Consider the following 108,706-nt stretch of genomic DNA (forward strand, 5'->3'; position numbering starts at 1 on the left):
CGCCGCTCGCCGCCCAGAAACGCACCCGAAGGATTGTAACTGTCGCTGCCGCTCGACTTGCATGTGTTAGGCCTGCCGCCAGCGTTCAATCTGAGCCATGATCAAACTCTTCAATTTAAGATTTTGTCGGCTCAATGAATACTGAATTCATATCTAACGATATGTGAATTGACTGTGCCGGTATTTCTACCGATTGGTCACTCAGTTCATTGAAACCTAATTTGATACCGAAGTATCGAATTGGATTATCATCAACGAGTGCCCACACAGATTGATAGGTTTATATTTTTAAAGAGCATTGCTTTGAACTTCATCTCAAAGCGGACGGTCATTCTAGCCAAATAAATCTTAGTGTCAAACACTTTTTTGAATTTATTTTTTGAAGCTATCTAATTAACTTCAATGACCTTTTGTCTTCTCGCTTAACCGTTTGGTTTTACGTGACAACGGAGGCGCATTATAGAGATTGTTCGAAGCTTGGCAATAGCCAATTTCAAAAAAAATCAGCAAAACCATCCGTTCGGACAAATAGCGAACAATACGTGCAAAAAAAGACCGAAAACATAGGCTTTCGGTCTTTTTATTAGTGCTGGGGTTAATTATTTTTGCGTTGCAACGATATGTTGGTCCTTAACCGATAACTCAATAGGTCTATCCGGGACGATTTGTCCGCCAAGGATAGCTTTCGCTAAAGGATTCTCTACCGTCTGTTGGATCGCCCTCTTAAGTGGGCGCGCGCCATAGACAGGATCGAAACCTACCTGAGCAATAAAATCGAGTGCTTCATCACTGGTATCGAGTAAGTAGCCTTTTTCTTCCATTCGTTTGGCAAGGCGACGTAACTGGATTTGTGCAATCGACTTGATGTGTTGCTGCCCAAGTGGATGGAATACCACACTCTCATCGACTCGATTAAGAAACTCCGGTCTAAAGTGACTACCAACCACTTCCATTACCGCACTCTTGATGCCCTCATAATCTAATTGAGCAAAGTTCTCTTGGATTCGGTTTGAGCCTAGGTTCGATGTCATGATAACGACCGTATTTCTAAAGTCGACCGTTCGCCCCTGTCCATCGGTGAGTCGCCCATCATCGAGAACCTGCAGGAGAATGTTAAACACATCGGGATGCGCCTTCTCTACTTCATCTAACAAGATCACTGAATAGGGCTTGCGTCTAACCGCTTCCGTCAGGTAACCACCCTCTTCGTAGCCTACATAACCCGGAGGAGCACCAACCAATCGTGCAACCGAGTGTTTCTCCATAAACTCCGACATATCGATGCGCACCATGGCATCTTCACTATCGAACATAAAGTTCGCCAGTGTTTTGCACAGCTCGGTTTTACCGACTCCAGTTGGCCCTAAGAATAGGAATGAACCAATCGGCTTATTGGGATCCGACAGGCCTGCACGGCTACGACGAATGGCATTGGCCACCACATCGACGGCTTCTTTTTGTCCAATCACGCGCTTATGCAGAACCTCTTCCATGCGCAATAGCTTTTCTCGCTCAGCCTCAAGCATCTTCGACACAGGAATGCCGGTCGCTTTTGACAACACTTCGGCGATCTCGCTATCGGTCACCTTGTTACGCAACAGCGTCATTTCTTGCATTTCAGCTTGGGTGGCTAAGTCGAGTTGCTTCTCAAGCTCTGGGATGCGTCCATACTGAAGCTCAGACATACGGTTAAGGTCACCCGCACGACGAGCAAAGTCCATATCCATCCGGGCCTGCTCAAGCTCTGCCTTGATGTGTTGCGTACCAGACAGCGCCGCCTTTTCCGCGTTCCACACCTCTTCAAGCTCAGCAAACTCACGCTCTTTCTCGACTAGTTCAGAATTGAGCGAGTTAAGGCGCTTTTCACTAGCATCGTCTTGCTCGTTCACTAGAGCCTGCTGCTCAATCTTAAGCTGAATGATCTTACGCTCGAGCTTATCAAGCGACTCAGGCTTCGAGTCCATCTGCATACGAATGCTTGAGGCTGCCTCATCAATCAAGTCAATCGCCTTATCCGGCAACTGGCGATCAGAAACATAGCGATGAGATAAGCTTGCCGCTGCGACAATAGCGGGGTCGGTGATCTCAACGTGGTGGTGTAGCTCGTAGCGCTCTTTAAGGCCACGTAATATAGCAACGGTATCTTCTACAGTCGGCTCATCCACCAGCACTTTCTGGAAACGACGCTCGAGCGCAGGGTCTTTTTCAATGTACTGTCGATACTCATCCAGCGTCGTTGCGCCAACACAGTGTAACTCACCTCTCGCTAGGGCTGGTTTGAGCATGTTACCAGCATCCATCGAGCCTTCACCTTTACCCGCGCCAACCATAGTGTGCAGCTCATCGATAAAGAGGATGATGTTACCCTCTTCTTTGGATAGCTCATTGAGCACCGACTTGAGGCGCTCCTCAAATTCCCCGCGATATTTGGCACCGGCGACTAACGCCCCCATATCCAGAGCAAGCACGCGCCGACCACGTAGCCCCTCTGGTACCTCATCGTTGATAATACGCTGCGCCAAACCCTCAACAATTGCCGTCTTACCAACCCCAGGCTCACCGATGATCACTGGGTTGTTTTTAGTGCGGCGCTGAAGCACCTGAATGGTACGACGGATTTCATCATCACGCCCTATAACCGGGTCGAGTTTGCCCTGTTCTGCGCGCTCGGTAAGGTCAATGGTGAACTTTTCCAGTGCTTGGCGCATCTCCTCAGCATTCGGGTCATCGACCTTTTGGCCACCTCTGATCTTTTCGATCGCTTCAGTCACTTTTTGCTCGTTTAGACCGAGTTTTTTCAACAGGGCGCCTAGCGGGCCTTTATCTTCGAGTGCTGCTAGTAAAAAGATCTCTGACGAGATGTAACTGTCTTGGCGTTTTTGCGCAACCTTATCGCATAGGTTGAACATGTTGCCCATATTGCCGGACAACTGCACATCACCACCAATGCCGCTGACCTTGGGCAGCTTATCGAGTAGTTCGCTCAGTTTAGAGCGCAGGTGAGTGATGTCGACTCCAAGCATAGTCAACAATGGGCGGATAGGACTGCCATTCTGATCAAGCAAGGCCACCATCAAGTGTACCGGTTCGATATACTGGTGATCTCGACCTAGAGCCAGAGATTGGGCATCAGAAATAGCAACTTGAAATTTGCTCGTAAAACGATCTAGACGCATAACTGCCTCCATTTATTGATATAACCACAACCCGGTTAGCAGACCTGTGTGGTGTCATAAACGCTGCGCGCTAAGTGTCGCGCTTCATATATCAATAGATGGATATTTAGTGGGGATTTTTCAAGGGGAATTTTTAAAGCGAGGCTTTCAAGGTAAGAGTGATAGTTGGTAAGGCGCGGCGCTAGGGGCGCTACGCCTCAATCCAGATACAGGTCACTTGCCTTCCGGTAACGCCATCACGACGATATGAAAACAGCGATTCTTTTTCTGCGTGGGTGCACAACTCACTACGGTACACCTCATCAACACCAAACCGGTTGAGCACTATTGTCGCTAGTAGGTGCATGTTGGCAAAATACTTACCACTCTCAACTGAGCTCGGTTTGAATGCCGCTTGCGCTTGACTATTTTGCCCAACAAAGGCATCAAACACATCTTGGCCAACCTCAAAGGCGTCAGGGCCAATCGCTGGCCCCAACCAAGCGATAATATCGCTTGGAGATTCAACCGCAAACTTAGCTAAGGCGTTGTCGACAATCCCATTGGCCAAACCACGCCAACCGGCATGCACCGCCGCTACCTGCGTCCCCGCTTTATCGGTGAGTAGGACAGGAAGGCAATCCGCCGTCATCGCCGCGCATACCACGCCTTGCACGTTGGTGAAGGTGGCATCCGCATCAATCACCTCGGCAGTGGGCTGCACCAGCTCATGAACATAGTTGGAGTGAGTCTGATTTAGCCATACTGGATTCGAAGGCATCTGGGCCGCGAACACCAAGCGCTGCCGATTGAGTTCCACTGTACTGTTGATGTCCCCAACGTGCATGCCGACATTGAGTGAATCGTATGGGGCAAGCGAGGCCCCGCCTTTTCTTAGCGAAGATATCGCCTTGATATTCGCTGGCGCAGGCCAGTTAGGGACAATTATCATAATTAGAACTCGTCTGCTAGACCGTGGATCTGTGTGTCTTCACGCAGCGCTTCCGTAATGGCTACCATGTCATCTGGGATTGGGGCGTGGAACTCAACCTCTTCACGGGTCACTGGGTGCTCAAACTTGAGCATTGCCGCATGCAGCGCCTGACGGTCAAACTGGCGAATATGCTCAGTCAGCTCCTCAGAGGCACCATTAGGAATACGTGCGCGACCACCGTATGCCGTATCACCTAACAGTGGGTGCTGAAGGTACGACATATGCACACGGATCTGGTGAGTACGGCCTGTCTCTAGGCGCAGACGAATGCGCGTGTGCTCACGGAAATGCTCCGCAACGCGGTAATGGGTTACCGCAGGCTTACCCATTGGACTGACAGCCATCAAGGTACGCTTGGTTGAGTGACGACCAATTGGCTGCTCAACGCGGCCACCAGCGGTCATACGACCAATCGCAATCGCCTCATATTCACGGGTGATGTTGCGTTTTTGCAGTGCGCGAACCAGGCGTGTTTGTGCCGGAACGGTTTTCGCTACCACCATCAAACCTGTGGTGTCTTTATCCAGACGGTGAACAATCCCGGCACGTGGCACTTCTGCCACCTGTGGGCAGTGGTGCAGCAATGCGTTGAGTACGGTGCCATCGGGTGTACCCGCGCCTGGGTGAACAACAAAATCACGAGGTTTGTTGATTACCAAGATATCATCGTCTTCGTAGACAATGTCCAACGGAATGTCTTGTGCTTCCCAGCGCTCTTCGTCCTCAAGCTCTGCTTGCAGCACGATTACCTCGCCACCCATCACCTTGGTGCGCGGCTTAGTGACAACTTGACCATCCACTGATACCTTGCCTGACAATAGCCACTCCTTGAGTCGCGAGCGGGAGAAATCAGAGAACAATTCAGCGATTGCCTGATCCAGACGCTGACCTAGTTGGCTATCTTGTACGGTTTGTGTTAACTCAATCTGTTGTGCCATATCGAACTTTTTTAAAAACTGTGAGACTAATGACCACTACTGTGGAAGAATAGGCGCTATTGTATCTGTTACAGTGTAGAAAGTAACGGAAGCGCAGAAAATATTTAATTATGGATTGAACACCTGACATGAAATACCGCACTTTATCAGGCCTACTCGCAACTGCACTTCTTTTCGGCTGTTCGAGCACCGAAGAAATTGTCCCTGACGTACCACCTTCAGAGCTTTACGCTGAGGCGCAAACTGCCTTGCAGGGCGGCAATTGGATAACGGCTATTGAACAACTTGAGGCTCTGGACTCTCGCTACCCATTTGGCGCTTACTCTGAGCAGGTACAATTAGATCTGATCTATGCCTACTACAAGAACGATGACCTGCCACTTGGCCTCGCCACGATTGAGCGTTTTATGCGCCTTAATCCAACCCATGAAAAAATCGATTGGGTGTTGTACATGCGTGGCTTGACGCATATGGCGCAAGACCGCAACTTTATGCACGACATCTTTAATGTCGATCGTAGCGATCGTGACCCTGAGCCGGTTAAGGCTGCTTTCGCTGATTTCAAGCGACTGCTAGAGCGTTACCCGAACAGCCAGTATGGCAATGATGCACGTCAACGTATGTTGGCCCTAACCAATCGCCTAGCCGAGTACGATCTGGCGACCGCTGACTTTTATCTGCGTCGTGAGGCCTGGATTGCGGCCATCAATCGTGCCCAAGAGCTACAGCGTACCTACCCGGACACGAAAGCGGCTCGCAAATCTTTACGCATTCAACTTCAAGCTTACGAACAGCTTGGCCTGCAAGAGCCTGCGCAGCGTACCCGAGAATTAATCGAACTCAATCCGCTGTAATCTCGCTATTTTCCCTTTGAGCGGCTACCTTTTAGGTAGCCGTTTTTATTTGCTCCCCTGCTCGCTGATACGCCACTTTGCTACTAACCCCGAACAAACTTCTCTTTAGTGCGTGAGGTTTACTATGCAGTTATTCCGCTACCTGATGGTGTTATGCACCTGCCTTTCCCTCAATGCCTGGGGGCTGGCACTTGCCCCCCTACAAAAAGACCCTTATCTAGGAGACATGGATACTTTCATCGAAAAAGGGGTAGTGCGGGTATTGGTCTCAGCTGACCTTGGTTTTTACTACGTAGAATCTGGGCGACCGAAAGGCATCGTCGCCGAGTTGCTTTACAACTATGAGCAACAGCTAAAAAAACGCTCTGCCTATCTCAAGATTCAGGTGATTCCTGTCGCGCGTGATGACCTTATTCCGTCACTTACCAAGGGCTACGGTGATTTGGCGGTCGCTAACCTTACGATTACCCCTAAACGCTCCCTACAGGTTGATTTTAGCGACCCTCTAACCAATACGGTACGCGAACTTTTTATCACCGATAAGGCGCACTCCCCCATCACCAGCATCGAACAGTTGAGTGGTGAAGAGGTTTGGGTTCGTAGTAGCTCGAGCTATTTTGAGAGCCTGCAAAAGATCAATGCAGAGCTGCATGAGAGAGATCTTCCACCTATGTTGATCGAGTTTGTCGAGGAGACACTGCAAGACTATGAATTGTTGGAAATGATCAACCAAGGCCATATCAGTAAAACCGTGCTTGATGGCCATAAAGCCAAGCTTTGGCTCGATGTCGTCGACAACATCCAGATCCACGATACGCTCCCTCTGCGTGAAAATGGTCAGATAGCCTGGGCCATGCGTAAGCAGTCTCCACAGCTCAAGTCTTCGGTGAACAAGTTCATCAAAACCGCTAAGGCCGGTACCCTGCTTGGCAACGTGCTTTACGGCAAGTACATCCAAAACACTAGCTGGTTAAAGCAGATCCTCAACCCAACTAAGATCGAGCGCCTGGAATCCCTCTCGGGTATTTTCGAGACCTACTCAGAGCGCTATGGCTTTGACTCTCTAATGATCTCCGCGCAGAGCTTTCAAGAGTCTGGGCTTGATCAGAGTAAAGTCTCTCGGGCTGGCGCCGTTGGGATCATGCAGATCCTCCCCAGCACAGCCAAAGACCCGAATGTCAATATTCCCAATATTTATGAAGTGGAAAACAACATTCATGCCGGAGTAAAGTACATGCGCTTTATCAAAGACCGCTACTTTGATGACGACAGCATCACCGCGGACAATCAGGTCTACTTTGCACTCGCCGCCTATAACGCCGGACCTGGCAATATTCGCCGCATGCGTCGCCTTGCAGAGAAAAACGGCTATGACCCTAACCAATGGTTTCACAATGTGGAGATAGTGACGCGACGAAACATCAGTCGCGAGCCTGTGGAGTATGTGGCAAATATCAATCGGTATTACGTGATTTATAAGCAGCTCGAAGAGATCTATGAGCATGAAGAGAGCAGCAATGCAGCCACATTGACAACAAAACCGAGACTATCAGAAAGAAACCAACGGGAAGATTAACGCACTAGAGGAGAGACAATGATACTCGTCACACTTTTTGGTTGAGCAAAAAACCGACACCAACCAAGCTTAGGTTGTACAAAGCCCCTAAAAAACCGGGGATTTTTAGTAACGACTCTTACCAATCTAACCACTCAACGAGCTAACTCAAGTTTTTATGCCAATCTTTTTGCCAGTCTTTGTCAGCGATCACATTTGTGTTTGTCATCAAAATTACACCTCACAAGGGTGATCAGCATCACGTTATTTCACCACTAGAAACGTAATCTGGAGTTAACCCATGAGGGATGACACAGAGGAAACACACATATGAAAATAAACATGACTGGCAAGAACATCGAACTAACCTCTGCTATCCGCGCTCATATTGAGAGTAAATTCAAAAAGCTAGAAAAGTGGCAAGTTGACATTATTAGCTGCCAAGCTAGCATCAGTGAGGAACCAAACAAACAGAAAAAAATCGAAGCGATCATCACTGTACCAAAGGGCCAACTCATCGCTTCGGCAAGTGGAGAAGACCTCTACGCAGCAATTAATGAAGCTGAACAAAAACTCGAGCGCCAACTTAACAAACTGAGACACAAACCAGCAGCGCGCCGAGCTGAGAAACCTGAACTTGAGCCAATTGAAGAATAACCCACAACGAAAGTGAGATTAGCGCCCGCAAGGGCGCTTTTTTTTTGCTTGACGCTCATTGGGCGCTTGCTTATTGTAGAGGCAGATAGATTAAATTTTAGATACTTATGCAGACTTCACGATTTTTCTTTGGCCTCTTTTTTATCCGGTAATCCCTGGAGGCTAAGTGGTTCGTGTCGCAACATCAGATGAACAAAAGCCTCCCCCCAGGGAGGCTTTTTCGTAAGGACATCAATATGAGTGAAACCCAGTATTCGTTGGATAAAATCCGCCTGCGCCTCAATGAACTCGACGATCAGTTGCTTAAACTGCTCTCCGAGCGACGCCAAATGAGCATCGAGGTCGCAAAATCTAAGGTACAGACCTCTAAGCCAGTACGCGACGCGAGCCGCGAGCAAGAGTTGTTGGTTAAACTGATCAACAATGGCAAGTCTAAGTACCAGCTCGATGCTGAATACATCACTAAGTTGTTTCACACCATCATTGAAGACTCCGTCCTGCTCCAGCAAGCCTACCTGCAAGAGCTTGCCAATCCGGACCACCAAAAACCCCTCGCGCGTGTCGCCTTCCTTGGAGCCAAAGGCTCATATTCGCATCTGGCCAGCCGAGAGTTTTTCTCGAGAAAAAATATGGAGCTGGTTGAGCTCAACTGCGATGTGTTCAAAGAAGTTGCCAAAACTGTTGAGAGCGGTCACGCTGACTACGGGGTTTTGCCAATCGAAAACACCAGCTCTGGCTCAATCAACGAGGTCTATGATCTGCTACAGCACACGACCCTTTACATTGTTGGTGAGCTGACTTTGCCCATCGAGCACTGCCTCGTCGGTGTCAGCGATGTCCGTCTTGAGGAAATCACCACCCTGTACTCGCACCCACAGCCTCATCAGCAGTGCAGTGAGTTCCTGAGCCGCCTGAAGAACGTCAAGCTGAAAACCTGTGCCAGCACCGCGGATGCAATGAAAAAGGTTCAAGAGTTGAACCAGCCTGAAATTGCAGCTATCGGCAATGCTTCAAGCGGTAAACTGTATGGGTTGCAGCCTCTACAAGGCAATATCTCAAACCAAACTGAAAACCATACTCGTTTTATCGTGGTAGCGCGCAAACCGGTTGATGTTTCACCGCAGATCCCGGCCAAAAGCACCTTGATAATGTCGACATCACAGCAAGCTGGCTCTCTCGTTCAAACTCTGCTCGTGCTGCAGCGCTTTGGTATCAATATGACTAAGCTAGAGTCACGCCCAATTATGGGCAATCCGTGGGAGGAGATGTTCTACGTCGACCTCGAGGCACATCTGGACTCAGAGGACATGCAGCAAGCCCTTGAGCAGCTGACCAAGATTACCAAACACCTGAAAGTGCTTGGCTGTTACCCGAGTGAGAATGTAAAACCCACTCAGGTTAAATTGATATAATCGCTTTCCCCCGCAACCACCAAGGGCTTGTCGGGGGCTTTATCCAATGAAACTAAGGTCAACTACCAGCCCATGAAAACCGTCGTTATCGCCTCACTTAACCCCGCTAAAATCGATGCTGTAAAAGCTGCATTTAGTGCTGTATTCCCTGAGCAGAATTTTGATTATCAAGGGGTAAGTGTAGCCAGTGAGGTCGCGGATCAACCAATGTCGAATGCCGAGACCAAGCAAGGCGCACTTAACCGTGTGAGTAATGCTCGCCAGGCAGCAACAGATGGTGACTTTTATGTCGGCCTTGAGGCCGGAATTGAGGAGAGTTCCACCTTTGCCTGGATGATCATCGAGTCGGGAAACCTGCGCGGCGAGTCTCGCTCATCAAGCCTGCAACTGCCACCAGTTGTAATGAACAAAATCCGCCAAGGTAAAGAACTTGGTGATGTGATGGATGAAGTGTTCTCAACCGAGAATATCAAACAAAAAGGTGGGGCGATTGGTTTGCTAACGAACCACCTGCTCACTCGCAGCAGTGTTTACCAGCAGGCGCTTATTCTCGCGCTGATCCCATTTTCAAACCCCGACCACTTTTGATTTAGTCTGCGCGTGAGCGGTCTTTAAGGACTAGCTGCTCAATGATCGCTTTTTGCTCGCTTGTTTTTGATTTCAACTCTGCCGAGCCGCGCGTAATGGTCGCAACCCCCACGCCAAGTAGCTGACTAATTTGGCGCTGGGAAAGATCCCCCTTGAGTAGCTCACACACAATGTTCACCCGTGTCTGTATCGCCTCACGCTCATCGGGTGTCATCAACATCGTCAGCAGTAGCTCATGTTGACCCTGCTCAACCGATTCCTTGATCAGCGCGCTTATCTCTGCCCAATGATTATATTCTGGTTTTGATGACATGTGAGCGACCCTTAAACATACAACGAAACCCCAATATTACCGCCAGTGATGACAAAATCCTATCCCCTCCCTGAGGTTAATAGCGTTGAAGCAATTCCTGCTCGGTAAGAAACTGCGCCGGGAGTTCTAGGTTATCTCGATAGTAGGTTTCAAACATCAGGATATTCTGCACATAGTTGCGAGTCTCATAAAATGGGATCGCTTCGATAAAGGCAAAAACATCCAGTTGCGCATCGCTGCGCTCTCGCCACTGCCTAACACGGCCAGGGCCGGCATTATATGCAGCCAAAGCAAAAATCCGATTGTCATCATAACGATTCATCAAGCTCTTCAGGTACTGACTGCCAATCTCGATGTTCTTTTCCACCTGATATAATTGCTGACTACCGGAGTAACTAAGTCCAAATTTCCTCGCCGTGTCTTTTGCCGTAGCTGGCATGATCTGCATGATCCCTCTTGCTCCAACCGGTGAGCGCGCCTCAACATCAAGCGCACTCTCTTGCCGTGCCAACGAGAGCAGTGTGGTGAGGTTGAGGTCGTGACGCTTGGCGTAAAACTCAAACCACCAGCGGTGAGCAATCGGAAAGCGCAGCTCGATGTTATCCCACATCTGTGCCTCAATGGTGGCTGTGACAGTCAGGTTATACCAACGCTTGCTTGCGGCAAAACTGGCGAGCAGCTGTTTGTCTCCTTGCTCAACACGACTGAGCAAAAAGCGCCACTCGCTCTTCGCGGTGGTGATTTTGTCCCGTCGTATCAGCTCTTCTATCCGAGCGAGGCTTGATTGGTAAGCCGCCACCTGGCTTTGCTCAAAAGGCTGGCTGCTGGTGGGGTACTGATAGTCCTGCTCTAAAGCCGTCGCTGCTGCAACGCTGTAAAAATTACGCTCCCCAACCAGGCTTTGCAGTTGCAACTCACCACGCTCGGTATTGTCCAGCGCAAGATCCGCCCTCGCCTGCCAATAACTCCAGCGCTGGGATTGCAGCGCATCTGAACTAAGTAAGCTTAGCCACATCTCGACGCCCGCCCAATCCGCTTGTCCGATCGCCAATCGCACACGGCGCTCGATTAAGCTCTGATCACGGGTTCGCTCGATGACTGCATCGCGCCACGAGATTAAGCGCTGGCTGTCTGTGGTCATCAGTCGCCTTGCGGTATAGTCCGCGACTGACTGTAACTGCTCGGGCGTCAAAAAGTTGGGCTTTATCTGTTCTTGAGCCTTGATGGATTGCTCGGTATCACTACGAGCCAGTTTTTTCAAAGCCAACTCAACCAGCTTCTGGTTATAAGCATTTACTGACTGCTGACTTGTAAAGGTGACAACGGTATTTGGCTTGCGATTGAGCGCCAACACTTGCTCCGCCGTGCTCTGTGCTTGCTCAGATTTAGCCTGACGACTAAGGTAACTCATCAAACTGCTGTTACGCTGTTCAAACGCCAATAGCATTCGCTCGAGAATATCTTGATCGGTTTTGTGACCCGCTTTCGACCAAGCCCTAAAAAGTGGGTCACACGCATCACTGACGCTGCGGCCACTTTGCCATAGGGTTTTCGCACCTGCATAAGCAGCATCGGTATCCCCAGTCTCAAGCTTGGCGACATAGTACTGGCATCGATAACGCTCATCATTTGGCAGATTGGGCTGAAAGACCAGCCAATCACTCCAGCGACGTTTAGCCGCGAGGCCATCGAGATAGATCGCACGAATCGAGCGAGAAAAAGGCAAGGTGTTGTGGTCAGCGATAAACTGCTCAACCTCAGCGGGGCTGCGCTCAGCTAGATCAATCAAGAACACACGGTAGTCTAAATAAGGGGTAAGTGGGTATTGGGTGATTTGCGAGCGCAGAGCAGAAAAGCGCTCAATTTGACGCATCTCGACCAGTGCCTTGGCATCATCATACATCTTACGCTGCTCTTCAAGCGTGGCTCCCTTGGCCTTTGATAGCCAACTGCTACCAAGAGCCAACACCGCCGCGGCCGCACAGCATGCGGTTGCAATTTTCAACATCGAGTGTCCTTTTGATCAATACATCTTCGCCCAGCCACGCTTGTCCCTGCGCCGCTGTATGGCTGTTTATCAATTAAGTCTAGGATAAGCTCACCGTATACCCAAGTGACCCCAAGGTGCAGACTTCAGAACCAACATACTCGCACATATCAAGAACAATCACTGCAGACACGGCCCTTCTTTTACAGTCATTTGACGCGGCCCCGACCTGGAATTTGATTCTCTCAGGGCAAGTTTGCTCAGTTCGCGGAAACCGCTGCTTGAGGTTACTTGGCGACACGAGAATTTGGATTGTTTAAATTCCAAGGTTGGTAACATCTTGTAGGGAATTGGTATAAAATAGAGGATTGGATTTGCAATTATATTTTTAGGAACGATCGGCAATGGCTGAATACGTATATACCATGTCGCGGGTGAGCAAAATCGTGCCACCAAAGCGTCAAATTCTTAAAGACATTTCTCTAAGCTTCTTCCCAGGTGCAAAGATTGGTGTTCTCGGCCTAAATGGTGCGGGTAAATCGACCCTGCTGCGTATCATGGCTGGAATTGATACAGATATCGATGGTGAAGCGCGCCCACAACCGGGCCTGAACGTGGGTTACCTACCTCAGGAGCCAGTGCTGGATGAGTCGAAGACGGTCCGTGAAATCGTTGAAGAAGCGGTGTCTGATGTTGCTGGTGCGATGAAACGTCTTGATGAGGTATATGCCGCTTATGCAGAGCCGGATGCCGACTTTGATGCCCTAGCGAAAGAGCAAGGTGAGCTAGAAGCGCTGATCCAGGCAAAAGATGGCCATAACCTAGAGAACTCACTTGAGCGTGCCGCTGATGCGCTGCGTTTACCAGAGTGGGATGCGAAGATTGAACACCTTTCTGGTGGTGAGCGTCGCCGCGTCGCTATCTGTCGCCTTCTGCTTGAGAAGCCAGACATGCTGCTACTCGATGAGCCAACCAACCACTTGGATGCTGAATCAGTTGCATGGCTAGAGCGCTTCTTGGTTGATTACACGGGTACCGTTGTTGCGATTACCCACGACCGCTACTTCCTCGATAATGCAGCAGGCTGGATCCTAGAGCTTGACCGCGGTGAGGGTATCCCATGGGAAGGTAACTACACCTCTTGGCTTGAGCAAAAAGATGCGCGTCTACAACAAGAAGCCTCACAAGAGAAAGCTCGCCAAAAAACCATTGAGAAAGAGCTGGAATGGGTTCGTCAAAACCCGAAAGGTCGCCAAGCGAAATCTAAGGCGCGTATGGCACGCTTTGAAGAGCTACAAAGCGGCGATCACCAGAAGCGTAATGAAACCAACGAACTGTTTATCCCACCAGGTGAGCGTCTAGGTGACAAGGTTATCGACGTGCAGAATCTGACCAAGTCCTTTGACGGTCGTGTTCTGATTGATGATCTCTCATTCAGCATGCCAAAAGGCGCTATCGTCGGTATCATTGGTGCCAACGGTGCAGGTAAGTCGACCCTATTCAAGATGCTTAGCGGCACTGAGCAACCAGACTCAGGTACCATCGAGATGGGTGACACAGTGAAACTGGCATCGGTGGATCAGTTCCGTGACAGCATGGACGACAGCAAAACAGTATTCCAAGAGATCTCTGAAGGCGCTGATATCATCAAGATCAATAACTTTGAGATCCCAGCGCGTGCTTACTGCTCACGCTTTAACTTCAAAGGCTCAGATCAGCAGAAGATCATTGGTGAGCTATCTGGCGGTGAGCGCAACCGTGTTCACTTGGCGAAACTGCTTAAAGCCGGTGGTAACGTACTGCTACTCGATGAGCCAACCAACGACCTTGATGTAGAGACCCTACGTGCACTGGAAGAAGCGCTGCTTGAGTTCCCTGGCTGTGCCATGGTTATCTCGCACGACCGCTGGTTCCTAGACCGCATCGCAACCCACATCATCGACTACCGTGATGAGGGTCAGGTTAACTTCTACGAAGGTAACTACACCGAGTACATGGAGTGGTTGAAGAAGACCCTTGGTCCTGAGGCAGCAGAGCCACACCGCATTAAATACAAACGTATTGCTAAGTAACATTTACGCTTTAATTTTTTAGACAAAGCCGCTAGAGATAGCGGCTTTTGTGATCTTGATTCATAAAAACCACACACATCACGTGCTAAATTGATAGCTTTGTTCCAGTTATGGACTAGGGACCTTGACCAAACCTAACCTATCGCGAGTGCAGCGGCGGTTTTGGTAAGCGAGGCTTAACACTCCGCCCCAGAATAATAAGACAACGAGCTTATGCGGTGTGGCTTGAGGAAGATCCTAGTTTTTTACCCCAAACCAAGAAGCTATGTCTAAAAAAATAACAATACAGGTTCCAGCGGCAGCGGGAGAGCAGCACTTTGCTCTATCTCGAGTCGCTCTCAGTGGTTTATTATTCGTCGGTACGGTGTGTATTGGTGCAACCGCTGCCTATATCCACTCAAGCCAAACTCAGATCCAACAACTTCATCAAGCACTTTCAGCCTCGCAACAAGAGTCGATGCACTCGCGTCAACAACATCGGACACTGCTAAAGACTCAGCATGACTTAGAGATGTTGCTCGCTGAGCAAGAAGATGAAGTGCACCAACTCAATCAAGATCTCGCCAGTAAGCAACAAGAGATAAAGATTCTCGGTCAACGGGTTTATGACGTTGAGCATGTGCTTGGGTTAACAGATGAAACTGACCCGACGTATCAAGATCAGCTTGAGCAGCGCATCGATGCTGCCGCGCTCAACTCCGCAGTGAGAGCGACGCTGTTGCGCCTATTGCCCAATGACACACCCGTCAATTTCGGCCGAGTATCGTCCTCATTTGGCCGTCGCACCAACCCAATTACTGGCAAGGTTCATACCCATACCGGTATCGACCTCACCTGTCAGGTGGGTGAGCCTATCTATGCACCCGCCGATGGCGTGATCGAAACCGTGCGTCCAAGTGACAGTGGCTTTGGCAACTTCTTAACCGTGCGCCACGCCTATGGCTTTATGACGTCCTATGCACACCTACACCAGTTTAAGGCGCGCAGCGGTGCCTTTGTTGCCAAGGGCGATCAAATCGCCACTTGTGGCAACTCAGGCAACTCCACTGGGCCACACCTGCACTACGAAATCCGCTTTTTAGGTCGAGCCCTCAACCCGCAATACAGCATCGATTGGTCACCGGATAACTTTGATTATCTGTTTGAGAAAGAAAAGCGAGTCAACTGGCAACCCCTGCTGGAGCTCGTCGACAACTCAGTCAGAATGCAGGTCAACCTCACCAATGCTCCTTCTAGCAGTCCATCACTAAAGACGGCTAGCCATGAGGCGGATATTGACAGAGAGCTAAGCACCCAATAAATCGCACTCGCGCAAAAACACAAAAGGCGACCCTATGGTCGCCTTTCTTTCCCTGTGGGTTCGCTGTGGGTAAACAACTAGCCTCGATGAATACTGTCGTTTGCCTGCTTGAGTAGGTGCTGGCTTTCAGACATAAACTGCTGTGAGTAATCACCAAACCAGTCACTAACCTGCTCAAAGCTATCTACAAAATGACGTTTGTCTTTACCATCAAGCAGCGCCAGTGCCTCACCAAAGCAATGGTGGAAACGCTTAATCATATCGATGTTCTCTTGCGAGGAGAGAATAATGTCACCGTAAAGATTCGGGTCTTGCGCAAACAGACGCCCAACCATTGCCAGCTCCAAGCGATAAATTGGTGAGCTAAGCTGAAGCAACTTATCGATATTAGGGTTCTCACGACTCAGGTGTAGACCATAGGCAAACGAGGTAAAGTGGCGTAGCGCTTGGATTAACGTCATACCGTGATCGTGCTCCTGAGCATCGACCGAGCACAAGCTTGCTCCCCAGATAGAAAACTGCTCTAAGAGCCATTGGTAATGCTCAGGCATACGTCCATCACAGTAGACTATTACCTGCTTGGCTAGGCTGGCCACATCCGGTCCAAACATCGGGTGTAAGCCCACCACTGGGCCTGAGTGAACCTGTTTCATCGCCTCAAGAGGCTGTGATTTAATCGAAGTCAGGTCGCACAAGATACAATCTGGCGGCAGATTTCCAAGCCGTTCAATCACGCCCTTGGTTAAGTGAATCGGCACTGTTACAACCACTAATCCCGCATCAGTCAGCAATTCATCCGCGCGATGCCAATCTTGGCTGCCCAACACCTTCACCTGGTAGCCAGATAGAGTGAACATGCGTGCAAACAGGCCACCGAGCTGGCCACGACCGCCGATGATAACAACCGAACGCAGCTCAGGGTTGAGACATTTAAACCCAGAGTCTTTCTCACTCGCATAGGACTCACGCATGGTGCGACGCAGAATATCCTCGATCAATTGAGGCGGTACGCCCTTCTTCTCTGCCTCTTCGCGTCGGGAGGCCAGCATCGCGGCTTCTCGGTCTGGGGCATAGATAGGCAGGCCATGTTCACTTTTGACCTCGCCGACCTTCTCCACTAGCGCAAGGCGCTGGGCAAGAAGGTCTAAGATTTGCTTGTCGACTGCGTCAATTTGATCGCGTAATCCGTTCAGTTCAACTGCCATGGTGTTCCTTGTTCATTACTCGTTGTTTGGCAAGCGGTTTTCTAGGAAAGGTACCAGCTCTTTGTGTGCGTGACGTAATAGTGCCTCAGTCGAGTCCCAATTGATACACGCATCGGTGATCGAGACGCCATATTTCATTTCGCTAAATGGCAGATCGGATGACTGGTTCCCCTCATTGATATGACTCTCAATCATCACACCGATAATCGATTTGTTGCCTTCACGGATCTGATGGATAACATCCTCAGCGACCAGTGGCTGGCGACGGTAGTCTTTGCGCGAGTTCGCATGGCTACAGTCCACCATCAAGGATGCATCCAGCCCCACACCGGCCATCTCTTGCTCACACTCAGCCACCGATACCGAATCGTAGTTGGTTTGCTTTCCGCCACGTAGGATAACATGACCATTTGGGTTACCTTGCGTAGTCAGCAGTGCCACCTGTCCTTCGCGGTTGATCCCCATAAAGCGATGGCTTGATGAGGCTGCCTGCATTGCATTGATTGCCGTTGCTAGGCTGCCGTCGGTGCCATTTTTGAAACCAATCGGCATTGAAAGGCCGCTAGCCATCTCACGGTGAGTCTGTGACTCAGTGGTACGAGCACCAATCGCTGCCCAGCTAAAGGTATCGGCCAAGTATTGAGGACTGATTGGATCAAGGGCTTCTGTGGCGAGTGGAATTTCCATCTCAGCCAATTCGACCAGTAGTTGGCGTCCAACATGCAGGCCATGCTCGATATCAAATGTACCATCAAGATGTGGGTCATTAATCAAGCCTTTCCAACCGACTGTGGTGCGCGGCTTTTCGAAGTACACGCGCATGACTAGGTAGAGTTGGTCACTGAGCTGCTCAGAGAGTGCTTTCAAACGCTTGGCATAGTCTTTGGCAGCATCGATATCGTGAATTGAACAAGGGCCACACACCACCAATAGGCGATGGTCCTTCTTCTGAATGATGTTGGCAATCGTCTCACGAGACTCTTGGATAAAGCGACGCGCCTTGTCTGATAGCGGTAATTTCGCCTTTAACTCTTCTGGAGTGATCAGGACTTGCTCATCACTGATGTTAATATTGCTCAATTCACTTTTTTGCATAACCATACCTGTAAACTTAAAAGTACACCCAAACTCTTTCCATGCGGTGTAAATAACGAATTGGGTTTAACTTATCACTCCCAGCCAAGATTACAAGCGTAAATAATATAAAACATTATGTAAAAAATAATTTACATCCATATCCAGCTCACGTTGTTAACCATATTTCCTGCTTCACAAACAAAATAGCATTAAGCTAGGCCTGTTTTAGGGTTTGCGTGGAACGTTTATGGAACTGATACTCTCGTTATTACAGCAAATGTGCGTCTATCTTGTGCTTGCCTATATGCTAAGCAAGACACCGATCATTACGCCACTACTTTGCGTGTCGACGCGCTTATCTCATCGCGCCAGCGTTTACTTGGTCTTCTCCTCATTTTGCATTCTTGGCACCTATTTTGGGCTACAGATCAACGACGCCATCGCTAATACACGAGCAATTGGCGCGGTCATGGGGGGGCTATTTGGTGGCCCTGTGGTGGGCTTTCTTGTCGGCCTTACGGGTGGACTGCATCGGTACACACTCGGCGGATTTACCGACCTTGCCTGTGCGATCTCCACCACCGTAGAAGGCCTGATTGGCGGGCTTGTCCATCTCTATTTGGTTAGAAAAAACTGGGCCGAGGAAATTTTCAACCCTTTGATGGTGCTGTGCGTCACCTTGATTGCAGAGATCAGTCAGATGTTGATCATCCTTGCGGTCGCTGAACCCTTTGATAAAGCCTACGCCTTGGTTTCGGAGATCGCCGCACCGATGATCATTGCCAACTCAGTGGGCGCAGCATTATTTATTAGTATCTTGCACGATAGAAAAACCATTTTCGAAGAGTATTCTGCGATGTTCTCACGCCGGGCACTACGCATAGCTGAGCGCTCTGTCGGCGTTATCGCTTCAGGGTTTGAGACTGACAATGCCCGCCGCATCGCCAATATCGTCTATGAAGAGACCAGTGTCGGGGCGGTATCGATCACGGATAACAACCAAATTTTAGCCTTCGTTGGCATTGGTAACGACCACCACTTACCAGGCACCCCCATCTCTTCACCGAGCACACTCGAGGCAATACGAGACGACCGAATTATCTACCTCAATGGTGATGACAATCCTTACCAATGCTCAATATCAAAAAGTTGCAAGCTAGGTTCAGCCTTGATTATCCCACTCAAAGCAGGCGACCGAGTCGTGGGAACCATCAAGCTCTATGAGCCAAAGCGCAAGCTGTTTTCCAAGGTTAATATGTCGATGGCGCAAGGGATTGCTCAGCTACTCTCAAGCCAAATTCTTTATGGTGAGTATCAACAAAAGCAGCACCTGTTGTCTCAGGCTGAGATCAAACTGCTGCACGCCCAAATCAATCCCCACTTTCTGTTTAATGCCCTCAACACCATCAGTGCAGTGATCAGGAAAGACCCTAATATGGCCCGAAACCTGATCCAACACCTGAGTCAGTTTTTTCGTAGCAACCTAAAACAGAACATCGAATCTATCTCACTGCGCGAAGAGTTGGCGCACGTCAATGCTTACCTAACTATCGAACAAGCGCGCTTTGCTGATCGCCTGTCAGTAGACATCGCGATAGATCAGCAGTGGCTGGATTATAAACTGCCAAGCTTTACCCTTCAGCCTCTGGTTGAGAATGCCATCAAGCACGGCACCTCAAATCTGCTCGAGTCTGGCAAAATCCGTATCTATAGCGAGGCGGTCGAACAAGGGGTGCAAATCATAGTAGAGGACAATGCCGGTAGCTATCAGCCACCAGAGCATCACCATCAAGGGCTGGGCATGCAGATTGTCGATAAACGTCTCATTAATCAATTTGGCCCTGCGGCAAAATTAACTATCGATGTCGATACCCATCACTACACCCGAATGCAATTTATCATCCCTTGCACCACCATCCACTGAGGAGCTTTATGTTATCTGCCCTAGTCATTGATGATGAAATCCATGCCCGTGAGGAGCTCAGGGAGCTGCTTGAAGAGTCAAAACAGATCAAGGTTATTGCCGATGCCAATAACGCGATTGAGGGATTAAAAAAGATCCACCAGCTAAAACCTGACGTGGTCTTTCTCGATATTCAGATGCCGCAGATCACGGGGATCGAGCTGCTAGGTATGCTCGACCCTGAAACCATGCCCAACGTCGTGTTTGTCACCGCCTACGATCAGTTTGCCATTCAAGCCTTTGAGGAAAATGCCTTCGACTACCTGTTAAAACCTGTTGACCCACAGCGCTTAGCTAAAACCCTGTGCCGCCTTGGCAAGCAACAAGCGCCGACCAACCCCATTACCAAGCTGGCACCCGAGCAACTGATCCACGTCCCTTGTGTCGGGCTGAACCGGATCATGATCATCCCCACTGATGAGGTTCAATTTGCTTGGAGCGATATCAGTGGAGTACAGGTGCAGACCCACCAGCAAACCGCGACGAGTCAGTTGACACTCAAGGTCTTGGAGGAAAAAAACCCACTGGTGCGTTGTCATCGCCAGTACTTAGTCAATATCAATTCGATCAAAGAGATCAAGCTTTTGGAGAATGGACTAGCAGAGATTATCACTACCAGCCAGCACCAAGTGCCCGTGAGCCGACGCTACCTTAAATCACTCAAAGAGCGCCTCGGTTTCCACTAGTTTGGCAAAATACGCAGCAAGGCATCTTGGGCTTGGCGCCACTCTTGAGTGCGCTTTAGCTCGGTCAGATCAAAACTGTTTTGCTTGAGCAGTCGCATTGCCTGCGGTGATTCTATTTGCGGTAAGCTGTCAATCGCCGCAACTTGGGCATCGCGCTGATTGCACATCAATAACATATCACAGCCCGCTTCAAGGGCTTGTTGCGCGCGCTGCGCTGGCGTGCCCATCACGCTGGCCCCCTCCATGGTCAGGTCATCCGAGAAGATAATGCCATTAAAGCCAAGCTGCTGACGCAACACCTGCTTAAGCCAAAACGCAGAGCCGCTAGCCGGCTGCGAATCGAAATGTGGATAGATGACATGCGCGGGCATCATAGCATCCAGCAAGCCCGCCTCTATTTGCGCTTTAAATATCGCCATATCACCGGCGAGAATATCTTCACGTGGATCAAGAGGCGTCTCAACGTGGGAGTCAGCAAGCACGCCGCCGTGACCAGGAAAATGCTTACCTGTGGTGGCCATACCAATATCTTTCATGCCGCGCATAAATGCACTGCTGTGACGCACAATCGTGTCGCTGTCCTCGCCAAAAGCACGATTACCAATCGCCTTGCTCTCGTGGCCTTTGTCTAACACTGGTGCAAAACTGAGATCAATGCCATGTGCCATCACCTCGGCCGCCATCATCCAGCCGCCAAGCTTGGCAAGCTGTTCACCATGGGGGTGCGTGGCATAGGCTTGCGCCGGTGGGATGGGAGTAAAGCCTTCACGAAAGCGCTGTACTCGCCCACCTTCTTGGTCAACCCCAATCAAGATCGGACGCTTAGCCGCCTCGCGCATAGTGCGGGTCAGCTCACTCAGTTGCGCGCTGTCGTGGTAGTTGCGTGAGAAGAGAATCACCCCACCCACGGTCGGGTGTTCAATGACTTCACGATCTTCTACTGTCAGCTCATAGCCATCCACGTCGATCCACAATGGTCCCATTTTTTATCTCCCAGTCGGCAATTTTTCTCTGCTCAGTGAGACTATTCAGTTTAGGAATGCTTTACAATGGGTTTTTGCTTTCAGGTGGGGAAACCTTGTATGCGTGAACTCTATATCGGTCTGATGTCCGGCACTAGCCTTGACGGTATCGATGCCGCGGTAGTCGCGATTGATGACACCAGTATTGAGCTTGTGGCAAGCCACGAACATCCGATCCCGAACTCGATTCGCCAACAAGTGCTCGCTATGTGTACCGGACAGCCAACCTCACTGCCTGCCGTCGGTTTACTCGACCACCAACTTGGTCACTTGTATGCCGATGCCGTCAACGCTTTACTCACGCGCAGCGGGCTATGCGCTGAACAAATCACCGCGATCGGCAACCATGGGCAAACCGTCTACCATCAGCCTAGTGGCGAATACCCGTTCACCATTCAGCTTGGTGATGCCAATCTGATTGCCGCGATCACGGGGATCGATACCATCGCTGACTTTCGCCGCCTCGATATGGCACTCGGTGGTCAGGGAGCGCCTCTGGTGCCTGCCTTTCATCAGTTTCTATTTGGCCAACAAGACTCGACCAACATCGTGCTTAATATTGGCGGCATAGCCAATCTTTCGGTCTTACCCGCCAAAGGTGAGGTGATTGGCTTTGATACCGGGCCAGGTAATATGCTTATGGATGCTTGGTGCGAAAAGCATACCGGCGCCCCTTTTGACCAAGATGCCGCATTGGCAAAGCAAGGCAACCTCATCCCACGCTTGCTGCGTCAGTTACTGTCAGATCCATACCTGAGCATGCCAGCACCGAAAAGCACCGGTCGTGAGCATTACAACCTTGCTTGGCTCGAGACGCAGCTTGAGCCTGGTGATAGCGCTGCCGATGTGCAGCGCACCTTGTGTGAATTTACCGCTCAATCGATTGCTTTGCATGTCAGTCCCTATCAGCAAGGCCGTCAATGCAGACTCACTTTATGCGGTGGTGGCGCGCGCAATCCGTTATTAGTCGAACGACTGGCGGCGCTTCTTCCAGATTGGCAGCTCAAACTGACCTCTGATTTGGGGGTGGACGCCGACTTTATGGAGGCAATGGCCTTTGCTTGGCTAGCGCGGCAAAAAGTGCATAATCTACCCAGTAATCTACCCGCGGTCACCGGCGCTCGATGCCCGGCTTCGCTCGGGGTGATCTATCCCGCTATTAAGGATTGTTATGAGTCATAATCCCCTACTCAATACCCTCGCTAACCTAGTCTCTGAGGGACGCAACCCCGACACCATGAACCTTGATACCTTGAGTAGTCTTGAGCTGGTCAAAGCGATTAATCATCAAGATAAGTTGGTCCCCATCGCCGTTGAACAGCAGTTACCACAAATTGCACAAGCCGTGGATGTGATCAGCAGTGCCTTTCAATCTGGTGGCCGATTATTGTATGTCGGTGCCGGCACGAGTGGACGCCTAGGGATCCTCGATGCCTCTGAGTGCCCACCTACTTTTGGCGTGGATGAATCCATGGTAGTGGGGCTAATTGCCGGTGGTCATGAGGCCATTTTTCGCGCTCAAGAAGGGGCTGAGGATTCGGCTCAACTCGGTCAACAGGACCTAGTAGATAACCAGCTCAGCGCTGTCGATGTGGTTGTCGGTATCGCTGCCAGTGGTCGTACCCCATACGTGATTGGCGCCCTGGAGTACGCAAACCAGGTTGGCGCTGCTACTGTTGCGTTATCCTGCAATCCCGCATCACCGATTGCCACCTGTGCTGATATCGCCATCTCCCCGGTCGTCGGCCCTGAGGCGCTGACAGGCTCAACCAGAATGAAGTCTGGTACTGCACAAAAATTGGTTTTGAATATGCTGACCACCGCGAGCATGGTCAAGATAGGCAAGAGTTATCAGAATCTCATGGTCGATGTTAAGGCCACCAATAAGAAACTCGAAGCAAGAGCAGTGCGCATTGTTATGCAGGCAACGGAGTGTGCTGAGAATGACGCGGTTGCTGCACTAGAGATGAGTCAATACGAGGTTAAGCTGGCTATCTTGATCCAACTGACCGGTATGGGCGTTGAAGAGGCGAGGCAACGCCTGAACGAGAGTAACGGTTTTTTACGCACTGCAATCACTCCCGCTGATGACTAGCTCAAATTGTGTCCAAGCAATCTCGTGATACCAAATCAGCGAGATTTGCTTGGATATAAGACTGGGAGCATACGCAGCTCCCAGTACTAGCCTTAGTCGTGATCTGCCCAGCCCCGCTTCCATTCCAGCAGGAATTTCTGGCTATCTTCTCGGCCTTCACACACGCCGTGGTAATAGACACCCGAGAATCCAATCATATACGCCATTTCAGGTTTACAAAACTCTTCGTTGCCCTCAGAGTAGCCACGCTCATAGTCGGCGCGGTTTGCCTCGCTACCCAACTCATCTGCGTGTCTTACCAAACGCGAGACTTGGCCTCGCACCGCTTCTTCATAGCCGACTTGATACCAATTTTTCTTTGCGTTGAGACCATCAGCACCTTCACTGCAGCCTGCGAGCAAGACTACCAAACCTAGTCCTAGTCGTTTCATCGAATTTGTTACTCCTTGTCTACCTAGTGTTATCGTTTTCACACTGCAGTCAAACCTATCACTCCCCTGTGGCAAAAACCACTCAATTAGACCAATTACCGCTTAATTTGAGCTATTGCCACTAAAAAGGGCATGCAACCACTGAGCGAAGCTGTAGGCGAATCCTTAAGCAAGAGACTTTAGTATGGAACCAGTAAATCAATAACCTAAAGAAAGGATATAAGCTATGATGTGGTTTCTGACCTGTGTCGCTCTGCTAATTGGTGGCTATTTCTTCTATGGTGCCTTTGTTGAAAAGATCTTTGGCATCAATCAAGCTCGTCAAACCCCTGCCCACACCAATGCTGATGGCGTCGATTACGTGCCGATGTCGACCGGTAAGGTGTACCTGGTTCAACTGCTCAACATCGCCGGCGTTGGTCCAATTTTTGGCCCAATAATGGGTGCCCTCTACGGCCCAGCAGCCATGCTATGGATCGTGATCGGCTGTATCTTTGCCGGTGCGGTGCACGACTACTTCTCTGGCATGCTCTCGGTGCGTAACGGTGGTGCTTCTGTACCTTCAATTACCGGCCGTTACCTAGGCAATAGCGCTAAACACTTTATGAACATCTTTGCTATTGTCCTATTACTCTTAGTTGGGGTGGTCTTCGTTTCCGCACCTGCTGGTATGCTGACAAACTTGATCAATGAACAGACTAGCCTAAGCGTATCGATGGGCACCATGGTGATGATCATCTTTGGTTACTACATCATCGCGACCATAGTCCCGGTTGATAAGATCATTGGTCGTTTCTATCCACTGTTTGGTGCACTCCTGATCTTCATGTCAGTGGGCCTTATCAGCGCGATTGCTTTCTCTAGCGAGCACACCGTGATGGGTGGCTTTGAGGTAAGTGATATGTTCACCAACATGAATCCAAACAATCTACCTATCTGGCCTGCGCTGTTCATTACCATTGCTTGTGGTGCGATCTCAGGCTTCCATGCTACCCAGTCACCTTTGATGGCACGTTGTATGGAGAATGAGAAGAACGGTCGCTTTGTCTTCTACGGAGCAATGATTGGCGAGGGTATTATCGCTCTGATCTGGTGTGCTATCGCCCTCTCGTTCTTTGGCTCGATTGAACTGCTAAGTGAAGCAGTAGCAAATGGTGGCCCAGGTAACGTGGTGTATGGTGCTTCATTTGGACTGCTGGGCGTTGTCGGCGGTATCATCGCTTTCCTTGGTGTGGTTATCCTGCCTATTACTTCTGGTGATACGGCATTCCGCTCAAGCCGCTTGATCCTTGCCGAGTACTTCAACCTTGAGCAGCGCTCAATGCGCAATCGCCTAATGATGGCCATCCCACTGTTTGTTATCGGCGCAATTCTTACTCAAGTCGACTTTGGGGTTATCTGGCGTTACTTCGGCTTTGCCAACCAAACCACGGCGGTAATGATGTTATGGACAGCCTCGGCTTACTTGCTGCGTCACAACAAGCTGCACTGGATCACCACGGTACCAGCGATGTTTATGACTACTGTGGTCGTGACCTTTATCCTCAACAACAGCACACTGGGCTTTGGCCTGCCTATGGTGGTATCGACCATTGCTGGCTGTCTGTTCACTCTCACGGTGACTTACACAGTGATCAAGCGCTCTAAGGGCAAAGGTGAGGATGATCTTGCTGATGATGAGCAAGCTAAACCTGTGACCAAAACCGCCTAAATTTAGGTAAGCTGGTGTAAAGGCTCCCACTGGGAGCCTTTTTGCTACCGGAGACACGCAACTCACATCAGCAACGGCTAGACTTAAGATAGATTTCACATCCATCACTATGGAGGGGGAACTATGTATAAAGTGCTGTTTGTCTGCAAACACAATGCGGGGCGCAGCGTGATCGCTGAATCAGTGAGTATCAAACACCTGCCACGACACCGCTTTGAGGTTGCCAGTGGCGGGTCACACCCGACTGGCAAAATCAATCCTATGGTCAAGGCCTATTTAGAGGATCACGATCTCCCCATCCCACACAACTATGCCCACTCTTGGGACGAGCGCTCAGGGTTTGCGCCTGACATCGTCGTCGTTTTATGCGATAGCCTGCACAATGAACCCGCACCGGTATGGTTAGCCGATGGCTTAAGGGTCAATTGGCAGGTTGACGCCTTTCCCTCAGGCTATGAGGCGAATAAGGGCAGTCTCTACCAACATGCGCATAAGGTGCATCAATCGCTCGAACGACGGATCTTGAGAATGGATGACCTACTTAGGGATGGAATGCCGAGTGCCTTAGTCAGTGAGAGGATGCTGGAATTAAGCGAGATGTGACTGGCATAAAAAAGGGCAGCCAGTGCTGCCCTCAGAGTTAGTCGACTTGCTTCACTTGCAACTCGCGCGGTACCTCGAAAAACATGTTTTCTTCTCGGCCTTGTATCTCTTCGACCTTATCAGCACCAAGCTCTTGAATGCGGTTGAGGATCTTATTAACCAGCTCTTCTGGTGCGGAGGCCCCCGCCGTCACACCGATCTTTTGCTTGCCATTGAACCAGGCTTCCTGGACGTCCTCTGGACAATCAGTCAGATAGCTCTCGGTGCCAAGCTTTTCGGCCAGCTCCTTAAGGCGTGTTGAGTTTGAGGAGTTTTTCGAGCCAACAACCACCAGCAGATCTACCTTAGCAGCGATGTCACGCACCGCGTCTTGACGGTTTTGAGTCGCGTAGCAGATATCGTCTTTGCGTGGCCCTTGGATCTCAGGGAAGACTCGACGCAGAGCTTCAATCACATCGGCTGTCTCATCAACCGAGAGAGTCGTTTGGCTGACGTAGTGCAGGTTTGACGCGTCCTTAACAACACCAAGCAAACGCTCTACATCATTTGGTTTTTCAACCAGATACATTCCGCCTGTCTCGCTGTAATACTGACCCATAGTGCCTTCAACCTCTGGGTGACCAGCGTGACCAATCAGTACCACTTCCATATTCTTGCGGCTGGCGCGAGCCACCTCCATATGAACCTTAGTCACCAATGGGCAGGTGGCATCGAACACGGTCAATGCACGTGATTTTGCCTCTTTGCGCACCGCTTGTGATACGCCATGAGCCGAGAAGATCACGATATTATCGTCTGGCACTTCGCTCAACTCTTCAACGAAAATAGCGCCGCGCTGCTTAAGGCCTTCCACCACAAAACGGTTATGCACCACCTCGTGGCGGACATAGATTGGCGGCTGATACATTTCCAAGGCACGCTCGACAATGCTAATCGCACGATCAACACCGGCACAAAAGCCACGTGGGTTAGCTAATAGGATTTTCATGTTATTGCTCACGGAGGTTCTCTTACTAATGCTTATTCTACTGACAAAATTTCCACTTCAAAAGTCACATCTTGCCCAGCCAGAGGATGATTAAAATCGACCGTCACTGAGTCCCCTGCTATCTCAGTGATAATACCCGGAATCTCTACGCCATCGGCACCAGAAAAGGCCATGATACTACCCACCTCAATATCCACGTCACCAACAAATTTGTTGCGATCCATATGATGGATATTGTCTGGGTTGGGCATGCCAAAGGCATCCTCAGCGATGAGCGAGATGCTTCTTTGCTCACCGGAACTTAGCCCTAGCAAGCAACGCTCAAAGTTATCACTTAAGCTACCATCGCCAATGATGCACTTGGCTGGCTTACCCATATTGTGGGTACTATCAGCGACCGAGCCATCGGCCATCTTGATGGTAAAGTGCAGGGTGACTGCTGAGTCTTTCTTTATGATTGTCACGGAGTACTTCCTTGTCTGTTCTCGTTATATAAAAAAGCGCCGACCGAATCAACGGACAGCGCCTGTGGTTATTCCATGCCTGCGTGATCAGCTCGTGCTCTTATTATTACGAAAGCTGTCGAGAATGATCATTGCTGCACCAATACAAATGGTCGAGTCAGCAAGGTTAAACGCTGGCCAGTGATAGCTACCGACATAAAAGTCCAGATAGTCGACCACAAATCCATGCACTATTCGATCAAACACGTTGCCGATCGCACCACCAATGATCAGTGCATAAGCAATGTTGTTCCATTTTTCTTTCGCTGGTAGCTTGCTCATCCAGTAGCCGAGCGTCGTGGTCACACCAATGGCAATCGCAGTAAAGAACCAGCGCTGCCAACCAGATTGATCGCTCAAGAAACTAAACGCTGCGCCATGGTTATGAACATACAACAGATTAAAGAACGGCAGAACCTCTATCCGGTTTGACCAGCCATAACCCATGTTTTCCATGACCACAAACTTGATAGCAATGTCTGCCACAAAAATCACTGCCGCTAGCCAAAGCCAGCGGATACCTGAATTTTTCAACGTTAGCGCTTGTTCACTCATTATTCTTCCTAAAAACAACCCCAGTAAAAACTGGGGCTGTTACTCCATTCTAACCTAGTCGATTAAGCGAACTTACGTGCTTCGCCTTCACCATCAACGTTCGATACACAGCGACCACAGATCTTCTCGTGACCCTCGATAGTACCTACGTCTGGTGTGTGGTGCCAACAACGGTCACACTTCTCGTTTTCAGTCGCTTTCACTTCAACAAACAGACCTTCAATATCCGTCTCTTGGGCAGCTTCCGTCTTCTCGCTCAATGGCTTCACTGTCGCAGCAGAAGTCAGAAGGACAAAACGTAGCTCGTCTTCAAGCTTGTTGATCTTCGCTGCAAGTGCATCATCAGCAAACAGGGTCACTTCCGCTTGTAGCGCACCACCAATGGTTTTCTCAGTACGCGCCGCTTCAAGCAGCTTGTTCACTGCGCCACGAACTGCTTGCACTTCAGACCAGAACTCGTTGCTTAGCTCTTCGCCTTCCGCTAGGCCAAATAGACCCTCAAACCACTCACCGGTAAACACGAAGGTATCGCGCTCGCCTGGCATCTGGTTCCAGATTTCATCCGCAGTGAACGACATGATTGGGGCCATCCAGCGCACTAGTGCTTCGACGATGTAGTACAGTGCGGTCTGACAGCTGCGCTGAGCGTGGCCGCCTTTCTTCGCTGTATACTGACGGTCTTTGATCACGTCTAGGTAGAACGAGCCCATTTCAATCGAGCAGAACTGCATCAGTCGCTGAGTTACCGCGTGAGTATTGTACTCGCCGTAAGCTTTGACGATCTCTTCTTGAGCAGCTAACGCGCGGCCTACAGCCCAGCGATCCAGTGCCACCATCTCTTCTGCAGGAACGATGTCTGTCTCAGGGTTAAAGCCATTTAGGTTGGCTAGGAAGAAGCGCGCCGTGTTACGGATACGACGGTAAGCATCTGCCGAGCGCTTTAGGATCTCATCCGATACTGCAACTTCGCCGGTGTAGTCAGTTGACGCCACCCATAGGCGCAGAATGTCGGCACCTAGCTTGTTAGTCACATCTTTTGGCGCCACAACGTTACCGATTGATTTCGACATCTTGCGGCCTTGGCCATCAACAACGAAACCGTGGGTTAGCACTTGCTTGTATGGCGCTTCGTCTTTCATCGCAATCGATGAGATCAGAGAAGACTGGAACCAGCCGCGGTGTTGGTCAGAACCTTCTAGGTACAGATCCGCTGCATTGCCGTTGTATTCCTCACGTGAGTCAACCACAGAGAAGTGAGTCACACCTGAGTCAAACCATACGTCTAGCGTATCGAGGACTTTTTCGTAGTTGTCTGCGTCTGCGCCAAGAAGCTCAGCCGCATCCACATCCCACCACGCTTGAATGCCTTTCTCTTCGACTAGCTTGGCAACTTTTTCGATCAGCTCAAGCGTATCTGGGTGAAGCTCAGCGGTCTCTTTGTGGACAAACAGAGCGATTGGCACACCCCAAGTACGCTGACGAGAGATACACCACTCTGGGCGACCTTCAATCATGCCCTCAATGCGGCTCTCGCCCCACTCCGGCATCCACTCAACGTTCTTGATTGACTCAAGTGCTTTCGCGCGCAGACCCGCTTGATCCATCGATACAAACCACTGTGGTGTTGCACGGAAGATGATTGGCGTCTTATGGCGCCAGCAGTGTGGGTAGCTGTGCTCGTATGCGTGGTGATGCAACAGTGCGCCGCGCTCTTTTAGCACTTCGACTACCGCGTCGTTGGCTTTAAACACGTGCTGACCGGCAAATAGCTCAGTATCTGGCAGGTAAACACCGTTTGAACCTACAGGGTTCGCCACCTCTAGGCCGTATTTCTGGCCGACTGCGAAGTCTTCTTGACCGTGGCCAGGCGCCGTGTGAACCACACCGGTACCTGAGTCTGTCGTCACGTGATCGCCAAGGATCGCAGGGACAGTGAAATCGTAGAATGGGTGGTTAAACTGAGACAGCTCAAGGTCTGCACCTTTAGCAAAACCAAGGTTGTGGAAGTGCTCAATACCGGCGCGATCCATCACATCCTTCGCTAGCTCAGAAGCCACGATGATACGCTCAGGGTTATCGCCCTCAGTTTGGATCAGCACGTACTCAAGGTCGTCACGTAGACACACCGCACGGTTGGCAGGCAGCGTCCAAGGAGTTGTCGTCCAGATGATGATCGAGATATCGCCTTGACCTTGGTGATCGCCAGCGAGAGCAAACTTAGACAAAAGAGCCGCTTCATCTGCCGCTTTAAAGCGCACGTCGATAGACGGTGATACCTTGTCTTTGTACTCCACTTCTGCTTCAGCAAGCGCCGAGCCACAATCAGTACACCAGTGAACAGGTTTAAAGCCTTTTAGCAGGTGGCCGTTTGAGGCAATCTTGCCCAGCGCACGGATGATGTTCGCTTCGGTATCGAAGTCCATCGTGCGGTATGGCTTGTCCCACTCACCCATGATACCCAGGCGCTTGAAGCTCTCTTTTTGGCCCTCAACCTGGCCTGCCGCGTACTTGCGACACTCTTCACGGAACTCAGCCGCAGAGATCTTTTGACCTGGCTTGCCTTTCTTCTTTTCTACCATTAGTTCGATTGGTAGACCGTGACAGTCCCAACCAGGAATGTACGGCGCATCAAAACCAGAAAGTGTTTTGGATTTAATAATAATGTCTTTAAGAATCTTGTTTAGCGCGTGACCAATGTGGATGTCACCATTCGCGTATGGAGGACCATCGTGTAGAACGAAAGATTTCTTGCCTTTCTTCGCTTTACGGATCTCGCCGTAAAGGTCTTCTTTGTACCAACGCTTCAGCATCTCTGGCTCACGATTGGCCAGATTACCGCGCATTGGAAACCCTGTTTCAGGTAAGTTCAGGGTATCTTTATAATCACTCATCGATTCTTGATTCCGTTGTGTTGGGTGACAGTTAGACATTATGCCAAGCAGCGAACTAAACCACTTGGTCTTCAAGCTGACGCAGCCACACCCTTGCTGCCTCAGCATCCAATTCAATTTGTTGTTTGAGAAGGGCAAAAGATGCAAACTTTTGCTCATCTCTAAGCTTGTGTAGAAGCGACACCTCAAGCTGTTTCCCATACAGATTGGCATGGAAATCAAACAAGTGCACTTCTAATTGTTGGCGCACACCATTCACAGTCGGGCGTTGGCCGATATTGGCAACACCGCCGATAGGTGTGTCTGCTATCCCATGGACCTCAACCACAAACACCCCAGAGACTGGCGATACGCAGCGCTTGAGTGGGATATTTGCAGTAGGAAACCCTATGGTTCGTCCTAGCTTTCGCCCGTGGGCAACACGACCGCTGATACTGTAATCTCGACCCAGCATCTGCTTCGCCGCAGCGAGGTGGTTGCTCGCCAGTGCTTCACGGATAGCGGTACTACTTACGCGCTGCTCCTGAAGACAAAAACTCCGTGTGCTTACCACCTCAAACCCATACTCTTGTCCGGCCTGCTGGAGCATGGCAAAGTTGCCCTCCCGCCCCTTGCCAAAACAAAAGTCATCACCAACGACCAGGAACTTTACCCCCAATCGTTTGATCAGCAGCTCTTGGATAAACGCCTCTGCCGACAGGCTAGCAAAGTGGCGATTAAAGTTGACACACAGCAGCCGATCAATGTCCAACTTACTCAGTTGAACAAACTTATCACGCAATCGAGTCAGGCGTGCTGGCGCTTTATCGCGCGCAAACAGCTCCAAAGGTTGTGGCTCAAAGGTCATTACCGTTGATGGCAACCCCAGCAATTTTGCTTGCTGTGTTACTTGCTCGAGCACTTTTTGGTGCCCAAGATGTACGCCATCAAAGTTCCCTATCGTCAACACACTGCCGTGATGTTGCGGGGAAAGGTTATGAATACCACGAATTAATTCCATTGGAATCTACTATGACCTGTTAATCGCATTACGTGAAACTGCCGGATTATATACTAAACACCGCCGACCTGTCTTGTATCATTCAGTGATTGCCTTTAAATGATGCAATCGAACACCGAGTAAGCCCAATGAGACGAGGTAACTCACCGCGCCCATGGCAATGAGCAGACCCAATGAGAGTACTCGATGAGTCAACGACCACTCGAGCCACACCGTCATCTCTTCTAGTCGCCAAAGCAGCAATGCCACCATCACCGCACCTGCAATGACTAACTTAGCAACGAAGATTAGCGTCAGCTTGGTCAATTGGTAGATCTTATCACGATGCAGCCCCCAGTAGAGCAAGGTCATATTAACCAAGGCAGAAAGGGCTGTGGCGATCGCAAGGCCTACGTAGCCAAAGAACCAAGCAAAGATGGCATTAAACACCATGTTCGATGCCATGGCGATAATGCCAAACTTAACCGGCGTTTTAGTATCCTGGCGCGAATAGTAACCGGGAGCTAACACCTTGATAAGCATAAAGTTGAGCAGACCCGCCGCATAAGCGGTCAAAGACAAAGACGCCTGATGGACATCCTGCGGGCCGAATTCACCGCGCATAAACAGCACCATCAGCATTGGCTTAGCCAGCACAATCAAACCGAGCATCGCAGGAATACCGAGCAGCATTACCATTCTCACCCCCCAGTCCATGGTGTGAGCAAACCCCTCACCCTGCGCATCCACATGCTTGCGTGATAACGCAGGCAAGATAACCGTCGCAATGGCAATGCCAAATAGACCTAAAGGAAACTCAAGCAGGCGATCTGAATAGTACAGCCAGCTTATCGAGCCGGTCTGAAGGAAACTGGCAATAAAGGTATCAAACAGTAAGTTGATCTGACTGACCGAGACACCAAATAGAGCGGGGATCATCAGGGTGCGGATCTTAACCACACCAGGATCGCGCCACCCCCACTGAGGCTTGACCATCACACCCGCCTTGATCAAAAAGGGGATTTGAAACACAAACTGAGTCAGACCACCTAGGAAGACCCCAATGGCTAGGCCAATCTCTGGCTGGGCAAGTTGCGGCGCAATCAGCCAAGCACTAAGGATGATCATCACATTCAGAAAGACCGGAGTGAATGAGGAGACGGCAAATTTACCTAACGTATTGAGGATTGCCCCTGACAAAGCGACAAAGGTGATGAACCATAGGTAAGGGAAGGTGATCTTAAGCATAAAGCTCGCCAGTTCAAACTTACCCGCCGACGGACCATCATTGACCCAATCAAGAAACCAACCAAAGCCAAACAGCGCCGTGACCAAACCTGAACCCAGTACCCCTAACAGGGTAACAATAGAGACAATCACCCCCAGCGTGCCAGCAGCGCGGGCAATCAATTGGCGGGTTTTGTCCATATCGCCACTGGCGTGATATTCGGTTAATACCGGAACGAAGGCTTGTGAAAAGGCGCCCTCGGCAAATAAACGTCGCAGAAAGTTGGGGATTTTATTGGCGAAGAAGAACACATCCGCACTGGCTCCGGCGCCCATCAAGTTGGCCACTACGACATCGCGGACCAGACCCAAAACACGCGATATCAACGTCATGGCACTGACAATCATGCCTGACTTGAGAAGACGTTTACTCACTTTTACCTCTATTTATTAATAACTTTACCCAGCAACTCTTTCTATACTGACATGAATCTCCAGCGAAGAGCAGATAAGTATTAGCATTGGTGTAAAAATACTGATAGAATCCCCGCCATCTTAACCGTGAAGACCTTTTCTTACCAAAATTTGTTTGGTAGCGAGTGGTTTTTGCACAAATCATTTGACATTTAAGCGCGTATGAGGGATAGTCCCTGCCCTTAAATTGTCACCGAACTAAGTTTTTGGGAGTTAGACCCTTGGCAAATAGTAAATCTGCTAAGAAGCGCGCTATCCAAGCTGAGAAACGTCGCCAGCACAACGCTAGCCGTCGTTCTATGATGCGCACTTACATGAAGAAAACTGTTGCTGCTATCGAAGCAGGCGACAAAGAAGCTGCAACTGCTGCATTCGCTGCAGTTACACCTCTACTAGACCGCATGGCGACTAAAGGCCTTATTCACAAGAATAAAGCTGCTCGTCACAAGTCTCGTTTCGCTGCACAAATCAAAGCTCTTTAATAGAACTTCGATTTCCAGTGAAGAAAAAAACCGGCCTTGGCCGGTTTTTTTATATCTAAATTTTGTCCAACTTATACAGCTCTACTGACAGTAAAGCTGATGTAAGGTGGCGATAAGCGCTTTCACCTCGCCGCTGCTCAAGGTGTAGTAGACCGTTTGTGCCTCTTTACGTGTTGCCACCAAACCGTCGCGCCTTAGCCAGGCGAGATGTTGAGATAACGCGGATTGACTCAGCGCCATCTGCTGACAAAGCTGCCCTACCGACAGCTCTTGTTCATGCAGTAGACAAAGTATCTGCAAGCGGCGCTCATTGGCCATCGCCTTGAGTACCACTACCGCGGCGGCAGACTGCTGCTGCATCAGCTCGATATCCATCACTGCTCCTTACGCGCTTTACTGGAACAACGCCGAATAATCGGCATCACAGATATTCTTAACAGCTGGATGCTGAATCATACGTTCAGCGAAGATCACGTAGTATTCCTCACGGATCTCATCAAGATGTCCGACGATCTGCAGTGGCGTTTCTTTCTCTACCTCTGAGCGATAGACGGTCGGTGCCAGAAACAATGCGTCATTATGATAGGTCGCGAACGCTTTCATCAGCGCCGCATCGTCAAACTCACCCAAGATGTTTGGCGTCAGTCCTTGGCGGTCAAACCACTGGATCACCTTCCGTCCCATTGAGGTACGGCTGCCTGGAATAAGCAGTTTCTTCTCCTCCAAAATCGCCGGGAAGTTACTGATGTCGATCTCTCCGATCGAGAAGAAGCTCATCTTAGTCTCACCCAGCTTCTTACTAAACAGGCCAGGACTTTGGCTTGAGTCCACCGGACAGTCAGACAAAATCATATCCAACTTGTGCTGAGATAACTGCTCAAGCAACATCTCATGGGTTGACTCAAAACAGCGCAGGTGAATGCTGTTGTCATCAGGCACTGTCGACATCAAGATCTTACTCACCAGGCGCTTCGATAACGCATCCGCAACCCCCACATCAAACAGCAGGTTAGAGCGCTGACTGTAGTTGACGATATCCAGCATCTCATAGCTCAAGCCAAACATGCGATCAGCATACTTAAAGATCAGCTGGCCAAGCTCAGTCGGCTCAACGCTGCGGCCATTTCGCTTGGTCAACTTACCGTCTAGACGCTCTTCAAGCGCCTTGATTTGACCGGTGACCGTTTGTGGGGTCAAAAACAGTGCGTCGGCGGCTTTGGTAACGGAGCCTTGTTTGCAAACCATCCAAAAATAGTAGAGGTGATTGTAATTGAGGTGTGACATTTACTGCGAAGCCGCTCTGCTGGTCAAAAAGATAATCGACATTATACCTATCAACGAGAATTTATCAGCCAGCGATATAAAACATATCAATTTTACTGATACTTATGCTGTTTGTTTGAGCAGCCGAGTCGTATCTTTCATGTTTGCTTTTTGCTGAGTCATTTTACCTATTATCTATGTTACAGCCATAAATTCGTCAAAACCGAATCAAAGAGCCAAACGGAGTGTAAATACCGAAAAACAATAATAGAAGCTGTCATACTTCACAGATTTTTTTGGCAAAATTTCATCGTTACAAAACCACAAATAATCATTATAAAATAACAACTTACCCAACCAATTTGTTGCGCAACAAACTTAATCATCCCCTCACTTAATTCTGTCATATAAATGACATATTCATTGCCTAACATCGCCCTCAGATTAAACACACGGTCACAAACAAAGCACATTGGCCACACGGAGATAATTATGATTAACCAAGCGAACACGACAGCGGCACCAGTGTCAGCAAAGTCTAACCTGTTGCGCTGGGCAAACTTGGCATTCATGTTGTACTTGCTACTTGTATCGGTATCGATGGTAGGTAGCGGCTTCAAACTTGCAACTGGCGATCAGGCTAAGGCCCTGTTCGAATTTGCATCTCACCCAATTGCGGGCCTAATGATTGGCCTTGTGGCGACTGCTCTGACTCAGTCTTCAAGCACAGTGAGCTCAATCATTGTTGGTCTGGTTGCCGGCGGCTTGCCAGTACAAATCGCTATCCCAATGGTAATGGGTGCGAACATCGGTACCACGATGACCAATACGCTGGTGAGCCTTGGCCACGTTCGTTGTAATACCGAATTTAAGCGCGCATTCTCTAGTGCGACCATTCACGACATCTTCAACTTGGTAGCGGTACTGATCTTCCTACCACTTGAGATCATGTTCGGAATTCTGGATAAAATTTCTCATTGGTTGGTATCACCGTTTATGTCGACGGGCGATATCAGTATGAAAGGCCTAAACTTCATCGGCCCACTGACCAAGCCAGTTGTTTCTGCGGTACAAGCGCCACTTGCGGGTCTAGGTTCAACGACCGGTGGCATCGTACTGATTGCCTTGGGTATTGTGACCATCATCTGCGCCATTACCGTAATGGGTAAACTAATGAAGAAACTGATGGTTGGTCGTGCACGTGACATCCTAAAGAGCGCGATTGGTCGTGGCCCTGTTCACGGTATCGCATCAGGCACTGTGGTTACTGTTTTGGTTCAATCTTCTTCAACCACAACCAGCCTAATTGTTCCACTTGTTGGCTCAGGCGTACTTAAAGTGCGTGAGGTATATCCATTTACCGTAGGTGCAAACATCGGTACCTGTATCACAGCACTACTCGCAGCAACCGCGGTTACCGGTGAGTTCGCCGTCTTCGCCCTACAAATCGCTCTGGTTCATTTGGTGTTCAACGTATTAGCAACTTTGGTTATCTTCGTGATACCAGTACTACGTGAAATCCCAGTCAAAGGCGCAGATTACATCGCTGAACTCGCCGTGAAGAACAAACTGGTTGTAGCAGGCTACCTACTATCAATCTTTGTCCTTCTACCAGGTTTGATTCTCGCGCTAACAGCATAATCAAACACACGTATATTGAAGCCCACCTTACATATAAGGTGGGCTTTTTTTTCTTTTCGCTCGAGAAGCGAGAAAAATCTTCAGTTTGCTTCAAGAAGGTCAAGGACCTAGTCGCTCTTTATCCATGCTAATAGTCCCCTTCTCATTGCTATTCATTATTATCAACTTAAACCTTTCCCACGCGTCTTGGACCTAATTAGACTTTAGAGCCTCTTACTGAATACTAACTTAAGACTCTAGCAAGCAACGCTACGTCACGCCGAAAACCACTAGCGCTTTCCATTAGAAACTGGGATACCGCTGTGAATTCCCCTTTTGGCTGAACCTAAGCCCTACTAATAGCAAAATATGAACTCGACTCAGATCGGAAAAGGATAATCTCTTGTGAGGTTCCCCAACCAGCTTGCCGAGGCCCACGAGCTAGGAAGGTATCTTTATGGCAACACAAAGGCTCCCCGTATGCTGACATAAACATATTTGTGTGGTGCGGTAATTGGATATGAGGGAATGAAAGCGAAATGAATCCTCGCACCTCGGAACGAAGTGTAACCCGCCCCTTGCTCCTGAGCCCCTGAGCGGTTCTGAGCACGTCCCTTCATAGATAATAAAAAACCCGCTCATAAAGAGCGGGTTTGATTAGTCAGTCTTAAGTGACTTACGCTTTGTTCACCTGAGCGTGCAGCTCTTGAACAGAAGTCACTGACACTTTAGCGTCAGCCGTGTGAGCCATACAAGTTGCAAACGCCGCGTTTAGCGTTGTGGTGTAGTTCACTTTCTCAGCTAGAGCGCCACGACGAAGTACTTTTGAGTCTTCAATCGCTTGACGGCCAGCAGCCGTGTTAACGATGTAGGTGTACTCGTTGTTCTTGATACGGTCAAGAATGTGTGGACGACCTTCGTGTACCTTGTTCACTAGGCGTGGGTTGATACCCGCTTCGCCAAGGATAACTGCCGTGCCGTGCGTCGCATCTAGCTGGTAGCCAAGCTTAGTCAGCTTAGACGCTAGGTCTACAACGCGCTGCTTGTCGCCTTCACGAACAGACAGTAGTGCACGACCACCCTCAGGGTAAACATTACCACAACCAAGCTCTGCTTTTGCGTAGGCTTCAGCAAACGTTGCACCAACACCCATTACCTCACCAGTAGAGCGCATTTCAGGGCCGAGTAGTGGGTCAACACCTGGGAACTTGTTGAACGGTAGAACCACTTCTTTCACTGAGTAGTATGGTGGGATAATCTCTTTAGTAAAGCCTTGAGACTCTAGAGATTGACCTGCCATAACACGTGCAGCGATCTTCGCTAGTGGTGCGCCAGTCGCTTTTGATACGAACGGTACGGTACGTGCAGCACGAGGGTTAACCTCGATTAGGTAAACCTTGTCGTTCTTAACCGCGAACTGAGTATTCATAAGACCACGAACACCAAGCTCAAACGCCAGCTTCTCAACTTGCTCACGCATTACATCTTGGATCTCTTGGCTTAGCGTGTAAGCTGGAAGAGAACATGCCGAGTCACCTGAGTGAACACCCGCTTGCTCGATGTGCTCCATGATACCGCCGATAACAACGCGCTCGCCGTCACAGATAGCGTCGACGTCAACTTCTACCGCATCATCTAGGAAGCTATCAAGAAGAACTGGAGACTCGTTAGAAACACTTACTGCTTCGTTGAAGTAGCGACGTAGGTCTTGCTCATCGTAAACGATTTCCATCGCACGACCACCTAGTACGTAAGAAGGACGTACAACCAGTGGGAAGCCGATCTCACGCGACTTCTCAACCGCTTGGTCAAGCGTCGTTACTGTCGCGTTCTCTGGCTGTAGCAGACCTAGACGATCAACAGCTACTTGGAAGCGCTCACGGTCTTCTGCGCGGTCGATAGCATCTGGGCTAGTACCGATGATTGGCACGCCAGCCGCTTCTAGTGCACGAGCCAGTTTCAGTGGTGTCTGACCACCGTACTGAACAATAACGCCCTTTGGCTTCTCAACACGTGCGATTGATAGTACATCTTCCAGAGTAACTGGTTCGAAGTACAGACGATCTGAGGTGTCGTAGTCGGTAGAAACTGTCTCAGGGTTACAGTTGACCATGATGGTCTCATAGCCATCTTCACGCAGTGCGAGTGATGCGTGTACACAACAGTAGTCAAACTCGATACCTTGACCGATACGGTTTGGACCACCGCCAAGAACCATGATCTTGTCTTTATCAGTTGGCTGCGCTTCACACTCTTCATCGTAAGATGAGTACATGTAAGCCGTGTCTGAAGAGAACTCAGCCGCACAGGTATCAACGCGCTTGTATACTGGGTGAATATCGAACTGGTCGCGTAGACGACGAATTTCGCTCTCAGACACACCAAGGATTGACGATAGGCGTGCGTCAGAGAAGCCTTTGCGCTTCATCTTGCGTAGAACGTCTTGAGTCAGTCCAGCGAAACCACCTGCCTTCACTTCGTTCTCTAGGTTAACTAGCTCTTCAATTTGAACTAGGAACCAACGGTCGATAGCCGTTAGGTTGAACACGCCTTCTACAGACATGCCGGCACGGAATGCGTCCGCGATGTACCAGATACGATCAGCGCCTGCTTCTTTCAGCTCGTGACGAATCTTAGTCAGTGCGTCAGGGGCATCAAGGTCAACCATCTCGTCAAAGCCGTTCACGCCAACCTCTAGGCCGCGTAGTGCTTTTTGTAGTGACTCTTGTTGGTTACGACCAATAGCCATTACCTCGCCTACAGACTTCATCTGCGTAGTTAGACGATCGTTAGCGCCCGCGAACTTCTCGAAGTTAAAGCGAGGAATCTTAGTCACAACGTAGTCGATGGTTGGCTCAAATGAAGCTGGAGTCGCGCCACCTGTGATGTCGTTTTGTAGCTCGTCTAGGGTAAAGCCTACAGCTAGTTTCGCCGCAATTTTCGCGATTGGGAAACCAGTTGCTTTAGATGCTAGCGCTGAAGAGCGAGATACACGTGGGTTCATCTCGATGATAACCATACGGCCATCTTTCGGGTTGATACCAAACTGTACGTTTGAGCCACCAGTCTCTACACCGATTTCACGCAGTACTGCTAGCGATGCGTTACGCATTAGCTGGTACTCTTTATCAGTCAGAGTCTGTGCTGGCGCCACAGTGATTGAGTCACCCGTGTGGATACCCATTGGGTCGAAGTTCTCGATAGAACATACGATGATACAGTTGTCCGCTTTGTCGCGTACTACTTCCATCTCGTACTCTTTCCAACCGATCAGCGATTCGTCGATGAGAAGCTCGTTGGTTGGAGACAGATCTAGACCGCGGCGACAGATCTCTTCGAACTCTTCTTTGTTATACGCGATACCACCACCGGTACCACCCATGGTAAATGAAGGGCGAATGATACATGGGAAGCCGACCATATCGAGGACTTTGTAAGCCTCTTCCATGGTTTTCGCCGTATCAGCGCGAGGACACTCAAGGCCAATAGATTTCATCGCTTTATCAAAGCGAGAACGGTCTTCCGCTTTATCGATCGCGTCAGCAGTCGCACCGATCATCTCTACGCCGAACTCTTCCAGTACGCCGTGCTTCTCTAGGTCTAGAGCACAGTTAAGCGCAGTCTGACCACCCATGGTTGGTAGAACTGCATCTGGACGCTCTTTCTCAATGATCTTGCGCACAACTTCCCATTGGATTGGCTCGATGTAAGTTGCATCAGCCATATCTGGGTCAGTCATGATAGTCGCAGGGTTCGAGTTAACTAGAATTACTCGGTAACCTTCTTCGCGCAGTGCTTTACAAGCTTGAGCACCAGAGTAGTCAAACTCACATGCCTGGCCGATAACGATCGGGCCAGCACCTAGAATTAGAATACTTTTTAAGTCAGTACGTTTTGGCATTCTCTTACTACTCCAACTTACGCTTTATGTTCTTTGATGAGTTCAATGAAGTGGTCAAATAGCGGCGCTGCGTCATGTGGACCAGGGCTCGCTTCTGGGTGACCTTGGAAGCTAAATGCTGGCTTATCAGTGCGGTGGATACCCTGCAATGAGCCATCAAATAGCGATACGTGAGTCGCACGTAGGTTCTCAGGTAGGCTTGCTTCATCAGCCGCAAAGCCGTGGTTCTGAGAGGTGATCATCACTACGTTGCGGTCAAGATCTTTAACCGGGTGGTTAGCACCGTGGTGACCGAACTTCATCTTCACCGTTTTTGCACCAGACGCGAGTGCTAGGATTTGGTGACCTAGACAGATACCGAAGATTGGCAGGCCTTTTTCTAGGAACACCTTGGTCGCTTCAATCGCGTAAGTACATGGTTCTGGGTCACCAGGGCCGTTTGATAGGAACACGCCATCTGGGTTCAGTGCTAGCACCTCTTCTGCTGAGGTTTCAGCAGGTACTACCGTTAGGCGACAGCCGCGGTCAACCAGCATACGCAGGATGTTGCGCTTAGCACCGAAGTCGTAAGCCACAACGTGGAATGGCAGTTCGCTGTCATCTTTCGCTTCTGGCAGGCCGCCAGTCAGCGTCCATGAACCTTGCTTCCAAGGGTACGCTTCTTTAGTCGTCACAACTTTCGCCAAGTCCATGCCTTTCAGGCCTGGGAACTCTTTGGCTTTCGCTAGTGCCAGTGCTTCGTCGATGTTGTTACCAGCGACGATACAACCGTTCTGAGCACCCTTCTCACGTAGAATGCGCGTTAGTTTACGCGTGTCGATATCAGCGATACCAACAATGTTCTGTGACTTAAGGTAATCAGAAAGAGACTGTTCATTACGGAAGTTAGAAGCGATAAGAGGAAGATCGCGGATCACAAGGCCTTGGGCGTGGATTGAAGAAGATTCTTCGTCTTCGGAAGTAGTTCCGGTATTGCCAATGTGAGGGTAAGTAAGGGTAACGATTTGCTGAGAATAAGAAGGATCAGTGAGGATCTCTTGATACCCCGTCATTGAGGTATTAAAAACGACTTCACCAACGGACGAACCATCTGCGCCAATGGAAACTCCGTGGAACACTGTCCCATCTTCTAGGACCAACAGTGCTGACTTGCTCAAGACAACCTCCAGAATAAATATGCAAAGAAAATAGATTTAAATGCTAATCCGTCTTCGTTCTCGCGATAACGCATCAGAATCAGGTAATGCAGACAAATTGGCGGTATTCTAGTGACCGACCTCACACCTGTCAAGAAAAAGCCCAAATAAAAACCCCCATTTCATCGCTGATGAGACCAAATGCCTTATAGCCACTAAAAAAGACACTTTTAGACGATGAAAAAGTCAATTTCATGAATATTTGGTGAAGCGTGCTGCTGTTTATCGATCTACAAAGAGATATAGCAATCAAACCAGAATAGCAAACGTTGGCTTTAAAAGTTTATTTATAGTTTTGGGAGCTTAATGACAAAAACCCAACTAAAGCAACAAAATAGACATTAAGTGATGTAAAAATACGCAAAGGAAGGAGGAGTTTTGGCGAAAAATACACCAGGGAGAGGAATATGCGCCAACTGCTGTTAGCGCATAGTTATGTAATTATAGATTATTCAAATCTAACACATCAGTCATGGTGTAAAAGCCCGCAGGTTTGGCATCTAGCCATACTGCTGCTTTAACCGCACCGTTAGCAAAGGTCATACGGTCGGTCGCTTTGTGAGAAATCTCAACGCGCTCGCCAATGTCAGCGAACATTGCAGTATGCTCACCGACGATATCGCCAGCACGGATGGTGGCAAAGCCAATCTCGTCCTTAGTGCGCTCACCGGTAATACCTTCACGCGCATACACGGCGACATCACTCAGCTTATTACCCATTGCCTCAGCGATCGCCTCGCCCATACCGATCGCGGTTCCTGATGGGGCGTCGACTTTGTGTCTGTGGTGAGCCTCTACGATCTCGATGTCAGTGTAATCACCCATCACTTTCGCTGCCTTTTCAAGCAGCTTAAACACTAGGTTTACGCCAACACTGTAGTTCGGTGCCATCACCACTGGAATTTGCTCAGCGTATTGATCAATAAGCTGACGCTCTTGCTCACTAAAGCCCGTGGTGCCAATCACAATCTTCTTGCCGTGTTTCTTACACAGCTCAAGGTTAGCGAGTGTGCTCGCTGGTGTGGTAAAGTCGATAATCACATCAAAAGCGTCGACACTATTTTCTAGACTATCAACCAAAACGATATCCAGTTTACCCTCGCCACACAGTTCACCGACATCAACACCAATCAGTGATGATTCTGGACGCTCAGAGCCACTGCCCAAGCGCGCTTGTTGGTTACTCAAGGTTGCTTTAACCAAGTTTGTGCCCATGCGACCTGCAGCACCTGCAACTGCAATTTTTACCATTGCTTTTTCTCCATTCTTATCATCTACACCAGCTTAATCCATTGCTGAGTATTGTACGCCGATGGCCATGGCTATTCATGCCATCAATTCGTTCAGTCAACCAATTTCCATTTGGGGGATCCTGACGTGCCATCTAACCTAACAACAAATCTGTTGCCTGGCTAGTGGTGAGTTAGCTTTCAGGCGTGAATTGTTCTATTACCTGATGCAAAATGGGTACATTGGCCTCCGGAAAGGCGTAGTTGGTTAGCTCATTTATCCTCACCCACTGCCCCTCTTGCCCCTCTTTGCCGTATGGCTGACCTTCAAACTTTTCAACTGAGATAAAATCAAACATCAGTGACTTCTCGGGGTAGTCATATTCGAGATGCTGGAAATGGGTCTGTCCCGTCACGCGAATACCGATCTCTTCATCAAGTTCACGCGCAATGGCCTGCTCGATACTCTCACCGCTCTCGACCTTGCCGCCAGGAAACTCCCAAAAGCCTCCTTTGTGTTTGTCATCGGGTCGTTTGGTAATGTAAATCTCGGTTTTGTCCTGATTGAAAATAATCCCAGCCACAATATGAGTGCGTTTCATCATTTCTCCTGATACAAAAAGAGCCGCCTAGGCGACTCTTCACAATATGGACATCAAGTGTCAATTAGCTAATTTTGCCGTGACACTGTTTGTATTTCTTACCGCTACCGCATGGGCAAGGCTCATTACGCCCCACTTTTCGCTCTTCACGAACCATAGGTTGATTGCTGTCCGCTTGCTCTTGCTCACCGTCTGCCAGTTGGTTCTCAGCACTTGCGTGCTGGGCTTGGGCAAGGCGTGCTGCTGCTTCTGCTTGAGCACGGCGCTGAGCTTCCATACGCTCCACTTCATCTTGGCGCTGCACGCGAACACGAGATAGCACCTGAATAACATCCATCTTCAGCGTATCCAGCAGACCTTCAAACAGCTCAAACGACTCACGCTTGTACTCTTGCTTTGGATTCTTCTGCGCGTAACCACGCAGGTGAATGCCTTGACGTAGGTGATCCATTGCCGCAAGGTGCTCTTTCCACAGCGTATCTAGTGTCTGAAGCATGACTGACTTCTCAAAGTTACGCAGCACTTGCTCGCCAACCACGCTCTCTTTCTCTTTGTAAGCCTCAACCGCTGTCTCAAGGATCTTCTCGCGAAGTGCCTCTTCATACAGTTTGTCGTCATCATCGAGCCACTGCTTAACCGGCGCGTCGAGATCAAAGTCGTTCTTCAGGCGCTCTTGCAGCCCTTCAACGTCCCACATATCTTCAAGAGATTGCGGCGCAATGTACTCATCGATCACGCTGGTGATCACATCCTGACGGTTGTGCTCAATCATGTCACTGATGTCGTCAGCACTCATCAACTCATCACGCAGCTCGTAAACCACTTTACGTTGGTCGTTCGCCACGTCATCGAACTCAAGCAACTGCTTACGGATATCGAAGTTACGGCCTTCTACTTTACGCTGCGCCTTCTCGATTGAGCGAGATAGCATCTTACTCTCAATCGCTTCACCCTCGTCCATGCCGCTTTGGATCAAGCTTGCCATGCGATCAGAGGTGAAGATGCGTAGCAATGAATCTTCCATCGATAGGTAGAAGCGCGATGAACCTGCATCACCCTGACGGCCAGAACGTCCACGCAGCTGGTTATCAATACGACGAGACTCGTGACGCTCAGTACCGATGATGTGTAGACCACCGGACTCCAGGACTTGGTCATGAACGACTTTCCAATCAGCCTTAATCGTATCGATCTGCTCTTGCGATGGGTTATCGAGCTGATCAACTTTCGCCTGCCAGCTACCACCCAATACGATATCGGTACCACGACCGGCCATGTTGGTCGCAATCGTAACCGCACTTGGCATACCAGCTTCAGCAACGATTTCCGCTTCTTTCTCGTGGAATTTAGCGTTAAGAACGTTGTGTTTAATGCCCGCTTTTTTCAATGCGTTTGACAGTAGCTCCGATTTTTCAATCGATACTGTACCCACCAAAGACGGCTGACCTTTTTCAACACGCAGTTTGATGTCTTCGATGATCGCGGCAAATTTTTCTGCCTCAGTACGGTAGACCACATCCGCCATATCATCACGGATCATCGGCTTGTTGGTTGGGATCACCACGGTCTCCAGACCGTAGATAGATTGGAATTCGAACGCTTCAGTATCTGCGGTACCTGTCATGCCCGACAGTTTTTCGTACAGACGGAAGTAGTTCTGGAAGGTGATCGATGCCAGAGTCTGGTTTTCATTCTGGATCTTCACGCCTTCTTTGGCTTCGACTGCCTGGTGCAGACCTTCAGACCAGCGACGGCCCGGCATAGTACGACCTGTGTGCTCATCAACAATAACTACTTCACCCTCATCGGTGACAATGTAGTCAACGTTACGCTCAAACAGCACGTGGGCACGAAGCGCAGCATTTACGTGGTGAAGAAGGCTGATGTTAGCTGGCGAGTATAAGGTGTCACCCTCTTCCATCAGACCGTTTTTCATCAGTAGCTCTTCAACGAACTCCTGACCGGTTTCAGTTAAGTGAACCTGCTTGGATTTTTCGTCAACCGTGTAGTGGCCATCACCGCGGTACTCTTCTGAGTCCTCTTTGTCTTGCTTCTCAAGCGATGGGATCAACGTATTGATGCGCGTGTATAGCTCAGAGCTGTCTTCCGCTGGGCCTGAGATGATCAGCGGTGTACGCGCCTCATCGATCAGGATTGAGTCCACCTCATCGACAACCGCGAAGAAACGCTCGCGCTGCACGCGGTCTTCACTGCGAAACGCCATATTGTCACGCAGGTAGTCAAAACCAAACTCGTTGTTGGTACCGTAAAGAATATCGGCTAGGTAAGCCTCTTTCTTCTCTTGCGGCGCCATGTTTGGCACGTTCACGCCAACAGACATACCCAAGAATTCAAAAAGAGGACGGTTGGTCTCAGCATCACGCTTTGCAAGATAGTCGTTCACCGTTACGACGTGAACACCTTTGCCCGCAAGGGCATTAAGATAGGCTGGCAGCGTTGCAGTCAGCGTCTTACCTTCACCGGTGCGCATTTCTGCAATTTGACCTGCATTAAGCACCATACCACCAATCAGCTGCACGTCGAAATGACGCATACCGTAGACACGCTTTGATGCCTCACGTACCGTAGCAAATGCCTCAGGAAGAAGTTGATCCAGTGACTCGCCTTTTTCAATACGCTCACGGAACTCTACCGTTTTCGCTTTCAGCTCATCATCACTTAGGGCTTCAAAAGTCGGCTCGTAGTTATTGATCTCTTTTACAATTTTTCTTAAACGACGCAAGGTGCGATCGTTGCGGCTACCAATAACTTTGGTCAGTAACTTAGTTATCATTTTCTGTGAATCTCTCGTTGTCCAATCCCAATTGGATCGCTTAAAGCCTTGAGTCTCTGTCCGTTGTCGTCATTTCTCTATTCTCGCGTCACGAGCAATGCAAAACTAACAATACTGAGATATACCATATAACGACCATATGGTGACAAGGGGCATTATTTTCAAGGCATCAAATCAAAAAGTGATGACAGTTTAAGGAAATTTTGACTTAACGACCAATTCTGCGTGCATTTGTTTGACTCACAATTAGTTTTCAGCCGATAACTGCTGCGAATATAAACAGTGATTCCGGTTTGACGTGCCTGAAGCTAGTGGTTTTCGTGATTGTGGCGTAACATGACAGGGGTATCTAGTGACAAAGCAAAGGATAACTATGCGTGACCACCGCCCCACCTCGACCTCCGAGATCGCCAGTAGCGACACGCTAAAAAAGATCCAAGACAAGGCACAACAGATCTTAGCGGTTCAACAGATGATCAAAACGATCTTACCTAAGGGCGTGGAAGATCACTGCCGTGTTGCCAACATTGATGACAACGTTTTGATCATAGAAGCGGCCTCAGCCGCGGTGAAGATGCGACTCGACTACGACCGACTCAATATCCTCAATCAAGCCCGTCACTTAGGCTATGCGCGATTGATGGCTATCGAGGTTAAGATCAATCCAGAGATCTATCGCCAGCGTCACCAAGCACCGGTAGCGAAAAAGCGCGAGCCGATCTCAGAGAGCGCTGCCAATAATCTCATGCATATCGCAGCCAATGCACCGGATAAAGTCCGCATCCGCCTCGAACGGATCGCTCAACTGTCTAAGCGACGCAGTGACCAATAAGCTGGGTTAAACCATTCAATTATCGACGGTGGTGCAGAACTCTTCAAAACCAGCAGAAAAGTAAGTAGAGAAAAACAAGCAGAAAAGAAAAAACCAGGCTAACGCCTGGTTTTCAATAATTCTATTTTAGCTTGCTTATGCAAAGACCAAATTTGGCTCGCCGAAGGCGACAGGTGAACCCACCTCTTCTTCAAAGGTTGCCCACTCCCACGCTTCTTGGTCAGCAAGCACTGCGCGCAGTAGTTGGTTGTTCAAACCGTGACCTGATTTGTAGGCACGCAGCTCACCAACAATGGCGTGACCACACATGTACAGGTCACCGATCGCATCAAGCACCTTGTGAGTCACAAACTCGTTTTCAAAACGCAGACCTTCTTCGTTAAGAATGCGGTACTCATCCAACACGATCGCGTTGTCGAAGCTACCACCTAGGACTAGGTTTTGTGACTGTAGGTATTCGATGTCGCGCATAAAACCAAAGGTACGTGCGCGAGAGATCTCTTTAACAAAGCCCTGAGATGAGAAGTCAAACAACATACGTTGCTCATCGCTATCAATCGCCGGGTGGTCAAAATCGATCTCGAAATCCATACGAAAACCGTTGTAAGGCACAAGCTCAGCCCACTTATCCCCATCTTCGATGCGCACAGGCTTCTTGATGCGAATAAAGCGCTTAGCGATATTTTGTGTCTCAACACCGGCTTGCTGGATCAGGTACACAAACGGGCTCGCACTGCCATCCATGATTGGGATCTCAGGTGCGTCTACTTCGATAATAACGTTGTCGATACCCATACCCGCAAGCGCTGCATTTAAGTGCTCTACGGTTGAAATACGCACACCCTGGTCATTAACCAAAGCGGTACACAGCATGGTATCGCGAACAGATTCCGCATTTGCCGGAAAATCTACGGGTGGGTTCAGGTCAGTTCGACGGTAAACCACACCGGTATTGGCAGCGGCTGGACGTAGCGTAAGCGTGACTTTACGACCAGAGTGGAGACCCACACCGGTTGTTTTCACTATTTCTTTTAATGTACGTTGTCTAATCATCTGCTTGCCTCTACAACAATATTACAAACGGCGTTTGTGTCCGTTAGCAGCTAGTGATCGTACCAGCTTCTTGACCAAAGTCAAATTTTGACTCTGGCAAGAAGTTGACGTGGTTCAGTTAGTCTGCTTGGCGACGCAAGAAAGCCGGAATATCGAGGTAGCCATTTTCCTTCTCTTGCTTCGGCGCCGCAGCACTTTGGCTGCTGGCATTACCAACGCTTGGAGCTGCTGGTTGCGCTGCCGCTGGGTTTACCTCAGGGGCACTTGGCTGCACGCTTGGTTGCTGTAAATTAGGCGCAATTTTCTCTTCTTTCGCCGCAACGGTCTGCTGCTGAGCCGCAACAGGTGCCGCTTGTGGTGCTGCGGCCGCTTTCGCTTTACCGCCTGCAACCAGTGTGATGTCTGGTTTACGCTCATTACCGATGCCTGTAGCCACCACGGTTACACGGATCTCATCAGCCATATCTGGGTCCAGAGACGTACCGATAACCACAGTCGCGTTGTCAGAGGCAAAGGCTTTAACCGTGTTACCAACGATTTCAAACTCATCCAGACGCATATCTAGGCCTGCGGTGATGTTCACCAACACACCTCTGGCACCGGCTAGATCGATATCTTCTAGTAGTGGGCTTGAGATAGCCATTTCTGCGGCTTCTTCGGCACGGTCTTCGCCCTTGGCGATACCACTGCCCATCATTGCATGACCCATTTCTGACATCACAGTACGCACGTCAGCAAAGTCGACGTTGATCATACCAGGACGAGTGATCAGCTCAGCAATACCTTGAACCGCATTTTTCAATACGTCATTCGCACTCGCAAACGCTTCAAGTAGCGTAATGCCACGGCCAAGGACTTTGAGCAGCTTTTCGTTTGGAATTGTGATCAGAGAGTCAACGTGCTTTGATAGCTCGTCAATACCCTGCTCAGCAAATGCCAGACGTTTTTTACCTTCAAAGCTAAACGGCTTAGTTACGACAGCAACCGTCAGAATACCAAGCTCTTTGGCAACTTCTGCAATGACAGGCGCCGCACCGGTACCCGTGCCACCGCCCATACCAGCAGCGATAAATACCATATCAGAGCCAACCAGCTCTTCCTTGATACGCTCTTTATCTTCCAATGCCGCGTCACGACCCACCTGTGGGTTGGCACCAGCACCTAAGCCTTTAGTGATATCACCACCAATCTGGATAACACTATTTACAGTGGTCTTACGAAGAGCCTGAGCATCGGTGTTTACAGTCATGAACTGCACACCTTCAATAGACTCTCTCACCATGTGCTCAACAGCATTACCACCGCCGCCGCCAACACCTACGACTTTAATTACCGCATCGTCTGACATTTCATTCATCGGTTCAAACATTTGTTATCTCCGTTTTGTCCCTGTTGTTCAGGTTAAAACTCTTTTTGTATCCAATTACGCAAACGACCAAATAGATTCGAGACTGACTGACGTCTTGGCTCGCTGAACTCTACTTCGTCCCCTACTTGGCTATCCTTTGCATAATGAAGTAATCCAACTGCCGTCGAGTGGTACGGCTCTTTGACATAATCAGTCAGGCCGCTGACCTCTAGGGGTTTACCTACTCGGACTTGGTTGCGGAACACACGCTCCGCACACTCAACTAATCCCTCAATCTGCGCAGCACCGCCGGTGAGTACAACACCAGCGGCGAGGTGGTGTTTAATCCCCTCGTCACGCAGCTTAGCTTGAACTGAATCAATAGTTTGATTAACCAAACCCATCAACTCAGTGTAGCGTGGCTCTATCACTTCCGACAGCGTTTGTCGCTGTAAACTTCGAGAAGGACGTCCCCCAACGCTTGGGACATTAACCGTATCGTCTTTGCTAACTAATTCACTCAGCGCACAACCATACTTGACTTTAATTTCTTCGGCATCGCCAACGGGTGTGCCAAACGCAAAGGCGATGTCACTGGTCACGGCATTACCGGCATAGGTAAACACTTCGGTATGACGCAAAGCGCCACCTGTCCAGATGGAAATATCCATCGTGCCTGCACCAATATCGACCACACACACGCCCAATTCGCGTTCATCTTCGGTGATCACTGCATTGCTTGCGGCGTAGCCGGAATACACGAGGTGCTCAACTTTCAGTCCACAACGCTCAACGGCTTTGATGATATTTCGCGCCATGTCATTGTGACAACTGATGATATGGACACTGACCTCCATGCGCACGCCCGACAAACCAAGTGGGTTCTTGATCCCCTCTTGATAGTCGATGGTGAATTCCTGCGGAATGACATGCAAGATCCGTTGCTCTTCACCAATTTTAATCGATTTTGCGGTATGAATGGCGCGATCCATGTCATCTTGGGACACTTCTTCATCAGAAATAGTTCCCATCCCCTTCTCGATTCGACTCGCAATATGGCGACCAGAGAGAGAAAGGTATACTGAGCTAATCTGATGCTCAGACATCAACTCTGCTTGATCAATCGCACGCTGTACCGACTTAACCACGGATTCAAGATCATTCACACCGCCCTTGTCCATACCACGAGATGGACTTGTACCGGCACCGATAATATTGATCTGCCCATCAGGAAGCACTTCGCCCACCAGAGCAGATACTGTCGCTGTACCGATATCCAAACCAACAATGATGTTGTCGTCACTGGCCTTAGTCATTCGTAATCTCTTGTTCTATGTCCTGTGGTGGAAACCAACCTATCGCGGCTCCCGTATCATATCGAAGGTCGATGTAACTCACGCGCTGTGCCTGCTCGCCAAGCTGGTGATAAAGAGATACAAAGCGCGCTATGCGCTCATCGAGTGACTCTTTGCCAAGCTCAAGCCGCATACCATTATCCAGTATGATCTGCCATGCACGCCGCTCATTGAGCACCAGCGAGGTGATCTCTAAATCAAGCCTGGTGAAGACCTGCATCAAATGTCGCCAAGTCTCCATCACCTCTACCTGAGTATCCATCGGTCCGTATAACTTGACCTTGTCTTCTCTGAGTAAACCAATGTCACCATCAAACAGCTCCCCCTGCGGGTTCAGTAGCACCTGACCGTTCCAAATTGCCTCTGCACTGTGTTCAGTGAGAAAGACTTTGATCGTATCGGGCCACTGCTTGCGAATTGAGGCTTGAGCCACCCATGGCAGGGCTTGAACCGACTGCTGGATGACATCCACATCTTGAGACATAAACGTGCCAATATGATCAATATTCGACAGCGCTGTTTGGACGTCTTTCGCGGTCACGTAGTTCATCTCTCCCTGTAACAGGAGCTTTGACAGAGGGAGGCGATGCTCATCCCACATCCAGGAAACTACGGAGTGAAGTAGAAAGGAAAACAACAACAAAACCACCAGCAAAAACGTCAGCCCTGGGGCATGTTTTTTTACTAGTGATCTGTTTGTGTGGCTCTCTTCCGTTTGAAGGGTGTCTAGCAACACTCTGGCAATCCTTTCAAAGACGCCCCTTTTCTCAAGGGTTTATTCACTTGCTTTAACCTTGGGATTATACAAAGGCATGAAAAAGTAGCAAACAAAGATAGCAATAAATCACAATGGGATGTGATTTATGGCTCGATTCAATCACTAGCTGCCATTTTATTGACATTCAGCTCAAGTTTTGCCAATTTTTTCGCCACTTTACCGACATCTCCGGCACCCTGTGTCAATACTAGGTCACTGTCTTGAATGATATTTGCCAGCACACTTGGCAGAGAATCTTGCTCTGCAACAAAGATTGGGTCGATTCCACCGCGAGCGCGAATCGTTCGACACAAAGATCGACTGTCGGCACCCGCAATAGGTTGCTCGCCCGCAGAGTACACATCAAGCATGATCAGCACATCGACTTGAGACAGGACATTGGCAAAGTCATCATAGAGATCGCGAGTACGGCTATAGCGGTGCGGTTGGAAGATCATTACTAAGCGCTTATCCTCCCAGCCATTACGAGCCGCCTTGATGGTCACATCGACCTCGGTTGGGTGATGACCGTAATCATCTACCAGCATCGCCTCACCTTTACCAGTATCGAAGCTGCCTAAGTGCTCAAAGCGGCGCCCAGTGCCCTCAGTGCCCACCATCGCGGCTAAGATAGCCTGATCGGAGATATCATCCTCGGTGGCCACTGCAATGGCAGCCGCAGCATTAAGGGCGTTGTGGCGGCCAGGAATATTCAAGGTGATATCCAGGTCAGCGCAGCCGCGGCGCGTGACGGTAAACATACCTTGCTGACCTTGCTGGCGATAATTAGTGATCTTGACGTCCGCATCGTCGGAAAAACCATAGGTGATCACCTGGCGGCTCACCTGAGGGATCAGTTCGCGCACGACTTCGTCGTCAACACACATGATGGCTTGTCCATAGAATGGCAAGTTATGCAGGAAATCGATAAACGTCTGCTTGAGGGTCTGGAAATCACCACCGTAGGTGTCCATGTGATCCGCTTCAATATTGGTCACGATGCTGACCATTGGCTGAAGGTGCAAGAAGGAGGCATCACTCTCATCCGCCTCAGCAATCAAAATACGACTTGAGCCGAGACGTGCATTGGTACCGGCACTTTTTACCAGGCCGCCGTTAACGAATGTCGGATCAAGACCCGCCTCTGAATAAATCTGGGTAACCAATGCTGTTGTGGTAGTTTTACCGTGCGTACCCGCCACTGCGATACCATGGCGAAAGCGCATCAGCTCAGCCAGCATCTCTGCGCGACGAACGACGGGGATACGCGCCTCTCGAGCGGCAATAATTTCCGGGTTTTCTTCGTTAATTGCCGTCGAGACTACGACAACACTGGCCTTAGCCACATTACTACTCTGGTGGCCAATAAACACCTCGGCCCCTTTTTCAACCAAACCCTGAGTGACTGCATTCTCGGCGATATCTGAGCCTGTGATCTGATAACCCTCATTGAGCAGGACTTCGGCTATCCCGCTCATACCTGCGCCACCAATACCGATAAAGTGAATGCACTTCACCCGGCGCATCTCTGGCACCATGGCACGAATCTGAGCTAAATCTTGTTTATGTTTGATGGTCATCTATTTATCTCGTTGTTCAGTTATATCGACGATAGCCTTAGCCACAACCTCATCGGCATTAAGCAGAGCAGCTGCGCGTGCTTTTTGCGCCATATCAAGCAATGCCGAGCGATCAAGGTTGCGAATAGTATCAGCCATTTTGCCAACTGTTAAATCTGGCTGCTCAATCATGTACGCACCGCCCACTTCTACTAGGTGATCGGCATTGAGTGCCTGTTGACGATCTTTATGCATAAAGGGGACAAACACCGCGCCCACGCCGGCAGCAGACACCTCAGACACCGTCAGTGCACCTGAGCGACACACGACTAGATCGGCCCACTGATAAGCACCAGCAACGTCATCGATAAACTCACTCACGGTAAATTTCTCGACCTGAGATTGTTGATACTCCGCTTCCACTTGCGCCTGATTGCCTTTGCCTACTTGATGAAAGATTTCAAAGCCCTGACCGAGCTCCGCCATCACTTTCGGCAAGGTTTGGTTGAGTATCCTCGCGCCCTGACTGCCTCCCATCACTAGAATGCGAATATCGCCGTCCCGCTCAATCAATCGACTATCAGGATGGGTAATACTGGCCACATCGCTACGGACTGGATTTCCCACCACTTGTGCATCAGTAAACGCACCGTCAAAAGCCTGAAACACTCGCGTCGCAATCTTAGATAGCCACTTGTTAGTCAACCCAGCGACGGCATTTTGCTCATGCAGCACGACAGGCACCCCTGATAACCATGCCGCAACACCACCTGGTCCACTCACATAGCCCCCCATACCAAGCACAGCGTCAGGCTGCCAACGCTTGATGTAGCGGCGTGCTTGAAGAATCGCATTAGCGATCTGCCATGGTGCTTGGAGAAGCTTAAGCACGCCCTGACCGCGCAGGCCTTTGACCTTGATAAAATCAATCTCAATGCCGTACTTGGGCACCAAATCGGCTTCCATTCGGTCGGCGGTGCCAAGCCAGCGGATCTCCCAGCCTTGCTGTTGCAATTGCTTAGCGACAGCCAATCCAGGGAAAACGTGACCGCCGGTTCCACCAGCCATCACTAATAATCGTTTATTTTTTTTCATCATGTTGTTCTTTTTGTTGCTCTGTATCGCCAATCGCCGCCAAGCGACACTCGAAGTCGATTCTTAATAGGATTGCGACGGCGATGGCCATAATGATAAGACTTGAACCACCGTAACTGATAAGAGGCAGAGTTAACCCCTTGGTCGGTACCATCCCCGCTGCCGCGCCGACATTGATAAGGGTTTGAAACGCAAACCAGATGCCGATACCAAACCCTAAGTAGCCGCCAAAATTCTGCCCTTGCTCGAGTGCACGTTTACCGATAAACACCGCTTTTAACACCAAGCTAAAGATCAACATCAGGATCAGCACAACACCAATAAAGCCGAGCTCCTCGGCCAGCACGGCAAAAACGAAATCGGTATGTGCTTCGGGAAGATACTCTAACTTTTGAATTGAGTTACCCAAGCCTTGACCAGACCACTCACCGCGTCCAAACGCCATAAGTGATTGGGTGAGCTGATAGCCGCTACCAAATGGGTCTTGCCAAGGGTCGAGAAAGGAGGTGACGCGACTCATGCGATACGGCTCAATCCAGATCAACACACCAACGACAATCAAGCCAGCGAGCATTAAACCAATAAATTGAATCAGCTTGGCACCGGCGACAAACAGCATGCCAAACAGGGTCACTAACATTACAACAACCGTGCCTAAGTCAGGCTGCCTGAGCAGCAGTGCCGCAAGTAAGCCAAAGATAAAGATAGGTTTAAAGAAGCCGCCAAAAAACGTTTGCCGCACTTCACTGTGCTTTCTCACCAAATAGCCGGCCATGTAGATAAACAGCGCCAGCTTGGCCACCTCAGCAGGTTGGAGATTGAAAAGCCCCAGCGGGATCCAGCGAGAGGCACCATTGACCGACTTACCCACTAGCAGCACCACAAAAAGAAGTAAAAACGCCACCCATAGCAACCAGTGGCTATAGCGCATCCACCTGTCGAGCGGGATTTGCACCGTCACGGTTGAGACGCCCATGGCAAGTATTAGGAATATCGCGTGGCGAATCATAAAATGGAACGGTTGATCCGTAAGTCGGTAACTGACCGGAAAAGAGGCTGAGGTCACCATAACCAACCCGACAACCATTAAACTCAGTGCAATCCACACCAGTTGTCGGTCATAGAGGGGAGGTTGATTCTCAGAGGTAAACCAGGTCGTAACGCGCTCCATTCGTTCCTTCACAGCGAACTCCATTAGAAAGAGGTGTGCTCCAATGCCAGACGGGTAAACGCTTCTCCACGTGCAACAAAGTTGGCGTACTGATCAAAGCTCGCACACGCCGGTGAAAGCATCACGATATCACCCGGTTTGGTCAGCGGAGAGATTTTGCCTATAGCTTGCTCCATGGTCTCAAAAAGCTGTGCACTTGGGTGCAACGCCGTAAACTGCTCTGCATCTTGCCCATAGCAACACAAAGAGACATCCAGTTCACGCAGTGCCGGCTCTAGTGGCGAAAAGTCGGCGCCTTTGCCTACACCACCCACCAGCAAGTACAGGTGCCCATCACATTTTAGGCCGGAAAGCGCAGCCAGGGTACTGGCTACATTGGTCGCTTTGGAGTCATTAACCCAACGAACCCCCTGATGCTGTGCCACGACCTGACAGCGATGGCTTAATCCATTATAGCGCTGCAATGCCGCTTGATAAGCTTGGCGTTCAACCCCGACGCTGTCGAGTAATGCCACCACCGCCAAGACATTCGCAATATTATGTCGCCCCACCAACGCAAGGTGATCCACCGCAACAAACGGCTGCGCGTCGACAACGATCCACTCCATCCCATCGATGGCTTCCACGTGATAGTGGGCCTTGCTATCAGACAGAGAAAAGGTTTTTTGATTAAGACCTGAGCGCTCTGGCAGTGTCTGCGGATCATCAAGATTGACGATAGCACGCTCGGCATGACTATAGATGCGCTGCTTGGCTGCGAGATAATCCCCCATCCCCTGGTAGCGATCCATATGATCTTCGGTCAGATTGAGGAAAGCGGCGCCTTTGAGCTTTAAGCTCGATGTCGTTTCAAGCTGAAAGCTAGAAAGCTCAAGCACATACAAATCGACATCGGCAGCAATAAGATCCAACGCTGGCACACCGATGTTGCCACCCACCGCCACGTTCCAGCCAGCGGCTTTCGCCAGTACGCCGGTTAAATCGGTCACCGTACTCTTACCATTAGAGCCAGTGATCGCAAGCGTAGGCGCACTAACATGCCAAGCAAACAGCTCAATATCCCCTACCACTCTCACACCACAGGCGATCGCCTGCTGCAGTTCGAGCGTCGCTAGCGCAATGCCAGGGTTAGCCACAATCAGGTCGGCCTCGTTGAGCCATTGCTGTTGCCAACTGCCAGAGTGCAGGCGAGTCTGTGCATCGAGTTGGTCTGCATTCGGCGGCGTCTGGCGGGTATCAATCACGCGCACCGAGATGCTTGGATGATATTTCCTCAGGTAATTAACCACCGAGAGCCCGGTAATACCAAGCCCAACCACAACAACGTTCGAGATCCCCTGCCAGTGATTCATATTAACGCACCTTCAAGGTTGCAAGACCGATCAATACCAAGACGATAGAGATGATCCAAAAGCGCACAATCACGCGCGGCTCCGGCCAGCCTTTGAGTTCGTAGTGGTGGTGGATTGGTGCCATGCGGAAGATACGTTGACCACGTAGCTTGTAGGAGCCAACTTGGAGGATAACCGACAAGGTCTCCATAACGAACACGCCCCCCATGATCACCAAAACAAATTCCTGGCGAACCAATACCGCGATAGTGCCCAATGCGCCGCCAAGCGCTAGTGAGCCGACATCGCCCATAAACACTTGAGCTGGGTAGGTGTTGAACCACAAGAAACCCAGCCCGGCCCCGACGATCGCGGTGCAGACAACAACCAGCTCTGAGGCGTATGGGATGTAAGGAATGTTCAGGTAAGCCGCAAAGTTCACGTTACCGGTTGCCCAGGCAATAATGCCAAAACCGGATGCCACCAATACGGTTGGCATGATTGCTAATCCGTCGAGACCATCGGTCAGGTTGACCGCATTACTGGTGCCAACAATCACAAAATAAGTCAGGACGATATAAAACAGACCAAGCTGCGGCATAATGTCTTTAAAGAACGGCACCACAAGCTGAGTCGCCGCGGTGTCTTTGCCATGTGCGTACAGCGCAAAGGCAACAATCAATGCAATCAATGACTGCCAAAAATACTTCCAGCGAGCAATCAGGCCATCCGTGTTCTTGCGCACGACCTTGCGATAATCATCGACAAAACCCACGGCACCATAACCGCCAAGGACAAACAGCACCGCCCAGACATAAGGGTTAGATAGGTCAGACCAAAGCAATACCGTGACCACGATGGCGGTCAGGATCATCACCCCACCCATGGTCGGTGTGCCGCGTTTGCTAAAGTGCGACTCTGGACCTTCTTCACGCACCACCTGACCAATTTGCAGCATTTGCAAGCGCTTGATCAGGCGTGGTCCCATCCACAGTGAGATGGTCAGTGCGGTTAAAATACTGACAATCGCGCGAAACGATAGGTATTCAAACAGGCGAAAAAAGGAAAAATATGGCTGGAGTAACTCAGCAAGCCAAATAATCATGCAACTCTCTCCTTCAGAGCATTTGCTACCTTGAACATGCCAGCACTATTGGCCCCTTTGACAAGCAAGGTATGTTGTTCTGTTTTGTCTAATGACGATGAGAGCTCATGTCGAATAAACTCAATCATCTGCACGTGGGAATCAAAGTGGCGACCTTGGCACTCTTCGCTGATCACTCGTGCATCATCACCATACGTCAAAACGTAATCAAAATTGAATGGTGCAGCATGTTGTCCAAGTTGACGGTGAAGTTCAAGACTTTGTTGACCTAATTCCGCCATATTCCCCAAAATTAGCCAGCGTTTACCCTGCAGCTGGCCGAGTAAATCGATTGCGGCGCCCATCGCCGGAACGCTGGCATTGTAGCTGTCATCGATTAAACGAATGTGTTCAGTCAGCTCAATCGTCTCCACGCGACCTTTCACCGGCGCCAATTTAGTCAGTCCGCTGGCGATCTCGTCCAAACCAACACCAAATTGCATGCATAACGCACAGGCAGCCAGCGCATTAGCTACATTATGCTGACCAATCAAGTTAAGCGTCATCGCCGTGCAACCTTTTGGTGTGTGTAAGGTAAAGCTTGGGTAACCCTCGCTGTCGACTTGCACCGCACTGGCATACACATCCGCCTCTTGACTTGAAGCAGAGAAAGTCACCACGCGCTTGTTATCCAGCAGTGTTTTCCACAGCGCCCCGCCGTGGCTATCGAGATTAACAATCGCCACCTGATCGCCTACCAAGCCCTGGTAGATCTCACCTTTGGCCTGCTTTACGCCATCTAACGAGCCAAAGCCCTCCAAGTGCGCGGCGGCGACATTATTGACCAAGGCCACACTTGGCTTAACCAATTGAGTGGTATAGGCAATCTCACCGATATGGTTGGCGCCAAGCTCAATCACTGAGTAGTCGTGCTGATAGGTGGTGCGCAGCAAGGTCAGCGGTACGCCGATATCGTTGTTAAAGTTGCCGGCAGTAAACAGCACCTGGCCTTTTTGCTCCAAAATAGCGGCACACATCTCTTTTACTGTGGTCTTGCCACAGCTGCCGGTAATCGCCAACGTTTGGGTCTCACACTGCTGATGGACCCATGCAGCCAAGCGCCCTAGCGCCAACTTGGTATCTTGCACCACGACCTGAGTAACATCAGCGTCAATTGGACGCTCTACCAGCACCGCACTCGCCTTTTCGGCCAATGTGGCATCAATAAAGTCATGGGCGTCAAAGCGCTCACCAACCAAGGCAATGAACAAGCATTGTCCTTCAATGCTTCGTGAGTCGGTTGATACCGTGTCAACTTGCCCATCTTGTCCATACAAGCGGCCATCAACAATCTGAGCCACTTGGCTGAGGCTAACTTGGATCATAGAGTCACTCCGAGTAATTGCGCCGCGGTCTCGCGGTCTGAGTAGTGCACCTGACCATGAGCAAAGACTTGGTAGTCCTCATGACCTTTACCGGCAAGCAAGACGATATCTTGCGCCGTTGCATGTTCGAACGCATACTGCGCCGCCTGAAAACGGTCATGCTCAACCACCACCGATTGCGGCGCGCGCAAACCGGCACGCATATCTTCAATAATTAAGTGAGGGTCTTCGCTGCGGGGGTTATCGTCAGCCAAAATCACATGATCGGCAAGTCGCTCTGCTGCAGCTGCCATCATTGGACGCTTGCCTTTGTCTCGATCGCCACCACAGCCGACCACCACCCAAAGCTTGCCCTGGCAATGAACACGCAAGGCCGCAAGGGCTTTTTCTAGGGCATCGGGGGTGTGTGCATAGTCAACGACAAATTTGGCATGTTGAGGGTGACTGAACAACTCCATACGACCAAGCACAGGCGTTAAGTGAGGCGCGGTCTCAATCAAGGTATCGATATCAATGCCCAGGCTCAGTAAGGTAGTAAAGGCCAGGAGCACATTGCTGGCATTAAATTCACCAATCAAGGGCACAGAAAGCTGACCATTGCCAAACTGACCACTGAAGTTAATCTTAATGCCACTAGTCGCGTAATCTACCTGAGTGGCATACACCCCTTGCTGATTCGCCTCAGTGCAAGATAAAGACACCGGAATAGCATCGCTCAACTGGGCAGCCCACGCTTTGCCCACCGCATCATCAATATTGATCACCGCGCATCGACAATCATGCTCCGTAAACAGTTGCAACTTGGCTGCCGCATACTCTTGCATGGTGCCGTGATAATCAAGGTGATCACGGCTGAGGTTGGTAAAAACGCCAGCAGCAAATTCGAGTGCCTTTACTCGGCCTTGAACCAAGCCATGAGAAGAGATCTCTAACGCGGTGTACTCAGCCCCCTGCGCATCGAGTTCGGCTAAGGTTTTCTGGATCTCAATCGCACTGCCAGTGGTATTGATGGCTGGCTGCAATTGGTCAAGAAACCCATTACCTGTGGTACCCATGACCGCGGTCTTTTTTCCAATCAAGGTTAGCCACTGAGCGATCAATTGGCTGATCGTCGTCTTGCCGTTGGTACCCGTAATACCAATCAATTGCGTGCTCATATGGCGATAGAAGCGGCCGGATAATTCTGATAAGCAGTGTTGTAACCCATCGATATACACCACTAGAGCCTGCTGATGTTGCTCACAGCGGCCATGTTCCTCTTGGGAGGACGCTTGAGCCAAAACCAGTTTAGCCCCCGCAGCCAGTGCTTGCGGGATATAGTCTCGGCCATCCATGCTGTGGCCTTGGATTGCTACAAAGCAATCGCCAGGGCGAACCTGGCGACTGTCGAGATGCAAGTCACCAACTGTACGCTGTGCGTAAGGTGACTGCGAAAGATCTAACCATGGCGCAACGAGATACGCCAAATCTACAGATTGAGTTTGCACCTGAGATTACCTTTACTCGTTCTTAAAACGATTTTCATCTGGCGTCACATTAAGGATCTGCAACGCGCCTTTCATAATATCGGCAAACACCGGCCCTGCGACCGAGCCACCATAGTAGTTATCACCCTGTGGTTCATTGACCACCACCACGAGCGCGAGTCGTGGATCACTCGCCGGCGCAACACCGGCGGTGTAAGCAAAATATTCATCGGTATAACCACCGGCGGAGGCTTTACGAGAGGTACCAGTTTTTGCTGCGACTCGGTAGCCAGGAACGGCCGCTCTGGTCGCGGTACCACCAGGCTGAGTCACCGTTTCTAGCATGGTCAGGACATTCTTAGCATGGTTGGGATCCATCACCTGCTGCGACAGATCAAGCTGGTTATTTTCAATAATGTGAACCGGCTGATATAACCCATAATTGCCCAGTGTCGCATAAGCATGAGCGAGCTGCAGCGGCGTTATTGATAGACCGTAGCCAAAGGCGAGTGTCGCGATCTCAAACTGTGACCAGCGGCGACGGTTAGGGAAAATACCCGTGCTCTCACCAATCAGGTTGAGCCCCGAGGATTGGCCAAATCCGACCCCACTGTACATATCAAGTAGCGCCTCAAGTGGCATATCCAGTGCTAATTTGGCGACCCCGATATTACTCGACTTCTTCAAGATGGTGGTGAGATCAGCCTCGCCGACCTTGGAGATATCACGCACACGACTGCCACCAAGCTGCATAATGCCATTACCCGTATCGATAACGGTATCATAGTCGGCACTGCCATTTTCCAGCGCCGCAAGCACGACAAAGGGTTTGACGGTTGAGCCAGGCTCAAAGGCGTCTGTGATGACCCGGTTACGCATCTTAAAGCTTTGCAGGTCATTGCGGTTATTTGGGTTGTAGGAAGGGGCGTTGACCATGGCTAACACCGCGCCCGACTTGACATCAATCAACACGGCCGAGCCAGAGGTCGCTCGGTGATCCGCCACCGATTGCTTTATTGCACGATAGGCGATGGCTTGCAGACGCTGATCAATGGTTAGCGTCAGTGGCTTACCCTCTTCACGCTCTTCTAGCGCAATGTTTTCCACCACACGCCCGTAACGATCCTTGCGAATGATCCGCTTGCCCGCTTCACCTGACAGCCATTTATCGTAGCTGCGCTCAACCCCTTCAAGACCTGAGCCATCAATACCAGTTACACCAATCAGGTGAGCACTGACCTCTCCAGAGGGGTAGTAACGGCGAGACTCTGCTCGCAGACCAATACCCGAGAGCTTCAACTCACGCACATAGTTGGCCATCGCTGGGCTAACTTGGCGCTGCAGGTAGATAAAACGGCGACTCTTGTTATCACTGATGCGCTCGAGCATCCGTTCACGGTCAATACCCAAGACATCTGCCAATGCATGCCAGCGATCAAGATTGGCAAAGCCCCCCTCGCGAAAAATAACCACCGGGTCTGCGGTCACCGCCTGGACCGGGACACTCACCGCTAGGGGCTCATCATTGCGATCAGAGATAATACCGCGCGCAGAGTGCAGGGTTTTGGCACGGACCGAGCGCATATCACCCTGCTTGATAAGGTTATCCGGCTCAACAATCTGAATATAACCAATGCGTCCGACTAGGGCGATAAACACGACAAAAACAGCAACCAGCACAACGTAAAAGCGCCACTTGATCAATGGCGGCTCTTCTTTATTAACGACTTTTTTTTCAGCAACTTGTTTATTGGCGAGTTGCGACTTGGTCTTTTTGCTAGCGGTCGACTTGGACTTTGCGGTCATTTTAGTGATACCAGGACTTCCTTATCTGCGTCAGGTCGCCTCATCTCGAGCTCTTGAATAGCCAGTTGCTCAACTCGGCTGTGTTCAGCAAGGGCGGTTTCTTCAATCAACAAGCTGCGCCATTCGTTATCCAAGCGCTCACGCTCCATCAGGGCATGGTCTTTCTCACTGATTGCGCTCCGTGCCTGATGAGTCACAAACACCACCGCCATCGCACTGACCAAAATCGTCACGAGCAGCACCAGCGGAACACGTCCTGCAGTGAGCACATCAACAGCTATGATCTTGGCTAGGTTAGGGGTATTGTCACTCATCGCATTCAATTATTCAGTTAGAGTTTCTCGGCCAGTCTTAATACCGAACTGCGTGAGCGAGGGTTGATCTCGACTTCATGCGCAGAGGGTTTGATGGCCTTGCCGACCGCTTTCAGGTTGGCACTGCCAAGTGCTTTAATTTGTGCCTCCGTCATCGGAATGCCATGCGGTACCTGCGGCCCTTGGCTCTCCTTACGGATAAATCGCTTCACCATGCGATCTTCAAGCGAGTGAAAGCTGATCACAGATAAACGACCCTGTGGCGCCAGGATACTCGCCGCGCCCTTAAGCGCCGTGTCGATTTCTTCTAGCTCACTGTTGATATAGATACGAAATGCCTGGAACGCGCGCGTGGCTGGGTGCTTCTTCTCTTTGAAGCTCTTTGGTGCCGCCTCTGAGATCAACTGAGCAAGCTGTCCGGTGCGCGTCAGAGGCTCATTTTCCTCATTCTCACGATACGCCACAATCGCCTTGGCAATGCGGCGAGCGTGTTTATCTTCACCAAATTCGCGGATCACCCAGGTAATGTCATCCAGGTCTGCCTCGAGCAGCCACTGTGATACAGGGATCCCTGAGGTAGGATCCATCCGCATATCCAGCGGGCCATCCTTCATAAAGCTAAAGCCACGCTCTGCATCATCCAGCTGAGGTGAAGACACACCAAGGTCGAGCAAGACACCATCGACCTTACCCTCTAATCCATATTGCTTGGCATACTCTGCCATACCAGAAAAAGGCCCGTGAATAATGGTAAAGCGTGGGTCATCAATTTTATTTGCCTCTGCGATCGCTTGCGGATCGCGGTCAATACTATATAGACGACCATTTTCTCCTAACTTTGAAAGAATTGTGCGGCTGTGTCCACCACGACCAAAAGTTCCATCGATGTAGATACCGTCAGGCTTAATCGCGAGACCGTCAATCGACTCGTTAAGGAGAACTGAAATATGTTGGAAAGATTCGCTCATGGTTGTCTCATTGGCTAGTGCCTCGCCCTATCACAGGGAGATGCGGCAAATTTTTAATTAGTTGTCATCAGTGTACTGATTTAAGCCTATATCGCCACTATTAGCATTACCCAGGTCGTGATTTAACACTAAGTTTACGGCTTATCAGGATTTATTAGTCAGTAAAAAGCAAAAAACCCACCACAACTTGATGTCATGGTGGGTCTCGAATAGGTGGAGCCGACTATAAGCCGGGTTCTGTTCCGCTTGCGCGGTGGTAGCCATTCGTCTAGGCCAGCAATCGCTCACTGGCTCGAGCAACCTACCCGCCTCCTTACGCGAGCAACGCAATGTGGAGGCCTATTTGGTCTTGCTCCGGGTGGAGTTTACCCTGCAGCGAACTATTGCTAGTCGCCCGGTGCGCTCTTACCGCACCCTTTCACCCTTACCTGTGCCCTAAGGCCATCGGCGGTCTTCTCTCTGCTGCACTTGTCGTGGGCTTGCGCCCCCCAGGCGTTACCTGGCACCCTGCTCTATGGAGCCCGGACTTTCCTCCCCTCCATCAGTCTCCCCCACCACGTGGAAGAGGGACATCAATGAAGCAGCGACTACCCAGTCAACTCCGGTGGCGGATTGTATAGAGTTCTCGCTAGGGTGTCTAGGTAAATGTGACAATCTGCACCGTTTGCTGATTGATTGCTCAATCGAGCGTCTAATTGGCTAAGTTTTCTAAGCCCCACTTATACAGCGCATTTTTCTTCAGATTGTAGATCTCAGCACACAGCGCAGCGGCTTTTTTCAGCGGCAATTCCGTGACCAAAATACCTAAGGTCCGCGTCGCCTCGTCTGGCAAGGTATCACTCACCTCTTCACGATAGCCGTGCACCAAGAGTACCATTTCGCCTCGTTGCTGGTTTTCATCGCTTCGCACCCACTCAACCAACTCCCCCAAGGGCAGGTTTTGGATGGTTTCAAACGTCTTAGTCAACTCTCGCGCTAGAGCGACCTCACGCTCGGGGCCTAAAATCTCCAACATGTCATCGAGCGAATCTAGGATACGGTGCGGCGACTCATAAAAGATGCACGTGCGCTCCGCCTTGGCTATCTCTAAAAACTTATCTTTACGCCCTTTGCTCTTGGCAGGGAGGAAGCCTTCAAAACTGAAGCGATCCGATGGCAAGCCTGACGCGCTCAGCGCCGTGATCACCGCACACGCACCAGGTAATGGCACAACCCTTACATTGGCTTGACGACATTGATTGACAAGGTGATACCCTGGATCACTGATCAGTGGGGTACCCGCGTCAGAGACCAACGCAATAGACATACCCTGCTGCAATTTTTCGACTAAAACTTGCGCTTTTTGTTGCTCATTGTGATCATGAAGGGCATAAGTTTTGGTATTAATTGCGAAGTGAGACAATAATTTACCTGTATGGCGGGTATCTTCCGCCGCGATCAGATCCACAGAAGAGAGCACTTCGATAGCCCGTTGTGTGATATCCGCTAGATTACCAATTGGAGTTGGTACAATATAGAGCGTAGGAATGTCGTTAGGGATTGTTTTACTGTCGGTCATTTGTTTACCATCACATCAACGATTACTATAGAACTAATTTAACACGCACAAGAATAGAGCGCATGGCAAAAAAGAATCCTAAAAAATGGAGTGTACCACGCCTACTCACTCCTGTAGCACTCGCATTGACGATTGCCGCTTGTTCCACGACGCCACAAGCACCTGAAAGCGTCGATATTACCCAAGATCCGGTTCAAGACTCGCAAACCTATCTGATTCGTGCAGACAGCTCACAAGACAGCCTGCAGGTCGATTGGTTGATTATGGCGCTCAAGGCGGCAATTCAAGAGCAAGACGCTGATTTGGCCGAACGCTTGAGTACCCGTATCCAACGCCTTTCATTGACCGATATTCAGCAAGCCGAGTGGCGAATCACTCGCGCCGAGCAGGCGCTGTCACAGGGTCAATATAACTCCGCATTGCAAGTGCTCAGCTTCGAAAACAGCTGGTCTCTGCCTCCACAACAGTGGGAGGAGTATTTCCAATTGCGTGCGCAACTGCTTGAGCTTCAGGGACGCTTCTTCGATGCCAATCGCGAGTTGATTGCGATGAGCCGATTTGCGCCTACATCAAGCCAGTCATTGATTTCTGAACGTATCTGGAGCAACTTTGGTCAATATCAAGCAGCTCAGTTGCTAAGTCTACCAACGGAAGGCGAAGAGGAAGTCCTTGCTGGTTGGATTGAACTTGCTCAGCTCTATCAGCGCCAGCAGGCCAATATTCCGAGCCTCAAAGCATCTCTGGAGCAGTGGCTAGAGTTCAATAGCCAACACCCTGCCGCCTTTTATACCCCGCAGGTAATTAACGGTATCTTAGCTCTCGATATCAGCCTACCGACCAAAACCGCACTCTTGCTACCACTGTCGGGTAAATACCAACCTCAAGCCGAGCTGATCCGCGATGGTTTTCTGCTCGCTATGATGAACGATGAGGGCCGAGAGCCAGATAATCAATTGACCTTGATTGATACTACTGGCATCTCAGGTGAAGAGCTTGAAGACAAGATCGTTGCGCAGCAAGTCGACTTTATTGTGGGTCCTCTGACCAAGAGCAGTGTCGAGATGCTCCAAGATGTCCAAGACACCCTACCTAAACCGATCCCAACCTTGTCACTCAATATTCCCGAGGATATCGAGCCAGGCTTTGGCACCTGCTACCTAGCCCTGTCCCCAGAGCAAGAAGTTGCTCAAGCGGCGAAGTACTTCGCCGAGCAAGGTTATCAGTTCCCACTGCTCATCGCGCCGAACAACAATCTTGGTACGCGCGTCAGTGAGGCCTTCGAGGCCGAGTGGCAGGAGTATGCAACCACCCCAGCCGCAATCGACTTGTTTGATAATCGCAACCAGCTGCAGCGCAATATCAACAGTGTCTTGGGTCTGCAGGAGAGCCAGCAGCGCATCGCGCAAATGACGACGATCCTAGATAGCGAGCTGGAATCAGAGGCGCGCAGTCGTCGTGATGTCGACGCGGTCTATATCGTCGCGGACAGCGCTGACTTGACCCTGATCAAGCCGTTTATCGAGGTGGCGATTAACCCAGATACCACACCGCCTAAACTGTACTCTAGCTCGCGTAGTAACAGCAGCTCGAAACAGTATGAGGACTTAACTGGGGTTACCTTCAGTGATATTCCACTGCTTCTGCAACCAGAGGCAGAGCTCAAGGCGCAAATAGAAGAGTTGTGGCCAGAGAGTTCTAAATCGCAACAACGCCTGCAAGCCTTAGGTATGGATGCGTACCACCTCATGGTTGAACTGCCACAGATGAAGGTGACACCTGAGGCTCGTATTCAGGGTCAGACTGGCATACTCAGTATCGACGAAAACTGCGTAGTTGAGCGAGAAATCAGCTGGGCGGAGTATGGGACTTTTTAGTCGTCTCTCGCGTCGAGGCTCATCTCAGGCGGATTCTTCTCACGTGAATAATCCGCCACGGAGTATCGGCGAGCATTATGAGACCTTGGCACTCGAGCACTTGACTCGCCAAGGTCTTGCTCTTGTCGAGCGCAATTTTTCCACCAAGTGGGGAGAAATCGACCTAATTATGCGCCAAGGGGAGACATGGGTGTTTGTTGAGGTAAGATATCGCCACAAGGCTGACTTTGGTCACGCCGCAGAAACCGTAACGCGCACCAAAGCTCGCAAGATCATCAAGACGGCACAGATTTGGTTAGCGCGGCACAATCTACCACTGCACAGTACTGATATCCGCTTTGATGTCATCGCCTTACATCAGCAAGGAAAGCAACTAGAGTGGTACCTCAATGCAATTACAGAAAACTAATTAGGATCATAACCGATGCTCGAAAGCATTAATGACAGTTTTAAAGAAAGTATCCAGATTCAAATCGCTGCTGCAGAAGCCCTGCCTGATGCGATCACCCACGCCGCTCAAGCAATGGTGAGCAGCTTGCTCAACGGCAACAAGATCCTGTGTTGTGGTAATGGCGGCTCCTCCGCTAACGCGCAGCTTTTTACCTCATGCTTGGTCAACCGCTTTGAAACCGAGCGTCCAAGCCTACCTGCGATTGCCTTAACCGCAGACAACACCACCCTAACCGCGGTTGCAAACGACTACCACTATGAAGAGATATTTTCTAAGCAGGTGCGTGCCTTTGGCCAACCGGGAGACATACTGCTGGCTATCTCCACCAGTGGTAACAGCAAGAACATTATCAAGGCAATGGAGGCCGCGGTGACCCGCGATATGACCATCATCGCCTTTACCGGTAAAGATGGTGGCGAGATGGCCGGCCTGCTCGGCGAGAATGACGTCGAGATCCGCATCCCCTCTCATCGAACCGCTCGTATTCATGAGGTGCATATGGTGACGCTACACTGCCTATGTGACCTTGTTGATCAGGTACTTTTTCCAGCCCACGAAGAGTAAACAATGACGTTGACCAAGCTTCTTCTTACCCTAGCCGTAACAATCAACCTTGCAGGATGCGCCGGGCTGTTTGTTGCTGGCGCCGCGACCACTGCCAACATTGCGACCGATACCCGCTCTACCAGCGAGATCTGGCGTGACAATAATATAGAGTTTGAGGTGGCCTCGATCACCAATCAACAGCCTTATGTAGAGCGTGTGCGCGTGTCGAGCAGCTCACATCGAGGTACGGTGGTACTGATGGGACAATCGCAAGAAGAGGACTTGGTGGCCAACTTGATTGACGAAGTACAATCAATCGAGGGCGTGACGATGGTATACAATCAAATCCGCGATAAAGCGCCGCTGAGTGTCTCGGGGATCAGCCGAGATAGTTGGCTCACCACAAAAGTGAAATCTGCACTACTGACCGAGAAGAAGCTCAATGGAATCAAGGTCAAGGTGATCACCGAAGATGAAGAGGTCTTTCTGCTTGGCAGCGTCTCACATCAGCATGCCGATATCGCCACCGAGATCGCCCGCAACATCTCAGGTGTGAAAAAAGTCGTCAGAGCTTTTCAATACGCCGACTAACTCACAGAGGTTCGAGTTTCGGGGACGGGCTTTGCCCTACGAGAGGCGAGTAAAAGCTTGTCATAGATATGAGTATTCACGGCAAACTCAAAGCGTGCTGCATACTACTCGCACCTCGGAACGAAGTGAAACCCGAACCTCGAACCTAAAATAAAAAGCCAATGGCTTTCACCATTGGCTTCAATATACGATAACTAGAAACAAGCTCGATTATTTTACAACACGTAAGCTAGGTCGGCCCTTTGGTCTTGGCGCGGGTTCAGGCTCTTCTTCAGCCATTACCTCTTCCGTTGCAACCGACAGGTGCTCTTCAGTGGTATCTTGTTGCTCTTCTTCCTCGACGATGCCACCCATGTATGCCTCTTCAGGCTCAAACATAGTACCGGCACCATTCTCACGAGCATAAATCGCCTGCACGGCGTACAAGGGCACGATCACTGAGTGTGGGCGACCACTAAAGCGCGCATTAAACGTGATCGCTTCATTGCCCAGCTCTAGGTTACCGACTGCACGTGGTGCCACGTTTAAGATGATTTGACCATCTTGGACAAACTCCATCGGTACACGCACGCCCGCCATTGTCGCATCAACAACCAAGTGAGGGGTTAGATCATTATCCACCAGCCACTCATAAAACGCCCTAAGCAAATAAGGACGTCTTGGCGTCATATTTGAAGCATCCATCTGAAAGCCTATTAACGAGTAAGACGCATTTCACGTTCAGCTTCAGTCAAAGAAGCAAGGAATGAATCACGCTCAAACACGCGGTTCATGTAGACCTTGATCTCTTTTGATCCAGGACCGGTAAGCTCGATACCCATTGATGGTAGGCGCCACAACAATGGTGCTAGATAGCAGTCGATCAAGCTGAATTCTTCACTCATGAAGTACTCGTATTCACCAAAGATTGGGCCAAGTGTCAGCAGGTCATTACGCAGTTTGTTGCGTGCTGCTTCCGCTTCCTCTGGGCTACCTTTCGCTACTTTTTCAGCTAGAGAGTACCAGTTACGCTCGATACGGTAGATCATCAGACGGCTACTACCACGAGCCACTGGGTATACTGGCATCAGTGGTGGATGAGGAAAACGCTCATCGAGGTATTCCATGATAATTTTAGAATCGTACAGAGCCAATTCACGGTCCACGAGTGTCGGGACAGTTTTGTAAGGGTTTAGCTCGGCTAGCTCTGCAGGTAGATTAGTTTCATCAACCAGCTCGACTTCCACGCTGACACCTTTTTCAGCGAGAACAATACGAACCTGATGGCTATACAAATCAGATGCACTTGAAAATAGCGTCATCACAGAACGTTTATTGGCAGCTACAGCCATGGAGCCCTCCAGCACACTTAACTTAAGAAGAAAAATTCAAATAAAAAATAATGGAGGCTAAGCCTCCATTATTTATAATAATTCGGAAATTAGCACGGTATGATAGCACAATTAATGCACATCACGCCAATACTCTTTCTTCAACAGTACCACAATGATGGTAAACAGCACTAAGAAGCCCATCACCCACCAACCGAGTTTATGTCGCTCCAGTTTCACTGGATCGCCAGAGTACTCAAGGAAATTGACCAGATCACGGATGGCATCATCATACTCTTCCTGGTTGAGCTCCCCAGTCCCATCAGTACGCACAGCCACGACGACCTGCTGCTCTTCACCATCAACCACTCGCGTGCCATACACTGGCTCAGGGATCCCTTGCAGCTCCTCAAGCACATGAGGCATGCCGACGCTTGGGAACACGTAATTGTTAACACCAAAAGGACGTGAATCATCGGTATAGAATGCGCGCAAATAGGTGTAGAGCCAATCTGTGCCCCGTACTCGGGCAACGAGCGTCAAATCCGGTGGCGGCGCACCGAACCATTGTGCGGCTGCTCCCTGTGGAATCGCATTGACCATCAGATCACCGATCTTACTCTCCGGGTCAAACACCAAATTATCCATCATCAAGTCATGCGGAATGCCCAGATCATCAGCCACTCGTTCATAACGCTGATACTGCTGTGCGTGACAACCAAAGCAGTAGTTCATAAACAGCTTCGCACCATTTTGCAGCGAGGCGGTGTCAGACAGATCGTTATTGGCTTTATCGAGAGGGACACTCACACCCGCAGCGAAAACCAATGTTGGCAGCATTGCAAACAGAACTAAAATCCATTTTTTCATTTGAATGTTACCCTCTCTGGCAGTGGTTTTGTTGCCTCATGTTTGCTGTAGAAGAACAACAAGACAAAGAACATGAAGTAACCCAGACTGAAAATTCTCGCCATGATGGTGTATACGGGTGTCGCAGGCAGCGCACCAAGGATCCCTAAGGCGATAAAGCACACAGTAAATTGAGCAATATTGATCAGATGCCACTTGCTTCGGTAACGGTACGAACGCACCTTGCATCGATCTAACCAAGGCAGCAAGAACAGGACGACGATCGCAGCACCCATCGCGACAACACCTAACAGCTTATCGGGCACAGCACGCAAAATGGCGTAAAACGGCGTGAAATACCATACCGGTGCGATGTGATCGGGTGTCTTGAGTGGGTTTGCCGTCTCAAAGTTTGGTGGCTCAAGGAAATAGCCACCCATTTCTGGATTAAAGAACAGCACGTAACAGAACAAGAACAAGAACCCTGCCACACCGATGAGATCTTTCACCGTCCCGTACGGATGGAAAGGGATGGAGTCGATGATGTCATATTTCTTGGTGTAGTCATCGTGGAACTTAAACTGAGTCTTATAATCGGCACCCATGCTGCCTTTGGGTAGTTTAGTCTCGATCCCATCCGGATTGTTTGACCCTACCTCATGCAGCGCTAGCACATGCAATACCACCAGCAGCAGCAACACGATGGGTAAGGCAATAACGTGCAGTGCAAAGAAGCGATTCAGTGTTGCCCCAGAGATCACATAGTCGCCACGGATCCACAAGGTGAGATCATCACCGATAAACGGTATCGCGCCGAACAACGAGATGATCACCTGTGCCCCCCAGTAGGACATCTGTCCCCATGGAAGCAAATAGCCCATAAAAGCTTCTGCCATCAATACCAAAAAGATCAACATACCAAACAGCCACAATAGCTCTCGGGGTTTCTGGTATGAGCCGTAAATCAGACCGCGGAACATATGAAGATAGATGACAACAAAAAACGCCGAGGCCCCCGTTGAGTGCATGTAGCGTAATAGCCAGCCGTACTCAACATCACGCATGATGTACTCAATCGAGGCAAATGCGCCCTCACCTGACGGTACGTAGTTCATTGTCAACCAGATACCGGTAAGAATCTGATTGACCAGCACCAACATCGCAAGTGAGCCGAAGAGATACCAAAAGTTGAAGTTCTTTGGCATGGGGTATTCTGACAGGTGCTTGCGATACGCATTCATTGCGGGCATGCGCTTTTCTACCCAGTCTAGTAGTGCTTGCATTAGGCTTCCCCTTGTTCATCGACACCGACTAAAACCTTGGTGTCGCTAACATACATATGTGGTGGTACAACTAGGTTGTACGGTGCCGGCACCCCTTGGAACACCCGTCCTGCCATATCAAACTTAGAACCGTGACATGGGCAGAAAAAGCCAGATTTCACCCCTTGAACTTGTTCGCCAAAGGTATCGGGTAGGTAAGTTGGTGAGCAACCTAGATGGGTACAGATGCCGACCGCAACAAAGTACTCGGGTTTGATAGAACGATAGGTATTAACTGCGTACGTCGGTTGCTGCTCTTCCTGAGAGCCCGGATCTCGCAGCTGACCATCTAACTCAGACAGGCCATCGACAATGGCTTGAGCGCGGCGAACAATCCATACCGGCTTACCTCGCCATTCGACACGAACCATTTGCCCTTGCTCGAGCTTACCGATATCCACTTCAACCGGCGCGCCCGCAGCTTTCGCCTTGGCGCTCGGGTTCCACGATTTGATGAAAGGTACGGCGACAGCGACGGCCCCTAACCCACCCACAACAGCGGTTGTGGCGGTTAGAAAGCGTCTGCGGCCGTTATTTAGTGGCGCATTGCTCATCCAAACATTCTCCCTTTGACTCCTTTCGGGCTGGTGAGGTCCCTTATCAGAGCACGGCTAACAATTCCAATTTGTTTTGTCTCTAATTGTTATCAAATGATAAAGAAAAGCCTACTTTTTGACAAGGTAAAGCTACTTTTTTGTAACATACATCAAGGGATTTGTTTTAACCGAGTAAATTATCGATAAAACTGGCTAGATAAAGAGGGGGCGGAGTCTGGGAAGGAATGCTAAGTAATAAAAAAGCCTGGTAAAAACCAGGCTTTTGAAAATTTGCTCTTGCGAGCAAGTAAAACGATAACCGTAAGATTAACGTTTTGAGAACTGTGGACGACGACGTGCTTTACGTAGACCAACTTTCTTACGCTCAACGCGACGAGCATCACGAGTAACGTAACCCGCTGCACGTAGAGTTGGACGTAGAGACTCATCGTACTCCATAAGAGCACGAGTGATACCGTGACGGATAGCACCAGCTTGACCAGAGATACCACCACCTTTAACAGTGATGTATAGGTCAAGTTTCTCAGTCATTTCAACTAGCTCAAGAGGTTGCTTAACAACCATACGAGAAGTTGGACGACCGAAGTACTCGTCAAGGCTACGCTTGTTGATTACGATGTTGCCGCTGCCTGGTGTGATGAAAACACGTGCAGCTGAGCTTTTGCGACGGCCAGTGCCGTAGTATTTATTCTCTGCCATTTCCTAAATCCCCAATTAGATGTCTAGTACTTTTGGTTGTTGAGCAGTGTGGTTGTGCTCAGCGCCAGCGTAAACTTTAAGCTTACGGTACATAGCACGGCCTAGAGGACCACGTGGAAGCATGCCTTTAACAGCTAGTTCGATAACCATTTCTGGCTTACGATCGATTAGCTTGTCAAAAGTGATTGACTTAAGGCCACCTGGGAATTCAGTGTGACGGTAGTAAGTCTTAGCTGCAGCTTTGTTACCAGTTACAGTAACTTTCTCAGCGTTAACAACGATGATGTAATCACCAGTGTCAACGTGTGGAGTGTACTCAGCTTTGTGTTTGCCACGTAGGCGAGATGCAATTTCACTTGCTAGACGGCCAAGAGTTTTACCTTCAGCGTCTACAACGTACCAGTCGCGTTTTACAGTTTCTGGTTTAGCAACGAAAGTTTTCATGCTAATAATCCGATAATTTAGATTTACACTTAAAGGAGCATTGCTCCCACTGACTAAGAGCCCAGTCATCACCCCTTCGAGTGGATGGCACTCTCGACCTTTAGGTTCTTTGGAACAAGTCCGCAAAACAGGTCTGCAGTAACGGTGGGTCGCAGGATTATAGAGAAGTCAGTTGAAAAAATCACCTCTTTTTTCGGCAAAGTGTTATTTTTTTCTTAGGCTTGCTTATAGCCAGTGTCATTTGCGCCCATTCACCTAGCCTAAGTGCTCGCGCGCAAGGTAATCGTGGCTCTGCATTTCTATCAAACGTGACTGACAGCGAGCAAACTCAAAGCTCAGCCTGCCCTGAGTATAGAGAGCATCAATCACCACTTCAGCCGAGATTATCAAAGTCACATTGCGCTCATAAAACTCGTCGACCAGCGCGATAAAACGTCGTGCCGCATCATCATTATTAGCCCCCATCTGCGTGACACCCTTGAGCAGAACCGTGTGATAGAGACGGGACAGTTCAATATAGTCGTTTTGACTGCGAGCGGATAAGCATAGCTGCTCGAAAGTCGCGAACAACACTCCTTCACAACTGGCGACAACCTCAAGCTGGCGATGATTGACCTCGATAACCTGTTCATGTTCATCAGGCGTGCAGTGCACAGTCAACTCAGCAAAGTATCGCTCTAGGTTAATATCGGCCTGAGCATCAAGTGGGGCGTGGTAGATCTCTGCCTGCTCTAGAGTTCTGAGACGAAAGTCTGTGCCACTGTCTACATTGAGGATCTGACAATGAGCCTCTATCAATGCAATGGTCGGCAAAAACCGTGCACGCTGCAGACCATTACGATAAAGATCTTTCGGCGCAATATTGGACGTTGCCACTAAAATGATCCCTCGGGCAAATAAGGCATTAAACAGCCCAGCTAAGATCATTGCATCAGTAATGTCCGAGACATAAAACTCGTCAAAACAGATAATGTCGGTTTCACTGGCGATTTGATCGGCAACGATCTCAAGCGGATCCTCGACTTCACCAAGTGCTTTGAGATCATCGTGGACCCGATACATAAAGCGGTGAAAATGCACCCGAAGCTTGTTTGGATTGGTTAATGCATGAAAGAAGGTGTCCATCAGGTAGGTTTTGCCCCGTCCAACACCGCCCCAGAGGTAAAGACCTTGCGGGGCTGGCGGCGTCACGGGCGAGCGACCGAGCAACTTATCGATTAGGCTTTGAGGTTCGGGCGTATAGCTTATGTACTGCTGGTACTCAAAAAACAGTCGATCCAATGCCTTTATCGCCACTGACTGGGCCGCATCTTTGACAAAGCCGTTATGAGCGACATCATGTTGGTAACGCTCCTGCGGAGACTGCACGACCATACTCTTTCCCATCCTCAACTGAGCTATTTCACTTTATTGACTGGAAATCTCATAGTAACATGGGTTTGCACCCCGTTGTAACTTACTGGTTGCAAAAAGGTTAAATAATTACAAAGAGGAAATCTTATGCCTTGGATCTATGCAATTGTTGGCGTGTTAGTCGGTGCATTGGGCGGCTTCCTAGCTGCACGTTACACAGCACCAAACGAAAAGAAACAAAAGTCTCTACAAAAAGACCTTGATACTGCTCAGTTTACTTTGGAGCAACAACGTCAAGAACTCACTGATCATTTTGCTCAGACTGCTGCCCTACTCGATACGATTGGTAAAGACTATACCAAGCTCTACCAGCACATGGCAGAAACCTCACGTGAGTTGTTGCCCCAGCAACCCGAGCAAGACAACCCATTTACCAAGCTGATTGGTAGCAAAGAGCAATCCAGCGTTAGAAACCCGCAGAGTATCAACCCAGCAGTGGATACCAGTGAGTTAGAGCAAGCTCCGCGAGACTATTCAGATGAGGCGACCGGACTGCTTAAGGATGAAGAAAAAGAGATCATCCATGCACCTGAGATCCCTACTGCCAAGGCGTCCTAACACTTTTATGACAATTAATTAGGAACTTAGCTAAGGTTTTTGAGTCGAAACTCGCGATGGCACGATAGATTTCCCATTTGAAAGCGCCTAGGCTATACCGATGGGAACTAAGCGTATAATTACAGGAGTTATCGATGAAAAAACCTTTACTCGCACTCACGGCATTATCTCTTAGCTTAGGGATGATCCTGTCCCCGGTCACCGTACAAGCTGCCTTACCTCATTCCGTTCAGGGCGAATCACTGCCAAGCTTGGCGCCAATGCTAGAGAAAGTGACTCCAGCTGTGGTCAGTATCGCGGTTGAGGGTACTCAACCTGCGCGCCAGCAGGTTCCTGAACCGTTCCAATTTTTCTTTGGTCCCGATTTTCCCGGAGAGCAACTTAGAGAGCGTCCATTCCGCGGTCTTGGCTCTGGCGTGATCATTGATGCTAAGCAGGGTCATATCGTTACCAACTATCACGTTATTAGTGGCGCTGATAAGATCCGAATCAAGCTCCACGACGGGCGCGAGTACAATGCTGAGCTGATTGGTGGTGATGAAATGTCGGATATCGCCTTACTTAAAGTCGATAAGCCGCGTGACCTGACTGAGATTTCGGTTGCTGACTCTGACAAGCTTCGAGTCGGTGACTTTACCGTTGCGATTGGCAACCCGTTTGGGCTGGGCCAAACTGTCACGTCGGGAATTGTCTCAGCCCTTGGCCGAAGTGGTCTAAACCTTGAAAACTTTGAGAACTTTATTCAAACCGATGCGGCGATCAACAGCGGCAACTCGGGTGGTGCGCTGGTCAACCTCAACGGCGAACTGATCGGCATCAACACTGCGATTTTAGGTCCAAATGGCGGGAATATCGGTATTGGTTTCGCTATTCCAGCCAATATGATGACCAACCTCACCGACCAGATCCTCGAATACGGTGAGGTCAAACGCGGCATGCTCGGTGTTCAAGGTGGTGAAATCACCTCTGAGCTTGCCGAGGCACTCGGTTACGACTCAAGCAAAGGCGCTTTTGTCAGCCAAGTGGTTCCTGACAGCGCGGCAGACAAGGCCGGCGTTGAGGCCGGGGATATTATCGTCTCAATCAATGAACGCAGTATCAGCACTTTCAGTGAACTGCGCGCTAAAGTAGCCACCTTGGGCGCGGGTAAAAAAATTAAACTGGGCGTGGTTCGTGACGGCAAGCAGAGAAGCTTTGACGTGACATTGGGTGAACAGAACTCCGTCAAAACCTCCGCCGATAAACTTCACGAAGGGCTTACCGGCGCTGAGTTGACCAACACCACCGGACAAGATCCAGTTCAAGGGGTCAAGGTATCCAGCGTAGCGCAAGGCTCTCCTGCTGAGAGCTACCAGTTACAACAAGGTGATATCATCATCGGTGTCAACCGTCACCGCGTGGACAACCTTGCTGAGCTGCGTAGTATCATTGAAGAAACCGAGGGTGTGCTTGCTCTCAACGTGCAACGTGGTGATCGTACTCTCTACTTGGTTATTCGCTAACCCGCTAGCAGAGCAATAACTATTGATAAAAAAGACACACTTATGTGTGTCTTTTTTATTGTAAAAACAAATTGATATTATGGTTTGTCAGCACCCTCGGTGCTATTCTAAAGCGATCTTATCTTTTCATCGAACTCAGAGGCGAATGTCTGGTGCATATTGTTAGTTTTCTGCTGCGCTCAATTGGCTTAGGTTTAGCGACCGCGGCAATCCTGCTGCTCGCTATGCCATCTCTGCGCCAGCAGGTATTACCAAGCACCCATGTTTCTCACACTGAAAACATTGACCGATTGCAGATCTCATTCAAAGATGCTGTGCATCGGGCAGCACCTGCGGTAGTCAATATCTACAGTCGCAAGTACACCGAAAATTCCCGTACTCAGCTCTCAACCCAAGGCTTGGGCTCAGGCGTTATTGTCAGTGACAAGGGCTACATCATCACCAACTATCACGTAGTGGCTCAAGCTGATCAGATCATTGTTGCTCTACAAGACGGGCGCGTAGCTGCAGCCCAAGTCGTTGGTGTTGATCGTCGTACTGATATCGCTATCCTGCGAGTTGAGGGCGATAATTTACCCGTCATTCCACAAAATCCAGACTACAACGCTCAAGTCGGTGATATCGTGCTGGCGATTGGCAACCCGTATAACCTCGGTCAAACTACGACATTTGGTATTATCTCAGCCACAGGTCGCTCCTCTATCAGCGCCGATGGTCGTCAGGCCTTTATCCAAACCGATGCCGCCATCAATGATGGGAACTCTGGTGGGGCCTTGGTCAACAGTCGTGGTGAGTTGGTCGGGATCAACACCGCTTCTTTTCAACAGGCGACTGATCTTGAGACCTACGGCATCTCCTTTGCGATCCCCTTTCGCCTGGCCAACCAGATCATGGAAAAGATCATTGCCGACGGTCGCGTGATACGCGGCTACATCGGCATCGATGGACAAGATATCAACTCAGTCACCGCACGCCTGCTTGGCGACAACCACCCAGGCGGGATCGTAGTATTGGGCATCGACCCTAACGGCCCTGCCGCAGCCGCTGGCTTTAAAACCCAAGACATTATTCTGCGTATCGATGGGCAGAAAATTAATGGTAAACAAAGCGTAATGGACCAAGTCACCGACCTGCGCCCCGGCACGGATATCGATATCGTGATACTGCGTGAGGGACAAGAGATGACGTTAAGGGTCACTATTGCGGAGGACTCTAGGGTCTTTACCCCGCAATAGAAAAGGCTCGAGGAGCGGGGACGGGCATAGCCCTACGAGTTGCGAGGAGTTTAGTATATCACCCGCCCCTCGGAACGAAGTGTAACTCGCTCCCCGCCCCTAAAAAAAGCCCCATGCTTTTTGGGGCACAGGGCTTTTCTTTTCTTTCAAACTTCAGCTTATTCCGCCGGCTCTTCGCCGTCTATCTCAACTCGTGTGACGCGCTGTAGACCGCGTGGCAGTAGTCCGCCTCGGCGACCGCGTTCACCGCGGAAGTTATCTAGATCCGCAGGCTTGAGGCCTAGTTTGCGCTTACCCGCGTAAAGGGTCAGAGATGCCCCTTGTGGTATTGGCATTAGGTGGGAGACGAACTCCTCACGCTCTTTCGCTTTGGCCGCTGGAATATTGATGATCTTATTCCCTTTGCCCTTGCCAAGCTGAGGCAAATCGCGAATCGGGAACATCAGCATGCGACCTTGGTTAGTGATAGCCAAAATCTCATCACTATCGATGTTGTCGATCGCCAGCGGAGTCATCACCTGGGCGTTTTGCGGCAAGGTGACCAAGGCTTTACCACTGCGGTTTTTCGACAGCATATCGCTGCCCTTACACACAAACCCATAACCGGCATCTGAGCCCATCAGCCAAAGCGCCTCATCGTCACCCATCACTACTTGAGTCACATTGGTGCCCGCGGCAATATTCAAGCGACCGGTGATTGGCTCACCCTGGCTGCGCGCCGATGGCAATGTGTGCGACTCCAGCGAGTAACTGCGTCCATCATTGCCAAGGAAAACGGCCTGTTGATTGCTCTTACCACGTGCTGACGCAAGATACTTATCGCCGGACTTATAGTTCAAGCCCGTTGCATCGACCTCATGCCCCTTAGCGTGACGGATCCAGCCTTTCTCAGACAGAACAACAGTGATCGGCTCACTTGGTACAAGGTCACGCTCAGTAAGCGCCTTGGCCTCTGCACGCTCAACCAACGGCGAGCGGCGATCATCACCGTATTTCTCGGCATCGGCCTTGATCTCTTTCTTGAGCAGAGTGTTCATGCGACGCTCAGAGCCAAGTAGCTGTTCTAGCTTCTCACGCTCTTTCTCAAGCTCTTCTTGCTCACCACGGATCTTCATCTCTTCAAGCTTAGCCAGGTGGCGAAGCTTGGTATCTAGGATGGCGTCAGCCTGAATATCTGTGATACCAAAGCGCTCCATTAGCACCGCTTTTGGTTCATCTTCGGTACGGATGATCTCAATCACCTCATCGAGGTTAAGATAAGCTATCAACAAACCTTCTAAGATATGTAGGCGGGCGAGCACCTTGTCGAGGCGGAACTGAAGACGGCGACGCACGGTTTCACGGCGAAACTCGATCCACTCAGAGAGGATCTGCACCAAGCCTTTAACCTGTGGGCGATTATCTAAGCCGATCATATTCAGGTTAACGCGATAGTTGCGCTCAAGATCTGTCGAAGCGAACAAGTGATTCATCAACTGCTCGCTGTCAACGCGATTAGAGCGAGGCACAACCACGATGCGGGTTGGGTTTTCGTGGTCCGACTCGTCACGCAAGTCCTCAACCATTGGCAGCTTCTTGGCGCGCATCTGGTTGGCGATCTGCTCAAGCAGCTTGGCCCCTGACACTTGGTGCGGCAGCGAAGTGATCACAATCTCACTGCCCTCTTTATGCCATACCGCACGCATCTTCACACTGCCCTTACCAGTGCGATAGATCTTCTCCAGATCCGACGCTGGTGAGATAATCTCGGCCTCAGTCGGATAATCCGGCCCCTTGACGAACTGCATCACATCAGCCAGCTCAGCCTTAGGGTTATCAATCATGTGTACAGTAGCTTCGGCAATCTCACGCACGTTGTGTGGCGGGATATCGGTGGCCATACCAACTGCGATACCGGTGACACCGTTGAGCAGGATATGTGGCAGGCGTGCTGGCAGCATCTGCGGCTCTTTGATCGTGCCGTCAAAGTTTGGCTGCCACTCCACCGTGCCCTGTCCAAGCTCGCCCAACAGTACCTCAGCAAACTTCGATAGTTTGGCCTCGGTATAACGCATAGCAGCAAAGGATTTCGGGTCGTCCGGGGCACCCCAGTTACCCTGACCATCCACCAATGGGTAGCGGTAAGAGAATGGCTGCGCCATCAATACCATGGCTTCATAACACGCTGAATCACCGTGTGGGTGATACTTACCTAGTACATCACCAACCGTACGCGCCGACTTTTTGTATTTCGCGGCGGCCGACAGGCCCAGCTCTGACATCGCGTAGATGATACGGCGCTGAACCGGCTTCAAGCCGTCACCAATGTACGGCAGAGCACGATCCATGATCACGTACATCGAGTAGTTTAGATAAGCGTCTTCAGTGAACCTGCGCATCGGCAGCTGTTCAACGCCATCAAATGTAATTTCGTTAGACATCTCTATACCTCAGCCAAGTCACCGTTGTTTTGCAACCACGAGCGGCGATCATCGGCACGCTTTTTACCCAGCAGCATATCCATCATCTCCATCGTCGCATCAGCATCATCGATGGTCAGCTGGACAAGACGACGAGTATTCGGATCCATAGTGGTCTCACGCAGCTGCAGTGGGTTCATCTCACCCAGACCTTTGAATCGCTGCACGTTGATCTTGGCTTTCTTCTTCGACAGACGCTCAAGCACGCCCTCTTTCTCATCGTCATCCAGGGCGTAGTAAACCTCTTTACCACAGTCGATTCGATACAGAGGCGGCATGGCCACATAAATGTGTCCCGCTTCAACCAACGCACGGAAGTGGCGCGTGAACAGCGCGCACAACAACGTCGCAATATGCAGACCATCCGAGTCCGCATCGGCTAGGATACAGATTTTACCGTAGCGCAGACCGGATAAGTTATCGTTGTCGGGATCAATTCCCAGCGCCACAGAGATGTCGTGCACTTCTTGTGAAGCGAGAACCTGATCGGCTGACACTTCCCAAGTGTTGAGGATCTTACCGCGCAGTGGCATCACCGCCTGAAACTCTCGATCGCGCGCCTGCTTGGCCGAGCCCCCCGCCGAGTCACCCTCGACAAAGAAGATCTCAGTGCGATTTAAGTCTTGTACCGAGCAATCGGTCAGCTTACCAGGTAGCGCAGGGCCCGAGGCCACTTTCTTACGCACCACTTTTTTACTCGCGCGCATCCGGCGGTGAGCATTGGCAATACAGACCTCAGCCAGCTGTTCTGCGAGCTGCGGTTTTTCGTTCAACCACAGGCTGAACACATCTTTAACCACCCCAGAGACAAACGCAGCGGTTTGGCGTGAAGACAAGCGCTCTTTGGTTTGGCCAGCAAACTGCGGGTCTTGCATCTTAACCGAAAGGACATAAGAGCAGCGGTCGAAGACGTCATCACCGGTGAGTTTGACACCACGCGGCAGCAGGTTACGAAACTCACAGAATTCACGCATCGCATCCAAAAGGCCTTGGCGCAAGCCATTAACATGCGTGCCACCTTGTGCGGTTGGGATCAGGTTAACGTAGCTCTCAGTGATCATCTCACCGCCTTCCGGCTGCCAGATCACCGCCCAAGTCGCAGCTTCAGTTTCTGCAGAAAACTCGCCAGTAAATGGCTGCTCTGGAAGCACTGGATAGCCCTTCACACCCTCAGCAAGATAGTCTTTTAGGCCATCTTCATAGTGCCACTTGTACTCTTTGTTATTGACCTTATCACTGAAGGTGATCTCAAGCCCAGGACACAGCACCGCTTTGGCACGCAAGTTATTGACTAGGCGCGTGACAGAGAAGTTAGCCGAGTCGAAGTACTTAGCCTCAGGCCAAAAGTGAACACTGGTACCCTTGTTACGGCGACCACAGGTCCCCGTAACCGTCAAATCAGACACCTTATCACCGTGTTCAAAGGCGATTTCATACACCTGACCATCACGACGCACCGTGATCTCAACACGCTTGGACAGGGCATTCACTACCGAGATACCAACGCCGTGAAGACCACCAGAGAACTGGTAGTTCTTGTTTGAGAACTTACCACCTGCGTGCAGCTTACATAGGATAAGTTCAACACCCGAGACTTTCTCTTCTGGGTGAATATCAACCGGCATACCTCGGCCGTCATCAATCACCTCGAGTGATTGGTCGGCGTGCAGGATCACCTGCACCTTCGAGGCATGTCCCGCAAGCGCTTCATCGACACTGTTGTCGATCACTTCTTGACCCAAGTGGTTAGGTCGCGCTGTATCCGTATACATCCCTGGTCGGCGACGTACGGGCTCTAAACCATTAAGAACCTCAATGGCTCCAGCATTATATTGTTCTGTCATAGTACGGAATAATAATGTAGGTAAATAATAAGGTTACTTTGCAGGCATTATCGGACGGTTTTACTGACCTCCGTCAAAAGCATGGAAAGTGGGCGAGGTTTGTTCACCAAGCATTGCAAAGTATAGGGCCATCATAGTCTGACCCCAACCCCGTTATGTCAAGTGAGTTGACAGAGGATCGACAAAAAACATGACGCTTTCCGCAATGAGTGCGCGGATAGTGTTCATTTAAGGGGAAGTTGGCTGCTACAGGCCAAGAAATTCGAGGATGCCCTGCGGATAGCGTTCAAAGTCGACAAAGCTGTGATCGCCGCCTTGTTCAACGGTTTGTTTCGACTCAGTAAAACGGCTGACGGCTTGACGATAGTCGAGCACTTCATCGCCGGTTTGCTGCAGCAACCAGAAATCATCGGGCGTTTTTAGCGTCGGGACATCGAGCGCTTTAAGCTCATCGATGTGCTGCTCCTTGAGCGTATAGCGCTGCTTGGTGTAAGGGTTCTCCTGCTCACCAAGAAAATCCATTAGCAGCTCATAAGGTTTTACGGCCGGGTTAACCAGCACCGCCTTAAAACCATAACGTGCGTTAAGCCAAACAGATAAGTACCCACCGAGGGAGCTCCCTACCAGGCCAATACGATAGTCGTGGCGATACTGCTCCACCAGCTCAATCAACTGCTGCGCAGCTTGCTGTGGGTAGCACGCCATCTGCGGCGTGATCAGGCGAATATCTGGACGGTGTCGCTCACAATACTGGCGCATCAGCTCCGCCTTGAGCGACTGAGGGCTGCTGTTAAAACCATGGATATAGAGCAGTAAACTTGGCTTTGCGCTCATCAGTAACCACCAGAAGCAAAATCTGGCATAAAGCGAGTACTATCAAGGCGCTTAACACAAGTCTCAACCTGACCACTCGCTAGCAAGGTGATCTCACGCCAACCCGGGGCCTGGTTATCTAGGGCAAAATCACTCGAGGAGGGCTTAAACTGAACGCAAGTTGATGGGGTCGCCATTACTCGAACATCCCCACGCATCTGATCAAAATCTTGATGCACATGACCACACACCACTAGCTTGACATTATTGTGCTTGTCCACAATCTGCCAAAAATCTTCACTGTCTTTCAAATTGTGCTGATCAAGCCACTGGCTACCCACCAACAGTGGGTGGTGATGTAATAAGATCAATGTGTGGCGATCGGCATGCTCAATAAGCTTGCCGTCGAGCAGCTCAAGCTGTTGATCACTCAAACGGCCATGCGGCTTACCGACCACCTGAGAATCAAGTACAACGACCTGCCAATGCTCACCTAACAAGGCATGCTCTAGCGCGTGAACCTGACTCGATGGCAGGACCTGCCCCATGTTGGGCTGATAGTCATGGTTGCCTGGTAGCCAAATGCAGGGCTTGTCTAGCGGGGTAATACCGTCAATAAAGCGCTGATAAGAGTCCGCACTGTGATCTTGCGAGATATCACCAGTGGCAATGATCGCGTTAAAATCGATACCCTGGGAGTGGATCAGATCAATGACGGCGTGGAAGCTATCGCGTGTATTGACATTGAGTAGCGCCCCTTCCTCATCCGAGAAAAGGTGTGTATCGGTAATTTGTAAGAGCTTTACTGCATCTAAGCCTTCACTAAAAACGGGAGACACTTTCAAAATCAAAAACCTAAAACTTAACTAAAATAATGGACGACGGCTTATACCGTGCTTCAAACAAAACGTCAGCCAATCGCCGAGAAAGCGATTAATCTGCACTTTCTCATCTTTTTGCACCATTTTGGTGTTCGGGTAGTCGTAACGAGCCTGAAAACGCGATAGGTGTTCACATGACGTCACTTCCGCGACGCGTGCGTCGTGATATAGCCTGACAGACATTGAAGGTAATGGAAACACCCCAGCTTCATCACTCTGACATATCTCAACTAAAGTTGTGTACTTTGTGACTTCGACCACACGAAGTTGGTATGACATTTTCTGCACTTGATAGCAGCGAACATCCCCAACATTTGGCTGATGCGGTATCAAGGCATTTAATTTAGCGTAATTCATCTCATAGGTGCGCATCAAGTCCGCTAAATCAACATGATACGGCCTATTCATCGCTACGACAGCCATTGTGCTTGGAGTTGCTGACGGTTGAGCTCAAGCCACTGCAACGCAATGATACTGGCTCCATTTTCTATTTCGCCGTCCATGACCATTTGGTAGGCCTGCTGGCGCGAAACAACACGAACACGAATATCTTCATGCTCTGAGGCAAGGCCGTGCACACCGCTTGCCTGTGAGGCATCGACTTGGCCAACAAACACATCAATTTTTTCCGAGCTACCGCCTGCAGAGGGGTAGTAAGCGAGTAACTTGCGCACCTCGGTCACCTCAATACCCGCCTCCTCTTGTGCCTCTCGAATCACCACGTCATCGGCGATTTCGCCAGACTCAATGATGCCAGCGACGATCTCAATCTGCCAAGGCGACTGATGCTCTAGGGCACCCACTCGGATTTGCTCGACCAATACCACCTGATCGCGCACCGGATCATAAGGCAGTAAAGCGGCTGCGTGGCCACGCTCGAGCATCTCGCGCTCAACCACTTCGCTCCACCCCCCTTCAAACAGGCGATGCTTGAACTGATATTTGAACATCGAGAAGAACCCTTTGTGCAAGAGGTGTTTATCGATAATCTCAATGTCTTGGCTGGTAAATGAGTCCAATCTAAATCCCTTCTCTTTTCTGATGCTCTCTAACCCAAAACGGCGAATAACCTTATGTGCCAAGCCCTTATTGTATTCTTGATACGCAGGTTTGACCAATTTTACATTCAACTTTTTGCGTAAAAATTATTACTTTTGTTTTATAACGCCATAATACTGCTGCTTTTCCAAGCAAAATTCATCAATATCTATGTAAAAAAGTGCAAAGTTTTAAAGGAATTGCACACTTTTTGAGTTAGAATCTTTGCACACCCTAAACTATCTATGGCAGGAATTTAAATAATGAAGAAGCTGCTTCCACTGGTACTTAGTGCAGCACTTGGCTCTCTAAGCACATCTGCATTTGCCGATGACTTGGTCCAGATTTATAACCTAGCAAAGGACAATGATCCAACGCTACTCAGCTCAGCCGCAACGCGTGATGCTGCATTTGAAGCCATCACTTCTAGCCGCTCAACGCTACTGCCACAGATAAACCTGAATGCAGGCTTCAACGCAAACCGTAGTAACCTCGATCAACGTGAATCTGACACACTAACCGCTGGTGTCGGTCTGTCACAAGAGCTATACAATCGCTCAAGCTGGATCTCGCTCGATATCGCCGAGAAAAATGCCCGCGCACAGGACTCTATCTATGCAGCAAACCAGCAGGCCTTGATCCTACGTGTCTCACAAGCCTACTTTGAGGTTCTACGTGCACAGGACAACCTTGTGTTTGTTCGCGCAGAAAAAGCAGCCGTAGGTCGTCAACTAGAACAGACCAAACAGCGTTTTGAGGTAGGCCTGTCTGCAATTACTGACGTTCACGATGCCCAAGCTCAGTTCGATGCGGTATTGGCGGACGAAGTGCTGGCGGAAAACAACCTGGTCAACAGCTACGAAGCGCTTCGCGAAATCACTGGCCAAGAGCATTCAAACCTGAGCGTTCTTGACACTAACCGCTTCTCTGCAAGCAAAAGCTCACAACCCGTTGCTAGCCTAGTCACTGAAGCTGAAGAGAAGAACTTAAGCTTGCTGGCTGCACGCATCTCGCAAGATGTCGCGCGTGACAACATTTCACTGGCTGATTCTGGTCATTTGCCATCTATCTCCCTAAATGGCGGCTACAACTATGGCGATGATTTTAACAATTCATCGGTTGACGCTTACAACGACTTCAACATTGGCGTACGTCTAGACGTGCCTCTGTATACGGGTGGTCGTATCACCTCGCAAACCAAGCAGGCAGAGTTCAACTACGTGGCAGCAAGCCAAGACCTTGAGGCGACCTACCGTAGCGTAGTGAGAGACGTGCGTGCGTTCAACAACAACATCACCGCCTCTATCGGCGCACTGCGTGCATTTGAGCAGTCTGTGGTTTCTGCGCGCTCAGCGCTTGAAGCAACCGAAGCGGGCTTCGATGTAGGTACACGTACCATCGTTGATGTGCTCGATTCAACTCGTCGCTTGTACGACGCGAACCGTAACCTTTCTAATGCGCGTTACGACTACATCCTCAGCCAACTGCAGCTACGCCAAGCGGTTGGTAACTTGAGCGAGCAAGACATCCTGGATGTCAACGCCGGGCTTATGCCAGCTAAATAATAAAAAAAACCGCTTCGGCGGTTTTTTTTTAGGCGCGAGGTTCGAGTTACACTTCGCTCCGAGGTACGAGGCGTCTTTCACATGCATTGAAGTCCCGCTCCCCGTAGGGCAACGCCCGTCCCCGAGCCTCGCCCCTGTAACTTGAGTAAAACTCTGTAAATCCAATACCTCTTGTGCTCCCCCGCTTGGTATCCTCACCGAGACATTAATAAATAATTCAAGCATGGTGAACACACATATGAGCAAGGGAAAGGTTGCTGCCTCAGCGATATTGATTGCCGCACTATCTGGCGGATGGTTTGTCTTCCAACAATCAACTCAAAGCACGGAAACCTCGGCACATGCATTTCGCACCGAGCCAGTCTCAATTGGCAATATCGATAATCGTGTCAGTGCGACAGGCACGTTAACGGCCGTCAACGATGTGGTGGTAGGTGCTCAACTCTCAGGCCAGATCATCACAGTACATGCGGATTTCAATGACACTGTAGAGGAAGGTCAGCTACTTGCTGAGATTGATCCTGATTACTTTGCTGCCCGCGTGAGTCAGAATAAAGCACTTGCCGCAAAAAGCGCTGCCGATATTGACGCCCAGAAGATCGTCATCAAGCGAGCCCAGCTCAATTTTGAACGCGCAGAGCGAGAGCTTGCTCGCTCGAAAAAACTCTACACTAACAAGAGTATCTCTGAGGATACACTTGATACCATCGAAACCGCAGCCCAAATTGGTAAGCTTGACTGGCACCAGAGCCAATCACAGCTTGAGATCCTAAAGGCAACCCACCAAGCGAATATGGCCAGCCTTGAACAGGCCCAAATTGATCTTGATCGAACCCGTATTACCGCCCCTATTTCTGGCTTTGTCATCAACCGTACTATTGAGGCGGGACAAACGGTCGCCTCAAGTTACAACACCCCAGAGCTATTTACTCTAGCGCGTGACCTGTCTGAGATGGAAATTGAGGCGTATATCGACGAGTCGGATATTGGCTTGGTTGATGTTGGTCAGCAAGTGCGCTATTCGGTTGACGCTTATCCAAACCGTAATTTTAACGGCAAAGTGAGTCAGATCCGCAAAGCTCCTCAAGTCAATAGTGGGGTAATCAGCTATGTGGTGATCATCGAAACACAAAATGATGATAACAGCCTTCTTCCAGGAATGACGGCCAACTTGGATATTTCTATCGAGAGTGTACGTAACACCCAACGAGTCACCAACGCCGCTGTGCGCGTCGCCTCTCGTTACGTTAGCACCAACTCCGTAGCTAACGACCCATTGAGCCGTTTTCAACACCTGAATCTGAGTGCTGAACAGAAAAAGCAACTTCGTGAAATCATGCCACAGCGACAATCAAGCGGTTCATCGATGGCCCCTTCCCCAGGAAGCTCTTCGTCCGCTCAGCGACAGAGATCTCAACAAATGCAAAGCAAGCTAGCATCTATTTTGACACCTGAGCAGCAGCAGCTTAACCGGAAAGTCCGCCAGGGTGAGATCAGCGTCGGTCCACTACTGATTCTAAATAATGGCAAACTGGAGACCATATACGCTCAGTTTGGTGCTTCTGATGACAAATTTTCTGCTGTTATCAGCCCTGATCTGACAGGTATGAAGGTAGTCACTCAGGTAAGGGATAACTAATGAGCATCGCAATTGACTGTCGCCAACTCAACCATAGCTTCCCATTAGGTGATGAGAGCTTCCAAGTACTCAGTGATGTTTCCTTTACCATCAACCAAGGCGAGATGGTAGCGATTATCGGGCCGTCAGGGTCGGGAAAATCAACGCTGATGAACGTGATTGGATGCCTGATGACACCAGAAAGCGGCACGATAGAAATTCTAGGCAAAACAACCCAAGCAATGTCAAAAAATCAACTTTCTGAGGTAAGACAAAAGCATATTGGCTTTATATTTCAGCAATTTAATCTGCTAGCGCGCACCACTGCACTAGACAATGTCAAAATGCCATTGATGTATCGCAGTAACAAGGTTAACGATGCAGACAGCCGTGCTCAACACTGCCTAGAGTTAGTAGGGCTTGGAGACAAGCTAAAATCACACCCCAACCAACTCTCTGGCGGACAACAGCAGCGTGTAGCAATTGCACGCGCGCTGATCAATCAGCCGGATATATTGCTCGCCGATGAGCCGACAGGAGCACTCGATAGCAAAACCAGTGAGGATATTGTTCACCTTTTTCGCGATCTCAATAAACGTGGACAAACGGTTGTGATTATTACTCATGACAATGAAGTCGCTGCGCAGGCCGATCGTATTTTGCACATTCGAGATGGAAAACTGCATCTTGATCAAGATAATCGTGCCAATAAGGAGGTCGCATGATCACCCTTATAACTGCCCTGACCTCGTTGCGCACCCATCTTCTGCGCTCGATTTTGACCACCCTAGGGATCATTATCGGTATTAGTGCCGTGGTTATTATGTTTGCTTTGGGCGAGGGTGCTCAGCGCGAGGTTGAACAACAGATTGAGAGCCATGGTACCAACCTACTGATGGTACGAGCGGGGGCAATTCGCTCCTCTGGAGCGAATATGGCAGCGGGCGAAGCACGTCGCCTTACCATGTCTGATGTCAATCAAATCCGCGATGAAATACCCGAAATTGCAGCCGTCGGCGCTTATGTCAATGGTCAAGCACAAGTGGTGTGGAGCAACCAAAACTGGAATACGACTGTGCAGGGGATCAACACTGACTACCTGCAAGCCGGCAATTGGAACACTGCCCTTGGGCGTGCTTTTAGTGATACAGAAGTTAGAAGCAGTGCCAAAGTTGCCTTGATTGGTAATACCGTGGCCAAGGAGCTATTTGGTCGCGCAGAGTATGCGATTGATGAAGTCATTCGCATTAATAAAGTGCCACTAACCATCATTGGCGTCCTGGGCGAAAAAGGTCAAGATACTCGAGGTCAAGACCAAGATGACCTAGTCATGGTTCCGCTCACCACGGCCAACCGCAGGGTTATCGGTCGAAATGATGGGAACATTGATCGAGTCAACCGTATTTCCGTTTCTGTTGAACGAGCTGAGGACATGGACTACGTCGCCGAAGAAATTGAGCAGCTACTTAAACAAAAACATCGTATTGCTGCGCATGCTCCAAGCCCGTTCAGTATTATGAATATGACGGCAATGCTCAACACTCGAGCAGAGGCAAATCGAGTGTTCTCCATGCTACTCTCTGGAGTGGCTGCGGTCTCACTATTGGTGGGCGGTATTGGTGTGATGAACATTATGTTGGTCAGTGTGACAGAGCGTACCCGGGAAATCGGTCTTCGTATGGCCGTAGGGGCGAAGCCCCAGCATATACTCAACCAGTTTCTAATTGAGAGTGTGGTGCTGTGCCTACTCGGTGCTCTAATCGGTATCGGGCTTTCATTGGCAGCAGTATTTATTCTGCAAACTACTTTGGGCTGGCAGATGGTGGTGTCACCGCTGATCATCATTCTGAGCATCTCTGCCACTGCAGCGATTGGGGTCGGGTTTGGTTTCTACCCCGCTTTTAAGGCGTCTAGGCTTGATCCTATTGAGGCCTTGCGCCATGAATGAAAAAAGCCGCTAGATGCGGCTTTTCAGGGGCGAGGTTCGGGTTACACTTCGTTCCGAGGTGCGAGTAATCTGCCACGCGAGAAAAACTCCTCGCGCCTCGTTACTCGAACCTCGACTCCTTGGGTTTTAGCCTTTCCCACCCTTAATCGCATCAATAATCTCAGTGGTTGAGCAGCCGTCCTCGAAGTTGAGTACTTTTACCTGGCCGCCGTTGGCGATGACCTCTTTGCCGCCGGCAATCTCTTCTGGTTTGTAATCGCCGCCCTTAACTAGAAGATCAGGCAATACCTCAGAGATTAGGCGTTGTGGCGTGTCTTCTGCGAACGGGACAACCCAATCTACTGCGCCAAGGCCAGCCAGTACCGCCATGCGGCGATCGGTTGGGTTGACTGGTCGGCCTGGGCCTTTTAGGCGCTTAACCGATTCATCGGTGTTGACCGCAACAATCAAGCGATCGCCCAACGTCGCTGCATGGTTTAGGTAAGAGACATGGCCGGCATGAAGAATGTCGAAGCAACCATTGGTCATGACTACGCTCTCACCCTTGGCTTGCGCCTTTTTCACAGCAGCGATAAGTGCGCTCTCACTCGTTACACCAAAGTCAGTGTCTTGGCTGCCATGTACAGCCTCAGCGAGTTCAATCTCCGACAGAGTTGAGGTGCCGAGTTTGCCAACCACAACGCCAGCGGCTGCGTTAGCAAGCGCGCACGAGTCTTCAAACGACTTGCCTGCGGCATAAGAAGCCGCCAGTACCGAGATCACCGTATCGCCAGCACCGGTGACATCGTAAACCTCTTTCGCCTGAGTTGGCAGATGGAATGGGGCCTGACCGCGGCGCAGTAGTGTCATACCATGCTCGCTGCGAGTGACCAGTAGCGCCTCAAAATCAAACTCTTCAATCAGGGCATGGCCTTTTTCAACCAGGTCTTGATCGTCTTTTACCTTGCCAACCACCAGCTCAAACTCAGCCATGTTCGGCGTCAAAAGTGTCGCACCACGGTAGCGCTCAAAGTCCGCGCCTTTCGGATCGATAAACACTGGCTTGCCCGCCTTGCGCGCCAGTTGGATCAACTGCTGAGCATGCTCCAGCGCACCCTTGGCGTAATCAGAGAGCACCACGGCAGAGACCTTAGCCAAATTCTGCTCAACGCGACTGGCAATCAGGTTTGCATCGGTATTTTCAAACTTATCCTCAAAGTCCAAACGGATCAGTTGTTGACCACGACTGAGCACACGTAGCTTGGTGATGGTCGGATAGTTTGGCAAGGCAACAAAATCACAGGTGACATTTAATGATGACAGGGTTTCATTCAAGACCTTGGCAGGCTCATCAATGCCCGTCAGACCAACGATGTGCGCATGGCCGCCAAGTGAGGCAATATTCATTGCGACGTTGGCAGCACCACCTGGGCGCTCCTCGTTGTTCTCTACTTTCACTACAGGAACCGGCGCCTCTGGTGAAATGCGCCCGGTTGGGCCATACCAGTAGCGATCCAACATCACGTCGCCAATAATCAATACACCGGCATCACCATAGTTCGGTAGGATGGGTTTCATCGTTTTTCTCCAAATCATTTAACCTGCGGATTGTACCACAGCTGTTCGTTGCTATTGTGCGCTGAGTTAATTGTTGTGCACTGACTACTCGCCTAGCCATTGATTCCAAAGCCCAGTCACCTGCTCTCGCTCTTGGACAAAGCGATCCTCCGCCACATCGGCATCAAGATTGAGTAAATTGCGGTGATGAATTTGGTTACGCATCGTAGTGTACGCTCGGGTGATCGCTAGCGCCTGCGCTTCTTCCATCACGCCTTGCGCCATGAGCGACTCAAAGATACGCACGTTATCCGACCAACGAGTCAACTTAGGCTTATCGTGGCTCTCTTTGAGGATCAAGTATTGAGCCAAGAACTCGATGTCGGTGATCCCGCCCTGATCTTGCTTAAGCATAAATCGATTGGCTTTCTTGCCACCAAGGTGATCACGCATCTTGTGGCGCATCTGCACCACATCTTGCTTGAGTTTATCGCTATCACGCGTCAAACACAGGATGTTATGTCGGGTTTGGCCAAAAGCTTGCTCAAGCAGTGCGTCGCCATAAATCATCCGAGCGCGTACCAGCGCCTGATGCTCCCAGGTCCACGCTTCTTGGTGTTGATACTCATCAAAGGCGTCGGCAGGACTGACTAAAAGACCAGAGACACCCGAAGGCCTTAGTCTGGTATCCACCTCGTACAGGATGCCGGAGGCGGTGCGAGTTGAGAAGATATGAATGATACGCTGAGCCAAACGAAGATAGAACTGACGACCATCGATCTCTTTTTTGCCATCGGTATACACGTTCACCGGGCAGTCATGCATAAATACGATATCAAGGTCTGAGTTATACCCCAGCTCCCAGCCACCGACTTTACCGTAGCCAATCACCGCAAAACCTTTACCCTCTCGATCTTTGAGGTGACTAGGCTCGCCGTATTTTTCTGCGATCTGCTGCCAAGCCTGATGGACAACCGCCTCAACAATGGCCTCGGCCAAGTAGGTTAGGTGATCGCTGACTTTCATCACTGGCAAAACACCGGTGATATCCGCAGCGGCAATCTTGAGGATACAGATCTGTTTAAACTGGCGCAGCGCTTCCATCTGCTGCTCCATATCGTCTTCAGGAATGCGCGCCAGGTAATCACGCAATTCGCTGCGATAGGCATCAAGTTCAATCGGATTGTATAAGTGCGCAGGGTCGATAAGCTCATCGAGTAGGATCGGGTAGCGACTCAGCTGCTGGGAGATCATCGGACTTGCGGTGCACAGGCGCACCAGTTGGGTCAGTGCCGCTGGATGCTCGTCGAGCAACTCAAGATAGGTGGTCCGAGTGACAATACTGTGTAACAGATGCAGCACGCGCGCCAAACCGAACTCCGCCTCCGGATGATTGTAGATAGCCTCAAAGACTTTCGGCATCAGACGATTGAGCACCTCTCGGCCACGAGGGCCTAAGGTTTTCTTGGCTAAATCGCGCTTAAAGCGGCAGATCACCTCACCTTGAGTGCTTGGCTCTGCCACGTCAAGGTCATGACTCAAGATATTCTCAACCACATCCGCTTCATCGACCATATCCCACAGCTCGTGAAAGTGCTTAGCGATCGCCTCACCGTGTTCTTCTTCATCCTCACCAATCAAGGACTCAAACACCTGATGAACATTGTCCATGTGTTTGGCAGTGCATTGACGCAGCTCCTCCCAGTCTTGGTGGCCCATCGCAATTGATAGCTTGAGTTGGTCGACTTCGTTGTCTGGTAAGGTCTGAGTCTGCTTATCCGCCATGGCTTGAAGTAGGTTTTCTAGGCGGCGTAGATAGCGGTACGCCGAGCGCAACTGACCGACCTCGCCATCGGGCAACAGTCCTAGCTCATCAATCGCCGTGAGCGTCTCGAGCAATCCGCGGCCGCGCAAGCTGGGCTCTCGCCCGCCGCGGATCAACTGGAAGACCTGCGCGATAAACTCAACCTCTCGAATACCGCCGGGGCCGAGCTTAATATTGTTCGCCAGTCCACGTCGGCGCACCTCACTGGTGATCATCGATTTCATGCGGCGCAGCGCCTGGATCGCGCTAAAATCGATGTAGCGGCGGAAAACGAATGGACGCAGCATTTGGCGCAGCTCTTGGTACTGAGGATACATCTCACGCCCCATCACGCGCGCTTTCACCATCGCGTAGCGCTCCCAGTCACGCCCCTGCTCTTGGTAGTAGTCCTCCAAGGCAGCGTAGCTCATCACCAGAGGGCCACTCTCACCAAATGGACGCAGGCGCATATCAACACGGTAACAGAAGCCATCAAAGGTTTGTTGATCGAGCGCTTTAATGATGCGCTGACCCAGTCGGGTAAAGAACTGAGCATTGGCGATAGAGCGGCGTCCACCCTGAGTCTCGCCATTCTCTGGATAGGTAAAGATCAGATCGATATCCGAGGAAAAGTTCAGCTCGCCACCACCGAGTTTACCCATGCCGATGATCAGCATAGGTTGGGCCTCACCATTGGCATTGGTCGGAGTACCCCACTCGCGGCAACATATCGCATACTGCCAGCGGTAGGTCTCAAAGATCATCGCCTCAGCCAGTGTCGAAAGGTGCTCGAGACTCTCTTCTAACGTCCAGTCATTTAAAAAATCACGCCACGCGATGTACACCATCTCGCGATTGCGAAATCGGCGCAGCACTCGATGGCCAGAGGCTTCATCATGAGCGTCTGCCAAAAGAGCTGCCAAACGCTCGCGATAGTGACAAGCGCGGCAAGACTCCTCAAGCATGCTTGGCAAGCTGGTACCCAGTTCCGGGTCACGCGCGAGAGCTTCGACAATAAACTGGCTCAAGCCAGAGACGTAATGCAGTTGCTGCCTGCGTTCCTCTGACCAGGTCTCTAACCATGAATTATCATCAAGAGATTGCATTGAGGCGAGAGCTTGCGGCTCAAGTGAAGAAGGAAGTTGATATTGCGCTGGCAACGACATTGGGGATCCTTGTAACCAGTGAATGAGAACTCCCCATAGCTTAACAAAAGGAACGGGGTTCGGGTACGGGCAAAGCCCTTCGAGGTGCGAGGAGTTTTACGCACGTGAGAAGTACTCGCACCACATAACGCCCTGCAACCCGCGATGGTTCGCCTCACAAATATAATGAATCAGGCCTGCGAGTAAGCATAGCTATTGAGAAGCAAGGAGCTTTCCACGCGTGAGGAGTCCTCGCTCCTCGGAACGCAGTGAAACCCGCGCCCCGCTCCTGTTTTTTTAGACTTTGAACGAGCTGATCTTCGTATCGAGCTCTATCGCGTTGCGTTGCATGGTTTCGGAGCTTTCGAGTAGCTCGCCCATCACATTGACCGATGCCTCGACTAACTCTCGCACATTGGTCAGGTTCTGGTTCATCTCTTCGGCGACCGTGCTCTGCTGGCTGGCTGCGCTGGCGATTTGGAAGTTCATATCATTGATTTCACTGACCTGAGTGACGATGCCATCCAGCTCACCCCCTGCGTTGGTCACCAAATCAACGCTCTCTGCCGCTTCAACCACACTCTTCTCCATCAGCTCAACGGCGCTGTTGGCACTGTCTTGCAGTTGAGTGATCATGTCTTGGATCTCAATCGTGGCTTTTTGAGTGCTTTGCGCCAGATTACGCACCTCGTCTGCAACCACGGCAAAGCCTCGACCGGCCTCGCCTGCTCGCGCGGCTTCGATAGCGGCATTGAGTGCCAGTAAGTTGGTCTGCTCAGAGATACCTTGGATCGTGCCCACCACACTGCTGATCGCCGCGACGCGCTCTTCAACCTTATTCACCGCGCCTGCCGATTGGGTGATATCGCTCGATAGCTCACTGATTTTAGAGATAGTGCCACCGACAAACTCTTGCCCGCGCTTGGCCTGACCTGAGGCGCTCTCGGTTAAGCTAGAGGCCGTTTGTGCATGCTCAGCCACAGTCTGAACTGTTGAACTCATCTCACTCATTGCGGTCGCAAGCTGATCGATCTCTTGAAATTCTTCTTGTGCTGAGGCCTTGGTTTCCGACATGCTCATGGTCATCACCTCACTGAGGCTAGTCAGCTCTTGTGAGGCATTGATCTGCGCGCTGATCACATCTTGGAGTTGAAAACGGGTCTTTTCTAGCTCACGTGCGACATCGCCATACTCATCCTTACAGTCCATTGAAATGGTTTGCGACAGGTCTTTGGCTGCCATCATCTGGATTGATTGGCTAAGGTACTCAGTTTGGCGCAGCATCAGGCGCGCGACAAACAGCAGTAACGCGACAAAGATGATGATCATAGCCCCCGTTTGCCATGCCATTTGCACTAGGTATTGCTGATAGTGCTGCTCAGCCAGTTGGACATTCTGGGTCGCTTGCAGCAGCGACTGATAAAATGTGCTCGCATCGAATAGCTGCTTAGCGACCAATAACAAAGTACTGAACACCATTAGCATGATCATCTTCGGCACCAGACGCACATCCGTGACGATTTTTTCCCAGGGCTTAAATCTCAGTTTTTCCATTAACACGACTCCACAACCTGTTTACTGGCCCAACGACCAGTGATACAGCGATAACAGCAAAAAAATCAGCGTAAATAATCACCAGCTTGAATCTTTGTCATGCGACTCGAAATAGGTTTTATAGATACCAAGCAGACTTATTTTGCGCTGTTGAATAAACCAGCATATCAAATTCACAGTGGGATTTTGATCCAAGAAAGCGCCATTTTTTGACTCGGTTTGTGGTTCTGTGAGGCAGGGCAAAAACAGGGGCGAGATTCGAGGACCGAGTAGCGAGGAGATCTACGCGCGTGGAGGGTCAGCCGTAGATCGGACCGTATCCTTACTCGCTACTAGGGAACTAAGTTCGATGCTGCTAAATATACATGAGTAGAGAGGCAACAAGAGATAGTTGCGGAAAGTAAGGCGATTCTAGAGGGACTGAGTCACTATACGCGCGCAGGAAATTACTCGCTCCTCGGAACGCAGTGAAACCCGCCCCTCGAAACTAATAAAAAGGCTCCTGGAAAGGAGCCTGATTCGATTTAGTCTTGCCAATACGGTTTGGTGTCGACACTGATGCGGCGCGTTTGCTCCATGGCGTGCAAGATGGAGGTTTCTTGGCGCTGTAGCCAACGCTCCAGCTGGCTGAGCTCCTCGCCCTCCAGTTGAGTACGAAATACCTCAAGCTGTTTGAGCTTTTGCAGGTCATCAATGCCCTGCATTAGGTCGGCCCATGGCAAACGGAAGCGGTTACGCTCTTGGGTATCATAGAGGTTCGCAAAGCTCACGCCAGTATAGAGATTACGCATCAAGCGATACTGCTGATCGATGTACTCCTGGCGCGATAATACCTTCTCACTAGGGAATGCCTCAACCAGCTCCGCCCAAGTGCGATCCAGCTGCTTGGCTGAAAAGCCGCGCACGTCTTTCGCAATCTTCTCGCGCGCCTTGTCATCAAGGAACGGCTGCCAACCCCGTGTTAAGATCCAGCGGCTTAAATCCAACAATAGACCGGTGTAACGGGCCGAGGACAGTAATACCAGGTTTTCCTCTCGGGAAGGCAGCTGCGCCTCAACCTGTTTTAGCCCCTCGACAATAAACTTACGCGCATCAAGCTTGCGTAGCACGTGTCCCTTATCCTCAAGTAAGTCCTCAAGGTTATCGTAGACATCCAGCCATTCCAGCTCTTGCTCTAGCCATTTAAGCTCTTGACGCAACAAGGCGCTAGCCCTGCGCGGGACAATACCACCAAAGACGGTAAAGATTTGACGGATAAAACTGATCGCATGACGGATCTCATGCAATGCCTCGATGCAAGGGCGCTCAGTAAAGATCTGCTCGTGGTAGTGCCAATGAGATAGTGCGTGCTCAAGCGCATTGATCATGCAGGCTTCAACGCTGTCATCGGATTTGGTGTTAACCAGTGCCAGTGGCGCGACTTGGTCACCCTCATGCCCATGAGCAAGACGATAGCCACGTGCCGCTTTGCTCATATTACCTAGGCGCATTCCACCATCTTCAGACAGTGAGCGGGCCAGGGTAAACAGCGCCTCGGTTTGACCCGATTTCAGCTCTAGCTCGACCTCACAAATCGGCTCTTGTTCGCCACGAGCCTCAACCAGGCCTTGGTCAAAGGCGACCTCAATTTGGCTGCCGTCACTCATCCCCACCAGCCATTGCTCACGGGTAAAGTTGGTCGAAAACAGCGGTACCAACTGCGCCTGCACCTCATCGGTGGTACGCCCCTCTGGCCAAACTTCAGCCGGGTGAAGCGATAGGTCAGGTTTGTTTGAGTTGTGCTCAGCATTATATTCCGGACGCTGGTGCAATCCTGCCACAACACGTCCAGCGGTTTTGACGGTCTGTACAAACACCCCATCAATCTGACGAATACGCATGCCAATGTCATGTCTGCGCAACCAGTTATCCGCCGTATCGAAATACGTATTGCCTAGCTCTCGACAGCTGTGCTGAAGGACCTTAGCCCCACCTAACTTCTCACGCAATGTGTCAGAAAAACCAGGAGAAACAAAAAGCTTCAGCTCTATCTCGGTTTCCATATATCCACCTTTTAATCCAGATAGGCCAAGCATATTGCCAAAGCGAGAGATCGGCAAGAAGCAAATAGTGACAGAATGATGCATTAAAACAGTTTTAATGTTTCTTTTTATAAGTTAACATCCGCGCCTTTATAGCCATCGTTCAACATTTGACCTGATTATGGTGTATGTTTTTTTAAGGTTATAGTTATTAGGTTTAAAGACCATGCCAGTAAATACCATTATGGGGTTGTTCGCAAAGTCCCCGATTAAACCTTTGCAGCGTCATGCCGTGTGTGTAAACGAGTGCTGCTCGCACTTGATCAACTTCTTCGAGGTTAGCTCGCAAGAAGATTGGGAAAAAGCAGCAGAGATTCGTGGCCAGATTTCTCATCTCGAGAAAGAGGCTGACGTCCTTAAGCGTGAGATCCGTCTCAAGCTCCCGCGTGGGCTGTTCTTGCCTGTCGATCGTAGCGACATGCTTGAGCTGCTGACTCAGCAAGATAAGCTTGCCAACCTCGCCAAAGATATCGCTGGTCGAGTCTATGGTCGCCAACTTGTTATCCCAGCCTCTATGCAAGACAGCTTTTTAGCTTATGTAAAACGTTGTCTTGATGCAGCCAAACAGTCTCAAGACGTGATCAATGAATTTGATGAACTGCTCGAAACCGGCTTTAAAGGTCGCGAGGCGACGTTAGTGGCTGAGATGATCCATCAGCTTGATGTGATTGAAGATGACACCGACTCAATGCAGGTTGGTCTTCGCCAGCAACTCATGGCTGTCGAGGGCGATCTAAACCCGATTGATGTCATGTTCTTGTACAAAATTCTGGAGTGGGTTGGAGAGATCGCAGATCAAGCTCAGCGCGTTGGTGCGCGCCTTGAACTGATGCTTTCACGCTCATAATCCACTCTTATAATAATGAGTAATGAAGGGCACTTTGCTTAAACTTAGCACTACGACGGTGCTGAGCGTCGCACGCTGCGACGAAACCTGTCCCGCTCATTACGTAACAACTAGGTAATACAATGGATATCCTTGCTAACTACGGTACTATCCTAATTATTTGTGCAGCCGTATTCGGTTTTATGATGGCTGTAGGTATCGGTGCCAATGATGTCGCGAACGCGATGGGCACCTCGGTCGGCTCAAAGGCACTGACGGTCAAACAAGCCATCATCATTGCGATGATTTTTGAATTTGCTGGTGCTTATCTAGCGGGTGGCGAAGTAACTGACACCATTCGTCGCGGTGTTATTGATACCGCGCTGTTTGCTGACCAACCGGATGTACTGGTATTTGGTATGCTGTCAGCCCTGCTGGCTGCGGGCACATGGCTACTGCTTGCCTCATTTATGGGCTGGCCAGTCTCAACAACTCACTCAATTATCGGCGCCATCATTGGCTTTGCTTGTGTCTCTGTCGGTACTGAAGCAGTCGATTGGGGCAGTGTTAAAGGCATCGTAGGTAGCTGGATCGTCACGCCGGTGATCTCTGGTCTGTTCGCTTACGTTATCTTCGTTAGTGCTCAACGCCTGATCTTCGACACTGACCGCCCTTTGCTCAATGCTAAGCGCTTTGTACCTGTCTACATGTTTATTACCACCATCGTTATCGCGCTGGTTACCATCCAAAAAGGTCTTAAGCACATCGGTCTGCATCTGACGACGGGTGAGGCCTGGGTTGCCTCTGCGACTGTCTCTGCTTTTGTTATGTTCTGTGGCTTCATGTACATCAATAAGCGCTTTGCTAACCGCGAAGACGACCACAGCTTCTCTGGCGTTGAGGGTATCTTTAGCGTGCTGATGGTTGTGACTGCGTGTGCGATGGCCTTTGCCCATGGCTCAAACGATGTTGCCAATGCTATCGGTCCACTGTCTGCGGTTGTGTCAACCGTTGAACACATGGGTGAGATCACCGCCAAAAGCCGTATTGCTTGGTGGATCTTGCCACTCGGTGGTATCGGTATTGTTGTCGGCCTAGCCACCCTTGGCCACAAGGTAATGGCGACGGTAGGTACTGGCATCACTGAGCTGACCCCAAGTCGCGGTTTTGCGGCTCAGCTTGCGACAGCCTCAACCGTAGTGCTCGCCTCTGGTACAGGCCTGCCTATCTCGACCACACAAACCCTAGTTGGCGCCGTATTGGGCGTTGGCTTTGCACGCGGTATCGCGGCACTCAACCTTGGCGTGGTACGTAACATCGTCGCCTCATGGGTTGTCACGCTACCAGCTGGTGCGCTGCTTGCCGTGGTGTTCTATTACGGTTTAAGTGCTATGTTCGTCTAACAACTTAACTGTGCTGACAGGTGATAAAAGTCAGCGTTAAGTTAGAACAATGTCATTATTTACTTATATCCAAATTTAGGGAGGCTTTGCCTCCCTTCTTTGTTGCACACAAGCCAGAAACTTCTTACTATCAGCTTAGTTTTATTGTTCTGTCTTATTCAAAGTCCCTATTAGTTAACTACACAATAACTAGTGGACAGATAGCCTATATTGAAAGGATAACCCGTGAAAAAGCTGATCTACTTGGTTTTGCTCGCTGTAACGTCTGTTTCTACAGCTTTTGCCCAAGACCGCTATATCGCAGATAAACTATTTACCTACATGCACTCAGGCCCAGGCACTCAGTTTCGCATCATTGGTAGCGTGAACGCTGGCGATAAAGTCCAACTCCTGAACACAGACCAAGGTGCTGGTTACAGCGAAGTTGTTGACAGTCGTGGCCGTAAAGGTTGGGTCGAGAGCAAGTTTGTGACTACTCAGCAGAGCATGGCAATCCGCCTACCACAGGTTGAGAAAGAGCTGGCAGCAGCTAAAAAGTCTCTTGCTAACGCTCGCTCTTCAGCTGACAGTGAAATGGCAGGGCTGATTGAATCGCTAGAGACGCGCAACCAACAGCTCTCTGATTTGGAGCAGACCAATACAGAGCTGAATCGCCAAGTGTCTAGCGCACAAAGCGAGGTACGTGAACTGCGCGCTCGCCTGGATACGCAAAAAGAAGACCTACTACTAAAATACTTTATGTATGGCGGTGGTGTTGCCGGTCTTGGTCTCCTATTTGGCCTATTGCTGCCACATATCATCCCACGCCGCAAAAAATCACCAGCGGGTTGGAACTAAACGGATAGAATGAAAAAAGGTCGCTCAATGAGCGACCTTTTCTTTAGGGGCGGGGAGCGAGTTACACTTCGTTCCGAGGTGCGAGTCATCTGCCACGCGCGCTGAACTCCTCACACCTCTTAGGGCTCTGCCCGTCCCCGCACCTCGCGACTGTGTTTACCCTCGCCAATCGTACAAGGCAGGCACTCGGATGCGCTCGCCTTGGAAGCGGATCACGCACGCTTGTGGCTCTATTTCCTCAAGAATCAACTCGGCGCCGATGACCTCGCCCTGGCTGTACTCGACATCGTTGATCTTCACCCAGCGCTTATCTACAGCGCTCGAGTAGACATGGGTTTGGAAATTGAGTGCTGGCAGTCTTCCTAGGTAGTCGGCCGCATTTTGCTGCAATGCGATGGCATTGGAGCGTTCGGATGTGCGAGCTGAGGGTGCCTGCGTGCTAGGCGCAGTTATCGCTTGCTGGACCCGCTGGGCAAGCTCAGGTGACAGCTCACTCAAGTCTAGATCACCGAAAGGATTATCCGCATTGTTTGTAATGTTAGAGCTCACCTGAGGGGTGGCTTGGGGCGTCGTTGCAATTACATCATCGAAATTACTAGCATCACCGAAACCATTAGCATCGCCGAGACCACGACGAGGCACAGCCGGCAAGTTACTGCTTGGGCTGATACTGGTCAGCTGGTAATCCACATCGATATACTCAACCTGCGTTTCAACAACCAATTCCGGCTCTTGAGTCAACTCCGCACGATAAGCCTTGGCGATAAAGTAACTGCCGACGGTGAGGCTCGGCAGTAACGCCAATAACATCAGTTTACCCCATGATAGGGGCGCTGGCTGAGGTCGAACAACCATTGGTGCCCCGCCCATCATCGGTTGGCTTTGAGCATAATGTTGTTGCTCTGAGCTTTGCAACGCACTAAGCACTTTTGACATTATTGCACCTCCTGACGGGCGATTAGGGTTGGTGAACCTGTCTGAGTCATGTGCTCGAGACGCGTCAGTGTCTTGCGCCCGGCAATACCATCCACGGTCATTCCTTGCCAACGCTGGAATGCCTCAACACGCTGTTTGAGCTCAGAGTCAAAGGTGGTGGTTTCCACGCGGCTGTGACCAAGTACCTCGGCTAATTTGCTAGCAAGGATCCCTACCTGCTCACCCTGCATACCTTGACGCAAGGTTTGATCGAAGTGATTCTGCCATAGATAGCGATATTCCCCATTCCACAGCTGGTCAAGCCATGGAAGGGGAAGCTGTAACTGCTGGTCACCGTCATACAAGGTAAAGTACCCGTCTGACAGCGCGCTGATGACGGCATAACGGCGTTGCCCCTCGAACTCTAAGGTAGCGACAACCGGCAAGTTCAGGGCACGCAACTGCGCGATATCGCCCTGCTCAAAGCTGCAATCAAACAGACTTTCACCCCGGTCTAAACACAAGCTATCCAGCACAGAGGCAGAAAAGCCCCACAGCTGATAAAGGTCGCTCACCGCCCCTTCTAGGGTCAACCCTTGATGCAAAAAGGCCACCGCAGGCTCGGCAAGACGCGTTTGGGTCGTCACCTCCACTTGCACGATCTCTTGTGGCTCGGTTACCCATTGATCCATCACTTGCTGACTCAACCGTTCAATGTAGGGAGTGAGCGCGTAAGCGCTCGCACAGCCGATCAGCAGCGCTGACACATAAGCAAAGGCGTGGTTTTTCGGTGCGGCCTCTTCTACTGTTGCAGTAGGCATTTGATACGCCATCACCGCTTCACACGCCTGAGTGACTAGGGCTGGCGTCAAGCTCGAGGTGCCCAAATTGTGTGCCTGCTTGAGGGCTTCATCACAAACTAGATTGATCAGCCTCGGGATCCCTTGTGTGTAGCGGGCAATAATAGCCACCGCTCGCTTGCTAAATAGCTCGGCTGAGCCTCCCGCTGTGCGCAGACGAAACTGAATATAGGCCCCCGTCTCCTCATCATTGAGAGGCAAAAGGTGATAGCGACCTGTGATACGCTGAGCCAACTGGCGCAGCTGTGGCCACTGTAATTTCTGCTGCAATTCAGGCTGCCCAACCAGCAACACCTTGAGCAGTTTGTGGCTCTCGGTCTCGAGGTTAGTCAGCAAGCGCAGCTGCTCAAGTACATCGGGAGCAAGGTGCTGCGCCTCATCAATCACTAAAAGGGTCTGAACACCACTGGCATGATTACTAAGCAGATAGTGATGAATTGCCTGGGTTAAGTCCTTAAGGCTGGCCTTTGGGGTGTACTCGATGCTGTATTCATCACAGATGGCTTGCAACAGCTCCACCGATGAGAAGGTTGGATTGAGGATCAGAGCGGCCTTGGTGCTGCTCTCAAGGTTATTGAGCATCGACTTGGCGACGGTGGTTTTGCCCGTGCCCACCTCGCCAGTGAGCATTGCCATGCCCCCGCCCGAGGTCAAACCGGTTTTCAGATAGCGAATCGCCTCTTGGTGACGCTGGCTAAGATAGAGATAACGCGAATTGGGGACAATCGAAAACGGCCATTCACTAAAGCCAAAATATTGTTGATACATCCCTCTTCTCCCTATCATTCATTAACCAAGGAAAGTAACATTAGTTTTGGTTAGCGCCAATGTTAATCCGTAATTATAAGGGGATATTGTGAAAGTTTATCTGGTTGGGGGCGCAGTACGTGATCAATTGCTCGGACTGCCTGTCTATGACAAAGATTGGGTGGTGGTGGGTAGCACGCCTGAGCAAATGCTTGCCCAAGGCTACGCAGCCGTTGGTAAAGACTTCCCGGTGTTTCTCCACCCCGAGACCAAGCAAGAGCATGCCCTGGCCCGTACCGAGCGCAAATCAGGCACTGGCTACACCGGGTTTGAGTGTTTCTTTGATCCGAGCGTGTCGCTTGAGGACGACCTGATGCGCCGCGATCTGACCATCAATGCCATGGCAGAGGATGAGTTTGGTCAATTGCATGACCCCTACAATGGGCAGCAAGACCTGCAAGATAAAGTCCTGCGCCACGTGTCTGATGCTTTCATTGAAGATCCACTGCGAGTATTACGTGTCGCACGTTTTGCCGCTAAGCTCGCTCACCTTGACTTCACTGTTGCCGAAGAGACCATGCTTTTGATGAAGCGCATTACTCAATCCGGTGAACTTGAACACCTGACGCCGGAGCGCGTATGGCAAGAGTGGCACAAATCACTATCGACTCAAGATCCCCAGGTATTTCTCTCGGTATTGCGCGAGTGTGGTGCTCTCTCGGTGGTACTGCCTGAGCTCGACGCCCTGTTCGGTGTCCCGCAACCAGAGCAGTGGCATCCCGAGGTCGATACCGGCATCCACACCCTGATGGTTGCCAAGCAAGCCGCGCTACTCAGTGAGTCCACCGTGGTGCGATTCGCGGCCCAAGTGCACGACCTTGGTAAAGGCATCACACCCGAAAACGAGTGGCCGAGCCACAAGCGCCACTGCTTTACCGGGCTCAAACTGATCAAAAAACTCAGCCAACGGGTCAAGGTCCCCAATGAGTATCGCGATCTGGCACTCATGGTGTGTGAGCAGCATTCTAATATCCATCGTGCCGCAGAGCTGCGAGCTGCCACTATCCTCAAGGTACTAAGCAGCTTTGATGTATGGCGCAAGCCACAGCGCCTAAATGATATTTTGCTTTGCTGCATGGCAGATAGCCGTGGTCGCACCGGCTTTGAGCAGATTGATTATCCACAAAAAGCACTATTTGAGCAGGCCTATCAAGCCGCTGCCCAGGTCAGTACCCAAGCCATCATTGCCGATGGATTCCAAGGTGCAGCGATACGCGATGAACTAGAAATCCGCCGCATTTTCGCTATTTCCCAAGTAAAAGCATCATCGAAAAACTAGCAGTCAGAAACTGTGTTTTATTCGCTCCTCGGAACGCAGTGTACCTCGAGTCCCGCCCCTAAATATAAAAAGCCGGAGTAATTTCTTACTCCGGCTACTGCAATCTTTGATAGCTTTTAATTAAGCGTTTTGCTCGGTCAAGCTTGGCTCAGCCTCACCCTGTTTATCTTTGATCAGGCGGCTAGTAATCGTGCCCGCTGTCATCGCACCTGAAACATTTAGCGCGGTACGTGCCATATCAATCAGAGGCTCAATCGAGATAAGCAGCGCAGCAATGGTCACTGGCAATCCCATTGCAGGAAGCACAATCAGTGCAGCGAACGTCGCACCACCGCCAACACCTGCGATACCAAAGGAACTGATGGTAATGATGGCTACCAGCGACAAGATAAAGCTAAAGTCCATCGGGTTAATGCCTACCGCTGGGGCGACCATCACTGCCAGCATGGCAGGATAGATACCAGCACAGCCGTTTTGACCAATGGTCGCGCCAAAAGATGCTGACAGGTTGGCAATGGCTGGCGGCACTTTCAGCTTAGTGATCTGTGCTTCCACATTAAGTGGAATCGTTGCCGCCGAGCTACGTGAGGTAAAGGCGAAGGTCAGCACTGGCCAGATTTTCTTGAAGTACTCTTTCGGGCTAACGCCGACAAGTGAAACTAGTAAACCATGCACGACAAACATCAATGCGATAGCCACGTAAGACGCCACGATAAAGCCAAGTAAGTTCAAGATGTCCGCTGCGCTAGAGGTCGCCACCACGCGTGCCATCAATGCCGCAATACCGTATGGCGTTAGCGCCATGATCATCTTAACTAGACGCATCACGATCGACTGCACCGCCTCTACAAAGGTACGGATTGGCGCTTCTAGCTCTGGTTTTTCACTCATCACATGGCGCGCAGCAATACCCGACAAGATGCCGAAGATCACCACGGCAATAATCGAGGTTGAGCGTGCGCCAGTCAGATCGGCAAACGGGTTAGTTGGGATAAAGCTGATCAGCATTTGCGGGATGGTTAGGTCGCTCACGTGATCCATGCGTCCTTCCAGTGCACTCAAGCGCGCCGTTTCACGTGCTCCTTCAGTTAACCCTTCGGCGCTTAGGCCAAAGCCTTGAGTCACTGCAATACCGATCAGCGCAGAGATCATGGTAGTTACCAGCAAGACACCAATGGTTAGACCGCTGATTTTGCCAAGTGACGCCGAGTTTTCAAGCTTCACAACCGCGGCAAACATCGACACCAGTACCAATGGCATGATGATCATCTGCAAAAGACCCACATAACCACGACCGACCACATTGACCCAATCTAGGCTGGCACCAATCGAGGCATGCCCCTCACCATAAACTAGCTGCAGCGCGAGGCCAAACAGACTACCGAAAATAAGACCAATCAATACTTGGCGAGAAAGGGTTGCGCCTTTTCTTTGCTGAACGCTCAAAAAGAAAAGTAGCGCTGCAAATACTGCGAGATTTGCCACCACTGCGACCGACATAGAACTTCCTTTATTACTGCAATTTTTGAGAAATTTATTATTAGTGAGACAAAACTACCCTTTTGCTGAGTGATTGATAAATACCAGAAGGTTATTAACTAGATGATTTAGTTATTTAAAAGCGAGAAGCGAGAAGCGAGAAGCGAGAAGCGAGAAGCGAGAAGCGAGAAGCGAGAAGCGAGAAGCGAGAAGCGAGAAGCGAGAAGCGAGAAGCGAGAAGCGAGAAGCGAGAAGCGAG

General features: G+C 50.3%; 89 protein-coding genes, 1 rRNA gene and 1 other RNA gene. 31 read left to right on the top strand and 60 right to left on the bottom strand.

The window, feature by feature from the left end; all coding sequences use genetic code 11:
* The 4 genes from ACSTTG_RS19975 to rluD all read right to left on the bottom strand — a co-directional run.
* Positions 1 to 117 (bottom strand): 16S ribosomal RNA (locus ACSTTG_RS19975); the annotation flags it as partial.
* A 482-nt stretch (positions 118 to 599) separates the two neighbouring features.
* The gene (gene clpB / locus ACSTTG_RS19980) at positions 600 to 3,176 is read right to left on the bottom strand and encodes an ATP-dependent chaperone ClpB (protein WP_438475985.1); all 2,577 of its coding nucleotides are present in this window, start codon (positions 3,174 to 3,176) and stop codon (positions 600 to 602) included.
* A gap of 190 nt (positions 3,177 to 3,366) precedes the next feature.
* Entirely contained in the window at positions 3,367 to 4,110 is a 744-nt protein-coding gene (gene pgeF / locus ACSTTG_RS19985) for a peptidoglycan editing factor PgeF (protein ID WP_438476033.1), read from the bottom strand.
* Positions 4,110 to 5,087 carry a 23S rRNA pseudouridine(1911/1915/1917) synthase RluD gene (gene rluD / locus ACSTTG_RS19990; protein ID WP_438475986.1) on the bottom strand — a complete coding sequence of 326 codons (978 nt, stop codon included), beginning with the start codon at positions 5,085 to 5,087 and terminating at the stop codon, positions 4,110 to 4,112. The genes pgeF and rluD overlap by 1 nt, the downstream gene beginning before the upstream one ends.
* 128 nt (positions 5,088 to 5,215) lie before the next feature.
* Between rluD and bamD the strand changes: the two genes are divergently transcribed.
* The 5 genes from bamD to yjjX all read left to right on the top strand — a co-directional run bounded on the left by bamD (position 5,216) and on the right by yjjX (position 10,153).
* Positions 5,216 to 5,941, top strand: coding sequence for an outer membrane protein assembly factor BamD (gene bamD / locus ACSTTG_RS19995; protein WP_438475987.1), 726 nt, complete (start codon positions 5,216 to 5,218; stop codon positions 5,939 to 5,941).
* Between the two features lie 124 nt (positions 5,942 to 6,065).
* Positions 6,066 to 7,517 carry an MltF family protein gene (locus tag ACSTTG_RS20000; protein ID WP_438475989.1) on the top strand — a complete coding sequence of 484 codons (1,452 nt, stop codon included), beginning with the start codon at positions 6,066 to 6,068 and terminating at the stop codon, positions 7,515 to 7,517.
* Between the two features lie 309 nt (positions 7,518 to 7,826).
* A complete protein-coding gene (hpf, locus tag ACSTTG_RS20005) occupies positions 7,827 to 8,153 on the top strand; it encodes a ribosome hibernation-promoting factor, HPF/YfiA family (RefSeq protein ID WP_438460989.1) in 327 nt (108 codons plus the stop codon).
* Between the two features lie 236 nt (positions 8,154 to 8,389).
* On the top strand, positions 8,390 to 9,565 hold the full coding sequence (gene pheA / locus ACSTTG_RS20010; RefSeq protein ID WP_438460988.1) for a prephenate dehydratase: 1,176 nt from the start codon (positions 8,390 to 8,392) through the stop codon (positions 9,563 to 9,565).
* A gap of 72 nt (positions 9,566 to 9,637) precedes the next feature.
* Complete coding sequence (gene yjjX / locus ACSTTG_RS20015) at positions 9,638 to 10,153, top strand: inosine/xanthosine triphosphatase (RefSeq protein ID WP_438475990.1); 516 nt, start codon at positions 9,638 to 9,640, stop codon at positions 10,151 to 10,153.
* A 1-nt stretch (position 10,154) separates the two neighbouring features.
* On the opposite strand, the gene trpR is transcribed toward yjjX, so the two are convergent.
* Both trpR and sltY read right to left on the bottom strand, forming a co-directional pair.
* Entirely contained in the window at positions 10,155 to 10,466 is a 312-nt protein-coding gene (trpR, locus tag ACSTTG_RS20020; protein ID WP_438475991.1) for a trp operon repressor, read from the bottom strand.
* 76 nt (positions 10,467 to 10,542) lie between these two features.
* Positions 10,543 to 12,474, bottom strand: a complete 1,932-nt coding sequence (gene sltY / locus ACSTTG_RS20025) for a murein transglycosylase (RefSeq protein WP_438475992.1) — start codon at positions 12,472 to 12,474, stop codon at positions 10,543 to 10,545.
* A gap of 383 nt (positions 12,475 to 12,857) precedes the next feature.
* On the opposite strand from sltY, the gene ettA reads away from it, so the two are divergent.
* Both ettA and ACSTTG_RS20035 read left to right on the top strand, forming a co-directional pair.
* The gene (gene ettA / locus ACSTTG_RS20030) at positions 12,858 to 14,525 is read left to right on the top strand and encodes an energy-dependent translational throttle protein EttA (protein ID WP_438460984.1); all 1,668 of its coding nucleotides are present in this window, start codon (positions 12,858 to 12,860) and stop codon (positions 14,523 to 14,525) included.
* 265 nt (positions 14,526 to 14,790) lie between these two features.
* A complete protein-coding gene (locus tag ACSTTG_RS20035; protein ID WP_438475994.1) occupies positions 14,791 to 15,825 on the top strand; it encodes a peptidoglycan DD-metalloendopeptidase family protein in 1,035 nt (344 codons plus the stop codon).
* A 77-nt stretch (positions 15,826 to 15,902) separates the two neighbouring features.
* Here the strand turns inward: ACSTTG_RS20035 and tyrA are convergent, their stop codons facing one another.
* Both tyrA and ACSTTG_RS20045 read right to left on the bottom strand, forming a co-directional pair.
* Positions 15,903 to 17,030, bottom strand: coding sequence for a bifunctional chorismate mutase/prephenate dehydrogenase (gene tyrA, locus ACSTTG_RS20040; protein ID WP_438475996.1), 1,128 nt, complete (start codon positions 17,028 to 17,030; stop codon positions 15,903 to 15,905).
* A gap of 15 nt (positions 17,031 to 17,045) precedes the next feature.
* Entirely contained in the window at positions 17,046 to 18,125 is a 1,080-nt protein-coding gene (locus ACSTTG_RS20045) for a 3-deoxy-7-phosphoheptulonate synthase (protein WP_438460981.1), read from the bottom strand.
* 229 nt (positions 18,126 to 18,354) lie between these two features.
* On the opposite strand from ACSTTG_RS20045, the gene ACSTTG_RS20050 reads away from it, so the two are divergent.
* Both ACSTTG_RS20050 and btsR read left to right on the top strand, forming a co-directional pair.
* Complete coding sequence (locus ACSTTG_RS20050) at positions 18,355 to 20,031, top strand: LytS/YhcK type 5TM receptor domain-containing protein (RefSeq protein ID WP_438475998.1); 1,677 nt, start codon at positions 18,355 to 18,357, stop codon at positions 20,029 to 20,031.
* An 8-nt stretch (positions 20,032 to 20,039) separates the two neighbouring features.
* On the top strand, positions 20,040 to 20,756 hold the full coding sequence (btsR, locus tag ACSTTG_RS20055; RefSeq protein ID WP_438475999.1) for a two-component system response regulator BtsR: 717 nt from the start codon (positions 20,040 to 20,042) through the stop codon (positions 20,754 to 20,756).
* Here the strand turns inward: btsR and nagZ are convergent.
* Positions 20,753 to 21,739 carry a beta-N-acetylhexosaminidase gene (nagZ, locus tag ACSTTG_RS20060; RefSeq protein ID WP_438460978.1) on the bottom strand — a complete coding sequence of 329 codons (987 nt, stop codon included), beginning with the start codon at positions 21,737 to 21,739 and terminating at the stop codon, positions 20,753 to 20,755. The two genes, btsR and nagZ, sit on opposite strands and share 4 nt — an antisense overlap.
* Before the next feature lie 99 nt (positions 21,740 to 21,838).
* Between nagZ and ACSTTG_RS20065 the strand changes: the two genes are divergently transcribed.
* Positions 21,839 to 22,960, top strand: coding sequence for an anhydro-N-acetylmuramic acid kinase (locus ACSTTG_RS20065; RefSeq protein WP_438476000.1), 1,122 nt, complete (start codon positions 21,839 to 21,841; stop codon positions 22,958 to 22,960).
* Positions 22,950 to 23,873, top strand: a complete 924-nt coding sequence (gene murQ / locus ACSTTG_RS20070; protein WP_438476002.1) for an N-acetylmuramic acid 6-phosphate etherase — start codon at positions 22,950 to 22,952, stop codon at positions 23,871 to 23,873. Before ACSTTG_RS20065 ends, murQ begins: the two co-directional genes overlap by 11 nt.
* Positions 23,874 to 23,965: 92 nt before the next feature.
* Here murQ and ACSTTG_RS20075 read toward each other — a convergent pair whose 3' ends face one another.
* Positions 23,966 to 24,304, bottom strand: coding sequence for a DUF2799 domain-containing protein (locus tag ACSTTG_RS20075; protein WP_438460975.1), 339 nt, complete (start codon positions 24,302 to 24,304; stop codon positions 23,966 to 23,968).
* Positions 24,305 to 24,530: 226 nt separating this feature from the next.
* On the opposite strand from ACSTTG_RS20075, the gene ACSTTG_RS20080 reads away from it, so the two are divergent.
* Positions 24,531 to 26,015, top strand: a complete 1,485-nt coding sequence (locus tag ACSTTG_RS20080) for a carbon starvation CstA family protein (protein ID WP_438476003.1) — start codon at positions 24,531 to 24,533, stop codon at positions 26,013 to 26,015.
* 123 nt (positions 26,016 to 26,138) lie between these two features.
* Complete coding sequence (locus ACSTTG_RS20085; protein ID WP_438476004.1) at positions 26,139 to 26,618, top strand: arsenate reductase/protein-tyrosine-phosphatase family protein; 480 nt, start codon at positions 26,139 to 26,141, stop codon at positions 26,616 to 26,618.
* Positions 26,619 to 26,655: 37 nt separating this feature from the next.
* On the opposite strand, the gene ispH is transcribed toward ACSTTG_RS20085, so the two are convergent.
* The 6 genes from ispH to murJ form a co-directional block, all read right to left on the bottom strand.
* Positions 26,656 to 27,618, bottom strand: coding sequence for a 4-hydroxy-3-methylbut-2-enyl diphosphate reductase (gene ispH, locus ACSTTG_RS20090; RefSeq protein ID WP_438460972.1), 963 nt, complete (start codon positions 27,616 to 27,618; stop codon positions 26,656 to 26,658).
* A 20-nt stretch (positions 27,619 to 27,638) separates the two neighbouring features.
* Positions 27,639 to 28,070, bottom strand: coding sequence for an FKBP-type peptidyl-prolyl cis-trans isomerase (fkpB, locus tag ACSTTG_RS20095; RefSeq protein ID WP_438460971.1), 432 nt, complete (start codon positions 28,068 to 28,070; stop codon positions 27,639 to 27,641).
* A gap of 87 nt (positions 28,071 to 28,157) precedes the next feature.
* Complete coding sequence (gene lspA, locus ACSTTG_RS20100; RefSeq protein WP_438460970.1) at positions 28,158 to 28,664, bottom strand: signal peptidase II; 507 nt, start codon at positions 28,662 to 28,664, stop codon at positions 28,158 to 28,160.
* A 62-nt stretch (positions 28,665 to 28,726) separates the two neighbouring features.
* Positions 28,727 to 31,555, bottom strand: a complete 2,829-nt coding sequence (gene ileS, locus ACSTTG_RS20105) for an isoleucine--tRNA ligase (protein ID WP_438460969.1) — start codon at positions 31,553 to 31,555, stop codon at positions 28,727 to 28,729.
* A gap of 55 nt (positions 31,556 to 31,610) precedes the next feature.
* Positions 31,611 to 32,555, bottom strand: a complete 945-nt coding sequence (gene ribF, locus ACSTTG_RS20110) for a bifunctional riboflavin kinase/FAD synthetase (RefSeq protein ID WP_438460968.1) — start codon at positions 32,553 to 32,555, stop codon at positions 31,611 to 31,613.
* 78 nt (positions 32,556 to 32,633) lie between these two features.
* Entirely contained in the window at positions 32,634 to 34,196 is a 1,563-nt protein-coding gene (gene murJ / locus ACSTTG_RS20115) for a murein biosynthesis integral membrane protein MurJ (protein WP_438476006.1), read from the bottom strand.
* Between the two features lie 260 nt (positions 34,197 to 34,456).
* On the opposite strand from murJ, the gene rpsT reads away from it, so the two are divergent.
* Positions 34,457 to 34,717, top strand: a complete 261-nt coding sequence (rpsT, locus tag ACSTTG_RS20120) for a 30S ribosomal protein S20 (RefSeq protein ID WP_164647432.1) — start codon at positions 34,457 to 34,459, stop codon at positions 34,715 to 34,717.
* An 81-nt stretch (positions 34,718 to 34,798) separates the two neighbouring features.
* Here rpsT and ACSTTG_RS20125 read toward each other — a convergent pair whose 3' ends face one another.
* Both ACSTTG_RS20125 and nhaR read right to left on the bottom strand, forming a co-directional pair.
* Positions 34,799 to 35,092 carry an ArsR/SmtB family transcription factor gene (locus tag ACSTTG_RS20125; RefSeq protein WP_438460966.1) on the bottom strand — a complete coding sequence of 98 codons (294 nt, stop codon included), beginning with the start codon at positions 35,090 to 35,092 and terminating at the stop codon, positions 34,799 to 34,801.
* 18 nt (positions 35,093 to 35,110) lie between these two features.
* Positions 35,111 to 36,001: a transcriptional activator NhaR gene (gene nhaR / locus ACSTTG_RS20130; RefSeq protein WP_438460965.1), complete on the bottom strand. Its 891-nt coding sequence runs from the start codon at positions 35,999 to 36,001 to the stop codon at positions 35,111 to 35,113.
* Between the two features lie 474 nt (positions 36,002 to 36,475).
* Here nhaR and ACSTTG_RS20135 point away from each other — a divergent pair, with 474 nt between their 5' ends.
* Complete coding sequence (locus ACSTTG_RS20135) at positions 36,476 to 37,621, top strand: Na/Pi symporter (protein WP_438476035.1); 1,146 nt, start codon at positions 36,476 to 36,478, stop codon at positions 37,619 to 37,621.
* A gap of 655 nt (positions 37,622 to 38,276) precedes the next feature.
* Here ACSTTG_RS20135 and carB read toward each other — a convergent pair.
* The 5 genes from carB to secA all read right to left on the bottom strand — a co-directional run bounded on the left by carB (position 38,277) and on the right by secA (position 47,322).
* Positions 38,277 to 41,501, bottom strand: coding sequence for a carbamoyl-phosphate synthase large subunit (gene carB / locus ACSTTG_RS20140; RefSeq protein ID WP_438460963.1), 3,225 nt, complete (start codon positions 41,499 to 41,501; stop codon positions 38,277 to 38,279).
* Between the two features lie 17 nt (positions 41,502 to 41,518).
* On the bottom strand, positions 41,519 to 42,658 hold the full coding sequence (gene carA, locus ACSTTG_RS20145; RefSeq protein WP_438460962.1) for a glutamine-hydrolyzing carbamoyl-phosphate synthase small subunit: 1,140 nt from the start codon (positions 42,656 to 42,658) through the stop codon (positions 41,519 to 41,521).
* A 480-nt stretch (positions 42,659 to 43,138) separates the two neighbouring features.
* Positions 43,139 to 43,948 (bottom strand): 4-hydroxy-tetrahydrodipicolinate reductase, encoded by an 810-nt coding sequence (gene dapB, locus ACSTTG_RS20150; protein ID WP_438460961.1) that lies wholly within the window; start codon positions 43,946 to 43,948, stop codon positions 43,139 to 43,141.
* 172 nt (positions 43,949 to 44,120) lie between these two features.
* Entirely contained in the window at positions 44,121 to 44,528 is a 408-nt protein-coding gene (gene mutT, locus ACSTTG_RS20155) for an 8-oxo-dGTP diphosphatase MutT (protein WP_438460960.1), read from the bottom strand.
* Positions 44,529 to 44,592: 64 nt separating this feature from the next.
* The gene (secA, locus tag ACSTTG_RS20160) at positions 44,593 to 47,322 is read right to left on the bottom strand and encodes a preprotein translocase subunit SecA (RefSeq protein ID WP_438460959.1); all 2,730 of its coding nucleotides are present in this window, start codon (positions 47,320 to 47,322) and stop codon (positions 44,593 to 44,595) included.
* A 373-nt stretch (positions 47,323 to 47,695) separates the two neighbouring features.
* Here secA and ACSTTG_RS20165 point away from each other — a divergent pair, with 373 nt between their 5' ends.
* A complete protein-coding gene (locus ACSTTG_RS20165) occupies positions 47,696 to 48,154 on the top strand; it encodes a DUF721 domain-containing protein (protein WP_438460958.1) in 459 nt (152 codons plus the stop codon).
* A 135-nt stretch (positions 48,155 to 48,289) separates the two neighbouring features.
* Here the strand turns inward: ACSTTG_RS20165 and lpxC are convergent, their stop codons facing one another.
* From lpxC to rsmI, 16 genes are all read right to left on the bottom strand, one after another.
* Positions 48,290 to 49,207 carry a UDP-3-O-acyl-N-acetylglucosamine deacetylase gene (gene lpxC, locus ACSTTG_RS20170; protein ID WP_438476007.1) on the bottom strand — a complete coding sequence of 306 codons (918 nt, stop codon included), beginning with the start codon at positions 49,205 to 49,207 and terminating at the stop codon, positions 48,290 to 48,292.
* Between the two features lie 118 nt (positions 49,208 to 49,325).
* The gene (ftsZ, locus tag ACSTTG_RS20175; RefSeq protein WP_438476009.1) at positions 49,326 to 50,576 is read right to left on the bottom strand and encodes a cell division protein FtsZ; all 1,251 of its coding nucleotides are present in this window, start codon (positions 50,574 to 50,576) and stop codon (positions 49,326 to 49,328) included.
* A 32-nt stretch (positions 50,577 to 50,608) separates the two neighbouring features.
* Positions 50,609 to 51,871: a cell division protein FtsA gene (gene ftsA / locus ACSTTG_RS20180; RefSeq protein ID WP_438460955.1), complete on the bottom strand. Its 1,263-nt coding sequence runs from the start codon at positions 51,869 to 51,871 to the stop codon at positions 50,609 to 50,611.
* Positions 51,864 to 52,646, bottom strand: a complete 783-nt coding sequence (locus tag ACSTTG_RS20185; protein ID WP_438460954.1) for a cell division protein FtsQ/DivIB — start codon at positions 52,644 to 52,646, stop codon at positions 51,864 to 51,866. The genes ftsA and ACSTTG_RS20185 overlap by 8 nt, the downstream gene beginning before the upstream one ends.
* Before the next feature lie 137 nt (positions 52,647 to 52,783).
* The gene (murC, locus tag ACSTTG_RS20190; protein WP_438460953.1) at positions 52,784 to 54,247 is read right to left on the bottom strand and encodes a UDP-N-acetylmuramate--L-alanine ligase; all 1,464 of its coding nucleotides are present in this window, start codon (positions 54,245 to 54,247) and stop codon (positions 52,784 to 52,786) included.
* A complete protein-coding gene (murG, locus tag ACSTTG_RS20195) occupies positions 54,248 to 55,321 on the bottom strand; it encodes an undecaprenyldiphospho-muramoylpentapeptide beta-N-acetylglucosaminyltransferase (RefSeq protein WP_438476010.1) in 1,074 nt (357 codons plus the stop codon).
* Entirely contained in the window at positions 55,308 to 56,492 is a 1,185-nt protein-coding gene (gene ftsW / locus ACSTTG_RS20200; RefSeq protein ID WP_438460996.1) for a cell division protein FtsW, read from the bottom strand. Before ftsW ends, murG begins: the two co-directional genes overlap by 14 nt.
* A gap of 23 nt (positions 56,493 to 56,515) precedes the next feature.
* Complete coding sequence (gene murD / locus ACSTTG_RS20205) at positions 56,516 to 57,844, bottom strand: UDP-N-acetylmuramoyl-L-alanine--D-glutamate ligase (protein WP_438476012.1); 1,329 nt, start codon at positions 57,842 to 57,844, stop codon at positions 56,516 to 56,518.
* A 1-nt stretch (position 57,845) separates the two neighbouring features.
* Positions 57,846 to 58,928: a phospho-N-acetylmuramoyl-pentapeptide-transferase gene (gene mraY / locus ACSTTG_RS20210; RefSeq protein WP_438476014.1), complete on the bottom strand. Its 1,083-nt coding sequence runs from the start codon at positions 58,926 to 58,928 to the stop codon at positions 57,846 to 57,848.
* Entirely contained in the window at positions 58,925 to 60,292 is a 1,368-nt protein-coding gene (locus tag ACSTTG_RS20215) for a UDP-N-acetylmuramoyl-tripeptide--D-alanyl-D-alanine ligase (protein ID WP_438460949.1), read from the bottom strand. Before ACSTTG_RS20215 ends, mraY begins: the two co-directional genes overlap by 4 nt.
* A complete protein-coding gene (gene murE / locus ACSTTG_RS20220; RefSeq protein WP_438460948.1) occupies positions 60,289 to 61,779 on the bottom strand; it encodes a UDP-N-acetylmuramoyl-L-alanyl-D-glutamate--2,6-diaminopimelate ligase in 1,491 nt (496 codons plus the stop codon). Before murE ends, ACSTTG_RS20215 begins: the two co-directional genes overlap by 4 nt.
* Positions 61,780 to 61,791: 12 nt before the next feature.
* On the bottom strand, positions 61,792 to 63,564 hold the full coding sequence (locus tag ACSTTG_RS20225) for a penicillin-binding transpeptidase domain-containing protein (RefSeq protein WP_438476015.1): 1,773 nt from the start codon (positions 63,562 to 63,564) through the stop codon (positions 61,792 to 61,794).
* The gene (ftsL, locus tag ACSTTG_RS20230) at positions 63,561 to 63,878 is read right to left on the bottom strand and encodes a cell division protein FtsL (protein ID WP_438460946.1); all 318 of its coding nucleotides are present in this window, start codon (positions 63,876 to 63,878) and stop codon (positions 63,561 to 63,563) included. The genes ACSTTG_RS20225 and ftsL overlap by 4 nt, the downstream gene beginning before the upstream one ends.
* A gap of 17 nt (positions 63,879 to 63,895) precedes the next feature.
* Positions 63,896 to 64,846, bottom strand: a complete 951-nt coding sequence (gene rsmH, locus ACSTTG_RS20235) for a 16S rRNA (cytosine(1402)-N(4))-methyltransferase RsmH (protein ID WP_438460945.1) — start codon at positions 64,844 to 64,846, stop codon at positions 63,896 to 63,898.
* A 211-nt stretch (positions 64,847 to 65,057) separates the two neighbouring features.
* Positions 65,058 to 65,449: RNase P RNA component class A (gene rnpB, locus ACSTTG_RS20240), an RNA gene on the bottom strand.
* Positions 65,450 to 65,537: 88 nt separating this feature from the next.
* Positions 65,538 to 66,404 carry a 16S rRNA (cytidine(1402)-2'-O)-methyltransferase gene (gene rsmI, locus ACSTTG_RS20245; RefSeq protein WP_438460944.1) on the bottom strand — a complete coding sequence of 289 codons (867 nt, stop codon included), beginning with the start codon at positions 66,402 to 66,404 and terminating at the stop codon, positions 65,538 to 65,540.
* Between the two features lie 62 nt (positions 66,405 to 66,466).
* Here rsmI and ACSTTG_RS20250 point away from each other — a divergent pair, with 62 nt between their 5' ends.
* The 4 genes from ACSTTG_RS20250 to ACSTTG_RS20265 are packed head-to-tail and all read left to right on the top strand — an operon-like array spanning position 66,467 to position 69,866.
* Entirely contained in the window at positions 66,467 to 68,278 is a 1,812-nt protein-coding gene (locus ACSTTG_RS20250) for a penicillin-binding protein activator (protein ID WP_438460943.1), read from the top strand.
* Positions 68,265 to 68,687, top strand: coding sequence for a YraN family protein (locus tag ACSTTG_RS20255; RefSeq protein ID WP_438460942.1), 423 nt, complete (start codon positions 68,265 to 68,267; stop codon positions 68,685 to 68,687). The genes ACSTTG_RS20250 and ACSTTG_RS20255 overlap by 14 nt, the downstream gene beginning before the upstream one ends.
* Positions 68,688 to 68,702: 15 nt before the next feature.
* Positions 68,703 to 69,293 (top strand): phosphoheptose isomerase, encoded by a 591-nt coding sequence (locus tag ACSTTG_RS20260; RefSeq protein ID WP_438460941.1) that lies wholly within the window; start codon positions 68,703 to 68,705, stop codon positions 69,291 to 69,293.
* A gap of 3 nt (positions 69,294 to 69,296) precedes the next feature.
* Positions 69,297 to 69,866: a BON domain-containing protein gene (locus ACSTTG_RS20265; RefSeq protein ID WP_438476016.1), complete on the top strand. Its 570-nt coding sequence runs from the start codon at positions 69,297 to 69,299 to the stop codon at positions 69,864 to 69,866.
* A gap of 210 nt (positions 69,867 to 70,076) precedes the next feature.
* On the opposite strand, the gene sspB is transcribed toward ACSTTG_RS20265, so the two are convergent.
* The 8 genes from sspB to zapE all read right to left on the bottom strand — a co-directional run bounded on the left by sspB (position 70,077) and on the right by zapE (position 76,421).
* The gene (sspB, locus tag ACSTTG_RS20270; RefSeq protein ID WP_438476017.1) at positions 70,077 to 70,550 is read right to left on the bottom strand and encodes a ClpXP protease specificity-enhancing factor; all 474 of its coding nucleotides are present in this window, start codon (positions 70,548 to 70,550) and stop codon (positions 70,077 to 70,079) included.
* 11 nt (positions 70,551 to 70,561) lie between these two features.
* A complete protein-coding gene (gene sspA, locus ACSTTG_RS20275) occupies positions 70,562 to 71,197 on the bottom strand; it encodes a stringent starvation protein SspA (RefSeq protein WP_438460938.1) in 636 nt (211 codons plus the stop codon).
* A gap of 111 nt (positions 71,198 to 71,308) precedes the next feature.
* Positions 71,309 to 72,046 (bottom strand): cytochrome c1, encoded by a 738-nt coding sequence (locus tag ACSTTG_RS20280; RefSeq protein ID WP_438476019.1) that lies wholly within the window; start codon positions 72,044 to 72,046, stop codon positions 71,309 to 71,311.
* Positions 72,043 to 73,308 (bottom strand): cytochrome b, encoded by a 1,266-nt coding sequence (locus ACSTTG_RS20285; protein WP_438476021.1) that lies wholly within the window; start codon positions 73,306 to 73,308, stop codon positions 72,043 to 72,045. The genes ACSTTG_RS20280 and ACSTTG_RS20285 overlap by 4 nt, the downstream gene beginning before the upstream one ends.
* The gene (petA, locus tag ACSTTG_RS20290) at positions 73,308 to 73,901 is read right to left on the bottom strand and encodes a ubiquinol-cytochrome c reductase iron-sulfur subunit (protein WP_438460935.1); all 594 of its coding nucleotides are present in this window, start codon (positions 73,899 to 73,901) and stop codon (positions 73,308 to 73,310) included. The genes ACSTTG_RS20285 and petA overlap by 1 nt, the downstream gene beginning before the upstream one ends.
* A gap of 309 nt (positions 73,902 to 74,210) precedes the next feature.
* Positions 74,211 to 74,603: a 30S ribosomal protein S9 gene (gene rpsI, locus ACSTTG_RS20295; RefSeq protein ID WP_438460934.1), complete on the bottom strand. Its 393-nt coding sequence runs from the start codon at positions 74,601 to 74,603 to the stop codon at positions 74,211 to 74,213.
* A 15-nt stretch (positions 74,604 to 74,618) separates the two neighbouring features.
* Entirely contained in the window at positions 74,619 to 75,047 is a 429-nt protein-coding gene (gene rplM, locus ACSTTG_RS20300; RefSeq protein WP_438460933.1) for a 50S ribosomal protein L13, read from the bottom strand.
* A gap of 255 nt (positions 75,048 to 75,302) precedes the next feature.
* Positions 75,303 to 76,421, bottom strand: a complete 1,119-nt coding sequence (zapE, locus tag ACSTTG_RS20305) for a cell division protein ZapE (RefSeq protein WP_438460932.1) — start codon at positions 76,419 to 76,421, stop codon at positions 75,303 to 75,305.
* Positions 76,422 to 76,547: 126 nt separating this feature from the next.
* Between zapE and zapG the strand changes: the two genes are divergently transcribed.
* The 3 genes from zapG to degS all read left to right on the top strand — a co-directional run bounded on the left by zapG (position 76,548) and on the right by degS (position 79,755).
* On the top strand, positions 76,548 to 77,018 hold the full coding sequence (zapG, locus tag ACSTTG_RS20310; protein ID WP_438460931.1) for a Z-ring associated protein ZapG: 471 nt from the start codon (positions 76,548 to 76,550) through the stop codon (positions 77,016 to 77,018).
* A 134-nt stretch (positions 77,019 to 77,152) separates the two neighbouring features.
* Positions 77,153 to 78,520, top strand: coding sequence for a DegQ family serine endoprotease (locus ACSTTG_RS20315; RefSeq protein WP_438460930.1), 1,368 nt, complete (start codon positions 77,153 to 77,155; stop codon positions 78,518 to 78,520).
* 158 nt (positions 78,521 to 78,678) lie between these two features.
* Positions 78,679 to 79,755 (top strand): outer membrane-stress sensor serine endopeptidase DegS, encoded by a 1,077-nt coding sequence (gene degS, locus ACSTTG_RS20320; RefSeq protein WP_438460995.1) that lies wholly within the window; start codon positions 78,679 to 78,681, stop codon positions 79,753 to 79,755.
* A gap of 158 nt (positions 79,756 to 79,913) precedes the next feature.
* Here the strand turns inward: degS and parC are convergent, their stop codons facing one another.
* From parC to nudF, 6 genes are all read right to left on the bottom strand, one after another.
* Positions 79,914 to 82,175 carry a DNA topoisomerase IV subunit A gene (gene parC / locus ACSTTG_RS20325; protein ID WP_438460929.1) on the bottom strand — a complete coding sequence of 754 codons (2,262 nt, stop codon included), beginning with the start codon at positions 82,173 to 82,175 and terminating at the stop codon, positions 79,914 to 79,916.
* A gap of 2 nt (positions 82,176 to 82,177) precedes the next feature.
* Complete coding sequence (parE, locus tag ACSTTG_RS20330; RefSeq protein WP_438460928.1) at positions 82,178 to 84,058, bottom strand: DNA topoisomerase IV subunit B; 1,881 nt, start codon at positions 84,056 to 84,058, stop codon at positions 82,178 to 82,180.
* A 246-nt stretch (positions 84,059 to 84,304) separates the two neighbouring features.
* Positions 84,305 to 84,892 (bottom strand): esterase YqiA, encoded by a 588-nt coding sequence (yqiA, locus tag ACSTTG_RS20335; protein WP_438476023.1) that lies wholly within the window; start codon positions 84,890 to 84,892, stop codon positions 84,305 to 84,307.
* Entirely contained in the window at positions 84,892 to 85,716 is an 825-nt protein-coding gene (gene cpdA / locus ACSTTG_RS20340) for a 3',5'-cyclic-AMP phosphodiesterase (RefSeq protein WP_438460926.1), read from the bottom strand. Before cpdA ends, yqiA begins: the two co-directional genes overlap by 1 nt.
* A gap of 21 nt (positions 85,717 to 85,737) precedes the next feature.
* The gene (locus ACSTTG_RS20345; protein WP_438460924.1) at positions 85,738 to 86,175 is read right to left on the bottom strand and encodes a DUF1249 family protein; all 438 of its coding nucleotides are present in this window, start codon (positions 86,173 to 86,175) and stop codon (positions 85,738 to 85,740) included.
* The gene (gene nudF, locus ACSTTG_RS20350) at positions 86,163 to 86,771 is read right to left on the bottom strand and encodes an ADP-ribose diphosphatase (RefSeq protein WP_438460923.1); all 609 of its coding nucleotides are present in this window, start codon (positions 86,769 to 86,771) and stop codon (positions 86,163 to 86,165) included. The genes ACSTTG_RS20345 and nudF overlap by 13 nt, the downstream gene beginning before the upstream one ends.
* A 282-nt stretch (positions 86,772 to 87,053) precedes the next feature.
* Here nudF and tolC point away from each other — a divergent pair, with 282 nt between their 5' ends.
* From tolC to ACSTTG_RS20370, 4 genes are all read left to right on the top strand, one after another.
* On the top strand, positions 87,054 to 88,355 hold the full coding sequence (tolC, locus tag ACSTTG_RS20355) for an outer membrane channel protein TolC (RefSeq protein WP_438460922.1): 1,302 nt from the start codon (positions 87,054 to 87,056) through the stop codon (positions 88,353 to 88,355).
* A gap of 238 nt (positions 88,356 to 88,593) precedes the next feature.
* Complete coding sequence (locus tag ACSTTG_RS20360) at positions 88,594 to 89,994, top strand: efflux RND transporter periplasmic adaptor subunit (RefSeq protein ID WP_438460921.1); 1,401 nt, start codon at positions 88,594 to 88,596, stop codon at positions 89,992 to 89,994.
* Entirely contained in the window at positions 89,994 to 90,698 is a 705-nt protein-coding gene (locus tag ACSTTG_RS20365; protein ID WP_438476024.1) for an ABC transporter ATP-binding protein, read from the top strand. Before ACSTTG_RS20360 ends, ACSTTG_RS20365 begins: the two co-directional genes overlap by 1 nt.
* A complete protein-coding gene (locus tag ACSTTG_RS20370) occupies positions 90,695 to 91,921 on the top strand; it encodes an ABC transporter permease (RefSeq protein ID WP_438460919.1) in 1,227 nt (408 codons plus the stop codon). Before ACSTTG_RS20365 ends, ACSTTG_RS20370 begins: the two co-directional genes overlap by 4 nt.
* 126 nt (positions 91,922 to 92,047) lie before the next feature.
* Here the strand turns inward: ACSTTG_RS20370 and hldE are convergent, their stop codons facing one another.
* The 4 genes from hldE to ACSTTG_RS20390 form a co-directional block, all read right to left on the bottom strand.
* Positions 92,048 to 93,478: a bifunctional D-glycero-beta-D-manno-heptose-7-phosphate kinase/D-glycero-beta-D-manno-heptose 1-phosphate adenylyltransferase HldE gene (hldE, locus tag ACSTTG_RS20375; RefSeq protein WP_438476025.1), complete on the bottom strand. Its 1,431-nt coding sequence runs from the start codon at positions 93,476 to 93,478 to the stop codon at positions 92,048 to 92,050.
* An 84-nt stretch (positions 93,479 to 93,562) separates the two neighbouring features.
* On the bottom strand, positions 93,563 to 96,367 hold the full coding sequence (gene glnE, locus ACSTTG_RS20380; protein ID WP_438476037.1) for a bifunctional [glutamate--ammonia ligase]-adenylyl-L-tyrosine phosphorylase/[glutamate--ammonia-ligase] adenylyltransferase: 2,805 nt from the start codon (positions 96,365 to 96,367) through the stop codon (positions 93,563 to 93,565).
* Between the two features lie 336 nt (positions 96,368 to 96,703).
* Positions 96,704 to 97,960 (bottom strand): methyl-accepting chemotaxis protein, encoded by a 1,257-nt coding sequence (locus ACSTTG_RS20385; protein WP_438460917.1) that lies wholly within the window; start codon positions 97,958 to 97,960, stop codon positions 96,704 to 96,706.
* A 524-nt stretch (positions 97,961 to 98,484) separates the two neighbouring features.
* Positions 98,485 to 100,002, bottom strand: a complete 1,518-nt coding sequence (locus ACSTTG_RS20390) for a CYTH and CHAD domain-containing protein (protein WP_438476027.1) — start codon at positions 100,000 to 100,002, stop codon at positions 98,485 to 98,487.
* Positions 100,003 to 100,207: 205 nt separating this feature from the next.
* Here ACSTTG_RS20390 and ACSTTG_RS20395 point away from each other — a divergent pair, with 205 nt between their 5' ends.
* From ACSTTG_RS20395 to ACSTTG_RS20405, 3 genes are all read left to right on the top strand, one after another.
* A complete protein-coding gene (locus ACSTTG_RS20395) occupies positions 100,208 to 100,888 on the top strand; it encodes a TIGR00153 family protein (protein WP_438460915.1) in 681 nt (226 codons plus the stop codon).
* Between the two features lie 122 nt (positions 100,889 to 101,010).
* On the top strand, positions 101,011 to 102,270 hold the full coding sequence (locus ACSTTG_RS20400) for an inorganic phosphate transporter (protein ID WP_438460914.1): 1,260 nt from the start codon (positions 101,011 to 101,013) through the stop codon (positions 102,268 to 102,270).
* Between the two features lie 225 nt (positions 102,271 to 102,495).
* The gene (locus tag ACSTTG_RS20405; protein WP_438460913.1) at positions 102,496 to 103,107 is read left to right on the top strand and encodes a TIGR04211 family SH3 domain-containing protein; all 612 of its coding nucleotides are present in this window, start codon (positions 102,496 to 102,498) and stop codon (positions 103,105 to 103,107) included.
* 156 nt (positions 103,108 to 103,263) lie between these two features.
* Here the strand turns inward: ACSTTG_RS20405 and ACSTTG_RS20410 are convergent, their stop codons facing one another.
* Entirely contained in the window at positions 103,264 to 104,043 is a 780-nt protein-coding gene (locus ACSTTG_RS20410; RefSeq protein WP_438476029.1) for a general secretion pathway protein GspB, read from the bottom strand.
* Complete coding sequence (locus ACSTTG_RS20415; RefSeq protein WP_438476030.1) at positions 104,043 to 105,650, bottom strand: AAA family ATPase; 1,608 nt, start codon at positions 105,648 to 105,650, stop codon at positions 104,043 to 104,045. Before ACSTTG_RS20415 ends, ACSTTG_RS20410 begins: the two co-directional genes overlap by 1 nt.
* 88 nt (positions 105,651 to 105,738) lie before the next feature.
* Here ACSTTG_RS20415 and ACSTTG_RS20420 point away from each other — a divergent pair, with 88 nt between their 5' ends.
* Entirely contained in the window at positions 105,739 to 106,968 is a 1,230-nt protein-coding gene (locus ACSTTG_RS20420) for a multifunctional CCA addition/repair protein (RefSeq protein WP_438476032.1), read from the top strand.
* Positions 106,969 to 107,088: 120 nt separating this feature from the next.
* Here ACSTTG_RS20420 and ACSTTG_RS20425 read toward each other — a convergent pair whose 3' ends face one another.
* Complete coding sequence (locus tag ACSTTG_RS20425; RefSeq protein ID WP_438460909.1) at positions 107,089 to 108,468, bottom strand: L-cystine transporter; 1,380 nt, start codon at positions 108,466 to 108,468, stop codon at positions 107,089 to 107,091.
* Between the last annotated feature and the right edge of the window lie 238 nt (positions 108,469 to 108,706).

The organism is Vibrio glycogenivorans (assembly GCF_051660965.1).
Taxonomy (GTDB): Bacteria; Pseudomonadota; Gammaproteobacteria; order Enterobacterales; family Vibrionaceae; genus Vibrio.

Excerpts from the sequence above, each read along its gene's own strand:
- ACSTTG_RS20045 (WP_438460981.1), bottom strand. The coding sequence starts at position 18,125 with ATGCAAAAAAGTGAATTGAGCAATATTAACATCAGTGATGAGCAAGTC.
- hpf (WP_438460989.1), top strand. The coding sequence starts at position 7,827 with ATGAAAATAAACATGACTGGCAAGAACATCGAACTAACCTCTGCTATC.
- pheA (WP_438460988.1), top strand. The coding sequence starts at position 8,390 with ATGAGTGAAACCCAGTATTCGTTGGATAAAATCCGCCTGCGCCTCAAT.
- sspB (WP_438476017.1), bottom strand. The coding sequence starts at position 70,550 with ATGGATGCTTCAAATATGACGCCAAGACGTCCTTATTTGCTTAGGGCG.
- zapE (WP_438460932.1), bottom strand. The coding sequence starts at position 76,421 with ATGGTCGTGCAGTCTCCGCAGGAGCGTTACCAACATGATGTCGCTCAT.
- ACSTTG_RS20385 (WP_438460917.1), bottom strand. The coding sequence starts at position 97,960 with ATGGAAAAACTGAGATTTAAGCCCTGGGAAAAAATCGTCACGGATGTG.
- ACSTTG_RS20035 (WP_438475994.1), top strand. The coding sequence starts at position 14,791 with ATGTCTAAAAAAATAACAATACAGGTTCCAGCGGCAGCGGGAGAGCAG.
- ACSTTG_RS20165 (WP_438460958.1), top strand. The coding sequence starts at position 47,696 with ATGCGTGACCACCGCCCCACCTCGACCTCCGAGATCGCCAGTAGCGAC.
- petA (WP_438460935.1), bottom strand. The coding sequence starts at position 73,901 with ATGAGCAATGCGCCACTAAATAACGGCCGCAGACGCTTTCTAACCGCC.
- secA (WP_438460959.1), bottom strand. The coding sequence starts at position 47,322 with ATGATAACTAAGTTACTGACCAAAGTTATTGGTAGCCGCAACGATCGC.
- ACSTTG_RS20255 (WP_438460942.1), top strand. The coding sequence starts at position 68,265 with ATGGGACTTTTTAGTCGTCTCTCGCGTCGAGGCTCATCTCAGGCGGAT.
- ettA (WP_438460984.1), top strand. The coding sequence starts at position 12,858 with ATGGCTGAATACGTATATACCATGTCGCGGGTGAGCAAAATCGTGCCA.
- lpxC (WP_438476007.1), bottom strand. The coding sequence starts at position 49,207 with ATGATTAGACAACGTACATTAAAAGAAATAGTGAAAACAACCGGTGTG.
- ACSTTG_RS20085 (WP_438476004.1), top strand. The coding sequence starts at position 26,139 with ATGTATAAAGTGCTGTTTGTCTGCAAACACAATGCGGGGCGCAGCGTG.
- rplM (WP_438460933.1), bottom strand. The coding sequence starts at position 75,047 with ATGAAAACTTTCGTTGCTAAACCAGAAACTGTAAAACGCGACTGGTAC.
- murG (WP_438476010.1), bottom strand. The coding sequence starts at position 55,321 with ATGAAAAAAAATAAACGATTATTAGTGATGGCTGGTGGAACCGGCGGT.
- ACSTTG_RS20050 (WP_438475998.1), top strand. The coding sequence starts at position 18,355 with ATGGAACTGATACTCTCGTTATTACAGCAAATGTGCGTCTATCTTGTG.
- clpB (WP_438475985.1), bottom strand. The coding sequence starts at position 3,176 with ATGCGTCTAGATCGTTTTACGAGCAAATTTCAAGTTGCTATTTCTGAT.
- glnE (WP_438476037.1), bottom strand. The coding sequence starts at position 96,367 with ATGCAATCTCTTGATGATAATTCATGGTTAGAGACCTGGTCAGAGGAA.
- ACSTTG_RS20315 (WP_438460930.1), top strand. The coding sequence starts at position 77,153 with ATGAAAAAACCTTTACTCGCACTCACGGCATTATCTCTTAGCTTAGGG.
- ACSTTG_RS20395 (WP_438460915.1), top strand. The coding sequence starts at position 100,208 with ATGCCAGTAAATACCATTATGGGGTTGTTCGCAAAGTCCCCGATTAAA.
- lspA (WP_438460970.1), bottom strand. The coding sequence starts at position 28,664 with ATGAGTGAACAAGCGCTAACGTTGAAAAATTCAGGTATCCGCTGGCTT.
- zapG (WP_438460931.1), top strand. The coding sequence starts at position 76,548 with ATGCCTTGGATCTATGCAATTGTTGGCGTGTTAGTCGGTGCATTGGGC.
- ACSTTG_RS20000 (WP_438475989.1), top strand. The coding sequence starts at position 6,066 with ATGCAGTTATTCCGCTACCTGATGGTGTTATGCACCTGCCTTTCCCTC.
- ftsZ (WP_438476009.1), bottom strand. The coding sequence starts at position 50,576 with ATGTTTGAACCGATGAATGAAATGTCAGACGATGCGGTAATTAAAGTC.
- yjjX (WP_438475990.1), top strand. The coding sequence starts at position 9,638 with ATGAAAACCGTCGTTATCGCCTCACTTAACCCCGCTAAAATCGATGCT.
- ftsL (WP_438460946.1), bottom strand. The coding sequence starts at position 63,878 with ATGAGTGACAATACCCCTAACCTAGCCAAGATCATAGCTGTTGATGTG.
- dapB (WP_438460961.1), bottom strand. The coding sequence starts at position 43,948 with ATGGTAAAAATTGCAGTTGCAGGTGCTGCAGGTCGCATGGGCACAAAC.
- ACSTTG_RS20285 (WP_438476021.1), bottom strand. The coding sequence starts at position 73,308 with ATGCAAGCACTACTAGACTGGGTAGAAAAGCGCATGCCCGCAATGAAT.
- bamD (WP_438475987.1), top strand. The coding sequence starts at position 5,216 with ATGAAATACCGCACTTTATCAGGCCTACTCGCAACTGCACTTCTTTTC.
- ileS (WP_438460969.1), bottom strand. The coding sequence starts at position 31,555 with ATGAGTGATTATAAAGATACCCTGAACTTACCTGAAACAGGGTTTCCA.
- tolC (WP_438460922.1), top strand. The coding sequence starts at position 87,054 with ATGAAGAAGCTGCTTCCACTGGTACTTAGTGCAGCACTTGGCTCTCTA.
- sspA (WP_438460938.1), bottom strand. The coding sequence starts at position 71,197 with ATGGCTGTAGCTGCCAATAAACGTTCTGTGATGACGCTATTTTCAAGT.
- ACSTTG_RS20250 (WP_438460943.1), top strand. The coding sequence starts at position 66,467 with ATGGCAAAAAAGAATCCTAAAAAATGGAGTGTACCACGCCTACTCACT.
- ACSTTG_RS20080 (WP_438476003.1), top strand. The coding sequence starts at position 24,531 with ATGATGTGGTTTCTGACCTGTGTCGCTCTGCTAATTGGTGGCTATTTC.
- ACSTTG_RS20400 (WP_438460914.1), top strand. The coding sequence starts at position 101,011 with ATGGATATCCTTGCTAACTACGGTACTATCCTAATTATTTGTGCAGCC.
- mraY (WP_438476014.1), bottom strand. The coding sequence starts at position 58,928 with ATGATTATTTGGCTTGCTGAGTTACTCCAGCCATATTTTTCCTTTTTT.
- ACSTTG_RS20225 (WP_438476015.1), bottom strand. The coding sequence starts at position 63,564 with ATGACCGCAAAGTCCAAGTCGACCGCTAGCAAAAAGACCAAGTCGCAA.
- murD (WP_438476012.1), bottom strand. The coding sequence starts at position 57,844 with ATGAATCACTGGCAGGGGATCTCGAACGTTGTTGTGGTTGGGCTTGGT.
- tyrA (WP_438475996.1), bottom strand. The coding sequence starts at position 17,030 with ATGGCAGTTGAACTGAACGGATTACGCGATCAAATTGACGCAGTCGAC.
- ftsA (WP_438460955.1), bottom strand. The coding sequence starts at position 51,871 with ATGACTAAGGCCAGTGACGACAACATCATTGTTGGTTTGGATATCGGT.
- rsmH (WP_438460945.1), bottom strand. The coding sequence starts at position 64,846 with ATGAGCGAATCTTTCCAACATATTTCAGTTCTCCTTAACGAGTCGATT.
- ACSTTG_RS20415 (WP_438476030.1), bottom strand. The coding sequence starts at position 105,650 with ATGTATCAACAATATTTTGGCTTTAGTGAATGGCCGTTTTCGATTGTC.
- murQ (WP_438476002.1), top strand. The coding sequence starts at position 22,950 with ATGAGTCATAATCCCCTACTCAATACCCTCGCTAACCTAGTCTCTGAG.
- ACSTTG_RS20215 (WP_438460949.1), bottom strand. The coding sequence starts at position 60,292 with ATGATCCAAGTTAGCCTCAGCCAAGTGGCTCAGATTGTTGATGGCCGC.
- ACSTTG_RS20075 (WP_438460975.1), bottom strand. The coding sequence starts at position 24,304 with ATGAAACGACTAGGACTAGGTTTGGTAGTCTTGCTCGCAGGCTGCAGT.
- ACSTTG_RS20065 (WP_438476000.1), top strand. The coding sequence starts at position 21,839 with ATGCGTGAACTCTATATCGGTCTGATGTCCGGCACTAGCCTTGACGGT.
- trpR (WP_438475991.1), bottom strand. The coding sequence starts at position 10,466 with ATGTCATCAAAACCAGAATATAATCATTGGGCAGAGATAAGCGCGCTG.
- ACSTTG_RS20360 (WP_438460921.1), top strand. The coding sequence starts at position 88,594 with ATGAGCAAGGGAAAGGTTGCTGCCTCAGCGATATTGATTGCCGCACTA.
- ACSTTG_RS20425 (WP_438460909.1), bottom strand. The coding sequence starts at position 108,468 with ATGTCGGTCGCAGTGGTGGCAAATCTCGCAGTATTTGCAGCGCTACTT.
- ACSTTG_RS20390 (WP_438476027.1), bottom strand. The coding sequence starts at position 100,002 with ATGGAAACCGAGATAGAGCTGAAGCTTTTTGTTTCTCCTGGTTTTTCT.
- ACSTTG_RS20265 (WP_438476016.1), top strand. The coding sequence starts at position 69,297 with ATGACGTTGACCAAGCTTCTTCTTACCCTAGCCGTAACAATCAACCTT.
- ACSTTG_RS20280 (WP_438476019.1), bottom strand. The coding sequence starts at position 72,046 with ATGAAAAAATGGATTTTAGTTCTGTTTGCAATGCTGCCAACATTGGTT.
- carB (WP_438460963.1), bottom strand. The coding sequence starts at position 41,501 with ATGCCAAAACGTACTGACTTAAAAAGTATTCTAATTCTAGGTGCTGGC.
- hldE (WP_438476025.1), bottom strand. The coding sequence starts at position 93,478 with ATGAAACCCATCCTACCGAACTATGGTGATGCCGGTGTATTGATTATT.
- ACSTTG_RS20125 (WP_438460966.1), bottom strand. The coding sequence starts at position 35,092 with ATGGATATCGAGCTGATGCAGCAGCAGTCTGCCGCCGCGGTAGTGGTA.
- nagZ (WP_438460978.1), bottom strand. The coding sequence starts at position 21,739 with ATGGGACCATTGTGGATCGACGTGGATGGCTATGAGCTGACAGTAGAA.
- murC (WP_438460953.1), bottom strand. The coding sequence starts at position 54,247 with ATGACCATCAAACATAAACAAGATTTAGCTCAGATTCGTGCCATGGTG.
- ACSTTG_RS20365 (WP_438476024.1), top strand. The coding sequence starts at position 89,994 with ATGAGCATCGCAATTGACTGTCGCCAACTCAACCATAGCTTCCCATTA.
- ACSTTG_RS20260 (WP_438460941.1), top strand. The coding sequence starts at position 68,703 with ATGCTCGAAAGCATTAATGACAGTTTTAAAGAAAGTATCCAGATTCAA.
- nhaR (WP_438460965.1), bottom strand. The coding sequence starts at position 36,001 with ATGTCACACCTCAATTACAATCACCTCTACTATTTTTGGATGGTTTGC.
- sltY (WP_438475992.1), bottom strand. The coding sequence starts at position 12,474 with ATGTTGAAAATTGCAACCGCATGCTGTGCGGCCGCGGCGGTGTTGGCT.
- mutT (WP_438460960.1), bottom strand. The coding sequence starts at position 44,528 with ATGAAACGCACTCATATTGTGGCTGGGATTATTTTCAATCAGGACAAA.
- ribF (WP_438460968.1), bottom strand. The coding sequence starts at position 32,555 with ATGGAATTAATTCGTGGTATTCATAACCTTTCCCCGCAACATCACGGC.
- yqiA (WP_438476023.1), bottom strand. The coding sequence starts at position 84,892 with ATGAGCGCAAAGCCAAGTTTACTGCTCTATATCCATGGTTTTAACAGC.
- ftsW (WP_438460996.1), bottom strand. The coding sequence starts at position 56,492 with ATGGAGCGCGTTACGACCTGGTTTACCTCTGAGAATCAACCTCCCCTC.
- rsmI (WP_438460944.1), bottom strand. The coding sequence starts at position 66,404 with ATGACCGACAGTAAAACAATCCCTAACGACATTCCTACGCTCTATATT.
- ACSTTG_RS20370 (WP_438460919.1), top strand. The coding sequence starts at position 90,695 with ATGATCACCCTTATAACTGCCCTGACCTCGTTGCGCACCCATCTTCTG.
- rpsI (WP_438460934.1), bottom strand. The coding sequence starts at position 74,603 with ATGGCAGAGAATAAATACTACGGCACTGGCCGTCGCAAAAGCTCAGCT.
- btsR (WP_438475999.1), top strand. The coding sequence starts at position 20,040 with ATGTTATCTGCCCTAGTCATTGATGATGAAATCCATGCCCGTGAGGAG.
- parE (WP_438460928.1), bottom strand. The coding sequence starts at position 84,058 with ATGACAGAACAATATAATGCTGGAGCCATTGAGGTTCTTAATGGTTTA.
- ACSTTG_RS20345 (WP_438460924.1), bottom strand. The coding sequence starts at position 86,175 with ATGGCTGTCGTAGCGATGAATAGGCCGTATCATGTTGATTTAGCGGAC.
- rluD (WP_438475986.1), bottom strand. The coding sequence starts at position 5,087 with ATGGCACAACAGATTGAGTTAACACAAACCGTACAAGATAGCCAACTA.
- ACSTTG_RS20410 (WP_438476029.1), bottom strand. The coding sequence starts at position 104,043 with ATGTCAAAAGTGCTTAGTGCGTTGCAAAGCTCAGAGCAACAACATTAT.
- parC (WP_438460929.1), bottom strand. The coding sequence starts at position 82,175 with ATGTCTAACGAAATTACATTTGATGGCGTTGAACAGCTGCCGATGCGC.